The sequence below is a fragment of the Rhodopirellula sp. J20-39 genome (assembly GCF_057365095.1).
Genome location: NZ_CP195123.1, coordinates 5178945 through 5294287, shown reverse-complemented (window position 1 = coordinate 5294287; position 115343 = coordinate 5178945). Strand labels below are relative to the sequence as shown.

The window sequence follows — 115343 nt, the reverse complement described above, 5'->3', positions numbered from 1 at the left end:
CCGATCAAGTCCGAATCGTTCGTTTGGGAAATGCTCGCCTGGATCAGTTCAAGGTTTTCGCACGCGATCAGTTGGGGAGGCACGCGATCGATTGATCGGACGATCGCGCGGACGGAAATCTCGCGGCAAAGCAATTGATCGATTAATAAACGTCCGGTGGCTCCGCTGGCACCAACGACAAGGCAGGTCATGTCAGATCGCCTTTTGATGAATGGAATGGAGGAATGAAGTTGCCGTCCATTGTGGCCGGTGTGAGTGCATTGACGACAGGCGAGAACACCGGATCACTACAACAGCGACCGTGAATCGCTGCCCGGGCAGTGGAACCGAACTTCAGCCTCTTTTGAGAAAATTTAGCAGTTTTTTCAAGTGAGGCGAAAGATGTGCGGGTTACGCGGACGATACAGGCTGTGGAGTCTACGCCAAACCGCCACGTGGAAGATACGCATGTTCGTGAAACTGCCAGCAACGACGACTATTGAAGCCATCGGCAAATCTGCCGGGCGTGTCGTGTTCGTTTTGGCGGTGATGGCGTGCAGCGTATCCCTGGGCAGTACCATCACATCGGCCCAAGGCTTTTTTAATGGTGGTTTGCAGACGGGTGGAGCATCCAAGCCGGAGTTCGCCCCGTTGCCGCCTCCGCTTTCGCCCTACCTCGATCTGCTTCGCAGCGACAGTGGTGTGGTGAGTCCCTATCACTCGTTCGTGTTGCCAAGGCGTCAAGTCAACCAACAGCAAGCACAGCAGTCAGCTCAAATTCATCGTCTGCAATCGCAGGTGCAACAGCTTGACGCTGTTTCACAGCAACGCAGTCACGTTTCACGCTCGCGAACTCCCACTGGAAGCGGCGGCTACTTTCAGCAGTACTCACATTTCTATCCCGCATCAAATAGCCCACCGAGACGTTAATTTCACTTCGCGACCGCTTAGCGAATGATCGCTATAGCAACTCTCCCTAAAGCATGACGTGAACCGCTCAGTCCAACTCTACCGACAAGTCTGCCTTCTCGGGCTAGCGATATGCTGGTTCGGGATTAGCGGCTGCGCGGTGTTGGCTCCGGTTCCGATGAATGGAATACCGGGTCAGGTTGGCGCGGCGTCCTGCGACCAAGTGTTGGCCAATTACGTCGGACAACATTGTGATGGTCCGGAAGCGTGGGTGCCGCGAGAACTCGATAAGGCGACCGTGCCGATCTATCGAGTTGAACCACCGGATATCCTGACAATCGATGTGATGCTTCAGGTTCCGCATAGCACTTACGGATTGAACGTAGGCGACGTGGTTTCGTTGTCGGTCGTTGGGACTTTTCCTGACGAGCCGATCTCAGGTCAGTACGCAGTCCAACCGGGCGGCGTGATTGATCTTGGCTTTGGATACGGACAGGTCGAAGTAGGCGGCCAAACCGTTCTACATGCTCGGACGCTGATCACGGCTCATCTTGTCAAGCAATTACGCAGCCCTCGCGTTTCGCTCTCGCTGTTAAGTGCATCGGGAATGCAGCCGATCTCTGGCGAACATTTGGTCGGCCCAGACGGCACGATCACACTCGGCCAATACGGCTCTTTGCCGGTCGCAGGAATGACGCTTGACGAGGTACGGCATTCGATCGCCGATCACCTGTCGCCGTTCTTTGCCCGACCGAAGGTTTCGGTCAACGTATACGCCTTCAATAGCAAAGCCTATTACATCATTACCCAAGGCGGCGGTCAGGGTGACAGTCTGGTTCGACTTCCTTACACCGGCAACGAAACGGTGATGGATGCCTTAAGCCAAATCAATGGGCTGAGCTATGTTTCGTCCAGCCGATTGTGGATCGCTCGGCCGGACCGTGATTCGAAGACGAGCCAGATATTGCCGATCGATTGGGAAGGCATTTCGCAACGTGCGGAGGTCCAAACCAACTACCAACTGATGCCGGGCGATCGGCTGTACATCGCTCACAACCGATTGGTTGCTTTGGACGGTGCAATTGCCAAGATGGTCGCTCCGATCGAACGCATCTTCGGATTCACACTACTGGGAACGAGCACGGCGTCTCGGCTTTCCGGGGATGTGTTAGGCAAGACATCTGGCGCTGGTTACGTCGCACCCTCGCTGAGGAACTAGCCGTGAATCAGCTTCTCAGCACAAGTGCCGAATCGAACCTCGATATCAACGATGACCAGGTCAAGAACGCCAACGTTCAATACGCTCGCTTTTTGAGCTTTGTTATTAACATTGGCGACGTGGGTCGTTTGACTCGGTTGCTGTTGATGGGCTGCGTATTGAGCTTGATCGGACTGAGTGGCGGCTGCGTCATCCAGCATCAGCAACTCTGCGAATCATTGGTAAACCCGCGAGTTTGTCCCACTTGCTTGGCACACGACATTAGCGAGTGTCGATGTTTCGCACCGACGACTGACGGCGGGTATCACGAAACGCATTGGTACCAAATGGGAAACGCAACGTTCGAGTCCCCGGTGACCCAGAACTTTGCTGATCCGGCACCTCCGTTGGAAATAGGCGAATCGATGCCCATGGACGCTATTCCGGAAAATGCGACTTCGTTCAAAAGCGAAGCGGAATCAAATTCCGCGATAAGAGGCGAAGTGGATCGCACTGAGTTGCTACGAGAAGTGGCCGTCGAATCGATCTTACAATCGCCTATGGCGGCAGCAGCCCGAAACCAGGAGTTGCGAACTGTCGCCGCTTGGCAAGCAGTCAACGAAGAACCTCGTGCTGGGCTAGTCGATCAATTGAACCTCAATCAAGTAACCGTACCCACCGGCTTATCCCGATCAGCAAGACGTGCATCCGAAATGCGAATACAGGCGGATATACCGCAAGAATCATTCAAAAACATCACTGACCCGCGAGCGCTAGTCGGCTCGGGCGAAGCCAATCTCGATTATTACCAACCCTAGCTAAATCCCGTGACGACTCGCTCGGTTGCTTTTCATCAATCGTTGTAAATCTAAACCAAATCACATCTTCCAACATTACCTTTCGCTCATTCAATCATGTCTGCCGTTGCTTTCCCTTCCAACCATCACGCCAAACCGGTGTTGTCGTCTTCGGACGATCGGCACGGTTGGGGGTTGGTGTTGTTGATGGCGGTGGTGGCAACGTTGTTTGTTCGTCCAGCGGACTTGTTGCCAGCGTTAACGGCCTGGCCCATTTATCAGTTTTTGATTATCGGTTGCCTCGTCGTCGCGTATCGCTCGATGCTGCGTCAGCTTTCGTTTCAAACCATTGCCAATCAACCCGTCACCGCTTGCGTGTTGTTGTTGCTGGTATCGGTGACACTGTCGCATCTAGCACACGGATTCTTTTGGGCGGCACGTAATTCCACCTATGAAATTAGTAAGGTGATTGCGTTGTTTCTGTTGATCGTGGGGTTGGTTAACACTCCGGCACGTTTGTTTTTGTTCGTCAAGGGGCTAAGCATCGCGATCACGTTCGTCGCGTTGTTGGCACTGTTGGACCGGTATGAGTGGTACTCGATTGGTGCGTTGGAATCGATCGAAGACCGAATGCGAATCGCCGAAGATGCGACGGTTCACGTTGATCGGATTCGTGGAACGGGAATCTTCAACGACCCGAACGACTTTGGGATGATTCTGGTAACCGGGTTGATCCTGTGTGCGTCCTCGTTCATGCGCCCGGGAGCGGGACTGCGGCGATACGTTTGGTTGACACCGATTGCCATCTTGATGGCGACGCTCGCCTTGACGCACTCGCGGGGTGCACTGCTATCCTTGGCGAGTGTCGTGCCTGCGGCCGTGGTGTATCGACTGGGGTGGAAGTATGCGATGGCTTCCTTGTTGGTGTTGCCCGGTTTGGCAATGCTGTTCAGTGCTCGAATGACCAACGTTCAGGCCATCACCGAGGGGACCGGTCAAAGCCGAATTCAAATCTGGTCCGATTGCCTTGTCTTATGGCGGCAATACCCGATCTTTGGTACCGGCCAGGGGATGCTTGTTGAGGAGATCGGCGTCGTTGCCCACAACTCTTTTCTGCACTGTTTTGTCGAACTGGGGTTAGTCGGCGGCATTGCGTTCGTTGCCAGCTTTATGGCGACATTGCTTGGGCTGTGGTCTTTGCGAGACCGGTTTTGGACACTGGATCCGGACGGCGATCATACAAGAGCAGAACTGCACCGGTTGGCACACCTGCGTATGTTTCTGTTTGCGGCGGTGTCCGCGTATGGGATGGGGATCTTGTCGATCTCACGTCAATTCGTGGCGCCGACGTTTTTAATTTTGGGATTGGGTACGGCCGCACAATTGGTGTGTCCGTTATCGCAGCCGACGCTGCGTTTGAATAATAACTTTTTCGCGATGAGTGCGTTGAGTGGGGCTGGGGTGTTGTTGTTTTGTCATGTTGTCGTTCGCGTCTTCAATCAGTTTTAGCGAGCGAACATTATGAAAACATCTGATCTTGATCTTCCGGCTTTGGAAATGGGTAACGTGACTGCACTGGGTTCCGAACGTTGTGATATTGAACTGCCAATCACTCGTATTCGATCTGAGTCGGGTTGGCGTGCGATTGATTTCGCAGAACTTTATGTCTACCGCGATCTGTTTCGTTATCTCGTACGGCGGGAAATCAAGGTGCGGTACGCCCAGAGCGCGATCGGCGTCGGCTGGGCGATTTTGCAGCCGTTGTTCACGATGTTGGTCTTCACCGTCATTTTCGGTCGTTTGGCGAAGGTTGGATCCGACGGTGCTCCATACGCCTTGTTTAGCTTTGCCGGGTTGGTGCCATGGATGTTCTTTTCAAACGCCGTGACTGATGGAGTGAATGGGCTGATCGGTGGCGCGTCGATGATGTCGAAGGTCTACTTCCCCAGGATGTTCATGCCGCTGGCGGCCAACGCTGCACGTTTGATCGATTTCGGAGTCGCTTCGATTGTGATGGCTGGTTTGATGATTTGGTATGGAGTGGTTCCCAATGTGGGTGCGTTTGTTCTTCCTTGGATCTTGGTAGTGATGTTTTTGACCGCGTCGGGGGTCACGCTGTGGCTGTCCACGTTTGCCATTCAGTATCGCGATGTCAAACATGCGATGGGGTTTGTGGTCCAGATCCTGATGTATGCCGCACCCGTTGTTTATCCCGCATCGTTGATCCCCGATGCTTTCCAACAATTCTATGCCATTAACCCGATGGTTGGCGTGATTGAGGGACTGCGTAGTGGTTGGTTGGGAACGCGAGAGATGCCTTGGGACTTGCTATTGATCGGTTCGGTCAGTGCGACACTGTTGTTCGCAACCGGCGTGTCGTACTTCAACGCTAAACAGCGTGTCTTCGCTGACCTCGCTTAAGGATCTTGAAGATGCATATCGTTTCAGACCGCATTTCCGATCACGCCATTTCTGTACAGGGAATCAGCAAGGCATATCGCTTGGCGAAACGCCAAAGTACGCCGGATACCTTGGTGGGAGCGATTCAGTCGATTGCCAAAGCACCATTGCGAAACTTCCAGTACCTGCGTTCGCTTAGCCGCTCCCATCACGCATCGAAGACGAATGATCAAGACTCGTACTGGGCACTCCAGGACGTGTCGTTTGAGGTTCCTGCGGGAGAAGTGGTCGGCGTGATTGGCCGCAATGGGGCCGGGAAGAGTACGCTGCTGAAGATCCTATCTCGGATCACGCAACCTACGTCAGGTGAAGCGACCATTCGCGGGCGTGTATCGAGCCTGTTGGAAGTGGGGACGGGCTTTCATCCAGAACTGACCGGGCGCGAGAACGTGTACATGAATGGGACGATCCTAGGGATGACCAAACGCGAGATCGATCGAAAGTTCGATCAAATCGTTGACTTCGCTGGTGTGGAGCGTTTCTTGGATACACCGATCAAACGGTACAGCAGTGGCATGCAAGTGCGGTTGGCGTTCTCAGTCGCCGCTCACTTGGATCCTGACATTTTGATCATTGATGAAGTATTGGCCGTCGGAGATGCGGAGTTTCAAAAACGTTGCATTGGCAAAATGCAGGAAGTCGCTGGAGGCGGTCGCACGGTGATGTTTGTCAGTCACAATATGTCCGCCATCGGCCAGCTCTGCACATCGGGTTTGTTGTTGTCGCAAGGCCGCGTCGTATCACGTGGCGCGTTGGACGGTGTCGTTCAGGCGTACATGGATGACTTGTTTCGCACTGAATCTTCCGTTGGCGACGAGTCGACAACCGTGTCAGTCCAAACCGCTATCGATGGCGATGAGAACCAACGATTGTGGAAGTATGGCTCGATGGTGCGAGTTCGCGTGGAAGTGGAAACACAACTGGTGATCGCGAATCCCGCGGTGGATCTGTATTTCAATTCCAGTGCAGGGCGAATGATCTTTGCGCAAAGCGATCGGTTCGTCAAACACTTCGACAGTGCCGCCAATCGCTGGGTTTTTGAGTTTCAGTTTCGCAATAACGGTTTCGTTTCGGACTACATGACGATTGATGTTGGGTTTCGGTATTGTTCGAGCACACGCTACCTGGGCTTGTGGCAATCGGTTGCAGCGATCGCCCTTGGGGAACTCCCGGCGGGTCATACGCATGGTCGGGATTGTCCAATCGCGGTGCCCTGTAAAGTGCAATTAATGGAGTCGGCGGCATGATTGAATCAACATCGATGTCGGGCCCCGCACTTTCGCGTCCCGTTGTATTGAACGAAAACCGTAACTGGGTTGTCCCGGATGATGCGGGATTTCGCTTTCAAAAATGCCAGTGCTCTTTTATTGCCAAGGTATTTGAGACCAGAGAACTTCAGGATCTCGATGGCCGAACTCATCCGATGGAAACGTTCATCCCGAAGCAGCAGGGAGACTTGTTGTATAGCTTAGTTCGCTATTTAAAACCGAAGCGGACGCTTGAAATCGGTTTGGCCAATGGCATCTCTGCTCTGCACATTGCGTCGGCACTTTATCAAAATGGAAGCGGCCACCACCTGGCTATCGACCCATATCAAACGACAGACTGGCACTGTGTCGCGTTAGCTTCGCTTCGTCAGGCTGGTTTGGATGGCGTGGTTAGTTTGGATGAACGTCCTTCGCACTGGGCGGTACCGGATCTTGAGGAGGCGGGCGAGCGGGTGCAGTTCGCGTTCGTCGACGGAAGTCACTTATTGGACTACGTGATGACCGACTTCATGCTGATCGACCGGGTTCTTGATGTAGGCGGCCTGATTGCGTTTGATGATTCGGATTGGCCGGCGGTATTGCAAGTGATTCGCTTTGCCTTGACGAATCGCGATTATGAAGTTTTTCGAACTGGCCTGGTGATTGAACCGAGTCCAGGTAAGCCTCGGCTTGCGACCAAGTTAATGCGGCGTTTGGTGCGGGGATCAACTCGATTGCAACGGATCGTTCGACCGAGTTTTGTGGTTCCAGATTTAGAACGTGGAATCGAAGGACGCTGTGTTGTGCTGCGGAAGACCGGGCAAGACTCAAGACACGCGTTGCAGGGGCAGCCTACCGATTTTTAATCAGGACTTCCTAAGGTAGTGAACGAGGCTACGAGTCCAGCCTGTTTTCAGATGGAAAGTGAACTCGTTGCCTCGGCCATTACGGTCAAAACCAAAATCAGATGGAGCTGACGCACTTAACCCGCCCTTCTTTGGGCCCGCTTGCACAACCAAGCTAGTGTACGAACGACATCAGGGATCGAGCATGAAGAAAACCGCAATGGATTTGCGAATTTGCGTTGCCTCAACAGGGTTGGGCCACGTCATGCGCGGAGTCGAAGGTTGGGCTCACGATCTTGGTCACGGATTGGCCGATCGAGGTCACGATGTGCTGTTGTGTAAGGGTGACGGAGAAGCAACCGCATCATTCGAACGTGTTGTTTCTTGTTGGACGCGAGGATCGGAGTCGACGCAACGTTTACTACGCTGGCTACCTCAGTCGCTTGGATGGCGAGTCGGACTTGGCAACCCCTACAGCATCGAACAAACAACCTTCGCATTGAACTTGGTCAGTTTATTGCGACGCGAAAGAGTGGACGTCTTGCATGTGAAGGATCCACACGTGGCTGCGATTGTGCAACGAGCTTCACGGATGGGACTTTGCCAAACCAAGGTGCTGTTTGGGCACGGGACTGAAGAGCCGATCGAGTCACTCGCGTCGCTTGATTACGTCCATCATCTTGCACCTTGGCATCAATCGGTCGCCGAATCCACGATTGGTGTTCGCCAGGACTGGTGTACGATTCCCAATTTCGTTGATACGGCTCGCTTTAGGCCGATGAAGAATTGCGAGATGCGTCAAAACTGGTCCATTCCTAAAGATGGATTGGTCGTGACAGTGTGTTCGGCGATCAAGCGTGCGCACAAGCGGATCGATTGTTTGATTGAAGAGTTCGCATTGGTGCGTCAGCTTCGTCCTGACTTGCCGGTTTGGTTCGTATTCGCAGGCGGCCGCAGTCAGGAATCGGACGAGTTGATCGGCGTTGCGAACGCGAAGCTAGGTGATCGCGTTCGCTTCGTTTCGGAATTGTCTCGCGACGCAATGCCAGCATTTCACGCTGCCGGAGACGTATTCGTTCACGGAAGTTTGTTCGAAATGTTTGGCACCGTTTTGGCTGAGGCTACTGCATGCGGAGTGCCCTGCATCGCTCACCATCATCCGGTCATGAAGTGGGTGGTTGGCCCCGGTGGAGTGACGCTTGATATGAATGTTGAAGGCGGTTTGGCTGCTGCGCTGATTCGATTACTCGATGATGAATCGGTGCGGAAGGGATTGGGCGTCGCGGGCCGAAAGTATTGTTGTGAGCAGTTCGATCAAGAAATCGTGATTGATCAAATGGTCGAACAGTACGCGAAGATCTCTGGAACTCGGGCGGTGGCCGCATGAGTGATCTACCGTTGACTGTCACTGTCGTGATTCCTGCATACAACGCAGCCACAACGATCGAGCGAGCGATCGATAGTGTTCTTGCGCAGTCCCACGCTCCGCATGAAATCATCGTTGTTGATGATGGCAGCGACGACGAGACCGCCGCTGTCGTCAGTCAGTACGGCGATCGGGTGCGTTTGCTTCGGCAAGAGAACTCGAGAACCGCCGCTGCTCGGAATTTGGGCATTGAACGTTCACAGGGTGATTGGATCGCCTTTTTGGATGCCGACGATTACTGGGATGTGGATAAGCTCGCCAAGCAAGTCGACGTGGTGAACCGGCATCCGATGGTCGGTCTGGTTGCAGGCCGTTTCCGGACAGAATCGCCAACAACGGGAGCGTATTGCACTCAGCTAGTTGCACCGGATTCTTGGTGTGATCGAGTCTTGACGGGAACCGATGTTGATCCGTTCCTATTGGGAACGCGGATGTGGACGGGCACGGTTCTTGTCCGGCGATCGATTCTGGCCGAGCAGCGTTTTGTTTCTGGATTGGAACCAGCGGAAGATCGTGACCTGTGGGTTCGTCTGGCCAGACGGACGTCCGCTTGGTTGATGTCTGAGCCCACTGCGACCTGCGTTTTAGAAGCGGGAAGCATCTCTAGGAGCGACATTCGGAAGGATTGCCGAGCCATGTTGGCTGTTATCGATCGGCATGGAAACCAAATGGGGACACTGAACCGGATGGTGTGGCGGTCTTACACGTTCTACCGTTGGGCGGCCATGGAGCCTCGCCCCATGAAGTCGTTACTCCTGTTGATGCAATCATTTTGGATCTGGCCGGCGCCCCTTTCGAGAATGCCAACGATGCAAACTCTGGGACGATCCCGCCGGTTTTTTCGCATTATCGGTGAGTTATTCAAGAACGTGTGTCACTGGAACGAAGTCGTTAAGCCACGAAAGGTTTCGGTATGATGAATTTGGCCAAAGCGATCATGCGGAGAGCATTGCAGTTTCATTTGCCAGTAAATCTTTGCACCAAACCAATCTTTGCAGTGCTCTATCGATTGCATGTGCTCGGACGCGAAGCGTGGCAATGGGCTCATCGGGTGTTGTGGGCGGAACCGCTCTTTCGCAGTCAATGCGAAGTCGTGGGCGCTCGCTTTCAGATGGAGCAACTGCCTTACATCGTTGGACGTGGATGCATTCGCATCGGCAGTGGTGTTCGTTTGTCGGGAAAGCCGTCGTTTGCGTTCAGTTCAAGACACGGTGGTGCAACTCTCCATATCGGTGATCGTACTTTCTTGGGCCACAACAGTGCCATTACCGTGGCCAGTGCTGTGTCAATTGGCAATGACTGCCTGATCGCAGGTAGCGTTCGGATTACCGATTTCGATGGTCATCCAATCGATGCGGACGAACGTCGGTCCGGTTTGCCCACACCCGTCGATGCGGTCCGAGCAGTCACCATTGGAGATGATGTTTGGGTTGGGCACGGAGCTGTGATTTTAAAGGGCGTTCGCATCGGTAATCGATCCATCGTCGGTGCTCGATCGGTGGTGACACGTGATGTGCCAGATGATTGTGTCGTGGCAGGTAACCCCGCACGTATCGTGAAGTCGATTTCGTACCCGATGAGGAATGCTAGCTAGCACTAGATCGTGTTAACCCAAACTGCACCTGACGATTTCGGACAACGTGGCTTGACCATACCAACGCGTGTGCGCCGAGTGGTGCACGTGTCGTTGGGGACGCATGTGGGTGGCATGGAGAAGTTGCTGGTGGAGTTCGCCCGATTTACCGATCAAGATCGATTCGCTCTGACGTTTGTTTCGCTACAAGAACGCGGCCAGATTGCGGGCGAAATCGAAAGCCAAGGTTTCTCGGTGGTCGACTTCGACAAGCGAGACGGCCTGCGACCGGGGTTGGTCTTTCAATTGGCGAGACGTCTGCGTGAACTGCGAGCTGATGTCGTTCACACCCACAATACTGCAGCGATGTTTTACGGCGTTCCGGCTGCAAAACTGGCTGGCGTGAAAACGGTGATTCACACACGCCACGGTCAACGTCTAGGGGCTTCGACTCGACAGACCACGCTGTTTCGTTGGTTGGCCAAAGGCTGCGATCAGGTAGTTAGCGTTTGCGAAGATGGTACGCGATTAACAATTCGTGAAGGAGTTCCGTCGCGATCTGCATTCACCATTCGAAACGGTATCGACTTGTCCCGTTTCGAGAACGTAGGGCCCTGCGCACATGGTCCAGTCACGATTGTTGCCCGTTTGAGTGCAGAAAAAGACGTTCAAACATTGGTTCGGGCAATGAAGGTGGTGGTTGGTTTACGTCAAAATTTGAAGCTGCGGATAATCGGTGATGGACCGGAGCGGGCAATGTTAGCCGGTTTAGCCGAGTCGCTTGATTTGCAGCATTCAATCCAGTTTCTCGGCCAAAGGAACGATGTGGCTGAGTTGCTTGCTGAGGCGTCAATGTTCGTATTGCCATCGTTGTCCGAAGGAATCTCGCTGACTTTATTGGAAGCGATGGCCAGAGGCCTACCGGTCATCGCGACGGATGTAGGCGGAACATCGGAGGTTGTCGCGAACGGTTTGACTGGATTGCTTGTGCCGTCGGGGGATGTTGAAGCGATGGCTGACGCAATTCTAGACCTGCACCAGCATCCAGAAGCGGCGGCGGAGATGGGCCGCCAGGGGCGTACGCGAGTGGAACAGTGCTTTACTGTCCAGCGGATGGTTAGCGAGTACGAGCGGCTCTATGAACTGGAGTCAATCGAATGAAGATGGCTTTGCTGAAGCGTCCGAGTCGAAGTGAAAAATTCTATCGAAACGTTGTGTTGCCTGGATTTGAAACGTTCATTAAGGGCCGCAAGACGTTTGCGTATGCGGATGAACTTGACCAATCCCAGTGGTGGCCTGCGGAGAAGATTGAGGCGTTGCAGAATCGACGTCTGCGGTCGTTGGTTGAGTTTTGTTGGCGACACTCAAATCACTATCGCGATGTTTGGTCAAAAGCGGGCGTGCAGACACGTGATATCACCAGTGCGAGCGATCTGTCGAAACTTCCGTTGACCACTCGGGAGATAATGAGGGATCAGTCCGAGTCAATTCGCACGAATATCGCGGGTCAGGCCAGCGTTTCGAAATCCACGGGTGGTTCCAGTGGGACGCCGCTTCGATTCACGATCGACACTGAGGCTAATGACCGGCGGGTGGCGGCAGCACTGCGTGGTTATGCGATGGCGGGTGGCGGGCCTGGGACGAAACAGGTTCATCTTTGGGGTGCGGCGATCACGGATGAAAATCCCATTCGGTCGGCCAAAGAATACCTGTATTCGCGTTGGCTGTATCGCCGGGTGATGCTGAACAGTTTCGAGATGAATGAATCGAATGTGGAACGCTATGTGAGTTCCATCAATCGAACCCGGCCAGATGTGATCGTCGCCTACACCAACCCAATTGACACGCTTTCGCGTGCCATTCTAGATCGGGGAATTCATGTCTATTCGCCGCGGGCGATTATTACCGGTGCGGAAAAATTGCACCTGCATCAGAGGGAACGTATCGAATCGGCTTTTGAATCCCCGGTGTTTGAAACTTATGGATCGCGTGAGTTTACGTTGATCGGGGCTGAGTGTGCTGAGCATTCGGGACTGCATCTAACGAGTGAGAACTTGATCGTCGAAGTTGTCGATGAACAGGGACAGCCAACACCCTACGGCGAAGAAGGCGATATCGCGGTGACGGACTTGTGGAACCGATCGACGCCGTTTATCCGATATTTGTGTGGCGATCGAGCGGTGGCAGGCTTGGTGAGTTGTCCTTGCGGACGAGGGCTGCCCGTGTTGCGGAAGGTGGTTGGTCGGCAATTGGATATCCTGCAGACCGTGGATGGCCGCCGTCTGCCAGGCGAGTATTTCCCGCACTTGATTAAGGATTTCTCTGCAATTCGGCAGTTTCAAGTCGTTCAGCCGACAATGGATGAAGTCGTTTTGAAAGTGGTCGTCGATCGCAGTTGGTCTCGCGACCAAGCTGAGCGATTGGCCTCGTTGGTACGCGCGGGTGTAGGACACGCCACTCGACTACGAGTTGATGAAGTGGAAACGATTCCGTTAACCGCTCAGGGCAAACATCGGGTGGTCGTCAGTCAGGTGGACGCAGCGTCATTGGCAAACTCGAACCGGGTGGAGGTTGCTTGATGAAGATCGCATTGCGCACACTTGCCATCGTTTACTTGGCCGTTCTGCTTGTTGTTTGGGTATTGATCCGCTTTGATGTGAGCGGCAGTTGGTTAGTGACATTGTTTCTCTTTTCACCTCGCTGGGTGGCGGCTCTTCCGTTGGTGGCGTTGGTGCCAATGACAGTATGGAAATCGTGCCGATTTAGCTCGATATATCTCGTGCATGTCTGCGTGATTCTGTTTCCGATCATGGGGACAACGCTTGGGCTGAATGCGGCGAATCGCGATGAAGCATTGCCTACGATTCGAATTTTGACCTGCAATCTTGGTGGCGGCGATACCAACATCGCCCAGTTGTCAGCCCTGGTGAAATTTCATCAGGTCGACGTGATGGTTTTGCAGGAGTGTCGGACTGCGATTTCGGATCCACTGTTTGCTGAGCTTGATTGGAACCATCGCCAAGCCGCCAATCTTGCGATCGGAAGCCCACATGATTTGAGTGAGGTGCGAGTGTTAACCCGACAACCCAAGTCAAAGTTCAATGCAGTTGCGGGCGTTGCTTGTGACATGGATTGGCGACCGGTCGGTGAGGACGCTACACACGGTAAGTTGATTCAGATGGTGGGCCTTCACCTTCCAACGTTTCGACCTGCGTTCGAGCTTGCACGGGATTTTGACGGGACGGCGGAGGAGAAGTTTCTGCAACTGCGTGAGCGATACAACGCCATCGCACAACAAGCAATCCAGGCTAGCGAACAACACGCAAGCGAGTCTGGGATCTCGACTTTGGTTGCCGGGGACTTCAACGTTCCAGTTGACAGTGATTTCTATCGAACACATTGGTCGTCGCGTCAGAACGCATTGTCCTTAGCCGGGCGTGGCCTGAATCACACGAAATTCACTCGGTTTCATGGCATTCGAATTGACCATGTGTTGGCGGATTCACAATGGGAAGTGATTTCGGCTGAAGTGGGGCCTCGGTTAGGTGGCGATCATTGTCCCGTAATTGCGGAGCTACAATGCAAATCTTGGTAGTCACGTCGACCTATCCGACACAGAACCGACCGCAGCAGGGGGCGTTCAACCGCGTGATGGTTGACGCACTGCGACAGCACCACCGTGTGGCTGTGATCGCTCCCATTCCTTGGACACAACTGACCTGCCGCCAGGTCATGCGGGACTTGTTCAGTGGACACGCGGGAACCGATTCATGCGATCGCGAAACGTTCTATCCGGTTTCGTTTTACCCGCCCAAGATCCTTCGGCCTTACTATCATCACTTCTATTGGCTTTCCATACGCCAAAGTCTGAAACGACTGGCCAGCGACTTCCAGCCCGACGTGGTTTTGGGGTATTGGTTGCATCCCGATGGAGCTGCTGCTGTGCAAGCGGCGAGACAGTTCGGGGTGCCTGCAGTCGTGATGTCCGGTGGAACCGATTTGAGAATTCTGACTCAGAATCCGAGACGCAAAAAAGAAATCGCTCAGGTCATTGAGGATGCGGATCGCTTGGTGGTACTTAGTCGTGATTTGGGGCGACAAGCGGAAAGTTTGGGGGCGGCGCGAAGCAAAACGCATCTGGTCATCCGTGGTGTTGATAGAGACTGTTTCCGGCCGGGCAAAAAAGCTGATGCGCGTCAGAAATGTGGTGTGTCGGAATCGGATGTATTGTTGGTTTGGGTGGGACGGCTCGAAGCGGTGAAAAATCCATTGATGTTGTTGCGTGCGGCGACCGAGTGGAAGCGACGCTGGGGGACTCGTTTTCGCTTGCTCGTTATCGGCGATGGATCAATGCGGGCAAGTTTGTTGGCGTTCTGTGAACAGTCCGGGCTTAGCGGGAGCGTGCGTCTTGAAGGAAGCCTAACGCAGGCTGAGTTGGCGGTCCGTTATCAAGCAGCCGATGCCACCGTTTTGACCAGCCATAGCGAAGGGACTCCCAATGTTCTTTTGGAATCCATTGCGTGCGGGACTCGATTTGTGTCGACCGATGTAGGTGGAGTTCGTGAGATCGCTACTGCAGGAGTCGACAAGTTAGTCCCTAACAATGATGTCCCCGAATTGGTCGACGCAGTGATCGAGACGGTCGAGGTTGGTGTGACCGATCTGTCAAGAAATTTCAAGCCTACCGATACGGCTGGGATGGCGACACAACTTGAAGAAGTGTTTGAGCGAGCGATTCAATCTCGCGTCACGATGAAAGATGCAAATGTGCGTGCTGCATTTCCATCTACGACAGGACAAGTCCCTCACCGGAGGGCGTCATGACGCGACGGGTTCTATTCATCAGCTACGCCTATCCACCGACGGGTGGCGGGGGCGTACAGCGGGCGGTCAAGTTCACGAAGTATCTGCTGCAGTTCGGTTGGAAGCCGACCGTTTTGACCGTGGCGAATCCTTCGGTACCGGTCCGTGACGATAGTTTGCTTAGTGATGTCGACCCTGAGATCCAGATCGTCCGGGCTCGTACATGGGAACCGGGGTATCGATGGAAGCGACAGTTGGCAACGGTCAAACCATCGGGTGATACTCATCCAACGGACCGACAGCATGGGGTGTCAAGTTGGAGGCAATCGCTGAAGGTTTGGACGCGGACACAAGTAATGTCGCGGTTGCAGCCGGACCCTCAAGTCTTGTGGAATCGTTCAGCCCAACGAGTCGCTAGCACGGTCTTGCGCAAGCAGAATCACGATGCCATCTTCGTGACCGGACCACCGTTTTCGTCATTCCTGTTGGGATGTGAACTAAAACGGAAGTTCGGTCTGCCGCTTGTCTTGGATTTCCGAGATGAATGGATGCTCGCGTGCCGTTATCTTGACAATCATCAACAGTCCGGTAACGCAGCAACCCGGCAGCGTGAGATGATGCTGAAGGTTTTGGCAACGGCGGATGCGGTGATCGCCACAACGCATGCCAGTGCGGCTGAACTGAAAGAGCAGTGCCGCATCGCGGGATCAGCTGCTGTCGTTTCCTGCATTCACAATGGGTTTGACCCATGTGATTTCCCCTCTCGTGCTGGACGCTCTGAAGATGCAGCACGACGTTTTAAGCTGGTATACACCGGCACACTTTGGCGACTGACTGATATCCGTCCTTTGGTCGAAGGCATCGTTCGGTTACAAGAAATTACTCCGGATTCAGTTGGCCGTTTGGAATTGATATTGGCTGGCCGCCGGACTCCAGAACAAGATGCGGTTTTGAAGCGACTAGAAGGAACGTCGGTATCACTGGTTTGTCACGATTACTTGCCACACGAAGACGCGTTGCAGCTTGCCGCAGACGCTGACGCATTGCTGTTGCTTCTGTCCGATGATGAAGGAGCTGAGCGGGTCGTGCCAGCCAAACTGTTTGAATACCTGGCCTTAAATCGTCCCGTACTCGCGATCTGCCCCGAAGGTGAGACGGCGGACCTTCTATGGGAACTTGGAGGCGTGAAAAGCTTGCGAAACCAAGATTGTGACGGTGTTACACAGTGGATTGCAAACGCAGTGGACCGATCCGGGGCTAGTCAGTCAAATCGTAGTGATGGAGCGATAGCATCCTTTTCACGACAAGCACTCACCGGACGTCTGTCTGGTGTGTTGTCGCGTTGCTTGTCAGCAAAGGGGGAATTTTGATGCAGTCTTTGTATCCTTTCTTCCTATGGGGATCACTTGCGGCGTTGGCGTATACCTACGTGGGCTATCCAGTGCTGGTTTGGTGCTTGGCACGCGTCCACCGAGTTCGGTGTGAGCCGGAGACTTTGTTTGTGGACCGGGCGAATTTGCCGCCCGTGACCGTACTGATAGCCGCTCACAATGCGGAAGATCACGTGCGTCACCGGATCGAGAATATCTTCGCCAGCAATTATCCAGCAAACCGCTTGCGAGTTATTGTGGCGTCGGACGGCAGCACGGACGCAACGGTGCAAAGGGTGCTTTCCATCAATGACCGGCGAGTGGCGTGTTTGAGTTTTAAGGAGCGTTCAGGGAAGGCGGCGACGCTAGTTCGTGCAGTTGAGCAGTTGGACGATCGTTCTGTGGACGAGGTTTTGATCTTCACGGATGTCACGACTCGCTTTGCACGCGATGCCGTGTCGCGACTGGCGAAACACTTTCGAGATCCTGAGATTGGGGTCGTTAGCGGACATGTGACAATCACCGATCCAACCGGTAGGCCGACGGAGTCGTTGTATTGGAAATGCGAGATGATGGTCCGTCGCTGTGAGGCTCAGCTTGGAATCATGCTAGGGGCCAGTGGAGCTATCTACGCGATGCGATCGGAACTGTTCGTGCCGCCCACGACACCGGTAATCAATGATGACATGGTCTTTCCAACGTTAGTGCGGTTGCGGCACGGTGTTGGAGTGAAGCTCGACGAAACGGCTCGGGCATTTGTCACAGCCGGCGGTAGTCTAGAGGCCGAATTCCGTCGTCGTCGGCGGATCGGTATGGGGGCGGTGCAGTGCATCTTCGCAATGAAGGAACTGTTTCAGCTCAAACATGGTAAGCAACTGTGGGCTTTCATTTCGCACAAGTTGTTGCGGTGGGCGAGTCCCTTCTTCTTGATCATCGCGGCCGTGAGCAATGCTCTGATCCTGAATACGTACGCCAGTCAGGCAACTGCTGTCCTGCAGTTAGCCGCTTACGGAATGGCTTTGCTGGGATTGTTCCTGACGGGGTACGGATTGGTTGCACGCGTGTCACGGGCGGCGACATCGTTTGTCGTCATGAATGCTGCGTTAGTGGCGGGGATTGTGCACTTGTTGTGGAAGCCTGGCGAGGTGGTTTGGACGCCGACTTCCCGTCCGGTTGGAAGCGTAGAATTTTCGATGAGCGAACCTACGGTCAATCGAAAATCTCCGGCCGTGTTGAACGGGCCGGGATCAGAGTCATTCGCAAGCTTGGGCGAACTGCCACGGAAGGCAAGTTGATCCGTGCCTATCATCAAGGGGATGACCGGAGCGACGTTTGCTCAAGCGTGTTGGGCGGGAATTCGCCCAGTGCCCCGACTGCGGCATGTGTTCGTATGCATTGCGGACCATTTCGAGCCTGAATGGAATGACGCTTCTGAAACTTTAAAGCGTGAACGAGTGGCTCGGTGGTCTGCAGAATATGCCCGTTCTGTAGCGGGTGTGGAGGATTCGCGTGGCCGACAACCGCAGCATACATTCTTCTATCCGATGGAATGCTACCAGCCGGAATTAGTGGAACCGCTGGCCGAACTGGCCCGGCAAGGGCTGGGCGATGTCGAGGTGCACTTGCATCACGACAACGACACGAGTGAAGGCTTGCGATCGTTCCTTATCGATGCAGCGGACACTCTGCATCGTGAACATGGTTTGCTAACACGTGATTCGCAGGGCAAGCTTCGCTATGGTTTCATTCATGGAAACTGGGCCTTGGATAATTCCCACCCCGATGGACGCTGGTGCGGCGTTGATGATGAGTTGACGGTGCTTCGCGAAACGGGCTGCTATGCTGATTTCACCATGCCAGCGGCTCCGCATCCGGCCCAGACGCGAACTATCAATTCAATCTATGACGCGGTTGATGATCCTGATGTACCGAAGTCACATGATGTCGGAATACGACTTGCGGTGGATGTCGATCGTCCGGATGACGGACTATTGATGATTCAAGGTCCGCTTGTGATCTCTCGTCCTCGATGGCGTAAGAAGCCTAAGGTTGAGAACGGCAATCTTGCTGGGTCACAGCCCCCGTCGGCCAGCCGAGTCGATAATTGGTTGCGGGCCCGAGTCAGCGTCCACGGTCGTTCGGAATGGGGGTTCATCAAATTGCACACGCATGGCGCTCAAGAGGCCAATGCGAATGTGCTACTTGGGGACGAAATGCGAGGAATGCATCGCGGTTTGATGAATGCAAGCGTGCGACGCGGGTTTGCACTTCACTACGTGACCGCTCGCGAGATGGCACATTTCGCGTTGCAAGCACAACGTGGTTTTGCAGATCCTGACTTCGATGCGTTGACCTGGTAAGCCGCCGCGTCGAAGGCAGTGATTGCCTGTTGATGTATTGTGCCAGTGAAGGCTTTGTTTATTGCGTTTTCGGCCCATTTGCCGATGTGTTTTTAGCCAGCGAGCGACCGAGATGGTTTCCTTGTGACAGTCTCGACAGCTTCTGCACCGGGAGTGGATGACAACGTCTTGCTTGAAGTTAAAGTTGGGTGTGCGAGGATCTTCGACTTCTTTTGGTCGTCTGCCCATTTCGTCATTAACATTCTAATGACGTAAGGAAAGGTTTGAAGGAAAAGTCGACTGTCGCTTGGTAGGCTGGCGTGGTTGATGTACTGGATGTCGAGTTCGACCTTGTGTTTGACATCGCTGATGCAGTGGTCATACCCCAAGCCCAGTTGTGCAAGTCCTGTGATGCCGGGGCGGACACGCAGTCGTTCCATGTAGGTCGGTAATTCTTTTGACAGTTCACAAACGAATTCAGGACGTTCGGGCCGTGGACCGATCAAGCTCATGTCGCCGGCGAGAATGTTGATCAGTTGAGGTAGTTCGTCCACATGCGAACAGCGAAGCCACCGTCCGAGCGCGGTCACTCGTGGGTCATTGTCCCCGGACCAAACCGCTCCCGTGTTCTGTTCTGCGTCAGTCCGCATGGAGCGAAATTTCCAAATGCGAAAAAGAACTCCGTTTTTGCCGACCCGCGTCTGGCGATAGAAGACCGGCCTTCCTTGAATGACCAGGATGAACGCTGCTACGACGGCCATAATCGGAACCGCGACGATCATTAGCATCGCAGTTGCGGCAAACTCAATGACAGGCTTGATACGAAAGTAAGAAGACGGTGTCGCGGTGGCGGCATCAGAGTAGTTGGGCTTTTCGATCCGCAGATAAGATTGGCCATTTTTGAGTCGACGTATCGGGCCCCGATTAGACTCGGGATGTGGAGCACGCTCATGCGGAACATGCGCACGCCGTCCCGGTGAGGTCTGGCTCGCCGGTAGATCGTAATTGCCGGGTAAGTCGAATATCAATGGCCCCGAGGTTGCTTGACTCATGAAATGGAATCCGATTGGGGCTTCGGCGTAGGGGCTGGTTGGGGCGATTTTTGGGAGGCGACGGCGTGCTGGAGTTCATCCTGCAAGGCGGCGATGTCTTGTTGCATTTCGGCTTCTTCATCAGCCGACGGGGTAGATCCCATCGTTCGCTGACGGTCGCCAGCGGCAACGGATCCGGCGTTTCGAATGGTCGGCTTCGCGCCTGGACGCGTTTGAGGGATGTCTTCATCGATTCCGCGAACGCCAAATGACTTGGGAAACAGAATCGTGCCAGCAATTTCAAGGTTGGTGGATTCGACTTTTTCGTGGCAGGTCGCGAGATCACTCCATCGCGTTTGCCCCATGACGGCTGCCAAGACGATTAAGTCCGCTTGGGCGGCTACCAAAAGGCTCTCGCCGGATGAGCAAAGTGCGGGGCCTGCGATGACGATTGCGTCGTATTGAGGTCGGAGCGATTGGAGTGTTGCTTGCAAGGTGTGCGGGTCGATCCACGCATGAGATTCGCCGTCAATCCCGCTGGGAAGAAAGTCCAGCCCGGTGTGACTGGTGGGAATCACATGTGTCATCGCCGGCATACAATTCGTCGATTCTTCAGTCGAATCGGTTAGCTGATTAAGTCCGGGTTGAGACTGGGTTCCAAGCAGGTCTTCGAGTCTTTGGCTGGTCGCATCGCTGTCGATCAATAGTGTGCGGCGTTGGTAACCCGCGATGGCAAGTGCAAGTCGCAGAGCTGCATGCTCGTTCGGTTCTTCGCTGGTCGCACCGGTCACCAAGATGGTGGGGATTTGTCGTTCGGTTGGGTTCAGTAACATCAATCTTGCGGCAGCTTCTTTGGCCGCGGCCGAACCAGTATGCTGCTGGGACCCACGAGCGGACTCCCTTTCAGCGTCGACGCCGAAAACGGGACGTGATGAAATCGCTAGGATGGCGTCGCTATCACGAATCAAGCAGCTTTGATATTCAATTAAGCCAATCGAAAGGATCACTAGCATCCAGCCGATTCCAAACGCGCCCGCACTCGCCTTGATGCGTCGAGATTGATTGGGATGAAGCGGGAACTCCGCTAGGCTTAACAATGCCACGCGTGGTTGGGACTGACTTTCGATCTTCAGTTCTTCAAGCGATTTCCAAAGTTGGTCGGCGAGCCTGGATTGACGCTCAACGCTGTGTCGAGCGACTTCGAGATCGACTCCGTTGTGATCCTGTTTGCGAGCGCTAGTGGAATCGATCTCTTCCATGCGTTCGGTGAAGAACCGGCACTCCGATTCATTTAGCTCGATCTTCTTTTGGATTTGAGCGAGCTGATTGGTCGGCGTGTTGTCGTCGACGGTTGACGAATTTTGTTGCTCTGATGCTACCGAGCTAGGTGAAGCATCCTTGGAACGTTTCGCTTTCGCAATTTGCTTTTGGGCGTCAACCAATTCGGCTAGTTGCGCCGCATAATGCTGCCGTTGTTCCCGCAGTGGATCAAGCCGAGGTGTATCGGGCTGAGCAGCGATGCGTTGGATTTCGCTGATGCGAAAATCGAGGTCTCCGATACGCCGTTGCAAGTTTGTGATCTGCGGTGTGTTTTCGATTTCCGGCACAGATAAAGTTTGTGGCTCGCTCGATGAGAGAGAACGCTTCGGTTGCTGGCGTTCTAGCCTTGCAACACGAGTCTGCTCTTCAGAAAGCATCGCTTGCAGTTCCACGCGTCGGAGTTGGGCCGTGCGAAGCTGTTGAGCGAAGTCGCGGTAAGCTTGCATCTTGATTTGGTCGCGCATTGACAGAGCTTGTGTGTCCGACGATCCCAATTTGGATGCAACTTCGTTCAGTTGTGCCCATTGTTTGGCGAGGTCTTGCTCAGCGATCTGTGCCGCGTTTTCTAGTTCGGCACGACGGCGATCGCGGTCGGCGGTCACTCGAGACGTCGTTTCATTTAGATACGCATTGGTCACTGCTAGGCTGGCTGCGTGCGAAACTTCCGCGGATGGGTGACTCGCACTGATGCTGAGAATTTCGGCACCGACTTGCGCTTCGGAACGCATCAAACTACGAAGCCAAGTCACGCCTTCGGTGGATGCTGGAACATCACAAACGCTTTGCAACTGCTCGTCGAGCAAAGCAGCGGCAAGCACCTGAGGTGACAAGGCGAGTTGGGACTGGGCGCGAAAGTATGCCAGGTCTTCGGATCGTGACGTTTGCGGGGAAAGCACGACGTCTTCGCGTTGTCGTACCCGAACGTAGCTCTCGCTGTGGTAGGTCGCCGTGGTCATCCACCAGGCAGCCGCCATCAATGCAAAACTTGCAACGCAACCGAGTGCTAGAGTTTGCCAAAGGCGATGCCGACAAGCGAGCACGAGTTCGCTGAATTCGGGAAGGCTCGATAACGGTCGTGATTGTTTCGCGGCTGTTGTGGGATTATCGACACCCGCAGTCTCGGTGTTCGTCGTGCGACTGGGACCGGTGCGAGACATAAACGTTTACTGGGGCAAGTGCACGATAAGCCGAATGAATGAACCCAAGGCATCTAATTGAGCATTGGTGTTTATTCGTCAACGGTGTCACAGGATGCCTAGCCAAAGCGGTGCGTGCCGAATAGTCGGGACGAACGGAACGACCCCTACCAGATATATGTCAATCCTCAACGGTTGTACCGGTGGTAGGCTCCGATCAAGCAAGTACCCAAATGAAAGGTGAACTTCGATCGCAAAAGAAGAGGCCGCTATCGGGCCGCAGGCAACCGCTCGTCCGGCGATCGTTTTTCAGATAGCCGTTCATCAGGCAATCGTCACGGCAGGCCGTTGTTGGGTAAGCCTTGCGTGACTTGCTAAGAATGGTGGGGCAACGTCAAGCTTTCGTTTGTTGCTTTAGTCGCTTGTAGAGTTCGATGTGGCGATTGACCATGTCGTCTACTTTGAATTCATTTTCGATTCGAAGTTTAGCTGCATTCGTAATTGATTTCGTTTTTTCGGCATCGCCGAATACGTCGATGGTCTTTTGAACCAATTGTTCTTCGTTACCGAGAGTGAACAGCCAACCGGTCTCACCATTGATTACCAGATCGCGATTCCCTGGGATGTCTGATGCGATGACAGGGATACCGGCCAGCATCGCTTCGATGACCGCATTGCTTTGGCCTTCGTACTCGCTCGCGATCCAGAACGCATCCGCGAGTGGCAGCAGCGTGGCGACGTCCTCACGCGAACCGGCGAAACGAACGTGGGCCGGTTGGGACACTGCGTCTCGGTGCCGAAGCAATTCGCCTCGTTGAGGTCCGTCACCGATGATCACCAAAGTGGTATCCTGACGTGCTGTCGCGATTAACTCGCCGGCCCAAATGAGATCTCGCACGCGTTTTTGCGGCCACAATCGACCGACTGCGATGATTAGCTTCCGGCTGGTATCAACTTCGAGGATATCGAATGCGGACTCTCGGGTGATTGCCTTTAAAGCGTTCGTCACCTCCGGCCCTGAAGGCACTCCGTTGGGGATAATCTCAAAAAGTTTTGGATCGAGACCGTGGGCGGTGTAGAAGTCACGAACGCCGGTGCTGTTAGTGGTGATGGCGGCGGTGTGTTTTGCCAGCCAGCGGTCGATCACGAAATGGGCGGTCGATTTCCAGGGATCGACGCAACGTTCACTTGCTAGGATGACGGGAACGGCAGCAAGTTTGGCCGCCAGACGTCCGAAGCTGTTCGCTGCAAAAAGCCACGTGTGTACCACATCGGGGCGGGTTCGTTTGAGCCAACGTACTAAACGCAGTAGAGCCGTTGGATCCGCTTTGAATTTCTTACCGATCAATTCGACGGGGATTCCGGCCTGACGAAGTTCTTCACTACGCGGCCCATCACGGGTCAACAGGACGACGTGAACATCGTGCCCGGCTTGTTGTAAACCAATCGCCAGCAGAACGACCTGTTTCTCCGCACCGCCGCGGTCCATGGTCGGGATGACGAGGGCAATCTTCATACGTACGAGGCTTTTCGATGCGTTTGGAGCGTCAAGGCAATGCTGGCTTGCGGTGAACCAACGGAGGGCCGAATGCGAAGTCTTGATCTAGGTAATTACGATGTCGTGAAAGCAAAAGTATATCGTGGATTGAATATGACCAACCAGGGTAGTCCAGCCGGGTCATGCGTTGACGCTATCACACGGGGGAATATCGGTGGTACGCCGGACGGGGTACAGTCATGGACTTGCCATAGGGTGTTTTAATGTTTGCTCGACGAAGTTTGCTTGTGATGAAGATGATCCGAGACGTGATCCGCCGAACCAGTATCGTGATGCTGCTGATGCTCGTAGGGGCCGTTTCTGTATCGGCCGGTGCTCCGACAGTGATTGAGGTATGGCCTGAGTCACCACCGGTTTGGATGGCACCGACCGAACCGGAGGCGGACAGTTCCAACGAATCGAGTCGCAAGGTGGCTGACGAATATGTGATTCGGCTAAGCAATGTTACCGAAGTACAGTTACACGTTTTCGAGGCGACCGACGCCAGCGGAAAGGCCTCGCCAGCCAGTGTGGTGATTTGTCCGGGCGGCGGGTTCAGTATCCTGGCTTGGGATTTGGAAGGAATCGAGATCGCGCGGCAGTTGCAGGCTGGCGGCGTATCGGCGGCCGTCTTGAAGTACCGCGTCCCCACTCGCAAGATGAAAGTCGCTTGGAAGCCGGTCGTGCAAGATATCCAGCGGGCGATTGCCTTGGTTCGTGCAGGCAAAGTGTTTTCGAGCAAGCCTGATCATGTCGGCGTGATGGGATTTTCAGCGGGCGGGAAAGCTGCCGTGCATGCTTCCGTCGCCAAAGAACGGTATTACGAGTCCGTCGACGAATCGGACGAGCAAATCAGCCCGCCCGATTTTGCGTGCTTGATCTATCCCGCATGGATCGTTGAAGACAAGGATCCGGAACAGTTCCGAGACGGGATCGTCGTCGATCAAGACTCGCCGCCGATGTTCTTTGCCCATGCTGACAATGACCCGCATCAGGTGCTCAATAGCGTGATGTTGTTTCAAGCGTTGCACCGCGCTAAGGTGCAATCGGCGCTGCATGTGTTCAGCGGTAGCGGGCACGGCTTCGGTGCTCGTAAGGACGGACGAGCCGATGATTTATGGCCGGAATTGTGTTTAAGCTGGATACGAGATAGTGGCTGGCTAGACGGCATGGACCTAAACGGAGTGGACTCTGTGAAGGAAAACGAATGAGTACGACGGTCATCGATCAATCACCGCCCATCCAACCGGATCAAGAGTGGGCCAACGCGCTGACGCACGGCGTCGCGGCGCTTTCGTGGTGTGTCCTGACGGTTTGGTTAGTGGTTCAAGCGTCCGCGGTCAGCACCGGCTTAGCGATTGCATGCGGCGCGTACGGACTTACGGTTGTTGGGACATTTGTATGCTCGACATTGTCGCATACGTTTTTAGAGCGTCCCTTGTTGGATCGATTCCGAGCCTGGGATCAAGCGATGATCTATTTGATGATCATCGGAACTTACACACCGATCACATACCGATTTGCCGAGCCAGACTATCGAGTTTTGCTGTTGATTTTGATGTGGCTGGCGGCGGGATGGGGCTTTGTCAACAAAGCGTTTCGCAAGCACCGTATCCACTCCATCAGCACATGGAGCTATCTGGCGTTGGGCTGGCTGCCCGTCATCCCATTGCTGGGGAACGTGCCATTGGGATTGGGGTTAGCCATGTTGGCCGGCGGAGTTACCTACAGCCTGGGCGTGGTGGCATTGGTAAACGACCGAAAGGTGCGGTACATGCACGCGGTGTGGCATTTGATGGTCATGGCCGCATCGGTGGTGCACTTTGTGGGCATCGTCTGGTACGTGTTGCCGCAGTAAACCGGTTGACTGCCTTGTTCAGCGACGCACGAATGCATGCTTGGTTCCGGCCTCACTGATTGAGGCCAATTTGCTCAACGGAAGACGACACGGCCCGACACGGAACTGCCTGACTCTTCAAAGCCCGACTCTTCAATGCACCACGCTTCACAGCCCGCCAAACCATTTTGGCAATGGTTCGACGATGGCTTGCGTATCAAGACGTTTGCAAAAAGGTCTTCCACGATTCATAACGCGGGTCGTCAACGGATTGCGTCATCAGCGGATTGAAGCGTGGCTTGGCTGGTTTGGTAAGCAGCTTCATCCGAGCTTGTTGAGGTGTGCGTCCACCCTTGCGGCTATTGCACCGCATGCAACTGCAAACGATGTTTTCCCAGGTCGTCGCACCGCCATGGGAGCGTGGTACAACGTGGTCAAGGCTTAGCTTGTTAAGTGGTTCCGCTTTGCCACAATATTGGCATCGGTAGTCATCGCGAGCGAACAAGTTACGTCGATTGAATCGCACCGATTGGACCGGCATGCGATCGAACCGAGTGAGGCGAACGATACGTGGTACCTTGATTTCGAAGTCAACCGCCTTGAGGTAATCCTCGTCGGGTTGCTTATCCAAGGCGGCCAAGTGGCTGAGTTCACACCAGCTTTCGAAGTTGTGACTGATGTAGGTTCCGTCGTCGTTATCGATGACTTCCGCACATTCTCGATACAACAGAGTCATCGCTCGGCGAACGTTGACGACTCTGACAGCCATGTAAAAACGATTCAAAACCAACACGTTTGTGTCGAGAGCCCGCGTGTTCATGGATGCTTTGGTCCTTCCGCTATGTGAACGATCATCATCGTCAATGAAGATGAAATGAATCAGTCACTAAGTTTGGCGATTGTTTGGCTTCCTGATTGCACTGCGTGTCGCAGCGAACCTGCATTATCTTACCCGCCCAGGAAGCGGCAAGCCACTGTTGACGGTCATCGTTCGGCTCCCCTACCAACTCGATTTGGGGCGTTGCGGTGATCCGAGGTGAATTGCGTTGATTGCATCCATAGACGAAAACGGCTAATCCAGGGTTCGCCATCGTATGCGGTTTCCAGAGCCGTGTTGGCGTCTTCATTCCTTTTTCATTTTGTCGTTATGACTGAACTGCTCGCTAGCGGGATTTTTGAAACAAGCTGGCAATGGCTCCAGTCGGGCTGGGAAGTTACTGTCCAAGCCGCGACAGCCGGTGGTACCGTGGCACTTGGAATCGGTCTGGTGCTGTTGTGCATTGGAGCCTGGTTTTTGAACCTGATTTCGCTGCCAGGAAACTGGCTGGCCATCCTGGCGATGGCCCTGTTTGCGTGGTTGGGGCCTGAATCGGGCCGGGTTCAAATGGGAATGACGCCGGTCATGGCTGCATTTGGGCTGGGGCTATTGGGGGAAATTTTTGAGTTTGCCGCCGGGGCGGTGGGAGCCAGCCGAGCGGGGGCGAGTCGGCGAGCGACGCTCTATTCGATCTTGGGATCGATAGCCGGGGCGATTGTCGGCGGGATCATCGGTTTGCCGGTGCCGGTATTGGGGCCGGTTTTGGCCGCCTTGCTATTCGGGGGGCTTGGGGCGACGGCCGGTGCGATGCTTGCAGAATGGAGTGACGGGCGTTCTTGGCGCGAAAATTGGCGGATCGGGAGGGCGGCTTTCTGGGGCCGAACGACCGGGACAGTGGGGAAAATGGTGGCTGGATTAGGAATTGTCGCAATTTGCCTATTTAGCGTAATCCTCTAACTACCCGTGAATCGGACCAGTCGGACGGGGTTAAGTCGGTTTTTGCGGCTTGTTTGGATCGAATCAACTAGGATTTTAGGGGCGTTTTGTCTAATCTTGCTGTTGTTCACCTCTGATTCCTCCTCGTGCGTTCGGCCATTTCTGTTCTATGCTCAAAGCCCTCGAGCTGGCCGGATTCAAGAGTTTCGCGGATCGAACTCGTTTCGACTTCCCAGACGGCATTACGGTCGTCGTTGGGCCCAATGGATCGGGGAAGTCCAATATCGTCGATGCGATGAAATGGGTGCTCGGTAGCCAGAGTGCCAAGAGCCTGCGCGGCAAGGACATGTCCGATGTGATCTTCAAAGGATCGCAAACCCGTGGTCCGGCCGGGGCAGCCGAAGCGACGATCATCTTTGACAACACCAACGGTGAACTTCCGGTCGACGCGCCTGAGGTTCACGTCACCCGGCGGGTCTACCGCAGCGGAGAAGGTGAGTACCTGATCAACAACCAGGCGGTGCGGCTGAAGGATGTCAAAGCGTTGATTCGCGGGACCGGCATCGGCATCGACGCCTATAGCTTGATCGAACAGGGCAAAGTCGATCGCATGCTTCAGGCCAATGCGAAGGATCGACGAGCGATTTTTGAGGAAGCGGCGGGGATCAGTCGTTTCAAGGCGAAGAAGGACGAAGCGGAACGGCGACTCACCCGTGTCCAGCAGAACCTCACCCGCCTGAGTGACATTGTTGATGAAGTCGCGACGCGTCTGAAGACGTTGAAGAGCCAAGCGGGCAAGGCCGAACGATATCGTCAAGCAACCGACCGGCTGAAGGAACTTCGTACCGTCGTCGCGTGGACGGATTGGCTTAGCCTCACTGAGCAACTGGAATCGGCCCAGTCGAAGTACTCCAACGCCGTCGCTCACCACGCAGCCTCCGAGACCGCTCGCGAGGAACTGGAAGAGCAGCGTCAGGCAGCCGAAATCCGTTTGCAAACGATCGCCGATGAAGCTCGCGAAGCGGAACGAGTTCGCGGTGAACTGACCGGCGAGATCGCTCGTTTGCAAGGGCGTCGGGATTCGGATCAAACCACGCTTGCCGAACAACGTCGGGCCCTGGCCGGGCACTATCGCCGATTGCGGATCACCCGAACGGCCGCCGGCAGTGCTACGGCGGATCTGCAAAAAGCAATTGATGACCTGGAAGTCGCTCAGGCTCAGACGGCGGCGATCTCGAAGCGGAAAGATTCGATCACCGCCGATCGAGATCGTTTGCAGGCTGAAGTGCACGCGGTGCAAAACCGTCGAGACGAACTCCAGCGAGAACACCTGGCGGCAGTGCGACGGGTAGCCGATCACGAGGCGAATCGCCAACGCGTTCAACAACAAATTGTCGAAGCGGATCGTGCGATCGCCGAAACGCTCCGTAATCGTGAGTCGGCCGAAGCGAGCCTGATTCAGGCGAAAGCGGAATACGACGAAGCGACCGCTTACGTTGGATCCCTGGTGGGCGAAATTGAAGCTTCTCAAAAGCTGGTTGAAATCGCCGAAGCGAAGCTCGCCGAGACGCGTCGATTGTTCGAACGACGGCGGGATGACATCGGCTCGCTGAAGATTCGTCTGCAGGGGATCTCCGAACGAGCCAAGGTGTTGGCTGAATTGCAAAAACGCCAAGAGGGTGTTAGCGGCGGTGTGCGAGAGATCTTGAACCTGCCCGAAGGTGAACTTCGCAAGCAGCTCGTGGGGCTCGTCGCGGATTGTTTCAACGTGGACCGTCAGGTGGCACCGTTGATCGATGCAGCGCTTGGTCCCCGTACTCAATACGTGATCGTCCGCGGCGGTGCCATTGGCGATGCGATTGCAGCAGGGCAAATCAAGATCGCCAGCCGAGTCGGAATCATTCGGTTGGACGAGCTTCCCAACCGACGTCCCGGTGATCGAATACGTTTGGACGGACTTGCCGGCGTGATCGGACGCGCCGACCGGATGGTGGACTGCGCCGATGATTTGCAACCTTTGGTGAAGCATCTATTGGGCAATACGTGGCTCGTCGATTCGTTGGGAACGGCCCTCGGCCTACGCAAGTTGTCGGGTGCTGGGCTACGGTTTGTTGCCGCCACGGGCGACTTGCTTGATAATGATGGATCAAGTGTGGTGGGGCCTCCCGGTGGTGAAACCGGATTAGTTAGCCGCCGCAGTGAGCTGAAGTCTGCCCAAGATGAGATTGAGCACTACTCGTTTCAAATTAAAGAAGGCGAAGAGGAAATCGAGCGTCTCGGTCAAGAGATCGACGAAAACGCAGCGGAGCTTGGACGGCTCGAACAAACCCAGCGTCAATGGATCACACGTCACGCGGCCGCTGAAGCGAAACAGCATCACGTAGCGGAGCGACTCGCCAGCCGACAAACATCGGTGGATGAGTTGCGAAACGCAGGTGCCGAAAATCAAGACGCTCTCGACGCTGCGAAGATTCAAGATGAAGCTTTAGGGGCGTCGATCTTGTCGGGTAAGGCTTCGATCGATTTGTTAGAAGAACAGCGGGGTGGAGTCGAAGCGGAATTGACTGACGCGACGAGTCGTTTGCAAGCCGTTCAAAGCGAAGCGATGTCGGTTTCGGTTGAGTCGGCCCGTTTGGAACAACAAGTCGAATCGCTGGCTACCGCTGCTGAAGTCGCTCGACGAGATCAAAGCCAACGAGAGGCGGCCAAACAGGAGATTCGCGATGCGATGACTCATACGCGTCGCCGGATCGCTGAGGTGGAAACACGCATCCTTCAAGCAGACGACCGGCTTGCCGAATTGATGTTCGAAACCGAGGCGTCCGATACGACGCTTCGTAGCTTGGCTGCTCGTGCGGATGCCGAACGCAAAGCCACACGCAGCGTGCAAACGCAAACCCAGGCGGCGATCAAAGCGGTCACTGCCGCTGCCGAAGCGGTTGCCAGTATCACGACGGCGCGAGATGCCGCCGAGTTGAAGCAAACAACCTTGGCTCAGCGAATCTCGGAGGACTACGGGATCGATCTTCGTAACGATGAGCCACCTGAAGAGCTTGCGGAAATCGAGGACCGAACGGCTGTCGATGACGAAATTGCGAAACTGCGGTCTCAGGTTCAAAACGTCGGCTCGGTCAACATGGAAGCCCTCGAAGAACTTAACGAATTGCAAGTTCGCTATGACGAATTGCATGGCCAGTACCAGGACCTGACCGCGGCAAAGGATTCGTTGCAGCGAGTGATCGCCCGCATCAACGCAGATTCGCGTCGATTGTTCTTGGACACGCTCGAAGCGATCCGCCAGAACTTCCAAAAGCTGTACCGGAAGTCGTTTGGCGGTGGTCACGCTGACTTGGTGTTGGAAGATTCCGACGATCCACTCGAAGCCGGTGTTGAAATTGTCGCGACTCCGCCTGGTAAACCAAGCTTCAGTAATTCGTTGTTGTCCGGTGGTGAGAAAGCGTTGACTGCGGTCGCGCTCTTGATGTCAATCTTCCAGTATCGGCCTAGCCCGTTTTGTGTTTTGGACGAAGTGGATGCACCGTTCGATGAAGCAAACATTGGGCGTTTTGTTACCGTGTTGAGCGAGTTCTTGGATCAGTCCAAGTTCGTTGTGGTCACGCACAGCAAGAAGACCATGACGGCGGCGACGACGCTCTACGGTGTGACGATGCAAGAATCAGGCGTCAGTAAGCAAGTCTCGATCCGCTTTGAAGATGTCAGTGAAGACGGCCAAATCAGCGCCGCTTAATATTGGTCGCACGTCGTAGCAACTTTTCGGTTGATGTGGAAACTTATTGCGTTTCAGTTGCGGCGATCGCGGCCGCTCGACCGGTGCTGAACGCGGCTTGGAAGTTGTAGCCGCCAATCCAGCCATCGACATCGAGAACTTCGCCCGCGATGAAGAGTCCATCGTGCAGACGACTGGCCATCGTCCGTGGATCGACTTCTTTCAGGCTTACACCGCCAGCGGTGACTTCGGCCTTGGCGAATCCACGGGTGTCGTTCACCGGCAAGTGCCACCGCTTCAAGTAATCAACCAATTCTCGCATGGAGGCTGCGGAGCATTCCGCAAGTGGTTTTTCACCTTCGGATGTGCGCACACCACAAGCCGTTGCCAGTTCCGCCGCCAGCCGATTAGGAAGCCACTGGGTCAAAAGCGATGAAACGGTTTGCTTGCCGCTGCCACCACTACGGCAAGATAACACGCGGTTCAGTTCTTCCTCGGAAACGTTGGGTAGCAAATCGAGTTTGAGACGTGCTAGCTTCATCGAGTTCATTGCCGTCATCGTCCCGCTGACATCCATGGCGGCTGGTCCGGAGAAACCGAAATGCGTGAACAGCCAAGAAGAACGGCGGCTGACTTTGGGCTTCTTGCCTTTGCGGTGGTCATCGGTAAAGACTTCGGCTACCACATCGTCCAGGGTCAGACCTGATAGAGCTCGTGTGCCTTCGGTGCCACCGACAAGCGGCACGAGTGCTGGGCGTGTGGCTACGATGGTATGCCCCAAATTTGCCAGCCACGCATAGGCGTCTCCGGTGGTGCCGCAACCCGGCCAACTTTTCCCGCCTGCTGTCACGATCACGGCATCAGCAATTAGTTCATGTGTGCCGATTCGTGATGTCACCGAAATCTTCCACTGCGTCGAATCCGCTGTTTCGTTTCCGTTGGATTCCGTTGTCACTTTGGTAATCGATTCAACGGCTGATTCCGTTTTTAAACAGACGCCTGCCTCGATCATGTCACGGTGCAACGCGTCGCGAACGTCCAAGGCTCGATTACTGACCGGGAAAATTTTACCAGTTACTTCACGCTTGGTACCAACGCCCAGTGCATTGAAGTGAGCGATCACATCGGTGGGTGAAAACTTACCAACGCTAGGTTGCAAGAACCGCTTGGCGTGGCCGAAGGCGTCGGTGATTCCGCGAGCGTCGGTGTCCTGAGTTAAATTGCAGCGGGTCCCGCCGGACATCAAAATTTTCACGCCGGTCTTACGATTCTTTTCCACAAGAGTCACTTGGGCACCCCGCCGGGCGGCGACGGCAGCGGCCATCATGCCAGCGGCACCCGCACCGATGATGACAATTCGTTTGGAACTGGAAACAGTCATGGTTGAGATCGTCGCGTCAGCATATTCGGAACAACCCGAAAACCCGGCCGGGGATTGGAAACAAGTGGTGGCGGTAGTGTGACAGACTACCCGTTTGGGTGTTAGGAGTGACTTAGACCTTCTTTAGGTAGCCCCTCCCTCTGATTGTTATCACAATGAATCCAATTCGAAGTCTCGCATTAAATGCCCGCTATCTCGCACAGCGATCGGCGCGTCAAGATCGGCTCGAGGAATTGGCACAACTCAACCAGGCTCCCATCTCGGTCTTGTTTTACCACCGCGTTGCGGATCGGTTTCCGAATCCTTGGACGATCTCGAATGCAAAATTTCAACAGCACATCGAGTACATCCAAGAAAACTTCGAATTGATCTCGTTGGCCGAAGCTCAGAACCGGCTTGAAACAGGCTGCTCACCTCGGCCCGCCGTTTCGATCACCTTTGATGATGGCTATGCCGAAAACTCGGAATTCGCGCTGCCGTATTTATGCAGCAAAAAAATCCCCTGCACGTATTTCGTTACGACCGAACACATTCGTCGTAACATCCCCTTTCATCATGATGTTCAGTCGGGACGCCTGCTCGAAGTCAACACGCCTGAACAACTGAAAGAAGCGATTGCCGGTGGAATCGATATCGGAATCCACACGGCGAACCATATTGATTTCAACCAAGTGACAGACGTCAGGAAACTGCGGGCTGAAATCGTCGACGCGAAAGCGGACTTGGAAAACATGATCGATCATCCGGTGAACTATTTTGCGGTACCGTTTGGAATGCCACAGCAGATGCGTCCAGCCGTCTTCGAAACCGCAAGGCAATGTGGGATTCGCGGTGTGTGCAGCGCTTACGGCGCCTACAACCGCGTCGGCGGTGATCCCTTTCATATCCGCCGTATCCATGGTGATCCCGAGTTTGCACGACTACGCAATTGGCTTAGTTTCGATGAACGAAAGTGTCATTCCGAACCGGTTCTTCCCGATACAGATATTCTCGAAGAAACGACCGGTGGGATTGTTGCTCCGGTCAACTTCCCTTCGATCCCTTCACTCTTCGTACCGTCTTAACTGAATCACACTGAAGCGGTCGGGAATGTACATCCGGTCGATATTCAGTTTCGGGCCAGACCCACCCACGTACCAGCGACGCCGATCCGTTCGTTGAGCAGCGTCACCTCTTAAACCGACCACTTTGTCTCGACCTCATGTCCAATATTCAACGTCCTCTGACTTGTAGCTTTGTCATTACTTCGATGCCGGTGGGAGGTGCCGAAACGCTGTTGGCAAATTTGATGCGGCGAATGGATCCCAACCGTTTCCGACCCGAAGTGGTTTGTCTCAAGGAACCTGGCCCGCTGGGTGATGAGATAGCCAAAGAGTTTCCGTTGCATTCCAACATGATTGGTGGAAAGTATGATCTGGCGGTGGTGCCTCGGTTGGTGCGATTGTTTCGCAAGCGTCATACCGATGCCGTGATTACCGTCGGTGCGGGTGACAAGATGTTTTGGGGACGATTGGCCGCCAAACTGGCTGGTGTTCCCGTCATTGCCTCAGCATTGCATTCCACTGGTTGGCCGGATGGTGTGGGAAAGCTGAACCGACTTTTGACTCCCGTGACCGATGCTTTTATCGGTGTGGCTGACTCTCACGGAGAGTTCTTACGGGACTTTGAAAAGTTTCCTGCCAACAAGGTTAACGTGATTCGCAATGGCATCGATTGTGATCGGTTTCAAGCGGATTCCGAGGCACGTCGAGAGGTTCGTCGCGAGCTAGGACTCGCTGGATCCACCCCCTTGTGCGGTATTGTGGCAGCGCTGCGTCCCGAAAAGAATCACTCGTTGTTGTTAAATGCGGTCGCTCAGTTGACTGAGTCTCATCCCGACTTAAACGTTTTGATTGTCGGTGAGGGACCTGAGCGGGCAACTATCGAACCACTCCGCGAACAGTTAGGGCTGAATCAACGGGTGCATCTATTGGGAAACCGCAGCGACACTCCGCGACTGCTATCCGCGATGGATGTGTTCACGCTTTGTTCGCTCAATGAAGCGTCCCCTGTTTCGATTCTGGAGGCGCTTGCCTGCCAGACCCCGGTTGTTGCGACCGATGTGGGGTCGATCAGCGAAACGGTGATCGAAGGCGAAACGGGAATGTTGGTCGCTAGTGAAGACGTTGGTGGTTACGCAAAGGCTCTTGGAACGTTACTCAGTGATGCTGAGCTGCGAAATCGTATGGGCGAGCGGGGGCGTCAACGGGTTATCCAAACCGGATCCTTGACTTCGATGGTTGCTGGCTATGAGTCGCTAATTTCGGGCATCTATCAAGCGAAGCGATCACCGAGCTCGGCGGTGGTCAAGAAACCTAATACGGCAAGTTTGGTCAGCTCTCTATCTCATTCCAAGCCGCTGCAAAGTTCTTAAGAAGTTCGCAGATGTTTTGCTTGGATAGCAACTGCGTTGTAGGGATCAGGTGTAAATCACCTATCAACTCGCCGCTGCAATTTTTTGCATACGGCATGTTAGTGAAACCAAAGGCTAGCCGGTTACGACCAAGCTGGTTGGCAGGTGCTAGCCGTACCTGCGGTTTCGGCAAGCTGGCGGCAGGTGGCAACCCAGGACTTGACGCGGCGTAGGCTAGGGATGCCACGTCGACCAATCATCTTGCTGCCACGAGTGCTCAATGAGAACCGCTCAAGATCGCGATGAAGTTGAGCAGCCGATTCACGTGACAAACTGGCCACGCTGCGGCGATGAATCGACACCAACAACAACGCATCGCGAGGCATCATCGAATCGATCGAAGACGCGAGTCGGATGGCGGCTCGGTATCGTCGGATGGCTCGTTCGGCTCGAGCTGGGCTTTGGAAAGTAGCGGCAATCCGTTTGGGATCACCGAAAACTAGATCGCCGGCGGTCACAACGCCTAGATCGGCCAGTTGTTGGCACCGCTTCGGTGGACACAACTTGAGGTGTTCCAGTCGCATCGCCAACAATCGTTCGCGGTGTGACCCCAAACGATCGGTTGCCGTTTCAGCGGCATGGGAAATCGCCGTGCTGGTTTGGCTAACCGGTGCATGGCTGATGGATTTGTGGCTGACCGGGGATCGATGGACCTTGGTGAGCGTTTGAGGAGTGGGTGGCTTAGGTATTTTGGGCATGTCGACCCAGAACACAAGATCACTCTTTGAATCACCATTCGCGTCATCCTGACGCGATTTCGCCGCAGGGGCAAACTTCTTCAAAAACTCGAACATAAGAAAAGACTCCTGGTAGGAAGCATCCGAGAAGACCCGCGATACCAAGCGTCCTTCGGCGTCCGCTAGGTCAATCACGATCGTTTTTCGCCCCAAAGTCTCAACAACTCGATTAGATGCGAGGCAGAATCGGCCATTTCATGCAAATTGGCAAATTCAAGAACACTGTGGATATTGTGCTGACCACTGGAAAGATTAGGTGTCGGTAGTCCTTTTTCGGAAAGTTGGCTGCCGTCGGTTCCGCCGCGAACGATCGCCCGGGTGGATTGGATTCCAAGAGACTTGAACGCCTGTTCGGCTAGGTCCACCGCTTCGGGTAGCTTTGCGAGTCCTTCTTGCAAATTGCGATATTGGCGGCGAACCTGGCAATCGCAGCCCATTCCGTCGATCGAAGCGGCAGCCTTTTCGGCCAGTTCGCGAACCTGTTTCGCAAACACATTCAGCTCGTCGCTGTCAAAACTTCGAAGCAAAAGGTGTACGCGTGTTTGACCGACACCACCGACAATGTCATTAACGTGGATGAAACCGTCACGACCGTCCGTCGTTTCAGGCGTTTGTTCCGTTTGGGGAAGCGACGCGACGAAGGTTGCTGCGGCCCGAATGGAATTCCGCATGCGATCTTTCGCGATCGCTGGATGAATGTTGTAGCCCTCGAAGGTGACGGTCATCGCATCGGCTGAAAACGTTTCGACATCGATGTCGCCGCGACCCCCGCCGTCAACGGTATAGGCTACCGTCGCGCCCAGTTCGGTAAGGTTGATTTTGTCGGTGCCGAATCCGATTTCTTCATCACATGTCATGACCACTCGCACCGGACCGTGAGGGATCTCAGGATGCTCGACCAGTGTGTGGGCAACTTCCATGATGATCGCGACGCCGGCTTTATCATCGCCACCCAGTAGCGTGGTGCCATCGGTGGTAATCAATGTTTCACCGACCATTGATTCCAGTTCACGACAATCAGCGACGGAAATCACCTTGCCATTGGATAGTGTGATGTCTCCACCGGCATACTCTTGAACTACTTGTGGATCGACGTTCGCTCCGGAAGCATCCGGCGACGTGTCCATGTGAGCGACCAAGGCAACGACGGGTAGATCGCCCTGAATGGTTGCCGGTACCGTTGCGATCACAAGTGCATCGTCGGTCAGTTGCACATCGTCCAGCCCCATCGCCGTCAATTCATTGGCTAAGATCTTTGCCAATTCTCGTTGCCCCTCGGTACTGGGGTAGCTCGATGATTGAGGATCCGCCGTGGTTTCCACACGAACGTACCGAAGAAAGCGATCTAGCAGACGATCCGTTCGTAGCGGAAGTATATTCGTTGGCATGGCGGTCAGTCGATTGGATTGTCGAGAAGCGGTTTGTTTCGCCTTCATCGGGCGAAAGGAGCAATCTCTATCAACTGGCCTTGAACGTCAACTCATCCAGTAGTGAGCGTGACGAATTTACTCACTCTGCACTCGCTATGCTTACCGCACGACCTACTTCATCGTTCTATATTCCGCCTTTGAGCATTATTGAAACGGCGTAGGGCCTGTTCCCTCTAGCCAGCGTGTGGTTGGCTGGTGGGAACAGACCCTGGACGGTTAATCAATCACGCACAATGCTCCGGCACGATCTTGAGAAGCTTCACTCAGCAGCGTTGTCTAGGTATTGAAGCGACATCGCCGTTCGTTCGCACGTCAACGCTGATGATGCTAACAGTCGCCGGATCGCAGCCAGTGGACTGCGTTCGCCTTCACGAAGTGACTGCTGGATCGCAGCTCCAATACGGTTTTGAGCTGACTGTGCACGGGAGTCGCGGGACATGGATTCATGGGGGCGGGTACCCATCCATTCGCGACCGGTAACCAGCAATACTTCACCGGGTTGGAGCATCGTTTCACGAACAGCAGCAGTTTGTCGTCCCATGAATTCGTTTGAGCGAACATCATTGGGTTGGCTCATTCCGACCGGGCGGAAACCGTATTTGGAGACGACTAGAGTCGACCAATCACCCACCGATGCGATGCTAGTGTGTCCTGTGTCAGGATCGACATGAGCATAGAACAACGAAAGATTCGGTTGCCCCGTCTCGTCAATCGCTCCATCGCGTACTTGCAAGAGTGTATCCAGGACACGCATCACGGCATCGCCGGGTGAATGACGATAGCCAGTGTGAGCTTGCAACGCCGCACGGGTAACGGTCGCGTCGAGCGTGGACGTTAGATCAATAATCGATTCTTTGCTCTTGGACGCATCGCCAGCAGGCTGTTGGCACATGGCCATTGTCATCACACCGTCGGGTAACACGTCCCAGTGATGCCAGCTTTGTGCGATCGATAGAGGCGACTCGATCATGCCATCGACGGTCCACGATGGAGTCAGGCGTTGACCTAGTGGCAATGTGTCGTGTTGCCAGTTGGACAATTCCGAAGACCAACGATTGATTGTTGCATCGGAGGTTACTCGTGGAGAGACCGCAACATTGTCGGAGAACTCTCCCATACGAACTTCATCCAGTTCGCGGATTTGTGCGAATGTTTCGCCGGGAATCTCATCCACGGCCGCATCGAGTTCCGAATCCGTCACACTCAGTTTGGTTGGTGCGGAACTGGAGTGGTTGCCGGCCGTTTCGAGCAAATTGGAAATGTGAGCCGCTGCCAGGCGTGCCGATGCCGTTTGCATGTCCGAGAATTCTTGTGCTGTGTTGCCAAACAGCCACAAGGTTCCAATCGGAAGATCGATGTCGCCTAGACAGACACAAATTGCGGAATCCGCGGCTTCGGGTGCTCGGTAAAGATCCCGCGATCCAGCGTTCAAATCATCAACGGCCACCACACCTTGAATCATCGATTCCAAATCGATCCGGGCGCCTCGTAAAGGCCGGCTCGTTCCCAGCCGTTGCACAGGAGACAAACCGTAGACGAAGCGTGTCGCCAAGTCTTCAGTCAACTCATCGAGCATGTAGATCGCGGCTGAGTTTGTACCTGTTGCCGATACTGCGTCGGAAAGTACCTGGTCGATTTGGTCGCCCAGGGCAAGACGACTGCGATGGCTGCCGAGGATCGCGGCGCGGGCGGCCAGTTCAACTTGTTGTGCTTTCAGCAACTCTTGCTGGCTTTGAAGTTGATCCGCGAGTTCTTGAGCCGCTTTGGCGAGTTCCTGAGCACCGGCTTCGGTTAGCGTGACTGGCGTGGTGTCGTTCACATCCAGGGGCGTGCTCGAGTCGGAAGTTGTCGACCCTGGGCTCGCTGGATTTACAGACGATCCGGCGTCAATCCGTAGACCCGTTGCATCCGAGTAGGCTCGCCAGAAGCCCTCGACAACTTGCTCGTTTGCCCGTGACGATTTTGCATAGCTCGAGTCGGCTTCGCGGGTCGCGGTGGCAGTCGAATTCCGTTCGTCGGCGGAATCCCCGTCGCGATCTGGGCGGAGTACTTTGAGGTAGCTGGGGGGAGGAGTGGACACGGGTGCTGTTAGATCATTTGGAGTGGCCTGGTGGAAACCAACAAGTCACGCAAACGGCTATCTGTTTCTAGCCATCACAATCCTTTGTGCCACCGGTAATGAGGAAATGACTCTCCACGTCTTGCCAGTGACTGCGTACCCATAGCCTTCGGCTCATCTGCATCCTTTTCCTTACTCGATCAACCCGCAAACTTTGCGGGGATCGCCAAGACCGTCGGACGATCGGATTAACCCGTTCAAGCCCGACCTTTTAGCATCCATTGGTGCAAACATGGAACCAGCACCAAAGCCAATAAAGTCGCACCCGCTACACCGCCGGCGATCGACACGGCCATAGGCGGCCAGAATCCCCCGCCGTCCAAAATGAGCGGGGTGAACCCGGCCATCGTGGTCAGTGTGGTCGCCACCACGTGCCGCGACGTATGCATGACCTCGTGGACGACGGCATCAACCTCACCGGCGACCGCTAGAGGGTTAGCTCGGATTCCAGCCAGCACCACGATCGAATCATTGATTGCGACCCCAATCAATCCCATCGTACCGATAATTGCCATGAAACCGAACGGATAGCCGCTGATGTTCAATGCGGCCAATCCCAGTCCAATCGACATCGCCGCGACGAGTGCGATGATACCCGCCATGCGAAACGATCCGAACGATAAAACCAGGGTCGCTAACATCGTCACCCCCAGCACGCCCACCGTCGAAAACAGGTTACCCATCGCGTCGTCTCGCTTAGACGCTTCGCCGCCGTAGACCATCGAATATCCCGAAGGCAATTGTGATTCCCATTCAACGAGTTCCATCTCGATACGTGACTGCACCACGCTCGGCAATACACCCGCCGATAGATAGGCGGCGACTTCATTCATCCGCATCCGATTTAAACGCGGCAGCGCGGAAGCTTGCGGTTCCAGCTTCACACTTGCAATGGCTGACAAAGGCGTCACGCGTCGGGAATTCGAACCGCCCGCGTCTGCATCATTGTTTTCTGATGTCGAGTTCGCACTCGCCGGCAGCAGGATGTCCACGTTTTCGATCCGTGCCAAGTTACCGCGGTCCTCACCGCCCACACGGACGACGATCGGAATTTCTTCGTTGTCCTGCAAAATGCTGCCGCCACTTTGCCCCTCCAGTGCCATCGCCAATTGGCTGGCAATTTCGGCCGGCGAGATTCCGGCCTGGACGGCGCTTGCCGCATTTACATCGAAGCGAACTTGCGGCAACACGTCGGATAGATCGGTGCGTACCGCGGTAACTTCTGGCATCCGGCTTAGCATTACCCGGACGTCTTCGCCGAGGGTACGCAATAGATCCAGGTCGGGCCCGAACAACCGCACTTCAATGGGGGCTCCAAAGGGTGGGCCTTGTTCAAGTTGCTTCACCAGCACACGGGAAGACAGCACCTCACGATTCAAGCGTGCTTGCAAAGTCTGGATAATTGGCAGCGGATCGGTACCGTCGGGCAACTTGACAAGCCCTTGGGCGAAACTGGGCGTACCTCGCCGATTCGCGATGACGTTGTAATAGAACTGAGGTGCACTTTCGCCATAGAACCAATCAATCCGCTCGGCTCCCATTTCACGAGCGATTTGGTCCACACGGTTTGCTGTTCGCCGGGATTGCTCAATAGAATCCGTCGAGGCACCTTCCACCGTGATGTAAAACTGGTCACGTCCACTGGCCGGAAAGAACTGTTCTTGTAGCAGCGGAAATGCTGCGAAGCCGATCAACGGGAATACCAGCGAGATCGCCACCCCTTGCCATGGATGTAAAACGCAATGACGCAGCAATCGCTCGAAGGCTCTCGTTAACCACGCAATTCGAATTCCCGAGTGAGCATCAGGGGAGTTGTCACGATGCTTCGATAGAATCTTGGCTGCAACGGTCGGGATGACTGACATCGCTAAGAACAGGGATGAAAAGATCGCAAAGATCACGCTGATTGCGATCGCACCGACAAATTCGCCTGCGGGGCCGGGCATCAACGCGATGGGGGCAAACGCTAAAGCAGTCGTCAATGTCGAGCCGAATAGCGGCACCGCTAGATGCGAGATGCTTTGAGACATCGCGTCGGTCGGCGATAGTCCTTCACGCAGACGCCCTTGAACCTCGTCGACCATCACAATTGAATTATCGATCAGAAGCCCGAGAGCGATAATCAGTCCTGTGACCGACATTTGGTGGATCGGAATGTCGACCATTCGTAACGCGAACAGCACAACCAAGCTAGCCAGCGGCAGCGTTAGTGTCACAATCAACGCCGAGCGAAATCCCATCAACAGCCAGATCACACCGGCCACCGCCATGGCGCCGAGGAACAGGTTCGACGCCAACGAACGAAGCCGAGCACTGACGTAATCGTTTTGTCTTAGCACTGTGTCGAGTTGGATGCCTTGCGGCAGCGTTTTTTCGAAATCAGAAAGCAGCGCGTCCGCTGCCACGGTCCAACGATCGATTCGGTATGCCGGGCGAACCATCGCACCAAGCACCACGGCAGGAGTACCGTCCAGAGAAGCGGCACGTTCCGGCGGATTCGGTGTGCCCGAACTCACCACGGCAATGTCTTCCAAACGCACATCTCGTCCGCTCGTTCCGATAACCGGCACGTCACGGATTTGAGTGATCACGTCGAGTTGGTTATCAACGCTCAAAAGGATTTGATTGGTTTCATCGCGCAGAACGCCAGCGGTGCCCTTGGCGTCGTACGATCGCAGCGTAGCCGCGACGTCAGACGGGGCAATTCCCAGTGCGGCAGCACGCTGTGGATCGACACGAACTTCGATCTCTTCACCTGGATCACCAAATCGGTCGACCAAGTCCGTGCCGCTTAAGTTTTGAAAGCGATCTTGTAGGTCGATCGCCAACCGCCGAAGCACCCTGGCGTCAAAATTAGTTGACGGATCCAAGGAGGGTTGGCTCGTTTTGTTAAACGGCGATGAATCGAATCCGACCCACTTCAAACCCACAATCATCGCATAAGCACGAACTTCCAATTCTTCAAATTGAGAGCGGCTGGCGGTGGCTGGGAGGTCAGCCGCCGCGTCTTCCATCCGGCTTCGTACTCGCGACCAAACGGTATCGGTCTGTGTAATGTCGTCACGTAGTTCGATCGAAATTGTGCTGATGCCGATCCGGCTAATGGATCTTAGTTCCTTAACCTCTTCGATATCACGAAGGTGATTTTCGATCTTTTCGGTGACCAAGGTTTCAACGCGTTTGGCGTCCGCACCGGGTAGTCGCGTGTTGATTAATGCGACACGTCTGGCGAGCACGGGATCTTCCATTCGTGGCAAGACCGCCAACGAACTGAGTCCCGCTACCAAAATCAACAACACGATGAGGACGAGTAAACGCGAGTCGTTGAAGAACTGCTTCGCCAGTCGTGCAATCATCGCTCCACCGACATTTGCCGCGGATCGATGGGACTCGTTGTGTCGTCACGGTGAGCGATTGAGTTGGTTTCGCCGCCGATAATCGATGAGGTGATTTCAACCGGGACGCCAGGACCGATTTTTTGCACTCCGTCGGTGACAAGCCACTCGCCGGGACGCACGAAGCCTTCCACTAAACTCAACGGCCCTGCTGCTTGAACGACTTTGACATCCCGACGTGCGATGAGGGCTTCAGAGACTTGTTCGACGGACTCCGGTTCAGCGATGTAAACAGACCACAGCCCGCGGGTTCCACGCACCAACGACTTCGTGGGCGTCCAGAATTGTAGTGTGCCACTGGATTCCGTTTCATTAACCCTCGACTCATTAAGCCTCGACGCCGCAGACGGAACGTTCAGTATCGCCGTTTGCCCGATATAGATTGAATCCAACAGATTGGGTTGGCCTTCGGTGGCGGCGATTTCAAAATCAATACCGCGAGTCCGTGTGACGGAATCGACCTGAGGCTGCATCCGTGCGAGTGTCCCTTTGAAAGCGACATCGTTGACCATGATGGTCAGTTCTATACCGGGTTGCCAGTTTGTCGTGACATCCGCCGGCACGCCAAAATGAGCCTCCACTGGATCCGCTTCAAGCAATCTCAAAACTCGCTCGCCTGATGAAACCATTTCACCTTCATCGACGAAACGATTGGCAATCACGCCATCGTAGGGCGCAATAATCAAACTGTCTTGGCGATCAACGCTTAACTGCCTGCGAGACGCGATAGCCGCTTCTCGGTTGGCTTGAGCGGCTAGTATTTGCTCCGACCGAGTGCCTTCGTTCAGCTCTTCCAGCTCCGCCGTTGACGCGGCCAGCGACGCTTCTAGCTCCGCAACCTCGAAAGTCGCGTCATCCAGTTCTTGAGCGGTACCGACTTGTCGCGATGACAATTTGCGTTGGCGTTCTAAGCTGTTTTTTGCAGATGCGAGCTTCGCTTTGAGTTGTCGGACGCGGGCGGCAGCGGCGTTCAAGGTTTGATACCGTGGTCCCGCAACGGCTTCGGTTGCCGCAGCGGATGCAGCGTCCACTTCAGCATCCGCCATTTGTTCGCGAACGTCCAAGTCCGATACGTCTAAACGGGCCAGTACATCGCCCTGGGCTACTCGGTCGCCTTCGTGCACAAGCACCTCGGCAAGCAGACCGCTGCGCCGGATAGAAAGCTCGCTTTGCCGTCGGGCCCGAAGTTCACCGCGGTATGTCGCGATCAGTTGGGGAGCTTCTATTTCGCCGACTCGTGCAACTTGCACATGCGTTCGAACGGTTTCAGGTGGCAACATCGGTTCGTGGGTTGCCCTCGTGAAAACTGCGTTACCAAGCGTCCAGAACACCGCGATCACGACGACGAACCCAAGCATCGTCAAGAGTTTGTAAAACCAACTCATGAGGTTGCCTCGATCTCGGTCCAGTCGCTTTCAAACTCATTGCGAATGACCTCAACATGATCAATCAACTTCGCACGAATTCGCCGAACCGATGTGTTGTATGCCTTCGGATCGTATCGAGGTTCCCAGCCGACGTCATCGAGCAGGGAGTTGCAGTTGCGGCGGATCGCCGAGCGAGGATCCGTGATGGTCATTTGATCTGTTGGCGACTCTTTAGCCTTCGATTCATCGTCGCCCGCCATCACACGTCCGGTCGCTTCTAACACTAAGCCGCCATAGACCAACGACCACAAGCCAAAGACCAATCGTTCGACAAGTCCCTGTTTCTGCTTTCCAGCAGGCGCTGGCAAATCACCGTTTTGAATCGCCGCTTCGATGATTCCGCCAACTTTGGCGATGCAAAGGTGCTCGGACTTTCGCAGGATTTCACGACGTTTGGGCGATGCTTTTTGCCACAGCGGGTCGTGGCGAGCAATCTGTTCAATCGCAAAATCGTCGGGTAAGGAATCTGCATACACTTCGGCCGCGATTCCGATGGCTGCACAGCATTCACGTGTATTTCGGCCCAGCGTGGTACCGTAGTGAAATAAACGCATGCGTCGCTGGACCGCCCGGGTCGCGAGGGCCAACAACACTTCTTCCTTATTGGGGAAGTGGTTGTAGATCGTGCCGCGGGTGCAGTTCATCGCCTTGGCGATCGCGTCCATGCTGAGGGCGGTCAGCCCACCTTCACAAACCATCGGAAAAGCGCAATCGAGAATTCGCGATCCGCGTTGGCGAATCTCGAGCTGTTTGGGCGTTAATCGGTCCGATGTTTTGGGCGTGGGCATCCCCCCACTATGATCGGAAATTTGAATTTGACAACCTGTCAAAAATGACGGTGTGTCAAAAAAGAATGGCTCGTCGGCTAGTCGCGATCGAATCGGCGGTTGAACCCGCCGTTGACGTTGATGGTTTGACCGGTGATGAAGCTAGCGGATGGTGATGTCAGATAAGCGACCGCTTCGGCGACATCCTCCGGACGCCCCCATCGTTTCACTAGAGCTTGAGCCTTGGCTCGGTCGTCCCAGTATCCTTGGACCGTTTCACCCCATGCGGTCTGGATCCATCCAGGAGCAACCGTGTTGACGCGGATGTTTGGTGCGAGAGTTTGGGCGAGACTATTGGCGAAAGCCATCACGGCGGCTTTGACAGGCCCAAACATCATGCCCGCGTCACCTTCCATTCCCTGCGGCGCCTGGTCCCAACCGACGAAGATTATATTAGGAGACGTGCTGTTCGCAGTCTGCTCACACTGGCTCAGAAGTTTCTCGCTCACCAAACGAGACAACGCTATCGTTCCACAGACGTCGACATCGAGAAGGCTTTTCAGCTTCTGGTCAAAGGTCCAATCTTTGGTGTCACCGGTTAACACGTCCATGCCCGCGTTGTTCACCCAAACGGCAACCTCACCAAGAATCGAAAAGGATTCTTCAACCAAACGGATCACTTGGGCGGAATCTCTGAGGTCAGCCTGAAGCGTTTCGCAGCTCAGACCCAGATCGCGAACCATCGTCGCGGTTTCTTCAGCACCGTTTTGGTTGGAACGGTAGTGCACGATCATCTTCGATGATGAGTCAGAAGCCGTTAGATGGGAAGATGAAGGCGACCGTGGTTTGGCTGGCGCAATGTGCTCTTGTGCCAAGCGAAGTGCAATTGCTCTTCCAATTCCACTGGACGCTCCCGTTACGACTATGCCCGTCATGTCCCACCCACTCCAAATATTCTAGCCGCGAATGCTATTTATCCGGCCATCGCAAGCTTGCGTGCCGATCGCCAGTCTATTCTGCCGATTGGTCTTTCCCCAGGGGATTGTCGCGGAGGACTAGCAACGACACGCCCTTGATAAAGGGCGGTTGCCTAGCTTCACATCGCGTACTGAAGACGCGGATCATCGAGGCCGAGTCGTTTCATTTTCTTGTAGAGCGTCGTACGGTTGATCTCCAGTTCATCCGCAGTAGCAACGCGATTCCAGTTATGGCGGCGTAGCGATTGGAGAATGATCTCACGCTCAGGGGCTTCCAGTGCGTCCCGCAAGCTTTGACCGGGCATGCACGAGACAGCGGTTCCATGACTGGGTTCCGTTTCGGGCTTGTTTTGTCCAAAGCCGATTCCCATGCCCGTATGCTGAACACCGTTGGCCGACATGGCGACACCGTTGCCTTGAACCTCAGGAGGCAGGTCCTCGACACCCAAGTGTTTTCCGCTGCTAAGCAGGACCGCTCGCTCGACCACGTTTTCGAGTTGTCGAACGTTGCCGGGCCATGCGTAGGACTGCAGCGTGTTCAACGCGTCGCGAGTGAATGATTCCACTTCGCGGGAAGCGGCTTCAGCGGCTTCACGCAAGAAGTGATCCACCAGCAATGGAATGTCGCCGGGGCGTTCACGCAGTGACGGTAAAACGATGTTGACGACGTTGATTCGGTAGTACAGGTCCTGCCGGAAGGTACCTTGGCTGACCGCAGTCTCAAGGTGATCGTTGGTCGCCAGAATCACTCGCGTGTCGACCTTGCGTGTCTCCATTCCACCGAGCGGTTCGAATTGAAATTCCTGAAGCACTCGCAACAACTTGACCTGCATTGCTGGTGTCGCGGTGCCAATTTCGTCCAGGAATAGCGTGCCACCATCGGCAAGTTCGAATTTACCTTTGCGGTCAGAGTTCGCACCGGTATAGGCACCGGCAACGTGTCCGAATAGTTCACTTTCAAGCAAGTTATCCGGTAACGCTCCACAAGCGACTTCGACAAAAGGGCCGTTTCGTCGTGAGCTGCGGTTGTGGATCGCCCTCGCGATCATGCTCTTACCGGTCCCATTTTCACCGGTGATTAAGATGGACGCTTTTGCATCGGCAACCGAATCGATGACATCGAAGATTTTCATCATTCGATAGTCATGGCTAAGGATGTTCTCTAATCCAGCACGGCGGTCGAGTTGTTGCCGCAGGGACTCGTTTTCTTTTTCGATTTGGTGATGGTTAATCGCTCGATCGATTGCCAACAGCAGTTCGTCGTCGATTACCGGTTTGGTTAACAAATCGAATGCACCCGCCTGGACTGCTTCAACGGCAGTGGATGGGGTTGCGTAGCCGGTCATTACCAAAACGGCGGTTTCGGTGTGATGCTTGGCCGCGTAACGGACCAAGTCGAATCCGTCCTGATCACCCAAACGTAGGTCGGTGATGATCAGTTCAAACGATCGCTCAGCCAAGCAGCTTTTGGCCTGGCTGAAGTCACAAGCGGTGTCGACGTCAAATCCGACATCTCGCAACCATTCGGCGAGTGAAGCGGCAAGATGAAAGTCGTCGTCAACAAGCAGGATGCGAGGATCGCTAGGCATAAGATGATTCCGAGGCGTTGGTAGCGTTTTGGCTACTATTACCTAGGTCAGGAATCACCCGGCGTCAAAAATTGTCCACCAATGTTTCAAAAACTCCACATCTTAGGTGGCACTGAAGAAGTCCGACAAAGGAGCCCGCAGGTTGGTCTTTGATTGACGAGCCTTCGTGCGGATCTTGCCGCTGATAATTTGAACCGTTGGATTGACGTTTTCCACTACGGTTTCGTCGCTCGTTTCGGCTTGAGCGATGAGTTCGTCAGCCGACATCATTCCGTCAACGATGGGATTGCGGATTTGGGATGCTGCTTGGCTGAATGCCTCGGTAGCTTCTTCCGAAGTCATGTCCACGTCGATGTAAGCAGTCATTCGGTTGGATGATGCGGGAGATGCCGAAGCGGAGGGTTGAACAGGTTGGGGCGACTTTGCGGATGGCTTCGTTTTGCTTTCCGCAGATGCCGATTCTGCTGCACCGGTTTCCAATTCGCCGCGAATGACACGAACTTCACGAGGGGCATCGATGCCGATGCGAACTTGGTTGTTGCGTAGTTTGATAATCGTGATCGTGATGTCGTTGCCGATCTTGATTTGTTCGTCGATCTTCCGTGTAAGAACCAACATGGCATTCTCCTTTTTGCCCAAGTCCACAAGTTTCGAAAAGTAATGTTTCGACGCTGCGACTAGGTTTCGATTTTTGAAAAGTTGTGATAGGCGGGGGTCACCAATCCTCCTTGGCAACGAAAGAGTGTTAGTGCAGTAACCGTGCCAAAGCGAAATGAAAAAACGTGTGTTTTTGGTAACGTCTTTGTTTACAGACACTTGCGGCAATTCAAGGTTCGTGGTTTTTTTGTAATACCACGCGATTGTGGAAAGGTTTACAAGCGGATTTACCTTCTTACACAAAGAGGAGACCCAAGGGGGCGACCGCGAAACGCTGGATTCGTCGCCTACACGCCTCTTGGGAGTTTGAAAAGCATCCCATTGGCGTAATTCGCTGGTCTTCTGCAAGATTCTCCGATCGCTGGGTATACTTGGAAACCGACCGATCGATGGCCTTTGCCCGTCGGCGGTATCGCTTGCCATTGCCGCATCTCAACCCGTCAAAGTCGAAATCTCCCGACCGCCGGATCAGTCTTGAAAAAGCCAGAAAACACCTTCCAGTCACTCGGCTATTACCGAACTTCAGCGGCCGGGCCTCGGTTGAAAGTTGCTGATCCCGAGTTCAATGCCTGTGAATCAATCCTCGCGATTGAGCAGTTCGCGAATTCGGACTTGCTGGTTTTGCCCGAACTCGGTTTGACCGGTTACACGTGCGGTGATCTTTTCGCCACTGAAACGCTACTGGATGCCGCGATCGAGGCGTTGCAGCGTATCGTCGCGGCGACATCCGTTCACACCGGATTGGTGATTGTCGGTTTGCCGTTGGCGGTTGATTCCAGTGTGATGAATGTTGCCGCGGTGATTGGGCATGGGCGGATCTATGGCATTGTGCCGAAAACGTTTTTGCCAACCTATCGTGAGTTTTACGAAGGTCGACATTTCCGAGGGGCCACGCAAAATGACCCCGAGCACGTCCGCATTGCTGGACAAGACATTCCTTTTGGAACGGATTTGTTGTTCGTCGATGGGAAGGCGGTCATCGCGGTTGAAATTTGCGAGGACCTTTGGGTGCCGGTGCCGCCAAGCAGTCATGCGGCGGTAGCCGGCGCCAACGTCATCGCAAACTTATCGGCCAGCAACGAAACGGTGGGCAAGGCCCAGTGGCGACACGACTTGGTGGTCAGTCAGGCGGGCCGGTTAATCGCTGGTTACGTTTACGCGTCCGCAGGCGGCGATGAGTCGACCAGCGATGTTGTTTTTGGCGGTCATTGTTTGATCGCAGAAAACGGAGCCTTATTAGGTCAATCTCGACGCATCGGGGATGGCGGAAAGCCGTTGTTGCCTGGAGCAACGTCGCTGACTCGCGATCTTGATCTGCAGCGGCTCAACCACGATCGTCGCGTGGTCGGTTCATTCGATGACTTTCGCGATTCGTTGCCACATCGCTATCGCCGAATTGAGGTCCAGCAAGAATCACAACCTCGCTCGATGAATCAATTGGAGCGACGTGTGGATCCGCATCCTTTCGTTCCCGACGATGCTAGTGAACGAAATGCACGTTGCGCTGAGATTCTGGCTATTCAGACCGCAGGTTTGGTCAAACGGCTCAAGCAGCTCCCCGAATCACTACCACTGTCGATTGGCATTTCTGGCGGGCTCGATAGCACACTCGCAATCTTGGTCGCTATTGATGCAGTCGATCATTTGAAGCGTCAACGTTCTGTCATTGATGCTCTGGTGATGCCCGGTTTTGGGACGACCGACCACACTCGTGATAACGCAATGCAATTGACGAGATTGCTGGGCGTCACATGCGAACGTGTCGATATTCGGCAGTTGTCCTTGGATACCTTTATTGGACTCAAGCATTCACCGCTGGGGATTGAGGTCGACGATGATACCGAGGTTGAGCAGTTGCAAGCAGAGTTGTCGGCGACTCCGGACGATGCGAAAGACTTAATGTTCGAGAACGTGCAAGCTCGGATGCGGACGCTTCTGTTGATGAGTCGTGGGTTTGTCCTGGGGACTGGTGACTTGAGTGAACAGGCTCTTGGCTGGAGCACCTACAACGGCGATCACATGTCGATGTACAACGTCAATTCGTCGATTCCTAAGACGCTCGTTCGTTACCTGGTTCGTTACATTGCGGACGAACGGTACGAGGGCGAAATGAGAGACCTGCTGCACCAAATCGCCGACACTCCAATCTCGCCCGAGTTATTGCCGCCCACCGCTGATGGCCAGATTCGCCAGAGCACCGAAGCGTCACTTGGGCCGTACGAGTTGCATGATTTTTTCTTGTATCACTTTGTCCGGGGCGGATGTGATCGAGACAAGCTGCGGTTCTTAGCCTCGCAAACGACTTTCCGAGAACCACATAGCGACGATTTAATCGATCAAACGTTAGACACGTTTATCAAACGCTTCTTTGCAAGCCAGTTCAAACGAAACTGTGTTCCCGATGGTCCAAAGGTTGGTTCCGTTTCGCTGTCGCCCCGAGGCGATTGGCGGATGCCACCGGATGCCTCCGACGCAGCGTTTCGCTAACCAAACGAGTGAGCCTGAGGTTTGTTTCCATTGAGTCATATCGATCAAGACGCATCGATCATGCGGCAGCCGCTATTGCGAAACGAAAACAAATGATGTGCTAGTGCTGGTGGTGTGCAAATATTTCTGCGAAGTACTTGTCCTAGTACTCGTCGGCGTCGATGACTTCGCGGCCGTTGCGTGAACCCAGCTTTTGGCGGACGACATTGTCCATTGCTTCGTTGACAAATCGGACGGCTCCATCGCAGGTCAATAGATGCAATCCCCCGGGATGGTAGCTGCCTAGTGAGATCTCGATCTCGTTGTTCCCGGCACCATCGGCTACATCCAGATTGAATTGATGGTGCAGCGAGCCCAGTGCTTCGGAAAAGTCCGCGCCGTTAGGAGCGCCCGCCGCGATATCGATGTCGGGGTGATAGAGCATGAAGTGATCGCATGTGTTGCACGCGGCGAACTCAATAAAGCGGGTTTCGCCGACCATGGCGGTATTGCTTAGGCCATCAAGTATGTCGGACCAAGCCAGTCCCAATCTTTCGGGCCGGTTGTCGCAATCCGGTGATGAGGAGGTGATGTGACAAAAGTCGGTTGCTAGGAACACACCGTTTCCCTTGTCGAATCCGATCCGCCGGTTTGCCGTTCCTTCAGGATCCGAATAATAATCCAACACAACGTCTCCGCCGGAGTTGCCGAGATAGCTGTTGATGACTCGATCGGGGATCTGGTCCTTCTCGATTGCCAAAGGACCGTACTGGGAAGGACAACGAAAGGTCATAACGGGGGCCTGGGCCAGTTCCCGGAAACGCTGGCTTTCAAGCAGAAAGCCGGTGGCTGCACCTTTTTCGCCGTACGGGATATTTTCGGCGAGCGCAGTTTGTTCGACAAAACTCAAAATGTCCGTCGTCCAGCTAAACCCCCAGCCGCCTTTGGCTCCCCACGGGATCCGGCGGTAGGTGGATTCGTAGTTATGGATTCCCAATCCGATCTGTTTCAGATTGTTGGAACACTGAACCCGACGAGCAGCCTCGCGTGCCGCCTGGACGGCGGGCAACAACAGGCCGACGAGCACGCCGATGATCGCGATCACCACCAATAGCTCGACGAGCGTGAAGGCGAGACGCGATCGAGCTGGATGCGTAGCGGCGAAGAGAACACGTTTCTGCATGGGGGACATTTTCTCCCATCACACCGGTTCAAGCCAGCCTCAATCTCTTGCTGGCGGAGCAATCTCGGCGAAATTTTGCCGTAATCGCCCCAAACTAGCCCACAATCGCGGGTGACGGGCTTACCGCATCAACACTGTCGCCAATCCGCCACTTAGTGAAGTCGTTCTCGTCGCGGATGACGTGGTTGTATTCCGTATCGCGTTCGGCGGGCTCTCGGCCTGCTTCGCGGATCAAGTGTTGGATCTGTTCAACGGAGAGGAATTCCGGCGTTTTGGCGCCCGCATCGTGGTAGATCAATTCATGCCGCACGGTGCCGTCGAGATCGTCGGCTCCGTAGGCGAGAGCGGTTTGAGCCGTTTCGATTCCCAGCATGATCCAATAGGCCTTGATGTGGCGAATGTTGTCCAGCATCAAGCGGCTAACGGCCATCGTGCGTAGGTCCATCAAACCGGACGGTTTTTTCAGGTCCGACAGTCCCGTGTTTTCAGGGTGAAATGCAAGTGGGATGAAGACCTGGAAGCCATTGGTCTTGTCCTGCAGTTCTCGCAATCGCATCAAGTGGTCGACGCGGTGATAAGCCTTCTCCACGTGCCCGTAAAGCATCGTGCAGTTGGTCTTCATGCCGATTTGATGGGCGGTCTTGTGGATTTCGATCCACGATGGTGTATTTGCTTTGTGTTCGCAAAGTTGGTCACGAACTTCGGGGTGGAAAATCTCCGCACCACCGCCGGGCATGCTGCCCTGTCCGGCCGCACGCATGTCTTCGAGCACCCACCGGAAGTCTTTCTTGGTTTGGAAGCGGAACCAATCGATCTCGACCGCCGTCCATGCCTTCAGGTGGATCTGCGGGAAGTTCTCTTTCAGCAACGAAAGAATACCGCGATACCACTCGTACTTTCGCTGGTGATGCAGCCCGCCAACGATATGCATTTCTGTGCAGCCGTTGGCGGTTGCTTCACGTCCGCGATCTAGGATTTGTTCGTCCGTCATCGCGTAGCCTTTCTCGTCACGCAAGTCTTTGCGGAACGCACAAAAGCGACACCGGTAAACGCACACATTGGTCGGGTTCAGGTGCGTGTTGATGTTGTAATAGCCGACGTTCCCATTCATGCGTTCGCGGACGAAGTTAGCGAGTTCGCCAACGGCTTGAAGTGAAACGGACGGTTCGTACAGGAAGAGCCCGTCGTCCAGCGACAATCGCTCTTCGGCTTCGACTTTGTCGCGAATCTCACGAAATCGGGCGTCACGTTCGGCAGCGATCATGGGACGTAGATAAAGGGGAAAGTAAGGAAAAAGGAAATTTGCAAATGGAAGGCTAGAAGATGCATTGGTGGCAACGCAGTGCGACGCTCACAATTCATTAACCGGTTCCGGCAAGTGTTATCACAGCCAACAGTCCAGCCCGCCCGCTACCAACAGCAGCACGCTGATGATCGCGTTGGTGTGAAAGAAGGCCTCATTCACGCGACTGAGATCATCGGGCCTGACCAGCCAATGCTGAATGACAACCAACACCGCTGTCAAGCCGACCGCACTTGCAAAAAGCCAGCCCAGCCCCGCAGCCCTGCCCCACCATGCGAGCGCCGCCAAAAATCCGAGCATCACGACATGCAAACCGGCCGCAATCCGCATGGCTCCAGAAACGCCAAATCGGGCTGGAATGCTGTGTAGCCCCTTGGTCTGGTCGTACTGGGCGTCTTGGCAGGCGTACAGGATGTCGAACCCGGCGACCCACAGGGCGACCGCAGCGGCTAACAATATCGGCACATAAAAATAGTGCCCCGGAAACGCTTCTTGCCCGCCTCGAATTGCTAGCCAAACGCAAATCGGCGACAGACTCAACGCCACGCCCAGCCACAAGTGTGCCGAGGCGGTGAAACGCTTCGCCAGTGAATAACCCAACAAGAACGCCAGTACCGGCACTGAACCCATCAGCGGAATCGGGTTGGGCCAAAACAGAAGCGTCGAGGCGATAAAACCCAAGCTGCACAGCACAGTGAATATGGCCACGGACCTTCGCGACAACGTCCCGGCTGGCAAATGTCTCGAAGCCGTTCGCGGGTTGGCTGCATCAATTTGGTGGTCGACTAAGCGGTTAAACGCCATTGCCGCTGAGCGTGCGAAGACCATGCACAACAAAATTCCGACTCCATCGAGAAGCCGGACTCCTGGGTAGAGTGACCCTGCATTGGCTTCACTCGCGGGCGACGTCAGCGGAGTCGACCACGCCATCAACGCGGCAAGAATCGCAAACGGCAATGCAAAGATCGTATGACTGAATCGAATCAGTCCTAGCCAGTCGGACAGTTTGCTCATTGATCTTTCCATCGCCCGATCAATCGGTTCTCAACACCGATTTGGTCCATAATGCGGGCCACTACAAAATCGACTAGGTCTTCCAGACGCGTCACGTTGTGATACCAACCTGGCATCGCCGGCAGCAACACCGCGCCGGCGGAAGCAAGCCGATGCATGTTTTCGATTTGTAAGACGCTCATCGGCGTCTCCCGGGGAACCAAGACCAACTTGCGATGTTCTTTCAGATGCACTTCCGCGGCTCGTTGAATCAGGTTGGACGCGGAAGCACGGGCCACGCCACTTAACGTGCTACCGCTGCAGGGGCAGATCACCATTGCATCGGTCAAAAAGGATCCGCTGGCGATCGGTGTCATGTAATCATCGAATTGGTGGAAGAAAAAACGATCGTCACCCTTGGGGCCAAGTGGTTGCTCCAGTTCGAAAGCGGGTTCGCTCGACCAAGGCGGAACGCAAGTCATCAATGCGTTTAAGTCAGGATTACGAACATCTAGCTTCAAACCCAACTCCTCACCGATCACCGCCGCACCGCTCTGGCTTAGCGTCAAGTGAATCTCGACATCGCTGTTTCGCAACGTCTGCAGTAGCCGGATTGCGTACGGCGCACCGCTAGCGCCCGTGATCGCAACTACAATGCGTTTCCGGCGAGGGGGCGGTGCGACGTTATCGGCTAGCTGGTCAGGTGCAGGTTCTGGTAATCCACTCATGCCGAGACCGCCACTGGCGAACTTTCCGTTTGAGTCGGTGTGTTCGTTTCGTGTCCAGCCGCTTTCGGGGCCGGGGGTTTTTCGCCAAGGTAGATCGTTGCCACGCCTAATGTGAGCGGCTTGTAAGTGACATTGATCATGCCTACATCACGCATTCGCTGGGCAAGTGCTTCGCCGCATGGAAACTGGCCTACCGAGGCGGGTAGGTATTCGTAGGCAGATTTGTCATTCCGGGCCATCCATTGGCCGATTTTCGGCAATACCGATCGGAAGTAAAAACCGTAGAGTTGTTTTAAGACAGGCAGCGTGGGCTGAGAAAATTCCAGCACCATCACTTGGCCGCCCGGTCGGCACACGCGAAACATTTCGGAGAGTCCTGCATCGGTGTCCGCGATATTTCGCAGTCCAAACGCTACCGTCACGCACTGAAAGTGTTCGGTTGCGAAAGGCAACGACATCGAGTCCGCTTCAAAGAAGGGAATTGTCCGCCGGCCACCACCTCCACGAGCATTGAGCGTCCGGTGGGCTTCCTTGTCGCGTGCGATTTCCAGCATCGCGTGGCAAAAATCGCTGCCAATCACCTGCACATCGGTCCCGGCCGCGTCGGCGATCGCAATCGCGAGGTCGCCGGTTCCGCAGCACACATCCAAGATCGGAGCGTTCTGTTTGATTTTCAGTTGCTGGACCGCTTTGCGCCGCCACCACTTGTCAATATTCAGCGACAAGACGTGGTTCATCGTGTCATAGCGGGGAGCGATTTGCCGGAACATTTCCCGAACCCGCTTCGCACTTTTATCCAACTTGGGTGCGGCGTTTGAACTGTTCTTGTCTGAATCGTTCACCGCCAAGCCGCTATCCCCCCCGCTAGTCGCGGATTTCGGACCTTCGGCGTTGCCTGCGACAGAGGCGGGCTGGGCAGACTGACTTGGCTCTGGGAAACTCATCGGGGTATTCTTCACTTTTCAATCGAAATCGGAATGACGTGCGAGTTTTTTTATTCGATATCGACGGGACGTTGCTGATGGCTCATGGCGTCGGCAAGGCAGCTCTCGCGACCGCCCTTCAAGACGAGTTCGCAATCAGCCAGCCGGATACGGAGGTTTCGTTTTCCGGTCGGACTGATCGAAGCTTAACGATCGAGTTATTGGAACGGAATTCGATCGATCCATCGGTTGAGCACTGTGGCCGACTTCGCGATCGCTACGTCAGTTTAGTGGGTGGGGAACTCAGTCGTCAGGGCGGGATCGTTTTACCAGGCGTTCGGCCGCTTTTGACCCAGATGGCACGTCAAAACGACACTGCACTCGCGGTTATGACTGGCAACTTCCCCGAAACGGCTACCCAGAAGTTGGTCCACTTCGATTTGCGGCAATGGTTTTCCTGGATTTCCGGTGGCGATTTTCATAGCCATCGCGATGATTTGGCCCGCCGGACGTCGGAGATCATTCGTCGTCGCTATGGGCAGCGTGTTACCGAGACTGTGGTCATTGGCGACACGCCAGCGGACATCGCCTGTGGGAACGCGATCGGCGCAAAGACGGTCGCGGTGGCGACGGGCGAGTATTCACTGGAATCACTTCGCGCTGAAAGCCCAACGCTCGCCTTCGCCGATTTATCTCAAACCGACGAAGTGCTCGCTGCGTTATACAGCTAGCGTCTCGCGTTGATGGACTAGCGAGTACGACCGGCGTCCATGATCTGTTGGAGATCTTGTTTCATCTTCTCCAGAACGTCGGGGTGATCCGCGCTGACGTCATTGCTCTCATCTGGATCCTGGTCCAAATTATACAGCGTCCAATCCTTTTTCGGCGTCCGAGAATGGTCTGCAGTCGCTTTTCGTTTCTTTTGCGTCGGGTAATGAATCAGCTTCCACTCGCCTTGGCGAAAACCGAATCGGCCGGTGTTTCCGTTGTCCTGTTGCACCAGCGATGTGCGCCCCTTGGCATAGGGAGCGCCCAATAGAGCATCTTTCATATCCAGACTGTCTAAGCAGGCGTCTTGGGGGATCGGTTGGCCGGCCATCGTCGCAAAACTGTTGGCCATGTCGATCGTGCATACCATCGCGTCGCTGACTCCGACAGGAATGGTGCCAGGCATGCGGGTAATGAAAGGAGTGCGTGTGCCACCTTCCCAAACCGAATATTTGCCGCCGTGATACGGACCGCTTGGTTTGTGTTCGCCTAGCTTTTCAGCCGCGTCGTCTTTGTAGCCGTCATCGAGTACGGGGCCATTGTCGCTGCAGAAAACGAAGATCGTTCTCTCGGTCAATCCCAACGCATCCACCGATTTGATCAACTCGCCAACACACCAATCCAGTTCCGCGATCGCGTCACCGCGTGGCCCCTGGTCGGTGCTGCCTTGAAATCGCTCGTGAGGCATTCGCGGTACGTGCAAATCATGAGAGGCAAAGAACAAAAAGAACGGCATCGATTGATGCGACTTCATCCATTCGTTGGACTTCTCTACCCAACGATCCGCCAGGTCTTCATCACGGAAGCGTGCGCTCATACCACCGGTATAAAACCCAATGCGTCCGATGCCGTTGTGGATAGTTCCGTTGTGTCCGTGCGACCAATCCATGGTTAGTTCATCGCGATGCGTCTGGCCGGTGCGGTGTTCTTCGGTGGGCTTTTTGTTACCCACCCAAAGCGGATCGGCTGGATCCAAGTTCTCAACGCGGTGATCGGACAAGTACACCTGAGGCACGCGGTCGTTCGTCGTTGGCAGCATGTAGCAGTGGTCAAATCCAATCTCCAGCGGTCCTGGCGATAGTTTGCCGTTCCAGTCTGGGCCAACCCCTTTTTCGCCAAGCCCCAAGTGCCATTTTCCGATTACCGCGGTGGCGTAGCCGGCTTCCTGCATCAGTGATGCAATCGTTGTTGTTCCCGCGGGAATCAGCGCCGGGCTATTGGGGGCAGCGATGCCAGTACCCGGTTTGCGAAACGCGTAAGTGCCCGTCAAGAACGAGTAACGGGTTGGTGTGCATGTCGATGCCGAGCAATAGCCACTGGTGAATCGAGTTCCTTCCTGGGCAAGACGATCGATGTTTGGTGTTGAGATCTCACCGCCATAACAGGACACGTCACCATAACCCAAGTCGTCCGCCATAATCACGATGATGTTTGGACGATCGATGTTTGGACGATCGGCTGATTGAGCCCGCAGGTCAGTTCCGGCCGCCCACTGCATCAACACGGTTGCCAACGCCAACGCAAGGAACGGTTGAGTGGGCGATTTCCAGTGTTGGAAGTGTCCTGGAGAGGATGAATTTGGTATCGAAACAGACTGGAGGGGCATCTGCATGTTGTCGTCCTGATGAATGAGTGTACTCGACTGGCTTTCGTGCACGAGTTCGTCGGCGACGAGAAGCGAGGAGATATCTTAGCTCAAAACCGCACCATTGGCAGATCGGGTCACCGGTCGATCCGAGCAGGACCTAACCCGGCGAAATTCAGCGGTGTCGTTTCAAAAACGCGATGCTGCACCAACCGATAATCCACGCGAGACCGCCCAACGGTGTGACCGCACCCAGGACGGGTGTGTTGGTGACGACCAGCAGGTAAAGGCTTCCGGAAAACAGCAGGATGCCTGCCGTGATGAACCCAAACGCAATTCGGAAGAGTTTGGTGTGTTGTATCGATGCCGTCGCCAAGACCAGCAGCACGATTGCATGCGCGAGATGGTAGCGTGCTCCCGTGTCAAACTGCTGCAATCGGCGCTGGACCGTTTCGGTATCGATGCCCGCTTCCGGTAGGTAGCTTTCTAAGCCGTGGGCACCAAATGCACCGATCATGATCGCTGATGCGCCGGCGATTCCAGCGAATACCAAGTACGTTCGTTGCTTCACGCCAGGCTCCGGCAACGCCACGCGGGCGGCGTTCTGATCACTGGGATACGCGGTTGGTTCTTCGATCACTTGACCGCCAACATGCGTTCCAACGCAATGAGGCTCCACTTGGTCGTCTCTTCGTTAACGCGGATCTGGTTAACCAGTTCTCCGTCACGCAAGTTTTCCAACGTCCAGCAAAGATGTGGCAGATCGATCCGGTACATCGTCGCGCACATGCAAACGACTGGACTTAAGAAGTGTATTTCTTGCTCGGGGTGTTCCGCCTTCAGGCGATTGACTAGGTGCAATTCGGTTCCGATTGCCCACTTCGTACCCGCCGGAGCGTCTTTGACCGTGTTGATGATCTTGCCCGTACTGCCGCTGATGTCGGCAATGTCATTGACTTCCCGTGGGCATTCTGGGTGCACCAGAATTTGGATTCCCGGGTGTTCCTTGCGGAAGCGATCGACATGCTCGGCGCGAAACATTTGATGAACACTGCAGTGTCCCTTCCATAGGATCACTCGACTGTCTTGGATTTGCTGATCGGTATTGCCGCCCATTTCCAAGGCGTAGGGATCCCACACCGGCATTTGATCTTCGGTGATATCCATCGTTAGCGCGGTGTTGCGCCCGAGGTGTTGATCGGGGAAGAAGAAAACCCGTTGCCCGCGTTCAAACGCCCATTCTAGAACCGCTTTCGCGTTGCTGCTGGTGCAAACGATGCCGCCATGTCGACCGCAGAATGCTTTTAAGCTGGCGGCACTGTTGATGTAGGTGACTGGGATGACTTGTTCGGTATCAATCACCTCGCTCATGTCTTCCCATGCGGCTTCGACTTGTGCGATGCCGGCCATGTCAGCCATCGAGCATCCCGCGGCCATGTCAGGCAGCAGGACGTCGACGTGTCGGCCACCCCGCGCTGCGACGCGATCAGGCCGGTTCGCCAAGATATCAGCGGTCTCCGCCATAAAGTGCACGCCACAAAATACAATCGTGCGGCATTTTTCGCTCTTCGAAGCCATTTCCGAAAGTTGGTAGCTGTCGCCCCGCAGGTCGGTGTGTTCGATGACCTCGTCTTGCTGATAGTGGTGGCCGAGTATCAGCAATTCTTCGCCAAGCGAATCTCGCACGGCCTGGATTCGGGACCGCAGTTCTTCGTCGGAGAGAGTTTTGTAGGGTGCCAGCGGATGCTTCGCCTCGACCTCGGCGGGCTTTAAGCCGCCGGGTTGCTTTGTGGCAGGTGGGTTGGCAATCGGGATACTCGAATCAGTCATGTTTTTTCCGAACGAATCATTTCAATAGTGGCCACAGAACCCGTCCTCGGCAAAGGTTGCCCAAATCGCGGAAAGGCTGACGCACGAATCGGGCGTTTTGGCAGGAACACGGTGGCTGTCGGCAAGGACGCGGGGCATCGTTGTCCAGCATTCATCCTACTCTTTTCGGCAAGCAATCGGAACCGATCGCTCAGAGAGTGCACTGTGTATGTCGCGGCACGATATTGTTAGTGCAGGATTTGCGGCAATTCCAGATGCAAAATGTCACCATGGTGCCGAATTTGCAATTTGGGGCATGTCGCAGGCGTGCTGGCGAAGGTTCCGCGTTACGTATTGGGGCAGCGAACGCGTCTGCAGTCTCCGCTCAGCGAGGCGGTCGCGATCAATAAAAAACGCCAGGTGCATGGGAGCACCTGGCGGTCGATTTTTGAGCTCGAAGTGTACTTGGCGAAGGCATTCCTCGATGGAGTTGTCATTGATCCAATCGAAGAGGGATCATCGGACGTCCCGCGAACGTTTAACTTCGCGCCGAAGGAATTCCTTGGGCGACTAGATTTCTCCGTCGATGACTTCGTTGGAGGCACGAGTACCTAAGGAGCCCCACAAGCCGTACGGGCTTCTGGATCCAGGGGACTGAGGGCCCGATTTCTTGTCGTAGTAGACCATTCCTGCTCGCGAGTCGCCGGCTTCGATCGAATCGGTAACAAACTTCACCGCTCCATCAGCCATCAGCACGTGAGCACCGCCTTGGTGACGACTTGAGACGCCGTAGGTTCCGCTCGTCCAGGCTGGATAGTTGCTGGTGTCGGCAGAGTAGGTGCAGCTTTCTCGGTTGGGTGGCAGAATTGTAAACACGCTTGTGAAGGCAGGCATGGCGTCCGCCCAACGGAATCCTCGAGCACGGATCGATGAATCGATCTTGGTGTCGGTGTGCCAGAACTGAGGACGTTCAGAATCAATCAGCACTGCTGGATCATCCTGACATGCCGATGGGTTGTCGCGGATGACACTTTCGGACAGTACCGAACCAGCAGCTTGTGGGAACGAGGTTCGCTTGTCCTTGTCACCAAGGTCAGTGGCGATCTCTCCGGCGGCGATCGTGTTGGCAAGTCCATCGAGCACGTCACGAAATTTCATCGACTTCAGCGACACGAACGCGCCACGGGCCGAAGAACGGGTTCGGGTGCTGTAGTATTCGTTGGTTTCATAAGCAGGACCGCGTTCGCCACGGACATCGATGAACCCGCTTGCGGACTGAACGATCGAATCGCCTAAGCATGCGGCATAGTTGGTACGGCCAAGCGAAGGCAACCCGGCACCAGGATCGCTTGGGCAGCGGTAACCTGGAAGTTCAGTGGCCCAGGGGATGTACTGTACCTGTGCGGGGGTTGGGCCCAAGGCTGGCCAAGGTACTGATCCGCCAGGGTTGTTCGTTGTTGAACCATCGGTTCGGCCCAACATGGGGTTACTGATCTGTTCCCACAGTGCTTGTTGTTCGATGAACGGCGTGACGCCTACAAGGAAACTAAGGCGGTGCAGGTTGCCGTCATTGGTGTCTGCCCACCATCGGTTTCCACCAGCGGAGCGAGTTCCGGTTCCTTGGATCGGAAGTTGGTTGTAGGCACTGTGGTAGTTGTGCATTCCAAGGCCGATTTGCTTGAAGTTGTTGCTGCAGCTCATTCGGTGCGCTGCTTCGCGGGCGGCCTGAACGGCGGGAAGCAAAAGGCCAACAAGAACGCCGATAATGGCAATCACCACTAGTAGTTCAACCAACGTGAAGCCTTGGGGCTTCGAAATTTTCTTCATAGTCAAGTCAACTCGCGTCTATCAAATGGTTGGGAAAGGCGACGCAATGCACGCAATCGCCGTTAGGACATGGAAATCATCGAAACGCAGCACACGCTGAAAGGACAATATCCACGTAGCGATGCCGGTCGAAAGATTTGTAGGCCTTACCAGATGGCGCGACCCCATTGCCTGTCACGGCACATTAGGCAAAATCTCCGGATTACTTCAGCGTGCACGGTTTGGTTATTGTTTTTGAATAAAGTGCATCTTTTGTCCGGAACATCACACCCATTTCCGGAATACGCTGCTGTTGGGATTCGACAACTGTGTCCGTTGTCTCCTGTTTGTTACCGTTGATTTGCAGAAAGTTTGAAATGAAGTCTTTTGTCGCCGTGTTCTTATTTGCGAGCAGCTTGGTGTTAACCGGATGCGACTCGGGCCAATCAACTGTGGTGGGGGTGGATGACCCCGAGGGAATCGCGGCGTACGAAGCAGCGATGGCCGAGACTCAAATGTCGCCCGATAAAATCAAAGAAATCGAGCAATCGATGAATAAGCAATAAGTCATTGCAGTAAACCATTCAGAGCCAGAAAATCGTGCACGAGATGGCGCTCGATCGTCTGGCTTGAATTGCCTGGTTGGGATCAGGTTCGCTCAATTGGGATGAAGCTTGCCCCAAGAGGAAAACAGGGCCCCGAATGTTGAGTCGGGAAGAAACCTGCCGCTTCAAGATCCGGCGCTTCAAGATCCGGCACAGCGAGCCTTCTCGCTGTGCGGTGGATATCTAACGCGAAGTCTCCGGTCCGTGTTAGACCTACGCGGTTTCGGCAGAGATGTGGTTTGGGAAATCCTGAGTCCGCTGACAACAGATTTGTTCCATGACCTGCTGCAGTTGACGCTTCAGGATAGCGATCGTGTGATCGCCGCCTTGTTTACCCAACGCAGCGGTTCCGTACATGAACGACCGTCCCAGCATCGTGAAGTCAGCACCCGCGGCCATGGTTCGTGCGATATCTGGACCACCGCGGATTCCGGAGTCCATCATGATGGTGGTTTGGCCTTTGAACTTGGCGGCCACCGTACGCAGCGCTTTGATCGCCGACTGACCTGCATCGAGTTGACGGCCACCGTGGTTGGATACCCATAAACCGTCGACACCCAAACGAAGGGATCGTTCGGCGTCGGCTTCACAAGCGATGCCTTTGACGACCAGTTTGCCAGGCCACATGTCGCGGATCGGTTTGATTTTCTCTTCGTTCAACCGACCTGAAAAGGTCTTGTCCATGAACAGTCCCAACTGTTTTAAGTTCAAGCCTTTGGGCATGTAGGGTTTCAATGTTTCGAATTCAGGTTGGCCGTTCAGCAATGTGCTGAGTGCCCACTTAGGGCAACCGAAGATCTGCAAGATATTCTTCAGCGACATGCTTGGCGGCATCGCCAAGCCGTTGCGAATGTCGCGAGGTCGATAACCGAACGTTGGGACGTCGGCCAGAATGACTAACACAGGAAGTTCCGCTTCTTTGGCCCGGTTGATGATGTCGTCGCGAACACGTTCTTCGGTGGGGTGATAAAGTTGGAACCAAGCTTTGCCTTCGGTGATCTTTGCGATCGTTTCGATGCTGCTGGTCGATACTGTGCTCAAGCAAAACGGAACGTTGTGGTCGAATGCTGCCTTTGCCAAAATCTCCGGCGTCTTGGGCCACATCAATCCTTGCAGTCCGATAGGTGAAATGCCGAAGGGCGCGTCGTAAGTATGGCCAAACAATTCCGTGCTCATGTCCGAGCGGATGTGCTCGGAAAGGTATTGCGGAATCAGTTCAATGGCACGGATGTCGGACGTGTTTCGGTGCAGATTGACGTCTTCATTGCATCCACCATCGAGATAATCAAAAGCGAAACCTGGAATGCGCTGTCGAGCGCGGTTACGCAGATCTTCGATGCTGGGGTAGCGTGGGTCGTAGCCTAAGTTCATCGTTGCATTTATCCCAAGTTGAAAGCTGAACGCAGTTCGTCGATAACACTTTGTGACATCGCCGAAACATCGCCGATCGCCTTAGCGTTGATGACCGCTTCGGCGGTTGATTCTAAGACTTCGAGTCGATCGAATGCGTCCAAGATGCTGGAGCCGGTCACCAGGACTCCGTCGTTTTCTAAAATTGCGGCTGGGCCCTTTGGCGAAACATGATCAGCGATGGCCCCGTCGTTTTGATACTGAACGCCATAAGGCACCTGTCCGACATCCAGCAAGAACACGTAGCTTTCAGGAATCGTGCGGGTGTCGAACTTGACATCCGTCACACTGAAGGCGGTACCGTTGACCGGGTGTGCGAAAACAATGGCCTGGACGTCAGGATGTTTTGCGTAGATTGCTTGGTGGGCCAAAGCAGCACGGCTGGCCTTTTTGCCAACTTCGCTTTTCCCATCTTGGATCAGAACCAAGTCGTCGATCGAGAGCGTCTCGCGATCCTTTTGGGTTGGTGTGATTAAAAACGAGTTGTCACCAAGACGAGCGGAGAAACTGCCTTCGGTGCTGATCAGCAGTCGTTGACGGCAACCCCGTTTGAGAAATTGGCACAACTTCAATCGCAATTCGCGTTCGTTTGCATCGGCAATCCCCGGTTCGAACGTCGGCAGATCGACGCTGCGGTTGGCAGCCTGCTCTAATTGCGCGTCGTTGAGATATCGAACTTCGCCCAGTTGATTGGCTTTGATTAGCGTCTTGCCCGCGAATTCAAAAGCTTCAAACCGTTCGAACGCACCTGCCAACGAGTCGCCACCGACGACAACACCATGATTCTCTAGGATTACGCTGTCGCAGCCTTCGGAAAACGTGGCCGCAATGCTTTGGCCCAGCTCTTCGCTGCCGGGGCAAGCGTATGGAGCGAAGCCCACTTTCCCGCTGATCGAATGCGTTTGATGGAACAGCCGCGTATTGGGCGATGCCTGGCAGATGCTAAACGCGACCAACGCGACGGGGTGTGCGTGAACGATGGCGTGGATATCAGGCCGTGCGTTGTAGATCGCTTTGTGAAACGGGAATTCCGAAGAAGGTGGATGCAGGCCTTCGATCGTTCCGTCCGCTTTGACGCACACGATGTCGTTGCGGGTGAGATTTCCTTTGTCCACTCGTGCCGGTGAAATCCAAATGTCGCCGTTTTCATCGCGAATCGATAAGTTGCCTCCCGATGTGGTGGTCATGCGGTATCCGTAGATACGACTCATCGTCTGCATGATCTCATCGCGTGGATGAATCAGTGGGCGCTTAGTTCTCATGTTGGATGCTATCGGTTCGTCAAAGGAAAGTTGTATGGCAGCGTAGCGTTGGGGCAATTGCCGCTTTGAATTCGAGGGGACAGACGGCAGGTGGATTAAGACTAGAGGGTGAACCGCCTTGTCCAGTGAACCACCTTGTCCAGCGAAACGCATTTCGCGTTGGAAGCTTCGCCGCCAAAGGAGTGTATCGGTCGGCGGTTCCATCAGCACCAACTGATGCTGCGTCGTAAATCAGGATCGAGCCGGCGCGTTTGCACTGACTGTGCAAGTAAAGGCGAAGCTAGTTTTCCTGAATCTGCAGCCGGGGCCGCAGATTCAGGGATGACTGCAAAAGCTTAACCCAGCGGACGCACCACGGAGGTGCTGCGGTAGTAGTCCATCAAAGTTTCCGGTGATAGCACACCGCCACCGACACCGCTTTGCTTGACGCCGCCGTAAGGGACACCGTGGGCGAAGACGTTGTGAGCGTTGATCCAGCTATTGCCGGCGATCATGGATTCCGCAACCCGAGCGGCTCGCCCCAGGTCCGTCGTCCAGACGCTGTTGGCGAGTCCGTAAACGGTATGGTTCGCCATCTCGATGGCTTGTGCTTCATCGTCGAATGGAGCCAAGTAAGCGACCGGGCCGAAGATTTCTTCCTGAGCGGCAACGTTGTCTAACGAACCGGCCAGCAAGGCGGGTTTAACGAAGTGCCCATCATATCCGTCGACCGTTGCAGGTCCGCCTTCGAGCAAGAACTCAGCCCCCTGTGCTTGTCCTTTTTCAAGATAGTTGAGGACGCGTTCGCGTTGTTTCGCGTTGCAAACCGGTCCCATTTGAGTCGAGCCATCGAGTTGGTACCCAATTTTGACCTTGGAAAGACGGTCTACACATTGGTTGACGAATTCGTCGTAGATGTCTTTATGAACCAGCCAACGTGTTGCATCGCAGCAAACTTGGCCCGCGTGAAAAGTGATGGCAGCGGAAAGCTTGGTAGCGGTCTCGGCGACATCGACGTCGTCGAAAATCACTGCGGCACCCTTACCACCCAGTTCCAGTTTGACGGGCACTAGGTTCTTGCCACAAGCTTCGCCTACCAGGCGGCCGACTTCAGGCGAACCGGTGAACGACATCCGTTTGATTTTTGGATTCGATGACAGAGCCGCACCGACGGTTGCTCCGCGACCGGTCACCACGTTGATCACGCCATCGGGAATCCCAGCTTCCCTGGCAAGTTCGGCCAAATAGATCGCTGACAAAGGAGTGTCTTCGGCGGGTTTGATCACGACCGTGTTACCGGCGGCGAGTGCAGGAGCAATGCCCCAACCAATCAAGAGAAATGGGAAGTTCCAAGGGAAGATGAATGCACAGGCTCCCCAAGGTTTGCGAATCGTCCACGCTTCATGTCCCTTGACCGCAAGTGTGGTTCGCGGGTTCATGTGTTGGGCCATGTCCGCAAAGTAGCGAAGCGTGTCCGCGAAGTTTTGCACGTCACCCTGAGCTTGCGTTTCCACTTTGCCCGCATCGAGAGACTCAATTTGAGCGATGATGAATTTGTGTTTTTCGACTGCATCGGCAAGGCGATGAATCATCGCGGACCGTTCGTTCGTTGGGATGCTAGCCCAAGGCGCGTTTCGGAAAGCAGCGTCGGCGACGTCAACGGCCGCGTGAACTTCGTCGGAATCCAATTCCAGCACTTCGGCGAGAACTTCGCCACATCCAGGGTCCGTGGTGGCAATAGTGGAACCGCTCTTGCACGATGCAGGCTTTCCGCCCACGAAGCTTCCGTGCGAATCACGGCTCAAGAACGATTCAACTTCCGGCAAAAGTGTTCTGGCAACGGTCGTGGACATGAAAGAACCCGTGGGGACTGAAGGTTGGAGGGACAGGTTTAAAAATCGACTAGGTTAGCGAGTGCGGGTAACTGGATGCTTGATGTATGCACCAAGCTGGTAATACTCCCAGTCAGCCAAGCTTTTTTTGGCCTTTCGATGCCAAAAAATTTGAAATATCAGGTGATTGACGCGAATTCTTGAAATCGCTGACGAGCCTCTTGCCAGGCTGTCGACGATTCCGGTGGATATGTTTCGATCGGGAATGACTTCCGAACAAGGTCACGGATTGAGCTAAGCGAATCGAGGTCGCCCAACGCCACCGCTTGAATCAGGACATTTCCCACGGCGGTTGCCTCAATGGGGCCGGCCATTACGGTGCGGCCCGTCGCGTTGGCAGCAAACTGGTTTAGCAACGTACTTTGGCTGCCGCCGCCGACGATATGCAGCTTGCTAATTTTACGGTCAGTCAGGCTTTCAAGGGTATCGAGTGTTTGCCCATATAACAGTGCCAAGCTTTCCAAAATGCAGCGGGTGAATTGACCCGGGGTTTCGGGAGCCACTTGGCCTGTCTTTTTGCAAAAGTCAACGATCGCGGTGGGCATGTCCGACGGACTCATGAACGCCGCATTGTTTGGGTCGACAAGGCTGCGGAACGGCTCGGCTTCTTCGGCAAGCTGGTTCAGTTCCCCGTACCCGTATTCTTGGCCTTGCCGGATCCAAGACCGTCGAGATTCCTGCAACAACCACAGCCCAACGATATTCTTTAAGAATCGAGTCGTTCCGGCGAATCCAGCTTCGTTGGTGAAGTTCTCAATCCGTGCTTTTTCATTGATCAGTGGTTGTGCCAGTTCGACCCCAATCAGCGACCAAGTGCCCGAGCTCAGATAGGCCCAATCATCGCCCGCTTCAGCCGGTACCGCTGCGACGGCCGCACCGGTATCGTGCGAACAGGTGGCGATGACGTCGACGTTTTGCAGTCCCGTTTCGCTTTGCAAATCTTCCGTCAGCGGCCCCAACCGAGTCCCCGACGCGACAATGGGCGGGAACAATCGAGCTGGAAGATTGAACTGTTCGATCAGTTCGTCCGACCAATTGCCCGTGGTCGGGTTGTACATCTGTGTCGTGCTCGCGAGGCTGACTTCGTTGCGAGCAACTCCACTGAACAAATAGTTCAAGTAATCCGCGATGGTCAGAAATTGATCGGCCACGTCCAGCAACGCCGAGTTGTCCTCCACGTCGGCAATCAAATGATACAGCGTGTTGATCGACATGAACTGGATGCCGGTTTCGCTGAAGATCTTTTCACGTCCGACCTTTTCGATCGCCGCATCGTATGTCCGCTCAGTGCGTGAGTCCCGATATTGGTACGGCAATGAAACCATGGGCTGGTTTTCATTGAACAGTACGTAGTCGACGCCCCACGAATCCACGCTTAGCGAGGATACCGAAATGTCGCGATCGGCGACTTTACGCAGGCCTTTTTTTAGCTCTTCAAAAATCCCCAGCACGTTCCAACGCAGTGAATTTTGGATTCGCGCGGCACTATTAGGAAACCGGTGAATCTCTTCCAGAAACAGCTTCCCATCGGTAACCGAACCAAGGATGACCCGGCCGCTTTCGGCACCCAGGTCACAGGCGACGTAGTACTTTTCGCTCATAGTTTGAGAGCCTTTTGGCGATAGTGCTCATCGATTCGGTTGGCGATTCGGCCCACATCTTCGTTGCTCAGGAAGATCGGTCCGCCCATCGCGGCAGCCCCTACGAAAATTTGTGCTGACTTGTGTGCCATCAGCATAGCGGCTTTCACGGCGCCGGTGGTTTTGCCTAGCGTGATAATGCCGTGGTTGGCCAGCAAAATGACTCGCGGCGGCGCGCCGTATTGATCGATGAAGGCTTGCGTTTTGGTGCGGATCACTTGTGACAATCGCAAGCCTGGATCGGTGTAGGGGACGAAGACCGATTCGGCTCCACAGCACACAATTTCGTCAGGGAACAGCTTTTGGGTCGCGAACTTCTGGGCCAGAGGCGAGCACAGGATTTGGTTTACCGCGATGCTGTGCGTGTGGCCAACGAATTCGACACCGGGTAGCGAAAGCAGGTAGGCGTGGAAGAGCGTTTCGACGGAAGGTTTTTTCGCTTTGTCGTCGACGCGGCACGCGAAAAGGTGGTCTTCAATGTCTTGGTCACTCAGATCGTCTTTATCCAACATCGATAACAACGAATCGAAGCGGCAAGCGACCAGGTCGTCCGCAGCCAGCGTCTGCAGGCAGCTACCACTGGCTTTGACCAGGAAGGATTCGTCGTCCAATTTGGCCGACGTGTTGCCCTCACCCAAAATGGCGAGATCACGATGCTCTTCGCCCAAGAAGTGTGACAGTTCGAGAAGTTCGTTCAGAGTTTCGGATTGAGCCATTTAATTATTCGATTGGGGTGATGGCATCGGTTTGCGGGGTGAGCCGAAACCGATGCCGTTGGGATGTCGGAAGTGCCGAGTTTGCGGTGACCTAGACGCGTCCGTACAGAGGGCCAAAGTTCTGGCAGGCGCGGAAGTCGGCTGCTTCCCGGTTGTCGGTGCCGAACGCGGTCCAGGCACTGGGGCGGAACACGCGGTCTTCTTCGACGTTGTGCATGTAAACTGGGATTCGCAATAGCGATGCCAGCGTGATAAACAGGTGTCCGACGTGACCAGCCGTCATGACGCAGTGGTTGGCACCCCAGTTGTTCATGACTTCGTAAGTCGACCGGAACACGCCCGAGTCTTTCAGCGTGGGAGCGAACCAAGTCGTTGGCCAGGTTGGGTTGGTTCGTTGATCCAAAACGTCGTGAACCTTGGTTGGCAACTCGACGGTGTAGCCTTCCGCAATTTGCAGAGCTGGACCAAGACCGTCGACCAAATTGATTCGGGTCATCGTCGCTGGCATCCCGCCTAGGGTGCTGTACCGAGTGCTCATGCCGCCACCGGGGAAGTATTCGGTGACCGATGGGTGCCACGTGGTCGCTTTGAGACACTTCTCGACTTCGTCATCGCTGATGTCCCAGAACGGCTTCATCGTCGGCGTGCCGTCGGGCGTGCTTTGTTGTCCGGTGCCGTCCAATGTGGCGGGGCCTGAATTGATCAGGTGCAACAAGCCGTCCGAAGCGCGGCCTTCGAGCTGGTAGCCATCGCAAACTTGCGAAATCGCATCGGGGCTCCAGTACGTGCGGAGGTCAGCGAAGACCTGTGCGGTGTTGGTCAGCAAGTGACCGAACAACATGGTCGCACCGTTGAGTGCATCGTTTTCAGTGGCAACGATGTAAGGAGCACGTTTGCCGTTCCAGTCAAACGATGTGTTCAGAATCGCTTCCATGAAATCCCCGTTGGGGAAGTGGTCGGTCCACTGACGTTGACCTTGGAAACCGGCTGCGATCGCTTGGTGCCCCTGTGCTTGTTCGCCCAGGCCCATTTCGGCCAACTTCGGGTTGCCGACCATCAAGTCGCGAGCGATCAGCGACATCTTCACGTTGTCTTCCCACTCCGTGTCGAGGACTTCGCGGGATCGCTTTTGATCTTCGGTGTTGTAGTCGTCGCCTTCAGGGCAATTTTCCTTGACCCAGGCCAACGCCTTTTCGAACTCGGCTTGGTCGTATTGGCCCTTTCGCATTCGTCCGGCAAACTCGCTCATGTCGATGTCTTCGACACGCATGCCCAGCCACTTTTCCCAGAACGAGAAATCAACCATCGATCCAGCGATACCCATTGAGGTTCCGCCCATTGAAAGATACGCCTTGCCACGCATCAAGGCGGCGGCGAGTCCACACTGCACGAAGTTCAAGATCTTTTCCTGAACATCGGCTGGCATGTTTTCGTCGCCAGCTTCTTGGACATCGCGTCCGTAGATACCAAAGGCCGGGATGCCCTTTTGGGTGTGGCCGGCCAACGCGGCAGCAAGATAAACCGCGCCAGGACGTTCGGTGCCGTTGTAACCAAAGACCGCTTTGGGACGCAGTGGATCCATGTCCATCGTTTCCGATCCGTAACACCAACAAGGCGTGACGGTCAGCGAGACGCCGACGTTTTCGCGGCGGAACAAGGATTCTGCAGCGGAGGCTTCGGCGATGCCGCCAATGCATTTTTCCGCGATCACGCACTGCACCGGATCACCATTGGGGTAGCGAATGTTCGCTTCAATCATGCTGGCAACGCGTCCAGCCAAACCCATCGTTTGGTCTTCGAGTGATTCACGAACACCACCCAAACGACCGTCGATAGTGGGACGAATGCCGATTTTGGGAAGATCACCACTAAAGACGCTCGGTGATGTTTGGTTGGCGCTCATGAACAAGTTCCTCGTTGGGGGAGAAGTAGAGTATGCACGGCCAATTTATCGGGGGCCTATGCCGCCGATGAGTCTCGTCAAAGATCCTGGCCAGACGCTAGTAAAAGCGAGCAAAATTTACAGGGAGAACAATATGCGTCGCTCGCTGTTTGGCTTTTCGGCCAAATTTAAATACATTAAGGCCATCTGCGAGAATAGAATGCGACACCAAAGTACGGATTTGCGTCGCTGTGACGAGCGATGACTGGATTACCGAGACAGGCGATGAAGCAGAAATCACGACCACGAATTGCGTTACTCGTCGAAGGGTCGCGCGCCTACGGGCGTGAGCTTCTACGGGGCATTGCATTGTATGCTCGAACGCAAGCGGATTGGTCGCTGTTGGCTCAAGAAATGACGTTGGATTCGGATATCCCGGATTGGTTGAGTAGCTCGAAGTTGAGCGGCGTGATCGCTCGTTTGGATTCGCGGACCGTCGGCCCTTTGCGTAAGCTGAACGTGCCAATTGTTGATGTTCGGTGTAGCCGGAAGTTTGACGGGATCCCGCAAGTCGCAACGGACAATCGACGGGTTGCGGAGATGGCGTTCGAACATCTGTTGGAACGCGGCTATCGGCAATTTGCTTTTTGTGGCTTCCGGTTCGCGGAGTATTCCGAAGAACGGTTGCGTCATTTCCGCGATTTGGTTCGGAACGCCGGTTGTCAGCTATCGGTCTACGAAACGCCGGGCAAACCGAGCGACACGTTGACTGCGATTGAGCAGTCCGGCATGGCGGACTTTGGCCGAATGTCGCAGTGGCTTGCGACGCTGAAACGCCCGACAGGACTGTTTGTCTGCAATGACATCCGCGGCCAACAGGTCTTAAACGCTTGCCGAAAAGAAGACATTGCAGTCCCAGATGATCTGGGGATTATTGGCGTCGATGATGACGATGCACTTTGTCTGCTTTGCGATCCGACTTTGTCCAGCGTCCGCCCCAATGCCGAGTTCGTAGGCTATCGAGCGGCCGAGGTGCTCAATCAGATGTTGATGGGGCTGCGGCCCGAGGTTGAAATTGATTACGTACCGCCGCAGTTTGTTGCCGAACGTGTGTCGACGCAGGTGATCGCCGTGGAAGATGAAGAACTCGCCCGCGTGTGCCGCTTTATTCGGTTGCACGCGTGTGAAGGAATCAACGTCAACGATGTATGCGAGTTCACATCTTTGTCGCGTCGTCAACTGGAACGTCGCTTTCGAGATGTTTTGGGGCGAACGCCTCACGATCAAATCACCGCGATGCAAATCGATCGGGTCAAGCAATTGTTGCGTGAGACCGACATGACGCTTGAACAGATTTCTCCCAAGGCGGGGTACCAGCACAAAGAGCGGCTGAGCGCGGTGTTCAAGCGGGAGACGGGTGAGCCGCCAGGCGAATATCGCCGCAAACATCGCCAAGCATCGAAATAGTCTGCTTGGCAGACGTCGGCTTTGTGATCGGCTGATCGTGGTGATTGAGGAACCGGAGTCCACAAATCCCGGATTTTTAGCAATCAAATGTAGAATGCGGCGTTGGTGGCTGTATTACGTTAAAAGGAGAGATCGGCAGCGGGACAGAGTGTTTTACAGGGCCCTGAGTTTGAGCTGATTGGAACGTTCCCGCCCGATGCTCATCTTCGGTTTGCCGCTACTTAGCAGCAGGGCCGACCACCACATTCCGCATAGGCAAAGGTGTTTTGTATGTCCGTGTCGCGACGTTCGTTGTTAGGAGGCTTTGGGGGCGCGTTGGCGTTGCCCGCTTTGGAAGCCAATCGCGATGCGGTTGCCGCACCGGTTGGAAAGCCGCCGATGCGATTTCTGGTGGTGGGAAACCCGTTGGGGATGCATCCACCGAACTTCTTTCCAAAGGAGTTTGGCCGGGATTACACCATCTCGAAAACGCTGAGTCCGTTGGAGTGGGCCAAGGATCGTTTTACGGTTTTCTCCCATACCGATCATGGCATGAAGAGTGGACACGGTCGCGAGCTTTCGTTTTTGAGCGGCGTGCTGCCCGAAAACAGTTACGCTTATCCTGAAAAGAACCTATCGCTTGATCAGTTGATCGCTCGTCATGTTGGTGGCGAGGTTCGTTACGACTCGATTCATGCCGCCTTGCAAGCCAGCATCAAGATGTCGTGGAATGCCAACGGAGTCGAGTTGAAGCCGTTCACTGATCCGCAACGTTTGTTTGACCACTTGTTCATGAACTTGAGCGAACAAGAAAAACAACAGCAACGACAAACAATTGCACGTAACGGAAGCATCCTGGACGCGGTCAAAGAGCAGTTCTTAGGTGTGCGAGCCAAAGCGGGGGCGGCTGATCGACAGCGGTTGGATCAGTTTGGCAATTCGATTCGTGAACTCGAAGGTCGCTTGCAAACTCGAGAGCAATGGGCCGAACGCGATAAACCGAAGTACGACATCTCGCAACATTTCGAAGGGGAAGCCACGGTCATCAACCGATACAACGCGATCTTCGATATGGTTGCCTATGCATTCCAAACTGACTTGACTCGGGTTGCCACCGTCGCGTTCCCAAACGAGCTGGGATACACGGATGTCAACGGTGTCAATCGTGGCTACCACGCGTGCACCCACAACGGCAAAGACGAACAAGTGGTTTCAGAGTTGGTGGCAATTGAACGATTCCAAATTGAACAGCTCTCGCGTTTCATGAAGAAGCTTGATCAGATCCGCGAGCCTCATAGCGATGGTTCGATGCTCGATCACACCGTGATTCTGTTTGGCAGCGGCATGGGCTATGGCGGCACGCATTCGAATCGCAATTTGCCGATTCTGGTTGCGGGCGGAGGGTTTGGGCACCTTGGGCATGTCGATACCCGTAACTCCAGCGGCGAGAACATGCCGCTGTGCAATTTGTACGTCACCTTGTTGCAGAGGTTCGGCATCGAACGGGACACGTTCAACTTAAGTACGGGGACCTTTGATTTTGCATAAGCGAGTACAAAGCCATCATCGCATCACGCGAGTTTTACAGGTGGCAGGCATCTTGGGAGGTTTGTTCGGGGCGACGTGTTTGCATGCATCCGATTTGTCGTTGCTTAAAGAACACTGTGGCAAGTGTCATCAAGGCGATGAACCGGAAGGCGACTTCCATCTGGAGATGCTCGGCAAAGGCGTCACCGGTGAAAACCAGCACTGGTGGCAAGCGAGCATGGACTATGTTTCGCTTGGTGACATGCCGCCCAGCGATGAGTCGGATATCACCGATGCTCAACGGCACGAGTTGGCTGAGTTCATTCGCGGTGCAATTTTGGCTTATGACCAACCGACCGATCGAAGTCTAGATTTACCCACTCGGCGTTTGAACAATCGCGAATTCGCAAACAGTATCAGTGATGCTTTGGGGATCGAGGATCCGGGTACGCATTTCCCGCTGGGCAACTTGATTGGCGACACGTTGCACGACGGGTTTGATACCAATGGTGATGCCCTTGGGATTAGCGAGTACCACCTGGAACAGTATTTGGCTGCGGTTCGCAAGACGATCGACGCCACCATTTTGTCCGGCCAGCGATCGCCCACGGTTCGTTACGAAGTGATGTCGGATCAGTTGAGGATGTCATCGCTGGCCCAGAACCAGCGACGAAAGGAGAATGGAATTCGGAATGCCGACAGTTTGGATTTTCGCGATATCCGATTGCGGATGTCCTTCGAGAACTTGCCATCGATACCGACATCGGGTTACTACAAAGTTTTGGTGCGTGCGACCGGAGTTGATCGAGGTTACTACGACGCGGAACAGACCGGTGTCTATGACGATGATCCCATTCAGTTGAGGCTTCACCTCGGCGATCGGACTCGCACGTTTGATCTTCCAGATCACGATGTGAAGGAGATTTCGCTGGTTGAATGGTTGGCTGAAGGAACACGAATTGAACTTTCGTATCCCACCGATGGACTGCGTCAGCGAAACAATGGGAACTTCAAGTTTCAGCATGGCATCGCCCACGACTACATCAAGCAGCATCAACCGAAGCTCTATCAACAGGTTGTGGCAAAGCAGGTTCCGCGTTCGAAGAACCGCAGCGATCAACCCGGTCACTGGAGCCATTGGGTGAACCATTGGCGTGGCCCGCGACCGCGCGTTTACAACGCGGTTGTGGAGGGCCCGATCTATCGTTCATGGCCGCCGGAGCGACAAGTGGCGTTGATCGGCGAGAATCCGCGGGTATCGAATGCAAGAGAAATATTGAGGACGATCGCGGAACGGGCGTGGCGCCGCGAAGTTAGCGATGATGAGCTTGAACCGATCGTGCGTTTGGTCCAGTCTCAACAGGAAGAGATGGGTGACCTGCAGGCAATCAAGGAGGGGATCGTGGCGGTGCTTGTTTCGCCCTCGTTCTTGTTGATTAGTCCGGAAGAAGGAACCGCTGCCGATTCTTTCGCGACCAAGTTGAACTACTTCTTCGCAAGCACATTGCCCAGTGAAGAATTGCGACATCAAGCTGCTCAAGGAAAGTTCAGCGACTTTGCCTCGGTTCGCAACTTGGTCGACTCGTACTTCAAAAGCGGCAAGGCCGACGAATTTTTGGAAGAGTTTCCGCAAGCTTGGTTGCAGTTGGACCGGATCAATTTCATGGCGCCGGATCCGGACCTCTATCCGCACTACCATCGCAAAAGTGTTAGCGATGACATGATCAAGGAAGCAAAAGTGTTCTTTCGCCACGCGATCCAGACGAACATGCCGCTACCAGAAATGTTGACTGCGGACTATTCGTTCATCAATGCGGATCTCGCCAAGGTTTACGACGTCGACGACGTGGTCCAAGATTCACAGTTTCGCAAATATCACTTTGCCGACCAGCGTCGTGGTGGGTTGCTGGGGATGGGCGCGTTCTTAACTTTGACGGCGGACAGCCTTGGGACTTCGCCGATTCACCGGGCTGTCTATGTGCTGGAAAACTTCATGGGGATTCAGCCTTCGCCACCGCCAGGCGATATCGAGATTAAAGAGCCGGATGTCCGGCAAGCCAAGACGATCAAAGAAATCCTGAACGCGCACATCGCCCAGGAAACCTGTGCGTCGTGCCACCGCAGTATTGATCCGTACGGATACGCGTTCGAGAACTTTGATCCCGTCGGTAGTTGGCGAGATGAATACGTGCAGGCTGTTGCAGGTGACCTTTCCGAAGCGAAGGTCCCAAAGAAGAAAAAGCGAGCTAAGAAGCCGGTCACGATGCCGATTGACGCGTCTGCGCAATTCCGCAGCGGGAAACGCTACGAGGACATTGTGGGATTCCGAGCGTTAATGAAGTCGCCAGCAAACCAAGAACAGTTCACTCGCTGCTTCATTGAAAAGCTGCTTGCCTATGCCAACGGAGCCGAATGCGAAGATGCAGCGGCGATTGAACGAATTCTCGCTCAATCGGCGAATCATGAATATCGCATTGTCGACACGATTGCTGCGGTGATCGATAGCCCAGTGTTTCGTGAGCATCGTGCGCCGTGAACGTCGGCAGCGTAAACTTCGCTGGTGACTGCGGCGATTCTAGCGCGAAAGTAGCGGCTTTTTTAGCGACGTGGCAGCCAGCCCGCGACCGAAGGTTGCTTCTTGAGGCTGATTTCACCATCACTGCGTAGGTCCGAAGTGCCTGAGCGAAGTCTTGCGAAAAAGACCACGGAATCACCTTCGGGTAGGCGACCCTTCCACCGAATCGGAACCGTGGTCGCGTAGCCGTTGCCATGGTTGGTGCGGCTGAGTGTTTCGAGTTCACGAAGTTGGTTGGTGTCGAAATCCCAACGTCCGAGTTTCGCGTCTTCACCAGTCTTGCTGGCGTCCAACGCGATCACGCTTACGTAAGTGGGCTGCTTAGGAAGCGATCGCGTTTTGACGGAAGTCGCGTCCTTCAGCTTTTCGGTTGGATCGTGATCGCGGCCTAACAAAGCAATCGGATGCCCGTACGGGTCGTCCGCTCGGATGACCAAGTCGACACCTTCGGTGGTAATTGCATCGGAGTCTCCGGTACCATCGTCGACCACTTTCACTTGACTGGAGGTCACGTCGATGCGGATCTTTGCTGGACGAAGTTCAATTTGCGGCGCCGAGCCGGCAACGCGCCCCAGGCCTCCGAGTACGTTCAAGCCGAACGGCAAATCAATTTTGCCGGGCGGTCCATCAGGACGTCCGTTGGGTGCATTGGGCGGAAGCGGCATTCCAGGTTCGATTGGATCTAGCTTCAGGTCGCCAGGGCCTGGCGGTGTTGGTCCACCAGGAGGCGGCAGTAAATCGGGAATCTTCATCTTCCCGGAACCACTTGAGCCATTGCCTTGGAATTGACCGGGATCGACGAGCGTGCCGGGGTCAACAAGTTTGCCCGGATCGACCAATTTGCCTGGGTCGGTCAATTTGCCCGGGTCGGCCAACTTGCCAGGATCGACAAATTTACCGGGATCCATTGGTTTGCCTGGCTCGACCAGTTCGCTGGGGTCGGCGAGATCACTTGGATCCATTGGCGTTCCCGGATCAACGAGCGTGCCGGGATCGACTAGGTCGTCAATGTCCAATAGCTCGCCCGGGTCGCGAGGCGACGTTGACTTAGGTGTGTTGGCACGTGGGTCGGGTTTGGGTTTCGGGACTTCCGTTTTGGATGGCTCCCGTGTCGATGAGCGATCGCGACTTGAGCTGCCGTTGCCCTGGTTCGAATTGTCTCGTGGGTCCGTTAGCGGCGTATCCGACGTGCCTCGCGGACGGAAGGCGTCGTTGACTGGTGGATCGTCGAAACCGTTGCCCAGATCATTGTGGTAGGCATCGTTTGACGAACGCAATTGGTTTGCTGAGTTGCCGCGATCGGACGTATCGGCGCGGCGAGAGCGAGCACGTTTTTCCTCGCGTTCGGACTGCGAGGCTCGTTCGCGGCGAAGCTTGTCGATCAGGACGCGGTTTTCGTAATCCGCTTCGTAAAGCTGATCTTCAAGAATCCGCACTTCTTGCTGCAACTTTTGACGATACAGGTCCTCGTGAGCCCGTCCACGGCACCCGACTAGCGAAAGGCTAATCATCGCGACGCTTGCCCAAGCAACGCAGCCATACGCACGCACCCAGCCCCGAGAAACGACGATGGATCGTCGTAAAGTCGGTGCGTTTTCGATTCGCAATGCGGATGGATCGGCGAGGCGTTTCAATGTTTTGTTCGCGTCAGGCAATCGTTGGCAAAAAGTTTCTAAATTGACTTAAGTGCGAACTAACAAATGCCGGGGCCTGATGTCAATGTGACCCGCGGCGAAGCAAAACCGCGGTAAATGCCAAAACTCGCGAACGAGATGGCTTTGCTAGCAATTGCGGGTTGGCCATCCTGTGTTCGTATCAGAGATGGCTCGGCTGAACATCGTCGCTTTCGAGCCGCATTCCGGTACGCGCGGTGGTGTTGGTTAGCAACGTCCATCTGCCACTGGTCCATCGCAAAACGCACTGCCGAGAATTGGTGAAAACTTCTCGATCAGGACTTTGGGCAAGTGGTAGCGTTCCGGTTTAGCGGGTTTCGATCGTGATCGTCTGCTTTTGGATTTGGCTGGCGGAGTGTTCTAGGTGATGAGCCGAACCGGAGGCGGTCATGGAGTAGAACGGATGGACGAATCGGTCGGCGATGTCCTTCGCTCGAAGCACCTTGCCGCTGGGGAATTCGTCGTTGCTGCAAAACAGGGTGATCGATTCGTTGCCCAACGCGGACTGTACTTTCAGCGAACCCGTCTCAGGGAAGCGTAGTGTTTCGCCTGCTTTAAGAATCTTGCCGCAGGGCACCAAGACGACCTTTTCGCCCTTGGTGCCTGTGCCGACCAGTTCGACATGCAAGTTGGTGTGGCCTTCATTCACGACGGAGATGACGAGTTCGTCGCCAGGAGTGAATAGATTGTTTTTGCGGTTCGTCTTCAGGGTTACTTTGAGTGGGCTGTCATCGAGCCCATAGTCAGGACGCGTGGTGCCATCGATGGGAGCAACCGGAATACCCAGTCCCAAGAATTCGACGACGGTCGTGAAGTAATCTTCCCACATGTCGCGGCGGATGATGCCGTTGTTGCTGAGTGCGACGAGACCGGCCCCGGCAAACGTGGGCGAGCGGAACATGCCTGAAAACGCGTCACCTTTCTTAAGTCCTAGCTCACCAATCGCAATCGGGTAACTGACCGGTGCATCCAAGAACTTACGGGCGACGGGTGTTAACGCTTCGTCGCTGGACTCGTCGCCGTTGACTTGCAACATTGCGTTGAGAAAACGGTTGCGATCTTGTTCCAGAAAGGCATTCATTTCTTCGTAGGGCGGATAGAGTTCCGCGACTCGGCGTTTGTCGAACCCGTAGCTTCCTGGCAAATCGATCACCGCAGGACGCACTGCGTCGCGGAACGGTTTCACCCCACGGTCATGACAACGGATACACGCCAAACCATTGCGAACGGTTTTGTCTTCGGCAAATTTGTCCGTCACGATCGAAGTGGGAGCGGAGTCGATTCGGACGCCGTCGCCGGTGGCTAGGTAATAGCCGTTGAGGCCATTGGGGAGCGTGAAAACCATTTCACCGCCCGCTCCATGCAAGTTGATCGGATCGGCAAATAGGTTGTCACGGCCCTTGCTCGATGCATAGTCAACGCTCTTCCAGTAAGCTCCCGCCTTAGCCGGATGGCGTTCGATTGCTCGATTGTTTTGCGAGACCCCGGACACGGCGACCGCGCCCCGTTGTGCTACTCCATCGCGGATATTGCCCGCGACGTCCACACCCAGTCTCGATTCCAGTTCATGAATGTGACGGGGCAATTGCAACAGGTCGTGATACAAATCGGGTTGCAAAGCGACGCTGCAAAACCAATCGACGCGAACGTAAGGCGTCGGGCGAACCATGCCAGCAGGAACCAGGTATTCCGAAACGATTCGGTCGAATGTTTCAGAGGCCTGGTAGACGATGGAATATGGATATTCCAGTAACACCAAATCGAACAGGTTGTAGTCCGCCCGGTTCGCTTCGTTGGATGCATGTCGATACGGTTGCTTGTGCCAGCCCAGGTCTCGCAGGTCGTACGCGAAAACGGTTGCCGTTTCACCATCGACTACCGTTAGTGGCGCAATACTGGGTTGGTACGACAAGTGGTTGGCGGCTTTGGCGAGAGCCTTGCGTTGCAGATCCAGTTGTTCTCGCGTGGCTCCATTGGATAGCAAATGGTTGCAACTGAAGTATCGCATCCGAAGTCGCTTTTCAGTCGGCAACGATCGTTGGTGGTTCAGGATTTGTTGCAGCACGTAATCCACACCCGCTAAGTGTTCCAGCGAGGAGTCGGGCGACGTTTGCGTGGGCTGTTGAATGTCTTCAGGAAACTTGGGGGCGCCCGATTCAATCCAGTGACGGATCATGGCAAGTTCGTTTTCCGCCAGCGGTGGTGCACCCTTGGGCATCCGAAGGTCCTCATCCTGCTCGATCATGATTTCATACAACCGAGAGCTGCTGACGTCGCCGGGCACAACCTGTTCGTCGGCCAGCAAGGATTCATGCTCGAGCACATTCAGATCGGCGGTGGTTTGTTGATCGCCGTGGCACTGGGCGCATCGTGATCGCAAGAGTTCTTTCACGTCGGCAGCCAGCTTGGCACTGTCGGCGGTCGCGGTGTTGCTTTCGGAATCGTTCCCTAAGGAGACCGTCGGGGCACAAACGCAAACGGTCAGCAGAACTAGCAGGAAGCGGAGCCAATAATGGTTCATGATGAAAGCTCGTGTGATCGTTTTGCTTGGCAAAGGATTGTGCCGCGAAGGTTGCCCAGTCTACCCACCCAGGTGGCGGGCGTCTTGGCGGGCGTCCGCTTTTTTTGATGGATTAGCTGTCGCAGCGAAAATGGCAGCGGAGAACTCTCACTGGTGTGATGCCAGTCTCCTGCCGCACTGCTGGCCGGCAACCTCTCTCTTCTTAGATAGGCCGAAACCCGGCCGTCACCGGACATCCGTTTGGCGTTTGGTGCCAAATTGCGTACGTGACGCCAACCACTGGCTAAGCTAGCAAAAAGAATGCGTTGTCAAACGCTGGGCGACCGCGGCGTCGCAGGGCATCGCGATGCGGTCGGGAAACGTCGGTCTATATACCGGATCCGGCAACGGTCGTTCACGCTCAAAGGAGCGGACGTTGGAACTGGACGAGTCGAGACCACTCGTGCGAATACCAGCGGGAAAAATGGCCAGTGCGAACGAATGCCAATGCAAGCGAGCGCAGAGCCAGAAGCTGGTCGAGGAATCCGGACCTAGATGCCAGCAAGATCAGTCATTCCACTGATCGGATTATGTGAGGCATGCGATCGGTATCGGATTCCTCCGTACCGATCATATCGAGAGATGTTACCGTGCTGCACTCATGTAGAAGCTAAACATTTGCTCTTCGTCGAACGGAGCCGAATGAACTGGGAAGGCAAAGTCGAACGCCAATGGGGCTGGCCCCAACATTGGGATGGCAACACGGAAACCGAAGCCAGGAGCAACCCGGAAGTTTTCGCTGTTGATCTCAATGTCTTCTTCGACGGTACCAAAGTCCACGAACGCCACGCCTCGGAAAGCATCGTCAGCAGTCAACGGGAACATGTATTCCAGCGAGTTGAGCCACTGGAAGCGACCGCCGACTTCGACACCGCTTTGCTTGGGGCTCGCCCCACGGAAGTCGTAACCGCGGATTGTGGCGTAACCACCGGCAAAGAAGTTTTCAAAGATCGGTGTATCGTCGCCGCTGATGCCAAGCTTGGTTCCAAACGACAGTGTTTGTTTACCACTGCCGTCGGCACGTTGTCGGGTCAGCCAGTACTTGCGGTACTCGCCTTCGTATCGACCATAATCGAAATCGCCAAACGCTTGTTCGTAGCTGGCCTTAATGTAGTGGCCTTCGCTGGGTTGCAGCGGGCTGTTTCGCGTGTCGTGGATCAGCGAGAACATGCCGCTGTAAAGTGCGTTGTCTCCGTTCGCTACCACTTCGTTCAATTGGGGAACGAGGGCCGAACTCGGGTTAGTCACTTGGACGTTTTGGCCGTTCAGACCCGCGCTAACCGAAAGGTCGGGCGTGATCCGGTAGCCGAAGCTAATCCGACCGCCCATTCGTTCTTCATCCCAATCGTCGAACTGGCGATCGTACAAGAATCCGGATATCGACATGCTGATCGGCAGGTAGCCGAACAGGTTCGGATCGGCGAATTGAGCGGTGTAACGTTGGAACTCACTGCCTGGGACAGCTTCGATTCGCAGGGTTTGTCCCGCTCCACGAAAAGCGGTGCCGCTGAAGAGGTCCTGGAACGAACGTGGCCAGCGAGTGATGTCGAAGTTGCGTTCGTCAATCGTGACCTGTCCGGTCACACCGGCGTCACTGTTGACGGCACCACCAAACATGATCCGTCCGGTACGGGCGGGGTAACCTTGGATGACCAAGTCGGCTTCGCGGACGGCTGGTCCAGCGGAAACGGGCGGATAGGGAGCAACGGTCCCGTAGTTGGTTGTGTCGAAGCCGCTGTTGGATGATCCGGTGACAGGGGCATCAAAGGTTGGCGAAGTTGTAGTGGGCGCACCGTAGGCAGGCGGGGTGCCGTATGCGGGGTCGCTGTAAGTCGAACCGCTCAGGCTAGGTGGCGTTGATTGAGGTGCGTAGGTGGGTTGTTGGCCATACGTGGGCTGCTGCCCGTATGTTGGCTGTTGCCCATAGGTGGGTTGGGTGTTGGTTGTCGATGGCGGCGCGACCGAGTAAGCCGACGGCGGTCCGTATTGGGCGTTCGCGACAGAAAAGGGCGATGCCAAGCAGGCAGCAGCGGCCCATGTCAACACGCTTGCCGCCGAAGGTAACCAGCGAGTTGAGTGCATCATGAGTTTGCTCAGCATTGGAAGTTGGTCGCACTTCCGAAGGGATGTAAGTCGATCTAGATCGCGGCTCGGTGTGGGCTTCATCGCAGCATATCCTTCCGCGGTATCACCTTGATGTCCGGTGTCGCAGCTACCGCTGGGTTGGTTTCCAGTAGTTGGCTGCGTTCGATTCGGCGGCGGCTTAGTTCGAGTGTTTTGCGGTCAATCCAATCGCCTTCACGCATGTCGACCAGGTTCAACATGGTGGTTTCTCGCATTAAGTGCGGCTCGCCGTCAATGTTGACCATGATCCGGCCAACCTTCCAACGATCGCCTTCGGTAATCTCGTAAACGATGTCGGCGACACCGTTCTCGTCACGCATGATCGTTTTCGGTTTGACTTCGGCGTAGATGAAACCCAGTTCACCGTACCCGTAAACCAACTCGCCGACGTCGCGTCGCATGATCGTGCCGTCGAACATGTCGCCTTCTTTCAATTCAAGGCGAGCACGTAAAGATTCTTCGGTGATGAATTCGTTGCCGACGATTTGCATGTCGCCGATCCGGAAGCGAGGACCTTCCTTGACAACGAATACAACGGTCATCCATTTGCCTGACTCGTCGTACTCGATCCGGCGTCCCACCGTGGCGGTTAGGAATCCAAGTGAGTGGTAGTAGGCTGATAGGCTGTCGACATCTTGGTCGATTTTCTTCAGGTCGGCGGTGTTGCCCAGGTAGCTCATGAACCCGGCCATCGGACCGCGTGAGCTAATGATCTTTTTCAGTCGAGCTTCCGTGACGATCGTGCTGCCTTCGATTTGAATGTCAGCAATCCGCTCTTTGGGGCCTTCGTTGATGCGAAAGATCACCGTGCCGGGCGGTACCAGCGATGCATCCATGGCGGGAGTTTGGCCGGCTCCAAATTCTTGACCAGCGATCGTGGAGGAAACGGCGGCCTGGTTGAAGCCTTCTTCTTGATAGTAGTCCACCAGTCGACGTCGGCCGGATTCGACCGAGAATTCGCTTAGTGGGTCGCCTACTGATACGCCCGCACGACCTGCGATCTCGCGGTCGTTCAGGGCACGGTTGCCGTGGAAAATGACTTTGGTGACCATCGGTCGTTCGTGCAGATAAAACGTGACTTCGACGCTTGGTGTATTGTTGGTATCGGAATCAGGATTTTCCGATGTGCCTGGCGGTTGATTGGATGCCAGTGGTTTGACTTCGAACGTGACTTGATCAAACGAACCCATGTCGTTGAGTCGCCGCACGTCGGTCAAAACGGTTTCGGAGTCGTAGAATCGACCTTTCCGCGTTTGCAGTTCCGAGAAAATGTCCGCCGAGGAAACGGTTTGGTTTCCGATGATGCGAACCGATCCAACGATCGAATCGCCTTGTTCACGGCGAAAGGCCATGCCGGCGTGAGTGTGGATGTGGTCCCGGAATCGTGGCTTTTCCACGGCCGATGGAGCTTGAGCACCGCCGCCGCCACCCATTCCACCGCCCATTTGAGCGGAAGCGGGTGATGTGAGGATAAGCACAGCGAGAATCCATGCGAACATCGCACGCCCGATTATGGACGCGAGTGTATGACGACAATGTGAGATCGACCGATTCAACGAGCGGATCCTTCTTGAAAGGGATTCGTTTCGGAGTCCAGTGGTGTTGCGAAAACACATCCAGTACGTGTTTTGCAGCATTTCAGCACTCCGGTCTACGTTCCTACCAACGTCGAGAGCCCGGCCACAAGGCGAATCGCTTGAAAGCTGCAAATCTATGCCGGTGTTGAGGTTGCCTCCGCTCAGTGGGAGCTGGCCGGGTACCAGTTTCCCGGTGATGTTGCACGCTTCGCGGTGGTCATGCAGCCGCTGGCATGGGTGGTTGATAGCTTGTTTTGTGCCGAGATGATGTTGTTGTTTTGAGTGACCTTGTTCGGTTCCGACTGTCCCTTTACAAAAAGAGACCGGCAACGGAACAACTCCGCTGCCGGTCTCTTGGATTAAGTTTGAAGCGAGTTTCAATTCTGGGCCGGTTGATCAAGACGAGGCAACCCGAAGAGTGCGTCAGCCGTACCCTTCGAATCGACTTGTCAGTCATACCGCGAACTCACAGCTCGCCTAGGTATTGCTATGGAGTCATTGCCACATTAGCACCACGGGTTCGCTTGGCTTTTTCCAAATCGAATCGGTCTAGGTTCATCACTTTGGTCCATGCCGATACAAAGTCCGTCACGAAACGCTGTTTGGAATCCGAACTGGCGTAGACTTCCGCGATCGCTCGCAGTTGCGAATTGGAACCGAATACGAGATCAACCGAGCTGGCTTTCCATTTCTCAGCACCAGTCTTGCGATCGCGTCCTTCAAAGAAGTGATCGCACATGGCTGACTTTTCCCACTTCGTGTTCATGTCTAGCAAGTTGACAAAGAAGTCATTCGTCAACGCGCCGGGGGTTTTAGTGAAGACGCCCAATCCGAGTGAATCGGTGTTGGTGTCCAGCACTCGCAAGCCACCAATCAAGACAGTCATCTCGGGGGCCGTCAGAGTCAGCAACTGGGCGCGATCGACCAATGCTTTTTCAGCACGGCGTGTCGAATCGTGCGAAAAGTAGTTGCGAAATCCGTCAGCCTTTGGTTCGAGCACAGCGAACGAGTCAACATCCGTCATTTCCTGAGTCGCATCGGTACGTCCGGGAGCGAAAGGAACTTGAACGTCGATACCTGCTTTCTTGGCAGCCGCTTCGATGCCTGCACATCCGCCCAAGACAATCATGTCAGCGAGCGAAACTTTGGTGCCATCGGTCTGAGCTTGATTGAATTCGGTTTGCACTTTTTCGAGAGTTGAGATCACGTTGGCCAGTTCAGCAGGATTGTTCGCCTGCCAGTCCTTTTGCGGAGCCAAACGAATGCGTGCACCGTTGGCACCTCCTCGGCGATCACTGCCGCGGTAGGTCGATGCTGAAGCCCAAGCGGTCGACACCAGTTGAGAAACCGACAAGCCGGAATCCAGAATCGAAGCTTTCAATACCGCAATGTCCGAATCGTCGATCAGCGGGTGGTCAACCGCGGGGACAGGATCTTGCCAAATTTGCGCCTCCGCAACATCGGGGCCTAAACATCGTGAAACCGGCCCCATGTCTCGGTGGGTCAACTTGTACCAAGCATGAGCAAACGCCTTTTCAAATTCCTCCGGGTTTTCATGGAAGCGTTTGGAGATCGGTCCATAGATCGGATCCACTCGCAATGAGATGTCGGTGGTGAACATCATCGGTGCGTGCGATTTCGATGGATCATGGGCATCCGGTACGGTGTCCTGAGCCGATTCTTCTTTTGGTGTCCACTGGAATGCACCGGCGGGGCTTTTGGTTAATTCCCATTCGTAATTGAACAGGTGCTCAAAGTAGTCGTGCGACCACTCCGCTGGCGTCGTGGTCCACGCACCCTCTAAACCGGCTGTGATAGTGTCGCCGGCGTTGCCGGTGCCGTGGCTATTTTTCCAGCCGAGGCCTTGCTCTTCCAAGCCCGCCGCTTCAGGTTCACGCCCAACAGTACCTTCGGGGCTAGCCGCTCCGTGAGCTTTGCCGAATGAGTGACCTCCAGCGATCAATGCAACGGTTTCTTCATCGTTCATCGCCATCCGGCCAAACGTTTCCCGAATGTCTTTAGCGGCGGCCAAAGGATCTGGCTTGCCGTTAGGGCCTTCCGGATTCACGTAAATCAAGCCCATCTGTACGGCGGCAAGTGGATTTTCCAAATCGCGATCACCGCTGTACCGTTTGTCGCCAAGCCATTCGCTTTCGGGGCCCCAATAAATATCGTTTTGTGGTTCCCAAACATCGACACGACCGCCGGCGAAACCGATGGTTTCAAATCCCATCGACTCCAACGCACAATTGCCGGTCAATACCATCAAATCGGCCCAAGAAATTTGGTTGCCGTATTTCTGTTTGATCGGCCATAGCAATCGACGAGCCTTGTCCAGGTTGGCGTTGTCAGGCCAACTGTTCAGCGGTGCGAACCGCTGCAGTCCATAGCTTGCACCGCCACGGCCATCGGATTCACGATAGGTGCCGGCGCTATGCCAGGCCATCCGTATGAACAGCGGACCGTAGTTCCCATAGTCGGCTGGCCACCAATCTTGCGATGTGGTCATCAATTCGTTGATGTCATTCTTGACCGCTTCTAAGTCTAGCTTGCTGAACTCTTTGGCGTAATCAAAATCTTCACCCAACGGATTGCCTTTGACCGAATTCTGATGCAAGACGCTTAGGTCTAATCGGTTAGGCCACCAGTCTTGGTTCGAGTACGAATGCATCGGTGCCGCCGCGGAACCACTACCCATTACGGGACACTGGGCGATTGATCCGCCGGCAGCGTGATGGTCCGACGAATGGTTGTCGCTGGTCGCTGGTAACTTGCTGCCCGAGTCCTCTGCGAGTGCGAAGGATGGAGCGATGGCCGTTGTGGCGAGGCTGAATACCAACCAACGGGCGGATGAGGAACGGGGCAATAGGCGTCTCATGGTCATTCCTGTGATCGAGAGAAGGAGGGGAGCGGCCGATGCGGGGTTGCCGGATCGGCGATGGAACCCCTGAAGTATCGTCTTGTGCCGGGCGGCTGTCCAATGCATAGTTTGGATAGTTGCTATGCGAAACCTGCATCGTCATAATAAGCTGTGGTCAACTGCTCGACGCTCAACCTACGAACCGGATTGTTCGCGATGGACATGGAACAACTTGCCAATTTCCAATGTTTGGCTGATTTGAAGAACTTCACGCATGCGGCGGAGCGACTGAATATGTCGCAGCCTGCCCTAAGCCGCTCCATCCAGCGGTTGGAAGAAGAACTGGGGCAGCCGTTGTTCGACCGAAAGCCGAGGGTGGTGGAGCTGACCGATGCGGGTTTGTTGTTCCAAAGCCGTGCGCAGCAGATTTTGATGATTGTCGAGGACACTAAGGCTGAAATTTCCGACGACGGGCAAAGCGGCCGGATTCGGATCGGTGCGATCCCGACGATTGCACCGTTCTTTTTGCCTGATCTATTACGACAGTTTTCAGACGCGTTTCCCGGTGCCAGTCTGATCGTGCAAGAAGACACGACGGATCATGTGATGAAACGTTGCAAACAAGGTGAGCTGGATGTTGCGATTCTGGCGTTGCCGGTGCCCACGCGGTTCGTCGAAGTGGAAGAGTTGTTCGAAGAGGAGCTCGTGCTGGTGATGCCACTGGAGCATCCGCTGTCGAAGAAAAAACAGGTCAAGATTTCGGACGTGGAACAGTACCCGTTTGTGTTGTTGGGCGAGGCTCATTGTTTGACCGACAACATCACGTCGTTTTGTCATCAACGATCGATTCAGCCTGTTGCGGTTGAACGCACCAGTCAATTAATGATGGTGCAAGAGTTGGTATCCTTGGGCCATGGCGTTTCGATGATCCCAGAGATGGCCAAGAAGCTAGACCGAACCCAGCGCCGTGCCTACCGTTCCATTCACGGTACTAAACCCAAGCGAACGATCGCTGCGGTTTGGAACCCTTATCGCTTCCAAAGCCGCTTGCTTCGAGAATTCCGAGAACACCTGCACCGGTACTCGAAAGCGTTCTCTCAATCAAAGTAGGTCTGCTTTACTGATGCTTTTGATTGGTAAGTTATTTCGCTCAATAGCTGTGCGGATCCAGTTTCACCTTGCCACGAAAGATCCAGTAGATAATCAGCGTGTAGCTGAGGACGCAGGGCATGCCAAAGCCGGCGATGAACAGCATGGTCCGCAACGTGCCAGCACTGCTGCGGGCATTATCGAGTGTGACGCTATAAGCCGGATCGATGGTTGAAAGCATGAAATTCGGGAAGATTGCAACACTGAACAACGACGCGAGCGCAAGGATCACCATCGACGAGGAAAAGAACGCGTAACCCGGTTTGCCGAGATGCATCGCCCGGGGAATGTTCAGCACCGCCAGTGCGTTAAGCACCGGGACGATCCAGAGCCAAGGGTGCAGCGAGATGTTCTCGGTTGCATGGGGCACATGCCACCAAGTGGCGAGGCTGACGACGATGTAGGCGATTGCGAAAACGTAAAACAATGGAGTGATGAAGCGACGGGCCCGGGTCTGCAATTCGTCTTCCGTCTTCAGGTACAAATAGATTGCTCCGTGCAATGCGAAAAGCGATACGGTTAGGCAACCGACCATGATCGGGTACCAATAAACCTGGCCGAGCAGACTGCCTTGGTAAACGTACTGGGGCCCTAGTTCCATGCCCGCCATCACGTTGCCACCGGCGACACCCAGTAGCATTGCGGCTGTTACCGACGAGAGGAAGAATCACATGTCCCAAAACTTCCGCCAGGCCACCGAGTGGACTTTGGATCGAAATTCTAAACTGACAGCGCGGCCGATCAAACACAGCAGCAATAGGTGGAACGCGGCGTAAAAGCTGCTAAAGACTGTTGCGTAGGCTACCGGGAATGCAGCAAACAAGGCACCACCAAAAGTGACTAGCCAAACTTCGTTGCCGTCCCACAACGGACCAATTGAGTTCATCACGAGGCGACGTTCTTGGTCATCCTTGGCGATGAAAGGGTGCAATATGCCAACGCCCAGATCGAAGCCATCGAGAATCGTGTACCCGCAAAGCAGAACGCCAAGTAGCACGAACCAAATCAGCGTGAGTGTTTCGTAATTCATTCGTCTGAATCCTCCATCAGTTGGCCGCCGTAGGGAGTGCCGCCATGACTGATCGCTTCGGACATCGATCCGTGTCGTTTGCGTTTGTACTCGGTTAATTCCTCTGGCGATTCGGGACCATGCTGAATTTTCTGGTTCAAGACAAACACCCAAACCGCGAAGAGCAGCGAGTAGATGATGCCAAACATGATGATCGAGCTAAGGACTTGTTCGGCCGTGACGGACTCGCTCAAGCCGTCGGCCGTGCGCAAACCCATCATCTCGACACCGTCTTGAACGGATGGGTAAACGATCCAAGGCTGCCGCCCCACTTCCGCTGTGATCCAGCCGGCTTGGTTGGCGGTCATGGCGGCAACTGGCATGAACACCAACGCCCACAGTAACCAGCGTTTTTGGTCCAGGGTTCCGCGATACCAGAACCAGCATGATAGCGCCGCGATTCCCATCATCATGGTGCCCAAGCCCACCATCAAGTGAAACGTTTGAAATGGCAACCAGATCGGCGGACGTTCGTCGGTTGGGATTTGGTCCATCGCGGGAACAGGCGTTTCGAAATCGTTGTAGACCAGGAAGCTAAGTAGGTAAGGGAGTTGAACACCAAAGTGAACGGTTTCGTTTTCCGCGTCAGGCCAACCGAATGCGTAAAGTCCGGTTGGTTCGTCGGTGGTATGAAAGTGGGCTTCCATCGCGGCCAGTTTCGCAGGCTGGGTTTCGACCAATTTTTGGGCCGAATCGTGACCGGTGGCTGCGGCCAGAATCGTGAATAACAGCGAGGTTGGAATTGCGATGGAAAGACAACGCCGGGCTACTTCGAGATGTCGGCCTTTGAGTAAGTAAAACGAACATACTGAAGCAACAAAGAACGCACCCAGCACAAAGGCACCGATCACGGTGTGAGTCAGACGATCTACTGATGATGGATTGAACACCATTTCCCAAAAGTCCGTCACCTCGGCTCGCGGTGTCATTTCACCTTGCACGTCATGCCAAACAATGTGATAGCCGGCGGGGGTTTGTTGCCAACTGTTAGCGATGACGATCCAAACGGCGCTGAAGACCGATCCCAGGAATACCATCAGGGTGCTGAATAAATGCATCTTGGTGCCGACGCGATCCCATCCAAAGACCAGTACCGCTAGAAAACCACTTTCAAGGAAGAACGCAAAGATTCCTTCGGCGGCCAAAGCTGATCCGAACACATCGCCAACGAAGCGAGAGTAGGCCGCCCAGTTGGTGCCGAATTCGAACTCCATCACGATTCCGGTAGCCACGCCCATCGCAAAGTTGACCGCGAAGACTCGAGTCCAAAATCGGGCCGCGGCTTCCCAAGCCGGATTGCGAGTGCGGAAGTAGGCAAACTCACAGAGGAACAACTGCAGTCCCAGCCCGATCGACAAAGGCGGGAACAGGTAGTGAAACATGATTGTGCCGGCAAACTGAATCCGGCTAAGTATTTCAACATCCATCGTGGGTGGGTGGCTCGAGCGAGCCTTCCTTCGCGGTAGTTGCGAGGCAGCGGCAGGTTAATGTTCTGAGTGTGGTGCCGAAAACTTGGGGCGATCGTGTGAGTTGACGTACGCAGCGATGTCAAACGCTTCTTGATCTGACAGATCGGTGTCGTCCAGAGGCATCGCGACTTTTAGCCAAGAAGCCATCTTGGCTAGTTTGGATAGACCGGCACCGTCATTGAAAGATGAATCGCCCCACACCGGTGGTCCCTCATCGTTGCCCGTTCCATGGTCGCCATGGCAATCCGCACAACGGTTTTCGTAAAGCTCTTTGCCTCGCGTCAGATTGGGCGGGAAACGCGTGGGGTCCAGCATGGTCAGGTGATTGGGGCCGAGCGACTTTTCCGGGTTCATCTTCATAGGCGCACCCGCGGACAACCAAGTGATGTAGGTCGCGATTGCGACGGGAACCTGCGAGCCATTGGGCGGACGTGTTCCGTTCTGGCTGCGGATAAAGCAATTCAGAATTCGGGCCTCCAGCGTGATCACCATATTTTCTCGAGGCGCGAATGCTGGGTAGGCTGATGCGACGCCCAGGAAAGATGCGGCCTTTGGATGACGCCCGGCGTCCAAGTGACACGACGTGCAGTTCAGCGAGTTGCCGACGAACGGTTTGCTGAGTGGATGTTCGCTGGTTTGGTTAACCAGTGCTTCACCTAGGCGAACCGTTTGGCCGAGCGGCCCAGGCGGGTATTCGTTTGCATCGGCAGCAAACGAAAGGTTGCCTATCAACGTTACCGCTGCGATCAAACCGACAAACCGGAGGATAACGAGAACGGTTTGGCGTGATCGAGTGGCTGGACTTGCCGGTTCGTCAGAACGCATGGTGTCGCTTGTGGTTAAGGATCAGCTTTGTGGTTTGCTGAAACGGAGCAAGTAGTTTTCTTCAAATTCCTGGATCGGGACCTCGTCGCCAAACTCGAATCCCGCCGAGATGATTTCGTCTCGAAAGGTTTCCTTGTTGGCGCGGACGTGACCTATCAAGAAGTCTCGGGACACGCCAGGAATTCGATTGAAGTCGATCAACACCAATCGCCCGCCCGGTTTGAGTGCTCGATAGATCGACGCGAGCGATTGTTGAGGTTGTTCGAAGTGATGGTACGTGTCGCAAATGAACACCAAGTCGACGGATTCGGGTGGCAAGCGGATCGATACATCGGTACCGAGTACCGTCGTCAGATTTTCCACACCATCGGCGGTCGCACGTTTGGCGATGTGTTGTAGGAAATTGGGTGAGATGTCAACGCTGTAAACCCAACCGTCCCAGCCGGTCGTCTTGGCAAACAGTCGGCTATAGAAACCCGTGCCCACGCCGACGTCAGCGATCCGTTGGCCCGGCTTAATGGCACAAGCTTCCAGGACTGCCTTGCGTGCGGCGTAGACTTCGCGGCTTTCGACTTCGAAACGTGCGAGCCACTCGTCGACGTTCAGTTCCGGATCTTTGAACTTGTCGTTAATCCCAGCGGGCAGCGAGACGGTATCGAGGTTGTTTTTGTCCGTTGCCGCTGGAGTTTGGCTCTGCTTGTCCAGGATGGAGGTGTCCTGGCAAAGTGCGCCATTCAGTGGCAGGCAAAGCACGGTGAAGGCAAACGCAAGAAGATGTTTCATCAGGTAGGCCGATGTTGCAGGGAAGTGGTGGCAGTCGGGGACTTGCGCCGCGTTAATTCGTGACCTGTTCATATTGGCTGGGGATCTTGTAGCGGTCGCTATAAGTGTGGACACGTTGGGTGGGTTTGCCGTCCAGCGTAACTAAAGGCAAACCAGCATCGATCCACTTTAGGATGCTGCCGGTGTAGTTTTTGACCTTGATATCCTTGCGTGCCAATACTTTCGCGTACGCTCCACTGCGCCCGCCCACGGTGCAGTACGGGATGACCGTCTTGCCACGGTACTTGTCCGCGTTCTCTTCGTACTGTGCCTTGGTTATGGCACCAGGGATCACCGAAACTTTCACTTCCGCGGCCGATCGCACATCGACAAGTACGAAATCGGACTCGGGCGGTTGGATACCAGCGGCTTTAGCTTCCTTCGCGGCCGATTGCTGCTTTTCTAGTAACTCATGCAGCGCATCCGTGCTGATCGATTCGATCTTAGGGCTCGAAAAAAGCCCACCGAGCTGAGCCTTGGCAACGTTGCCGAAAGTGCTCGCAAAGATGAGTGTCAGCAATGTGATTGTCGTTGTCTTGATCACTTGAGTGCGTCCTCCGTGGGATGGAAGCTCGCTGCACAATGCATTGAGCGAATCTCGATCTTAGACAACTTCGGTCCGTTGTCGACAACTAGGTCGACTCAGTTGCCGACGGCGAGGGCATGTGCTTGGAAATGTAAGCGGGTTCGCCCATTCGCTCCAACAGGTCGAGTTGCAATTCGAGCCAGCTCATATGCCCTTCCTCTTCCATCGCGATGCGTTCGAAGAGTTGTCGGGTGCCGATGTCGTGGTCGTTGGATGCCTGAATCGAAGCTTGGGTATAGAACTCGATGGCTTCCTTTTCGTCCTTCATGTCCGTTTCGAACATCTCTTTGAGCGACTTCGCTTGGACAGGCGTCTTCTGCAGTTCCAGTTTAGGTTCACCCTTTAAGAACAGAATGCGAACCAGGAACGCCTCGGAGTGATCGAGTTCTTCACGCAGTTCGGACCGCATTTGGGTGGCAAGAAGATCCATCCCCCAGTCGTCTAGCACGGCGGCGTGCAATTGGTATTGGTGAGTCGCGGTCAGCTCCATTGACAAAGCTTGTTGCAGATTAAGGAGAGTCTGAGTCTTAGCCATGGAGGAGCCTCGGTGAAGTTGGCGGGGGGTGAGCGGGTGCAGTGCCAAGCCGAAGGGGATCAAGCTTGGAGTCTCGCTGCCGGATCTGTAATTCAATGTATCGCTGCAACAACGGTAGGCAACAAGTGTTTCGCTGGACACAGTGTCGCATGATCCAACATTAACGAAAAACGGCTCGTTCAGAAAAACTGAACGAGCCGTTGGTTAGATTTCGTTAGCCCACTTGGGCTAAGGTCTTATCGATGGATTAAGACTTCGATTCGTCTTTGTCTTCGCTGGACGAGGAGCTTGCCGAAACGGCTTCCTCTTCCTTCGGAGCGGGTAAGCCACGAGTTTCGCCTTCGAAGTTCAGGCGAGTGACCTTGCCCGAATCGTTGCGATGAACGTCGATGACAATCGTGTCTTTCCCAACGAAGGTCCCACGTAGCAGTTCTTCGCCGAGCGGGTCTTCGATTCGTTGTTCAAGAGCACGACGTAGCGGACGTGCACCGTAATCCAGGTTACTGCCTTGCTTGATCAAGAATTCCTTGGCGTCTTCGGACAATTCAAGTGCGAGGCCACGTTCGAGCAATCGCTCGCGGACTTTTTGCAGTTCGAAGTCGATCACGCCCTTCAAGTCCTTGGTCGTCAAGTGACGGAAGATGATCGTGTCGTCCAAACGGTTTAGGAATTCCGGACGGAAAACGCGTTCGATTTGGTCCATCACGCGAGCCTTCATCGATTCGTAGCTCGCGTCGCCATCTGGCTTGGCGAATCCGAATGCGGCCTCGTTCTTGATCGCTTCCGCACCAGCATTGGTGGTCATGATCAAGATCGTGTTCCGGAAGTCGACGTTACGGCCGAACGAGTCGGTCAAACGACCTTCTTCCATCACTTGGAGCAACATGTTGAAGACGTCCGGGTGAGCCTTTTCGATTTCGTCGAACAGGACCACGGCGTAAGGACGGCGACGGATCTTTTCAGTCAACTGACCGCCTTCTTCGTAACCGACGAATCCGGGAGGTGCCCCGATCAAGCGGCTAACGTTGTGCTTTTCCATGTACTCGGACATGTCAATGTGCACGAGGGCATCAGCGTCACCGAACATGTATTCGGCAAGCGACTTGGCGAGCAACGTTTTACCCACACCGGTTGGACCGGCGAAGATGAACGAACCGGTTGGCCGCTTAGGATCTTTCAATCCACTGCGACTACGGCGAACAGCCTTGGCGATTGCGGTAACCGCTTGCTCTTGGCTGACGACCCGCTTGTGCAGTTCTTCCTCCATTTGCAGCAGACGCAGGCTGTCTTCGGTTGAAAGCCGGGTCAACGGAATACCAGTCATCTTGCTGACGACTTCAGCGATGATTTCCTCATCGACGACGCCATCAGTTTGCTGTGACTTTTCACGCCATTCCTGGGTGATCTGGTCTTTCTTCTTACGAAGCTTTTCGGCCTGATCACGAAGGTTGGCGGCTTTTTCGAAGTCTTGGTTTGCGACCGCGTCTTCTTTTTCCTTGTTGAGGGTTTCGACTTCTTCGTCGATTTCCTTCAAATCTGGTGGACGGGTCATGGTGCGAAGACGCACACGAGCACCGGCTTCATCGATCACATCGATGGCCTTATCGGGCAAGCAGCGAGCGGTGATGTAACGTTCGCTCATTTCAACAGCGGCAACAACTGCATCGTCGGTGAACTGAACGCGGTGGTGTTCTTCGTATCGTTCGCGAAGACCCTTGAGGATCTCGATCGTTTCGGCCTTGCCGGTTGGCTCAACCATGATCTCTTGGAAACGACGAGCCAGAGCGTTGTCCTTTTCGATGTACTTACGGTACTCGTCAAGCGTGGTCGCACCGATGCACTGGATTTCGCCCCGTGCAAGTGCTGGCTTGAGGACGTTAGCAGCATCGATCGCGCCTTCTGCACCACCGGCTCCGACCAAGGTGTGGAGTTCGTCGATGAACAGAATCGTGTTCTTGACCCGACGCACTTCGGTCATGACCGCTTTGATGCGTTCTTCGAATTGACCGCGGTACTTGGTACCAGCGACCATCATCGCCAAGTCCAAAACAACGATGCGTTTGTCCGCAAGGATCTCGGGGACTTCACCACCGATCACACGTTGAGCGAAACCTTCGATGATGGCGGTCTTACCGACACCGGCTTCACCCAGCAGAACAGGGTTGTTCTTGGTACGACGGCAAAGGATTTGAATGGCACGTTCGATTTCTCGTTCGCGTCCGATAACTGGATCCAATTCGCCTTTCTTGGCGAGTTCGGTCAGGTCACGGCCAAAGCTGTCCAAGGCAGGAGTCTTGCTCTTGCCGGACTTGCCGCTTCCGCTGCTGCTACCTGAGCTGCTGTCGCCGTCGCCGGTGCGTCCGCCGCGTTCGCCAACTTCAGCACCTTCTAAGCCGTGGCCCAGTAGGTTTAGCACTTCTTCGCGAACGTCTTCAAGCTTCAGGCCCAAGTTCATCAGAACCTGAGCGGCGACGCCTTCTTGTTCACGCAGCAAACCCAGCAAGATGTGCTCGGTGCCGACGTAGGAGTGGTTTAGGTTGCGAGCCTCTTCCATCGAGTATTCGATGACTTTTTTGGCACGCGGGGTTTGAGGCAACTTGCCAACGGTGACCATTTCAGGGCCGCTTTGAACAAGCTTTTCGACTTCCAGGCGGATTTTCCGCAGGTCGACGTCGAGATTTTTAAGCACGTTGGCGGCAACGCCGCTGCCCTCTTTGACTAACCCGAGCAGGATATGCTCGGTGCCAATGTATTCGTGATTGAACCGTTGAGCCTCTTGGTTGGCCAATTGCATGACTTTCCTGGCTCGGTCAGTAAACCGCTCGTACATGTTTTTCGTCCCTTCTTATTTCTGGTTCCGAACCCTGTCACACGAGCAATTCCAATAGCATGATACCCCCGCCGAGGGCAATACCACGCTTGCTGAGCGCATGACCGGACTGTCAAACTGGCGAATCTTTCGTTTTACTACAACGCTTACGCAAACGGTACGCCACAAACAGGGGTTAAGGCCAGTGGGCGTGCCCAATGGCGGCCAGATTCACCGAAAAAATTGTAGTGAGCAAGCCAGGCCAGGCAATCAGAGGGCCGATGGCCCCCGCGATTTGCGGAGTGTTTGCGATTCCACGAGACCACATCACAAAACACTACGCGGTGGCGAGCGTTTTTTGTGCGAAGCGGAGGCTTTCCTTGTGCGAAATAGGCAACCAAACGATTGATACAGCACCAAATGGGCGTGTCGCGGGCTGATTCCGGGGCGGTGATAGTGCTGTTCAGTTCAACCAGGCGAGAGTTTGCTCAATTCACTGACCGCAGCAACGCTTAGCAGGTCACCGCGAGCGAAACAGAACGTTTCCAGCTTTTCAGCGATCTGGGTGTCGCCCGCTTTGATCGCGCGAACCGCCATTGCCATCATTTCAGGCATAACCCGGCCGACTGGAACATCGGCGGGGAACAGTTCGATCGCCGCTCGCAAGGCGTTGCCGGGCGAACCGGTGCGGTCCAGCAAATCGATGTAGGTTTCGATCGCCCCGCTGCCTTGTGTCACCGGATCGACCGTGCGGGCCTTTTGTTCAAATATTCTAAGGTTGGACTCGACATTCTGTCCCAGCACGGCGGAAAAGAAGGCCGTGTGCGCGGGATAGAAATCGACGAAGGGTTCTTCGCCGGGATATTGAAAATCTGCTGCGAGCCGGCGTCCGTACTGGCAAAGCTGGTGAGCTTTGTCGATCAGTGCTGGATCCTCGAGAACCGTCGCAAAGCGAATCACCGACGCCAAGTGGGTTGTGTCGAGGTGATAGCCTCCGCCGCCCAAAATCCAGGCGTACTTGCAAACCAAATCACCGAGCGAGAGAGTTTCCAAGGCTCGTTCCACTTCGGCAGTGTCGACCCCGTTATCGGCCGCGCGGTTGCGGAAGTCGTCTCGGACTAGTGAGTTGAGTTCGTCGTAAAAGTGATTCAGTAGGACAGCGGACGCGGTTTGTCGATCTGCTTTGGATCGAGTGGCGATGACCTGGTCGTACAGCGTGATGGAGTTGCAGGTGCCTTGTTGGTTGAGCACGGCAAGGTATCCGCGGCCCAGGTCGACGCCTTCGTGCAGCAGCACGTGGACCATTTCGTCGTAGTTGTCGTCAGTAATTTCGACTCCGTCCAGCAATCGTTTGATCAACGCCGTGTCACCGACAGGCCGCAGGTACATGTAACCTTCGCCGATCTTGCCGCTGTCGATCAGCATGGCTCCGGCTTGGCGACAGGCGTCGAGCAGGTCGTCCTCGAGTTGTCGCTGAACGTCCACGTTGCCGCGAGTTTCCGCTTCCAACGCCAAGTCGGGGGGAGCGATCATTGGCAGGTTATGAGCCAAACGACTTTTCATCTTCAGCGCTTCGAACAGCTCCACCGGGCGTTTTTCGCGGCGGAAGTAGGCAATAACCTCGTCAATCCGCTTGGCTGGTTCGGGGCTGAGTCGTTCGAGCAGTGCTGAATCAAGAGGGGAAGTCAAAACGAATCGTTCCTAGCCGCGGGGATGAGGGGTGGGGAATGAAGGTGGGGGTGTGCGTGTGATTGAAGTCGGAGATGCTTATGGTAGCGAACGTGGACGCGGATATCGATGCGTTCACAGGAAACCACGCGTCGCTCGACGACATTGCCGTTTTAGATTGCTGGAGCCCGAGGATGGAACAATATGGATGGCTGAGCCTGTTGCCGCCGTTGGTGGCAATCGTATTGGCGTTGGCGACTCGTCGGGTATTGATATCGCTGGCGGCCGGGGTTTTGTGCGGTGCGGTTATTTTAGCCAGCGTCGGTTTGCAGCCCGAGGGCGTCAACGCAGGTTGGCGCGTCCGTTCGATGGTCTTGTTCTACGATGCGATGGCGGCGTCGGTGTTCGACCACAGCCATCTGATGGTGTTCGCCTTCACGATGTTGTTAGGCGCGATGGTGGGCGTCGTCGAGATCGTCGGGGCACTGCGAGCGATGATGCTTCGGTGGGCCGGGAAAGTTTCCGATTCGCGCGGTGGTCAAGCCATCATCGCCGCGATGGGATTGGCGGTGTTTTTCGATGATTATGCCAACACGTTGTTGGTCGGTGGCACGATGCAGTCGACGGCCGATCGCTATGGAATCTCGCGAGCGAAGTTGGCCTATCTGGTCGACTCCACGGCCGCACCGGTAGCCGGACTGGCGATTGTTAGCACGTGGGTTGCGACGGAATTGAGCTATTTAGAGGAAGGGATTGCGGCATCGGAGCTTGCTGGCTCGATCAATGCTTTCGAGTTTTTCGTGCAAAGCATTCCCTATCGCTTCTACCCTTTGTTAGCGATCGGATTGGTGTTCATCATCGCGATCACTGGACGCGATTTTGGGCCCATGCGACGTGAAGAACTTGCGGCCGGAAAAAACGAACCGCTATCGAACTTGATTGAAGGTTCCAAATCGTCTGAAGACGCTCGTCAAAATTGGGGCGGTGTTGAGGGCAGTCCGTGGTGGCGCCGCGGTGGCAGTTGGACGCTATTCGGCGTCGCCTTTGCCCCGATTGCGGCCTGTTTATTAGCGTTGGTTGTGGTTCTGTTGACGACGGGATGGAGTGAAGTCGGAGCCGACAACTTGCGTAGTGAGGAAGCCTGGTCGTTTTGGGCGAGCGTTTACGACGCTGGGAATCTGGTCGGATCAGGTGATTCGTATTTGGCGTTAGTGGCCGGTGGTGCTGCTGGGTTGTTGGCTGCGTTGTTGTTGGCGGATTGGGGCTCGCCGGCCGGACGGCAAGCAATGGGTCAGGGGGTGGTTAACGGAATGCGGCAGATGTTGCCAGCGATGGGAGTGTTGTGGCTGGCGTGGGCGTTGTCCGCGATGACACAGCACTTGGACACAGGCGGGTACTTATCGAGCGTGCTGACCAATCGATTGGACGTCCGGTGGATGCCGACTTGCGTCTTCTTGCTGGGCGGCGTGATCGCGTTTTCCACCGGAACGAGTTGGGGCACGATGGCGATTCTGACTCCTATCGCGGTCAGTTTGGTGCTGGACATGCAGGCTGAACAAGTGGCGTTGGCGGGCGTCTCGGCGGCGTCACCGATTGCTTTGGCGACGTTCGGCGGTGTGCTGGCGGGAGCGATCTTCGGCGATCACTGTTCACCCATTTCCGACACCACCGTGCTTTCGAGCCGAGCGTGCGGTTGCGACCACGTCACGCACGTCACTACTCAGATGCCCTATGCGATCTTGGCGGCGCTGGTTTGCGTACTGACGGGAACAATTCCGGTAGGATTCGGGGTGCCGGTGAGTGTTTGTTTGGTGGCCGGAAGCGTGGCTTTGATCGTGGCGGTCCGGCTGGTTGGGCGAGCTCGGGTGGTCGAGGGATCGGGGCACTGATCGCTGTGATTAGGGCCTCCGGGCGATCGTTCCGTGAATGACCGTCGGTTGGCGGTGTGGCCTGAGTGGGATAAGTTGTCCCGCAACCGATGTAATCGTCGGTTTTTGGGCTCAATTGAGTTCGGCACCGTCACTTCGACACGCTGCTGCGTTTTTTTCGACGACTTCACCCCAGTCGAGCGTGTTCGCTCGCAAGTTTCTTGTCTGCTCAGTTTCGGAATTTCTATGCCAAGTCCCTCGATTTACAACGTGCCCAATGCGTTGACATCGGTTCGATTCGCGTTGGCGATCGCGGTCATGGTGTTAATCCCGATGGGGATGCCGCTGGCCGCGCTGATCACGTTTTTGGTGGCGGTTTCGACCGACTGGATGGACGGGTATTGGGCGCGCAAGTACGGACAGGTCACCAAGCTGGGACGCATCTTTGATCCGTTCGTCGACAAAATCATCATTTGTGGCTCATTCATCGCGTTGGTGGAGTTGGACAATAGCCCGGTCGCGTCTTGGATGGCGACGATCGTGGTGGCGCGAGAACTATTGGTCACCAGTTTGCGAGGCATTATCGAAGGCGGCGGTGGCGACTTTTCGGCGAGCTGGTTGGGCAAGTGGAAAATGGTGGTGCAGTGCGCCGCGGTGGTATCGGTATTACTGACGCTTGTCATTGACCCGGTTCCAGAATGGCTAGGGCCGACGACGACCGCTTTGGTGTGGGCGGCGATCGGGATCACCGTCTATTCAGGCGTGGACTACACCTTGGTTGCGGCTCGGGTCATGCAGAGTCCAGCGACTGAAAATCAACTTACGGATCGAGATTGACTTGATGGAAACGACCGCCGAATCGTTAGAGCTGGGCGTCTTCGAGTGGCTGCTCGCAACGATTTCGCTGCTGATCCTGTGTGCGTTTCTCAGTTCGCTCTGGAAATGGGTGTCGTTGTTACGCCAGGGCAAACGGCTCTTCGGTCCCAATCCGCTTGTGGCGCCTCGTCCGCGACCTCGGCCGTACTGGAGTGTGATCCATGCGGCGGTGTTCTACGGTTTCGTGATCGTGGTCAGTATTGTCTTAAGCGGCATTGCCGCGGCGGTCGGCTTGCTCGACCTGGATGCACTGTCCGAAGAAGGCTCGCCGATCAGCGTCGCTCAGTTGCTGATTAGCTCGTTTGCAATGTTGGTGGCGACGGTTTCGACTGTCTTGATCGCACTGCCGCTGCGACCCCATGTGCCGCTGTCCAATACGGGCGGCGTTGACGTAAAAAGCGGCGATCAGCTCGTCGAGCATGATCCTTTGGTAAGGCATGAGCGTCCAGGGTTTGGTTGGCTTCCAAAGCGAGGTGATATCTCGCTGGGGGTGATCGCGGCTTGGCTAATCTTGCCGCCGACGATGTTGATGATGGGGGCCGTATCCGCGTTGCAAGAATACTCGCATCCTGTGCTGGATGCGTTGAAGCCCGATGATCCAAACCTAGGGCCTGACTACGCCATTTTTGCCGCGTTGTTCTTTACCACCGCGATCGTGACCCCGATTGTGGAAGAGTTTTGGTTTCGTGGTTTGTTGCAAGGTGGACTGCAGCGATTGGCCGACGCGCCCGGTGACACTCGGCGTTTCCTAGGTCGTTCGTCGTTAGTAGCGGCCGATGTTGTCTCGCCGGAAGTGGTGGTTTTGGAACCGGAGGAAACGGGCAATCCTTACCAGGCCTCTATGGTGACGGACGGCTTCAGCGGCCCTGCGGTGTCAGACGCGTTGCCTGAAGCGAAACTGCCCAAGACCACCCAAGAAGCGGCCAACATTCCTGTAGTCCCTGTCAGCATGGGAACTCGCGCCGATTGGACTCCGACGGCAATCTGGCCAATGGTTTTGGCAAGTTTGCTGTTCGCGTTGGCGCATTGGGGGCAAGGCTTGGCCCCGATACCGTTGTTCTTTTTGTCGTTGGGGCTGGGGTATCTTTACCGGCAAACCGGTTCGTTGATCCCTTCCATCACGGTCCACTTTATCTTGAACGGATTCACGATGACCGCAACGATGTTGGAGATGATGAAGTGATCGATGGCTTGCGATGTTCTAGCCGAGGCGTGCTAGCACCTTGAAGACGCCTATTCGGATTCGCGGCGCTCGCGTCCACAACCTGAAAAACTTGGATGTCGATATTCCGCGTGATGCCATCACGGTGATCACGGGCGTTTCGGGTAGCGGTAAAAGTTCGCTCGCATTTGACACGCTCTTTGCGGAAGGCCAGCGGCAGTACATCGACACGCTTTCGACGTATGCGAGGCAGTACCTTGATGCGATCCCACGGCCTGACGTGGACTTGATTGATGGCTTAGCGCCGACGCTTTCCATTGACCAGAAAAGTGGTTCCCAATCCGCACGCAGTACCGTTGCTACGGTCACTGAAATCTACGACTACATGCGATTGCTATACGCGCGAGTGGGCACGCCACACTGCACGCAATGTGGAAGTGCGATCAGCACGCAGACGGTTGATGCAATTGTAGAAACGCTGTTGACGTTGCCACCCCGTACCAAGCTGACTTTGATGAGTCCGATGGTGCGTGGCCGTAAAGGGGCTCACGCGGACGTGCTGGATAAGATCGCGTCGCAAGGTTTGGTTCGCGCCCGCGTCGATGATGTGGTGTATCTGCTCGAAGACATTCCACCGCTCGCGGTCCGAAAGAATCACACGATTGAAGCGGTCGTTGACCGAATCGTATTAAAGGAAGGCATCGAATCGCGGTTAGACGAATCGGCCCGTTTGGCGATTCGGCTCTCCGAAGGGATGTGTTCGGTAATCATCCAGTTGCCCGATGCGGATGAAGAAACCAAGCTGTTCAGTACGGCGATGGCGTGTGTCAATTGTGGAGCAAGCTTTGAGGAACTGGAACCGCGAACATTCAGTTTCAACAGCCCTTATGGTGCGTGCCCGTCATGCGATGGTTTGGGGAAAATCCCTATCGATACGGGGGACAAGTCGACTTCTTATGAAGTTTGCCCCGATTGCAATGGCGGGCGTTTGCGTGCGGAGGCGTTGGCCGTTTTGGTTCACGGGCTGTCGATTGATCGTGTGTCGGCAATGCCCTTGGTCGGACTGCCCGATTGGATGCGATCAATCACCGACGGGATGACCGAACTGAATCGCCGCGTGGCCACGCCGATTTGTGAAGAAGTGATTCGGCGGGTGGAGTTCTTGTTGCGAGTGGGCGTGGACTATCTCACCTTAGATCGCTCGGCGGACACGCTCAGTGGTGGCGAGTTGCAACGAATCCGCTTGGCAACGTGCATCGGTAGCGGCTTGGTGAGTGTGTGCTATGTGCTCGACGAGCCTTCGATTGGATTACATCCGGCTGATCATGATCGCTTGTTGGCGGCGATTGCGGAATTGAAGTCGCAAGGCAACACGATCGTGATTGTCGAGCACGACGAAGACACGATGCGGGCGGCCGACTTCCTGATTGATATCGGGCCCGGTGCGGGCACGCACGGCGGACAATTGATTGCACAAGGCAGTCCCGATGATGTGGCGGCTCATCCTGACAGTCCGACTGGCCAGTACTTGTCGGGCAAACACAAGGTTGGACTCGATCGTGCTCGGCGAGTTCCCAAACGCGGGCATCGGCTGCGTTTGGAAGGTGCGACGCTGCATAACTTGCAAAACGTGAAGTTGGATTTGCCACTGGGCTTACTGGTTGGGATTAGCGGTGTGTCCGGTAGCGGCAAGAGTTCGCTGATTGTTGATACGCTGTATCCGGCTCTCGCGGGAAAGTTAGGTTTGGTCGCACCAGCGCCAGGGCCGCATCGACGGCTGACCGGTGCCGATAAATTGGACAAATTGGTTCCTATCGATCAGTCGCCAATTGGTCGAACTGCTCGGTCTTGCCCGGCGACCTATGCAGGAGTTCTGGATCCGATTCGCAATGTGTTCGCAGCAACGCGTGCTGCCAAGACGTTAGGTTTTAAGGCGGCTCGGTTCAGCTTCAATTCAGCGTCAGGTCGTTGCGATGTTTGCAAAGGCAATGGCTTTGAACGAATCGAGATGAACTTTTTGAGTGACCTGTTGATTGAGTGTTCGCGTTGTGGCGGGAAACGTTTCAACCGGCAAACGCTTCAAGTTCGTTTCAAAGGTGCAACGATCGCAGACGTGCTCGCGATGACCATCGAATCCGCTCAAGAGTTTTTCGAAAACGTGCCCAAGGTTCATCATCTGCTGTCGTCCCTGGTGGACGTGGGGCTGGGCTATGTCACGCTTGGACAGTCCAGCACAACGTTAAGCGGTGGCGAGGCACAGCGGATTAAGTTAGCAACTGAACTAGCGAGACCGGGAACAGGAAAGACGCTCTACCTTTTAGACGAGCCTACGACCGGTTTGCATTTTTCCGATGTGCAGCGATTGCTTGTGGTCTTGGATCGATTGGTGGATGCTGGCAACACGGTTGTTGTGATTGAGCATCAATCGGATCTGTTGGCGGCGTGCGACTGGCTAATCGACATGGGACCTGGCGGCGGCGATCGTGGTGGCAAGGTGATAGCCGCAGGAAGCCCCGAGTTGGTCGCGGGGTCGGAAGAATCCTTGACGGGTCATTTCCTAAGACCACGGCTGCCAAGCTAATTCGCCGCGTGTATCTGCTGTCGTTCCTTAGTCTGGCCAGTCTCAACCTGGGGAGTGAGCGACGCAGCGAGTCCGTTTGTTACGTCAAAAGTCGAGGCCTCGTAACGGTTTGGACACGAGCCCTCGTCCACGATTGCGGTTTGCGGAGCTTTTTCGATTTGAACGTGTCTGCGGAAGTGTCCACTGGCTGAACTTTCAATCACTTGCCGCGTTCATCCTGAGGCGACGGGTGGGTGAGGCACCCGAATAAGGAATTGAAGTTATTCATTTCCGCTGAAGATCTGGCGGAAAAGACCCGATCTATCTTGCTGCAGCAGGTGTATTGCCTAAAATGCACATAGCAAACCTTGTGAGGTTTGTCAGGCTCAGCCAAACACATCGGCAGAGGGATCATTTTTAGGGTTCGTCCTGGTCAACTAAAGGCAAGTGCAGTAGCACGCCGAGACCAGTGCGATTCTCCCAGCGGCTCCATTTTGCCGCCGACTGGCTGTAGCCGAATTGGACCGGTAGGGTGTCTCGATGGAGACAGCCTGCCGGTTTTTTTATGCCATCACAGTTCGTCAATGGGCTTGTCTGCGTCGCTTGTAGGCCTTCGCCCGCTGGGGGTGTCTACGATTCGGACGCCGTACTGTGCTCGCTGCAGGACAGGGGGCTATTGGTATTTTTGGTTCAACGTTTTGATCACCGAAGCAACCGCTTCCCGGTACTCCGCTGGCGAGATGACCTCCGCATCCGCTCCCAACGCCAATACCTTAGGGAGTAGTTCACGAGGGTGAGATGCTGGCACGGTTAGAATTTGGTCTGCGTTAGGATCAAGCGTTTCGTTCTCGCCCAGTGGTTCGGCGGGTTCCAGTGTTTGATCGGGATGCCAAGGGTCTTCTTTGAGGTAGGAAGCGGATCGCGGCCCGACACGGATTTTGACTTCGGTTGACGTTTCGCCGGAGAAAATCCCGATACTCTTGGATAAGAACTTCGCCAAATCGACGTGAGGGTCTGGCTTGAAGTAGTCGTCCGTCACGGTCGCTTGCTGAAAGCGGTCCAGCTTCCAGTTCCGTAGACGCTCTGAAGCATCGGCCACTTCGGGAGCCGCCGCGACGACATAAATGCTGCTTTGATGCACTGCCAAAGCGTACGGCTCAATGCGACGTTGGCTTGCTTCCCGACCGACGGATTTGTATTGAATTTCCGCAACGCGGTGTTCCAAAATGCACCGGGTGATCGTCTTTAGCATGCCCGCTTGGGCAGCGTAGGTTTTCGATGGGGTGCCTGATACGTAGAGCACTCGGCGATACCGCTCGTAGTGTTCGTAGACACCTTCCGGAATCGCTTCTTGGACTTTGTTCCAGAACGTCTCGATCCCTTGCCAGTACTGAGTTCCCATTAGCGGGGTCAGTAGTTCACGTCCAATCGCCAGGGCGATCAATTCGGTGGCTGAGAACGCGATCTCGTGGACGGCTGTGTGGTTGCGACCCAGCTTATAAACCTTGCCCCGTTCAACCTGCTCATTCTGGATGTCGTATCCAGCGGCCTGTAACGCCTCGATGTCGCGGCGGACGGTGCGGCCGTGCAGCGTTGTCAGTCCAAGATCCGCTACCAGGTCGCCACGTAGTTCTTCGACCGTGCGTCCAAACCGAGAAAACTCCAGCAACTGCAAAAGTTTGTGCTGGCGAATCAGTTGTTCATTTCGAGCCACAGCAGAATCCGTCCCAAGGAAGTGAAACTAACACCTCCTTAGCTTAGAACTCCGGCGACTAGAAAGGTAGCCGGAGTGTTGCAGACAATCCGATGATCGTCTTGTCGTTACCGGTCATCGGCTGCCCGAAGGCAGCGCTAAACCAATGGATCCGATCTGAGTCGGATCAGTCGGTGAGCTGTTCAAGTGCTGACAGAGCAACGCGAGCGTTCTCGATACCACCCATTTCATCAACAAGACTCTTGGCCTTGATCAACGAATCCAAGCTGATTTCGCCGGAAACGGCGTTGGCTGGCTTGCGGCCTGGACGTTTGGCGGTGACAGCACGCTTTGCGCTGCGACCGGGAGCCTTGGTCGCGCTAGTCGACTTCGCTGCCGTGCCACGCTTGCTGGGGTTCTTCTTTGAGTTTGACTTGACCGTGCTGACGAATTGCGCGTTCACTTCAATCCCTTTCTCCTTCATCGCATCAACCACTTCGCGTGGCTTTGCCTTCGGGTTAGCAGCATAGTAATCGCGAATTTCTCTGGACTTGTTAACGCCCGGCTTCTTTTTGGCCATGTTGTCTTTCACTATTCATTTTACAGGATCAAAGAAAATCGCAGTCCTGCAAAACACTTTGATCCGCTCACAGAAAATACTATGGACAAAATAGGCAAACAGCAGGGTTTGTCAATCCATTACATTCGATCTATGACACCGATATTAAGAAGTTCAAGTCCTTGTTTCAGTACACGTCCGGTTAAGAGGACTAATGCAACCCTAGTGTGTAAGACAACAGGGTCAGTGTTCCCTAGCACACGGCACGCTTCGTTGAACGTACTATATGTTTTTGCGGTGTCGTAAAGGTAGTCACTCATTTGGTTTGGGGCTTGACCTGCAATCGCACCCGCGATGGCTTCTTCAAACCTTAAGAGTGAGATTGCGAGGGCTCGTTCGGCATCTTCACGAAGCTCAAAGTTTTCTGGGTTGGTGGTTTCAACGACCCACTTTGCAATGTCATCGGTTTCGATTTCAGCAGCAACACGTCTTAAGATGCCTTGCGTACGTGCGTAGGAGTACTGCACATAGGTTGCGGTATTTCCCTCTAAGGCCACCATTTTGTTGACATCGAACCGGTAGTCGCTGGTTCGGTGATGCGATAAGTCGGCGTACTTAATCGCTCCGATACCAACAATTTCAGCAATATGGTTTTGTTCCGCTTCATCCATAGGCGGATCCATCACTGCAAGTCGTTCGGGGTTGCAGACAACTTGTTTTGCAGCGGCGACCGCTTCGTTAAGCAAGCTTTCTAAACCAATCAGTGAACCGCTTCGAGTTTTCATGGGCCGTCCGTCAGCCCCCAAGACGGTGCCAAAGTTCACGTGCACCAGTTTGATTCCATCCATGCCCATCGGACCGGCCATGGAGAAGAACTTTTCAAAGTGTTCGCTTTGACGTGAATCGACAACGTAGAGAATTTCGTCAGGCCCGAATGTCTCGCGTCGGTATTGCAAAGTTGCCAAGTCAGTGGTGGCATACAAATAGGCACCATCGCGTTTCTGAATAATCATGGGGCTATCAAAGCCATCCAAGAAAACGCAAACCGCCCCGTCGCTCTTGGTCGTTAGACCGAGCTTATCGAGTGTTTCAACGACAACGGGAAGGCGATCGTGATAGAAGCTTTCGCCAAGCACATGGTCGAATGTGACTCCGAGACGATCGTAAATGCGATTGATTTCATCCTTGCAATGCGGCAAGAACTTTTCCCACAAGGCGCGGTTTTCTTCATCGCCTTCATGTAGTTTTGCCGTCTCACGTAAAACCGCATCGGCAACACCAGGGTGTACCGAGGCGGCTTTGGCAAGTACCGGATCACTATCGACGGCAGCAATTTTTGCTTGAGCGGATTCGATTTCAGCTTTGACCGAATCGATTCGTCTCGCGGCGGAGTCGGCTGATTTGCGAGCCTTTTTCTTCTCCTTGGCCGATAGCTTTACGTCCGCGGCGGCTTGTTCCGCCAATTTAGACTCGGCTTCCGCGTTCGTTTTGGCTTCGGCCAGCTTGTCATCGAGTCCCGCGAGCGACGCCTTTGCCTTGTGATACTCGATCAATTGATTCGTCAATCGATAAAGGCTGGACAATTCCGGTACTGGATTGGCCGCTACCTTGTCGGGATCGCCGAAATGCTTGTAGCCATAGATAATGATCCCAAATTGGGTTCCCCAGTCACCCAAGTGGTTATCGGTGATCACGTCATGACCGACGAATCGGTGCAGTCGTGATAATGCGTCACCAATCACGGTCGATCGAATGTGCCCGACGTGCATCGGTTTGGCAACATTCGGGGACGAGTAGTCGATGATGATTTTCGACGGCTTTTCAACTTTACTGACACCGACTCTTTCGTCGCCAAGCATGTCACACATGGCTTGGTTTAAGAACGAGTTACGTAGTTTCAAATTAATGAAACCGGGGCCAGCGATATCGGGGGTCTCGCAAACCTCATCCAGAGACAGCGACTCGACCAGCGACGTCGCCACTTCGCGTGGCGGTTTGCCTAACCGTTTTGCCAGCGGCATCGAAGCATTGGATTGGTAGTCACCAAACTTGGTATCAGCCGCCGGCCGAATCATGCCGGCGTACTGGTCCGCGTCTTCGGTTAGTTTGGAAATGGCAGAAAAGAAGTGGTCGCGTAGCGTGGTCGTTAGGTTCATGAGTGCATCATGCGAGAGATATCTACGGGAAGAAAAAATCAGTCGTTGGGGGTAAGCCCGAGGTCTTCCAGCGGAATGCGCTTACCATCGGCCCACAGCGACTCGAGGTCGTAATACTCGCGTGTCTCTTCATCAAATAGATGCACTACCAAGCTGCCGTAGTCGAGAACGATCCAGCTACTTTCCTGATAGCCTTCGATTCCCATGCGACGATCGCCCATGCCTTTTTCCAAAGCATCGTCGATCTGTTCGCTGATCGCGTGCAGTTGACGGCGGCTTGTTCCGGTTGAAATGACGAAGAAATCGAATTCCGCTGATTGGCCGCTGATGTCCAGAACCAGCACATCGTGCCCGTTGTTTTCTAGGGCAACCCGAGCGGCTTCGGTGGCAATCTTGCGAGCTTCCTCAATCCCATGGGGACGGATCGCCCGACTGGGTTGTTCCATCTGGTTGGGTTGCTTGGCGGCCGCTTTGGACGATTTTGGTGAGGGAGTCGATTCGGGGGGCTGATCGGTCAAACTAACAGTGCTTTAGCAAAAAATTGGGGTGCTTCGATGGGGAACAAGCGGCAAAACCCGTTCCACAGACCGGAAGTGTATCGAATCCTTGGTTTTTGTCGAATCGGCCAAGGAAACCACGGCGTTGGATTTAAGAAAGTCGTCGGTTCAAAACACTCGTGACGCCAAAACCCCGCCAACGAGCTGTCATCTCTTTATATGAAAAAAAGGAGCTTTGAGACGATCAAGGACTAAATCTTGTCGATCTGGCCACGTTTTTCAAGTTCAGCGACCGCCTCACGCACACGTTCTTCGCTTGATCGTGGAGCAACCAGGGTCGCATCGGCGGTTTGCACCACGATCAGATCTTCCGTGTCAATGGTCACAATCGTGTGGCCTGGTTCACCTTGGACGATGCAGTTCTTCGAATCGATGCCAATGTGGTCACCTACGGCAGCATTGCCGTGATCGTCCAGAGGCTGGAGCCGTGCAACGGCTTGCCAACTACCGACATCATCCCAGTCGAAGGGGGCTTCGATAACGACGACTTGGTCGTGGCGTTCCATTACGGCATAATCGATCGACTTGCCTTCGATTGCGGCAAATTCCGAATCCAATACTTTTTCGAAGGAATCTGTACCGATCGCGGCAGCGATGTTTTGAAGGTGCTTGTGCATTTCAGGTTCGTGCTTGGCAAGTGCATCGAGAATGGTTTTCGCCTTCCACAAGAAGATGCCGCTGTTCCACAGGAAGTTTCCTTCGGCGACATACTTTTCCGCGGTCGCGCGATCGGGCTTCTCTCGAAAACATTCCACTTCATATGCATCGTGTCCCGCTAAGACGGTGCCTTGCTGGATGTATCCAAACGATTCCGCGGGATAGGACGGGCGAATTCCAAACGTCACGATGGATTCAGGTTGTTGTTCGATAACGGCCACACCACGGTGGACCGCATCGGCAAAATCATCGTGTCGCAAGATGACGTGGTCCGACGGGCATACCAACATGATGCCGTCAGGGTCTTCCGCAGCAACCATTGCCGCGGCCAACCCAACACAAGGAGCGGTGTCACGACGGCAGGGTTCACCCACAATCGCGTCGGGCCGCAGTTCGGGCAACTGAACCCCAATGGGTTCCACTAGCAATCGTGATGTAATCACGCTGGTGCGTTCGGCGGGAACGACCGCGTTGAGACGATCGCAAGTTGCCTGGATCATGGAACGCGTTCCCGCCAACGGCAGGAGTTGTTTCGGTTTCGTCTTGCGAGAAGCGGGCCAGAAACGTGTGCCACTGCCGCCGGCCATGATGATTGCGTGAAGCATATTGGTTCGTCGTGTAGGTGAGTCGTGAAGTTTGTGAAATTGGGAAACGCTAAGGGCGAGAAAACGAAACGCCACGCAATGAAAGTCGGCGTTGATTCATATCGATGTATATTGAAGCGTGCCGGTACAGGTGGAACATAAATCGCAGCTCAAGCCTTTCTATTGGGAGTCGATCTTTTCTTGCAACAACCGCAAGGCCATGCGAAAGTCTTCCACATCCGGTGCCAGTTCAACGGCACGTTGTAGTTGCTTTTTCGCACCTGGCAAATCACCAGCCAAATACAAGGCAAGCCCGTACCGATATTGCAGTCCCGGGTTGTCCGGCGCGAGCTTGGCATCGCGGCCTAGCAAAGGTAATTCTTCGGCTCGTAGTTGTTTGATCCAGTCCTGGATATTGGACGACTTGCCAAGCTTGGAATTGATTTGCTGAACCAGCGAAGCCGCACGGGGATCTTCGGCAGCCGACGTGGCGATACTATCGAGAAGCGCGGCTAGGTTCGTTCGAGGCCCCGTCGTGCCCGGTTCCACGGCCATTGCATTTTGGTAAGCGGTTAGAGCCTCGGTGAACTGTCCGCGTTGTTCGCTCAACATTGCCCAGCCCAGGTGCGAACCGGCACGGTCTGACGCGAACATCAATTCATCTTTGACGTCGTCTAAGATCGCGTCCACTTCGCCTCGTTCGGTGCCGACCATATTCGCGTACGCGCCGGACATGACCAGAGCTTTGGCTGCTTCGCTGCGCACCAATCGAGATTCATTGGTTAGCAGCGGTTTGAGTACCGACTTGGCCGCCCGAGGTTCGGCTCGGCCGATCGCACGTGCCGCCGAGGCCAGTAGCAGCGGATCAATCGACTCGGTGCCGGATTCGTGATTTTCGATTAGCTGTTTCGCCAACGCGATTCCCTCGCGGTGCCCGCGTTCGGTCATTTCATCTAAGGCGGTTGCCCGAGCGATGACAGGAGCGAGCGATTCATTACGGACGATCAGACGCAACGCTTTTTGCACGGCGTCACGGTCGTCTGCACGCAAGGCTGCCAGCGTTTCGCCATAGTGAGTGGGTGTTTGGCGATTCTCGCCGTACCATTTTTCGCAAGCGTCGTCACACCAAATATCGGTCCTGGCGATTGCTTCGGCGACCTCTTGGTCTCCTTGTTCGGCGGCAAGTAGCCAATCCTGATACAGCGTCAGGGACTTTTGCTTCTTAGCGGGCAAGGATTCGAGTTGGTCTTTGACGTGGCAATTACTGCAAGCGTTCGGCGTGCCGAGACTGACCGACAGATCGGGACGCGGGATGCGGAAGCTGTGATCTCGACGTGCATCCACTTCCATATATGTAGTATGCGGCATGTGGCAATTCACACACATCGCTGCTTCGCTGCCTACGGCGTGGTGATGGTGCGATGGAATGTCGTACTTGCCGGCGGGGTGTTGGTGGCACGACGTGCAGGTTTCGTTGCCGGTGTGCTTCAATTGCAAGGAGTGCGGGTCGTGGCAATCCGAGCAACGAATCCCCTTGTGATACATCTTGCTTTGTAGGAACGAGCCATACACGTAGACCTCATCTTTGATTTGGCCGTCGGCGTGGTAAGTGTTCTCTCGCAGCAGTTCCAGGTTGTAGAAGTCGTGATACGAATCACCGCCATGGAAAGAGCCGTCCAAGACGCCACGGCGTGAATGGCACGGCGCGCAGGTTTCCAGTTGAGCCTGTGAGTTTTCGCCTTTCAGTTTTGCCAGACCGTAGCCCAGGTGTCGGTCCCAAAACGGAGACTTGCTGTTGGCCATTTCCACATGCAAACTTGCGGGGCCGTGGCAGGCTTCGCAGCTAACGTCAATCTCAGAAAACGTCGTGTGATAGCTTTGCGTGGCAACGTCATAGTTGCGTTGTAAATTGGTCGAATGGCACTCCGCGCACATCGTTTGCCATCGCTGGGCAACGCCAGTCCAGTGCAGCGGATCATCGGGCTCGAGTTTGTCTTTGACATCCGGCGGACGCAGATAAAACCAACGTTTGTTCTTGGTGTCCCAGCTGATTCGAAGGACTTGAACGCGGGCGACCTCGTCTTCCTTGGTGTCCGCGTTGCGGTCGAACTCGACCATGTATTGCTGCAGGGGCTCGACTCCAAAAACATACTTGACTTCGAAGTTCTGCATCTTTCCGTCGGGGCCCTCGGTATGGACCATAAACTTGTCGCCGTCGCGGAACAGCCTATTTTGAAGTCCGTCGTGTTCGAACGTGACATCATTGAAGTCGCCCACGACCGTTTCATCGGTTGCCAGGTCCATGGCTAAGTCGTGATGCGAACCTTCAAAGGCGTGTGACTCGTTTTGGTGGCATTGAACGCACGTATCCCGTCCTACAAAGGTTGCTTTCGCGTCGGCGGGATAGCCGCTGAAATAGTCAGCCGTGACGACACCGGCAACCAACAGGCCACCAACCAATAACGCGCCCATCCAAGGACGTTTTTTGAGCGACTGAAATAGCGACAACGAGGGAGAAGGGTTCACTGAGGCAGATATGTTTCAAAGGTGTCGTTGGATTGATTGGCGAAGCGTTGAGCCAGAATCGCTGACGCTTCCATTCGCATTTGACGGATCAACGCAGCACGCTGGTCGTTCGCTGGGCCGAGCGATTCCAAGATGCGAGCGGTCCGTAATAGCGATTCCGCTGCAAGAAATTGTTGGTCGGTGGAAGATGAGTTCGACGAGTCATGGAGGCCACGGTCGTTGGTCCGGTCGCCAATCGCTTGGGCGGAGGTCTTATCGGTATTTCCAGGAATCAAACCGAATGGCGAGTCCTGCTTAGGGTCTAAAACGGAACCATCCAAGATGCTTCCACGTTGACGAATGATGTCCAAAACATCGCCAAGCAGTCCAGGAGCCTGGGGCGGTGCGTCCGTCTTCTGCAAAGCCTGTGTGATTTGCTCAACAGCCCGGTCGTCTTGAGGTGTTTGAAGCGGTGCTGGAGCTTCGACGGGCGCAAAAAGATCCGCTGGTAAGGGCGTAGGTGCCGAAGAAGCTTCAGCATCCGGCGATGGTGCGGGAACCAGCGGGTTGACCGGGATCGGGGCTAAACCGTCGAGCTGAAGCGGTTCTTGAGCGTAGCCTCTGCTGCCGAATAGGCTCGGGAAGATGCCGGTAAGCAAGGCAATCGAGGCCGCGAGCAATCCGGTGACGATCAGGCGAGTCATGGCTTCCCTTTCGTGCGTGGCTGAGGTGGCGCCAATGGAGTCGATGGGTGGGGGACGCTGGTTTGAGAGGGATTGTTTGGGCGTTTCAAGGCGGGATCGGCGGGAACTGGCGGTGCGGTTTCCACACTCGGCGGGTTCACCTTCGTTCCCAGCATCTGTGCCGGGGCGACTGGCCCGATCCGCGGAGTAGATGACGTGGCGGATGCGACCATTCTTCTTCGTAACGGAGACAAAGATCGTTCGGCGTGCATCGTGACTTCCGCCATTAATGTGTCGACACGATTACGTAGAAATCCGACGGCGGCGAGTGAAGGGATCGCAACGACCAAGCCGCCGACCGTGGTCACTAAGGCTTGATAGATCCCCTCGGCCAAGTCGCCCGCTCCCGCAGCACCGCTGGTCGCAGCCACTTGGCGAAATGCGAAAATCATCCCGGTCACCGTGCCCAGAAGGCCGACCATGGGAGAAAGATTAGCGATCATGGACAGGTAGTCGATCCGCCGGTGCATCGCGGCGGATCGTTCCAGCAGGGAATCTTCCACCGTCTTTTCGACCTCTGCCCAACCAAATTCACGTGTGGTCAGGGCCAACGAGACCACTCCGGCGAGCACGCTTGGGCGAGCGCGTAACGCTTCGTCGGCGTCGGCCACCTTCCCGTCACGAAGCAGTCCCGCGATGTCGTTGGATAAGCCGCTTGGAAGGATGTCTTCACGACGCAGCGAAAGTATTTGATCGATGACCAAATACGCCGCCGCAATGCTAAGGGAGACCAGCACCAATAGGATCATTATCCCAGGCCAACCGCCGCTGGTGACGATGTCCCACAGGGAATCGTTGGTGGTCGGCGGCGTCGTTTGTGCGTAGACGATCCAAGTCATTGTTTTTGTCCCGTTCGTCCAATCGACAATAGGAACTCGGCGTCCGCCAGCAACGGATCACTCCAACGCAACCGCAGCACGCCGGACGATTGTAGGTCCGCGATGATGGCGTCGTGTCGGTCTCGTAGGTTGCGTTCAATTC

General features: G+C 54.9%; 86 protein-coding genes and 1 pseudogene (2 of these 87 cut by a window edge). 34 read left to right on the top strand and 53 right to left on the bottom strand.

From position 1 onward, the window contains the following. Positions 1-191, bottom strand: partial view of an NAD(P)-dependent oxidoreductase gene (locus ACR3ZL_RS19135; RefSeq protein ID WP_473651498.1) — the start only. 553 nt of this gene lie to the left of the window's left edge; the window shows 191 of its 744 coding nt (coding positions 1-191); it begins with the start codon at positions 189-191; its stop codon lies beyond the left edge, outside the window. 256 nt (positions 192-447) lie between these two features. Between ACR3ZL_RS19135 and ACR3ZL_RS19130 the strand changes: the two genes are divergently transcribed. From ACR3ZL_RS19130 to ACR3ZL_RS19050, 17 genes are all read left to right on the top strand, one after another. Then, the gene (locus ACR3ZL_RS19130; protein WP_473651499.1) at positions 448-909 is read left to right on the top strand and encodes a hypothetical protein; all 462 of its coding nucleotides are present in this window, start codon (positions 448-450) and stop codon (positions 907-909) included. A 58-nt stretch (positions 910-967) separates the two neighbouring features. Beyond that, positions 968-2107: a polysaccharide biosynthesis/export family protein gene (locus ACR3ZL_RS19125; protein WP_486172884.1), complete on the top strand. Its 1140-nt coding sequence runs from the start codon at positions 968-970 to the stop codon at positions 2105-2107. A gap of 2 nt (positions 2108-2109) precedes the next feature. Beyond that, entirely contained in the window at positions 2110-2904 is a 795-nt protein-coding gene (locus ACR3ZL_RS19120; protein WP_473651501.1) for a hypothetical protein, read from the top strand. Between the two features lie 96 nt (positions 2905-3000). Beyond that, complete coding sequence (locus ACR3ZL_RS19115; RefSeq protein ID WP_473651502.1) at positions 3001-4392, top strand: O-antigen ligase family protein; 1392 nt, start codon at positions 3001-3003, stop codon at positions 4390-4392. Between the two features lie 12 nt (positions 4393-4404). Further along, complete coding sequence (locus ACR3ZL_RS19110; RefSeq protein WP_473651503.1) at positions 4405-5304, top strand: ABC transporter permease; 900 nt, start codon at positions 4405-4407, stop codon at positions 5302-5304. Between the two features lie 11 nt (positions 5305-5315). After that, positions 5316-6590 (top strand): ABC transporter ATP-binding protein, encoded by a 1275-nt coding sequence (locus ACR3ZL_RS19105; protein ID WP_473651504.1) that lies wholly within the window; start codon positions 5316-5318, stop codon positions 6588-6590. Further along, positions 6587-7456 (top strand): class I SAM-dependent methyltransferase, encoded by an 870-nt coding sequence (locus tag ACR3ZL_RS19100; protein ID WP_473651505.1) that lies wholly within the window; start codon positions 6587-6589, stop codon positions 7454-7456. The genes ACR3ZL_RS19105 and ACR3ZL_RS19100 overlap by 4 nt, the downstream gene beginning before the upstream one ends. Positions 7457-7640: 184 nt before the next feature. Then, on the top strand, positions 7641-8822 hold the full coding sequence (locus tag ACR3ZL_RS19095) for a glycosyltransferase family 4 protein (protein WP_473651506.1): 1182 nt from the start codon (positions 7641-7643) through the stop codon (positions 8820-8822). After that, positions 8819-9778 (top strand): glycosyltransferase family 2 protein, encoded by a 960-nt coding sequence (locus ACR3ZL_RS19090; RefSeq protein ID WP_473651507.1) that lies wholly within the window; start codon positions 8819-8821, stop codon positions 9776-9778. Before ACR3ZL_RS19095 ends, ACR3ZL_RS19090 begins: the two co-directional genes overlap by 4 nt. Beyond that, the gene (locus tag ACR3ZL_RS19085; RefSeq protein ID WP_473651508.1) at positions 9775-10455 is read left to right on the top strand and encodes an acyltransferase; all 681 of its coding nucleotides are present in this window, start codon (positions 9775-9777) and stop codon (positions 10453-10455) included. Before ACR3ZL_RS19090 ends, ACR3ZL_RS19085 begins: the two co-directional genes overlap by 4 nt. Positions 10456-10464: 9 nt before the next feature. After that, the gene (gene pelF, locus ACR3ZL_RS19080; protein ID WP_486172883.1) at positions 10465-11595 is read left to right on the top strand and encodes a GT4 family glycosyltransferase PelF; all 1131 of its coding nucleotides are present in this window, start codon (positions 10465-10467) and stop codon (positions 11593-11595) included. Then, complete coding sequence (locus ACR3ZL_RS19075) at positions 11592-13013, top strand: phenylacetate--CoA ligase family protein (protein ID WP_486172882.1); 1422 nt, start codon at positions 11592-11594, stop codon at positions 13011-13013. The genes pelF and ACR3ZL_RS19075 overlap by 4 nt, the downstream gene beginning before the upstream one ends. Then, positions 13013-14029: an endonuclease/exonuclease/phosphatase family protein gene (locus tag ACR3ZL_RS19070; protein ID WP_473651511.1), complete on the top strand. Its 1017-nt coding sequence runs from the start codon at positions 13013-13015 to the stop codon at positions 14027-14029. The genes ACR3ZL_RS19075 and ACR3ZL_RS19070 overlap by 1 nt, the downstream gene beginning before the upstream one ends. Next, positions 14014-15258, top strand: a complete 1245-nt coding sequence (locus ACR3ZL_RS19065) for a glycosyltransferase (protein ID WP_473651512.1) — start codon at positions 14014-14016, stop codon at positions 15256-15258. Before ACR3ZL_RS19070 ends, ACR3ZL_RS19065 begins: the two co-directional genes overlap by 16 nt. Continuing rightward, positions 15255-16607 carry a glycosyltransferase gene (locus tag ACR3ZL_RS19060; protein WP_473651513.1) on the top strand — a complete coding sequence of 451 codons (1353 nt, stop codon included), beginning with the start codon at positions 15255-15257 and terminating at the stop codon, positions 16605-16607. Before ACR3ZL_RS19065 ends, ACR3ZL_RS19060 begins: the two co-directional genes overlap by 4 nt. Further along, positions 16607-17902 (top strand): glycosyltransferase family 2 protein, encoded by a 1296-nt coding sequence (locus tag ACR3ZL_RS19055; protein WP_473651514.1) that lies wholly within the window; start codon positions 16607-16609, stop codon positions 17900-17902. Before ACR3ZL_RS19060 ends, ACR3ZL_RS19055 begins: the two co-directional genes overlap by 1 nt. Before the next feature lie 3 nt (positions 17903-17905). Beyond that, positions 17906-18967 (top strand): hypothetical protein, encoded by a 1062-nt coding sequence (locus ACR3ZL_RS19050; protein ID WP_473651515.1) that lies wholly within the window; start codon positions 17906-17908, stop codon positions 18965-18967. A 92-nt stretch (positions 18968-19059) separates the two neighbouring features. Here ACR3ZL_RS19050 and ACR3ZL_RS19045 read toward each other — a convergent pair whose 3' ends face one another. From ACR3ZL_RS19045 to ACR3ZL_RS19035, 3 genes are all read right to left on the bottom strand, one after another. After that, positions 19060-19998, bottom strand: a complete 939-nt coding sequence (locus ACR3ZL_RS19045) for a sugar transferase (protein ID WP_473651516.1) — start codon at positions 19996-19998, stop codon at positions 19060-19062. Next, a complete protein-coding gene (locus tag ACR3ZL_RS19040) occupies positions 19995-22454 on the bottom strand; it encodes a GumC domain-containing protein (protein WP_486172881.1) in 2460 nt (819 codons plus the stop codon). Before ACR3ZL_RS19040 ends, ACR3ZL_RS19045 begins: the two co-directional genes overlap by 4 nt. Positions 22455-22827: 373 nt before the next feature. Further along, positions 22828-23949 (bottom strand): glycosyltransferase family 4 protein, encoded by a 1122-nt coding sequence (locus tag ACR3ZL_RS19035; protein WP_473651518.1) that lies wholly within the window; start codon positions 23947-23949, stop codon positions 22828-22830. A 245-nt stretch (positions 23950-24194) separates the two neighbouring features. Between ACR3ZL_RS19035 and ACR3ZL_RS19030 the strand changes: the two genes are divergently transcribed. Continuing rightward, entirely contained in the window at positions 24195-25181 is a 987-nt protein-coding gene (locus ACR3ZL_RS19030; RefSeq protein WP_473651519.1) for an alpha/beta hydrolase, read from the top strand. Continuing rightward, entirely contained in the window at positions 25178-25828 is a 651-nt protein-coding gene (gene trhA, locus ACR3ZL_RS19025) for a PAQR family membrane homeostasis protein TrhA (RefSeq protein ID WP_473651520.1), read from the top strand. The genes ACR3ZL_RS19030 and trhA overlap by 4 nt, the downstream gene beginning before the upstream one ends. 196 nt (positions 25829-26024) lie before the next feature. Here trhA and ACR3ZL_RS19020 read toward each other — a convergent pair whose 3' ends face one another. Both ACR3ZL_RS19020 and ACR3ZL_RS19015 read right to left on the bottom strand, forming a co-directional pair. After that, complete coding sequence (locus tag ACR3ZL_RS19020; RefSeq protein ID WP_486172880.1) at positions 26025-26576, bottom strand: HNH endonuclease; 552 nt, start codon at positions 26574-26576, stop codon at positions 26025-26027. A gap of 91 nt (positions 26577-26667) precedes the next feature. After that, complete coding sequence (locus ACR3ZL_RS19015; protein WP_473651522.1) at positions 26668-26934, bottom strand: hypothetical protein; 267 nt, start codon at positions 26932-26934, stop codon at positions 26668-26670. A gap of 20 nt (positions 26935-26954) precedes the next feature. Here ACR3ZL_RS19015 and ACR3ZL_RS19010 point away from each other — a divergent pair, with 20 nt between their 5' ends. Beyond that, the gene (locus tag ACR3ZL_RS19010) at positions 26955-27581 is read left to right on the top strand and encodes a DUF456 domain-containing protein (protein WP_473651523.1); all 627 of its coding nucleotides are present in this window, start codon (positions 26955-26957) and stop codon (positions 27579-27581) included. A gap of 148 nt (positions 27582-27729) precedes the next feature. Then, positions 27730-31308: a chromosome segregation protein SMC gene (smc, locus tag ACR3ZL_RS19005; RefSeq protein WP_473651524.1), complete on the top strand. Its 3579-nt coding sequence runs from the start codon at positions 27730-27732 to the stop codon at positions 31306-31308. Positions 31309-31351: 43 nt separating this feature from the next. Here the strand turns inward: smc and ACR3ZL_RS19000 are convergent, their stop codons facing one another. Continuing rightward, the gene (locus tag ACR3ZL_RS19000; protein WP_473651525.1) at positions 31352-32668 is read right to left on the bottom strand and encodes a BaiN/RdsA family NAD(P)/FAD-dependent oxidoreductase; all 1317 of its coding nucleotides are present in this window, start codon (positions 32666-32668) and stop codon (positions 31352-31354) included. Between the two features lie 155 nt (positions 32669-32823). On the opposite strand from ACR3ZL_RS19000, the gene ACR3ZL_RS18995 reads away from it, so the two are divergent. After that, positions 32824-33732, top strand: a complete 909-nt coding sequence (locus ACR3ZL_RS18995; protein WP_486172879.1) for a polysaccharide deacetylase family protein — start codon at positions 32824-32826, stop codon at positions 33730-33732. 137 nt (positions 33733-33869) lie between these two features. Further along, on the top strand, positions 33870-35081 hold the full coding sequence (locus ACR3ZL_RS18990; protein WP_473651527.1) for a glycosyltransferase family 4 protein: 1212 nt from the start codon (positions 33870-33872) through the stop codon (positions 35079-35081). A gap of 122 nt (positions 35082-35203) precedes the next feature. Here the strand turns inward: ACR3ZL_RS18990 and ACR3ZL_RS18985 are convergent, their stop codons facing one another. From ACR3ZL_RS18985 to ACR3ZL_RS18945, 9 genes are all read right to left on the bottom strand, one after another. Further along, positions 35204-35914: a DUF4332 domain-containing protein gene (locus tag ACR3ZL_RS18985; protein ID WP_473651528.1), complete on the bottom strand. Its 711-nt coding sequence runs from the start codon at positions 35912-35914 to the stop codon at positions 35204-35206. Positions 35915-35988: 74 nt separating this feature from the next. After that, positions 35989-37245, bottom strand: a complete 1257-nt coding sequence (pepT, locus tag ACR3ZL_RS18980; RefSeq protein WP_473651529.1) for a peptidase T — start codon at positions 37243-37245, stop codon at positions 35989-35991. A gap of 301 nt (positions 37246-37546) precedes the next feature. Beyond that, complete coding sequence (locus tag ACR3ZL_RS18975) at positions 37547-39367, bottom strand: GAF domain-containing protein (RefSeq protein WP_486172878.1); 1821 nt, start codon at positions 39365-39367, stop codon at positions 37547-37549. 236 nt (positions 39368-39603) lie between these two features. Continuing rightward, positions 39604-42762: an efflux RND transporter permease subunit gene (locus ACR3ZL_RS18970; RefSeq protein WP_473651532.1), complete on the bottom strand. Its 3159-nt coding sequence runs from the start codon at positions 42760-42762 to the stop codon at positions 39604-39606. Continuing rightward, complete coding sequence (locus ACR3ZL_RS18965) at positions 42759-44186, bottom strand: efflux RND transporter periplasmic adaptor subunit (RefSeq protein ID WP_473651533.1); 1428 nt, start codon at positions 44184-44186, stop codon at positions 42759-42761. The genes ACR3ZL_RS18970 and ACR3ZL_RS18965 overlap by 4 nt, the downstream gene beginning before the upstream one ends. Continuing rightward, positions 44183-45016: a TetR/AcrR family transcriptional regulator gene (locus tag ACR3ZL_RS18960; protein WP_473651534.1), complete on the bottom strand. Its 834-nt coding sequence runs from the start codon at positions 45014-45016 to the stop codon at positions 44183-44185. The genes ACR3ZL_RS18965 and ACR3ZL_RS18960 overlap by 4 nt, the downstream gene beginning before the upstream one ends. Before the next feature lie 77 nt (positions 45017-45093). Further along, positions 45094-45789 carry an SDR family NAD(P)-dependent oxidoreductase gene (locus ACR3ZL_RS18955; protein WP_473653515.1) on the bottom strand — a complete coding sequence of 232 codons (696 nt, stop codon included), beginning with the start codon at positions 45787-45789 and terminating at the stop codon, positions 45094-45096. 302 nt (positions 45790-46091) lie between these two features. After that, positions 46092-47561 carry a sigma-54-dependent transcriptional regulator gene (locus tag ACR3ZL_RS18950; protein ID WP_473651535.1) on the bottom strand — a complete coding sequence of 490 codons (1470 nt, stop codon included), beginning with the start codon at positions 47559-47561 and terminating at the stop codon, positions 46092-46094. Positions 47562-47663: 102 nt separating this feature from the next. Further along, the gene (locus tag ACR3ZL_RS18945) at positions 47664-48179 is read right to left on the bottom strand and encodes a carbon storage regulator (RefSeq protein ID WP_473651536.1); all 516 of its coding nucleotides are present in this window, start codon (positions 48177-48179) and stop codon (positions 47664-47666) included. Positions 48180-48692: 513 nt separating this feature from the next. On the opposite strand from ACR3ZL_RS18945, the gene ACR3ZL_RS18940 reads away from it, so the two are divergent. Next, positions 48693-50705, top strand: coding sequence for an NAD(+) synthase (locus tag ACR3ZL_RS18940; RefSeq protein ID WP_473651537.1), 2013 nt, complete (start codon positions 48693-48695; stop codon positions 50703-50705). A gap of 142 nt (positions 50706-50847) precedes the next feature. On the opposite strand, the gene ACR3ZL_RS18935 is transcribed toward ACR3ZL_RS18940, so the two are convergent. The 5 genes from ACR3ZL_RS18935 to ubiE form a co-directional block, all read right to left on the bottom strand. After that, positions 50848-51867 carry a DUF1559 family PulG-like putative transporter gene (locus ACR3ZL_RS18935; protein ID WP_473651538.1) on the bottom strand — a complete coding sequence of 340 codons (1020 nt, stop codon included), beginning with the start codon at positions 51865-51867 and terminating at the stop codon, positions 50848-50850. A gap of 94 nt (positions 51868-51961) precedes the next feature. Further along, positions 51962-53131, bottom strand: coding sequence for an aminofutalosine synthase MqnE (gene mqnE / locus ACR3ZL_RS18930; RefSeq protein ID WP_473651539.1), 1170 nt, complete (start codon positions 53129-53131; stop codon positions 51962-51964). A 120-nt stretch (positions 53132-53251) separates the two neighbouring features. Further along, complete coding sequence (locus ACR3ZL_RS18925) at positions 53252-54184, bottom strand: UbiA-like polyprenyltransferase (RefSeq protein WP_486172877.1); 933 nt, start codon at positions 54182-54184, stop codon at positions 53252-53254. Continuing rightward, positions 54181-54891: a UbiX family flavin prenyltransferase gene (locus ACR3ZL_RS18920; RefSeq protein ID WP_486172876.1), complete on the bottom strand. Its 711-nt coding sequence runs from the start codon at positions 54889-54891 to the stop codon at positions 54181-54183. Before ACR3ZL_RS18920 ends, ACR3ZL_RS18925 begins: the two co-directional genes overlap by 4 nt. After that, a complete protein-coding gene (ubiE, locus tag ACR3ZL_RS18915; RefSeq protein WP_486172875.1) occupies positions 54888-55835 on the bottom strand; it encodes a bifunctional demethylmenaquinone methyltransferase/2-methoxy-6-polyprenyl-1,4-benzoquinol methylase UbiE in 948 nt (315 codons plus the stop codon). The genes ACR3ZL_RS18920 and ubiE overlap by 4 nt, the downstream gene beginning before the upstream one ends. 38 nt (positions 55836-55873) lie before the next feature. Here ubiE and ACR3ZL_RS18910 point away from each other — a divergent pair, with 38 nt between their 5' ends. Further along, positions 55874-56545: an HAD family hydrolase gene (locus ACR3ZL_RS18910; protein ID WP_473651542.1), complete on the top strand. Its 672-nt coding sequence runs from the start codon at positions 55874-55876 to the stop codon at positions 56543-56545. Between the two features lie 17 nt (positions 56546-56562). Here ACR3ZL_RS18910 and ACR3ZL_RS18905 read toward each other — a convergent pair whose 3' ends face one another. From ACR3ZL_RS18905 to ACR3ZL_RS18890, 4 genes are all read right to left on the bottom strand, one after another. Beyond that, on the bottom strand, positions 56563-58080 hold the full coding sequence (locus ACR3ZL_RS18905; RefSeq protein ID WP_486173596.1) for a sulfatase family protein: 1518 nt from the start codon (positions 58078-58080) through the stop codon (positions 56563-56565). A gap of 262 nt (positions 58081-58342) precedes the next feature. Continuing rightward, complete coding sequence (locus ACR3ZL_RS18900; RefSeq protein WP_473651545.1) at positions 58343-58807, bottom strand: DUF423 domain-containing protein; 465 nt, start codon at positions 58805-58807, stop codon at positions 58343-58345. Next, complete coding sequence (gene nadA, locus ACR3ZL_RS18895; RefSeq protein ID WP_486172874.1) at positions 58804-59997, bottom strand: quinolinate synthase NadA; 1194 nt, start codon at positions 59995-59997, stop codon at positions 58804-58806. Before nadA ends, ACR3ZL_RS18900 begins: the two co-directional genes overlap by 4 nt. A gap of 549 nt (positions 59998-60546) precedes the next feature. Continuing rightward, a complete protein-coding gene (locus tag ACR3ZL_RS18890; protein ID WP_486172873.1) occupies positions 60547-61803 on the bottom strand; it encodes a DUF1559 family PulG-like putative transporter in 1257 nt (418 codons plus the stop codon). A 356-nt stretch (positions 61804-62159) separates the two neighbouring features. Between ACR3ZL_RS18890 and ACR3ZL_RS18885 the strand changes: the two genes are divergently transcribed. After that, positions 62160-62348: a hypothetical protein gene (locus ACR3ZL_RS18885; RefSeq protein ID WP_473651548.1), complete on the top strand. Its 189-nt coding sequence runs from the start codon at positions 62160-62162 to the stop codon at positions 62346-62348. 252 nt (positions 62349-62600) lie between these two features. Here the strand turns inward: ACR3ZL_RS18885 and ACR3ZL_RS18880 are convergent, their stop codons facing one another. From ACR3ZL_RS18880 to ACR3ZL_RS18855, 6 genes are all read right to left on the bottom strand, one after another. Continuing rightward, complete coding sequence (locus ACR3ZL_RS18880) at positions 62601-63758, bottom strand: alpha-hydroxy acid oxidase (RefSeq protein ID WP_473651549.1); 1158 nt, start codon at positions 63756-63758, stop codon at positions 62601-62603. An 8-nt stretch (positions 63759-63766) separates the two neighbouring features. Then, positions 63767-65059 (bottom strand): class II aldolase/adducin family protein, encoded by a 1293-nt coding sequence (locus ACR3ZL_RS18875; RefSeq protein ID WP_473651550.1) that lies wholly within the window; start codon positions 65057-65059, stop codon positions 63767-63769. A 335-nt stretch (positions 65060-65394) separates the two neighbouring features. After that, complete coding sequence (locus tag ACR3ZL_RS18870) at positions 65395-66891, bottom strand: aldehyde dehydrogenase family protein (RefSeq protein ID WP_486172872.1); 1497 nt, start codon at positions 66889-66891, stop codon at positions 65395-65397. 158 nt (positions 66892-67049) lie between these two features. After that, the gene (locus tag ACR3ZL_RS18865; protein ID WP_486172871.1) at positions 67050-68531 is read right to left on the bottom strand and encodes a rhamnulokinase; all 1482 of its coding nucleotides are present in this window, start codon (positions 68529-68531) and stop codon (positions 67050-67052) included. Next, positions 68528-69286: a class II aldolase/adducin family protein gene (locus ACR3ZL_RS18860; RefSeq protein WP_473651554.1), complete on the bottom strand. Its 759-nt coding sequence runs from the start codon at positions 69284-69286 to the stop codon at positions 68528-68530. Before ACR3ZL_RS18860 ends, ACR3ZL_RS18865 begins: the two co-directional genes overlap by 4 nt. 91 nt (positions 69287-69377) lie before the next feature. Further along, positions 69378-71189 carry an L-fucose isomerase gene (locus tag ACR3ZL_RS18855; RefSeq protein ID WP_473651555.1) on the bottom strand — a complete coding sequence of 604 codons (1812 nt, stop codon included), beginning with the start codon at positions 71187-71189 and terminating at the stop codon, positions 69378-69380. 264 nt (positions 71190-71453) lie between these two features. Between ACR3ZL_RS18855 and ACR3ZL_RS18850 the strand changes: the two genes are divergently transcribed. From ACR3ZL_RS18850 to ACR3ZL_RS18840, 3 genes are all read left to right on the top strand, one after another. Continuing rightward, complete coding sequence (locus ACR3ZL_RS18850) at positions 71454-72635, top strand: AraC family transcriptional regulator (RefSeq protein ID WP_473651556.1); 1182 nt, start codon at positions 71454-71456, stop codon at positions 72633-72635. 270 nt (positions 72636-72905) lie between these two features. After that, entirely contained in the window at positions 72906-74162 is a 1257-nt protein-coding gene (locus tag ACR3ZL_RS18845) for a DUF1552 domain-containing protein (RefSeq protein WP_473651557.1), read from the top strand. 40 nt (positions 74163-74202) lie between these two features. After that, positions 74203-76677 (top strand): DUF1588 domain-containing protein, encoded by a 2475-nt coding sequence (locus ACR3ZL_RS18840; RefSeq protein WP_473651558.1) that lies wholly within the window; start codon positions 74203-74205, stop codon positions 76675-76677. 62 nt (positions 76678-76739) lie between these two features. Here the strand turns inward: ACR3ZL_RS18840 and ACR3ZL_RS18835 are convergent, their stop codons facing one another. From ACR3ZL_RS18835 to katG, 5 genes are all read right to left on the bottom strand, one after another. Next, on the bottom strand, positions 76740-78350 hold the full coding sequence (locus tag ACR3ZL_RS18835) for a hypothetical protein (protein WP_473651559.1): 1611 nt from the start codon (positions 78348-78350) through the stop codon (positions 76740-76742). Positions 78351-78696: 346 nt separating this feature from the next. Then, on the bottom strand, positions 78697-80910 hold the full coding sequence (locus ACR3ZL_RS18830; RefSeq protein WP_486172870.1) for a c-type cytochrome domain-containing protein: 2214 nt from the start codon (positions 80908-80910) through the stop codon (positions 78697-78699). A 624-nt stretch (positions 80911-81534) separates the two neighbouring features. Continuing rightward, complete coding sequence (locus tag ACR3ZL_RS18825) at positions 81535-83034, bottom strand: BamA/OMP85 family outer membrane protein (protein ID WP_473651562.1); 1500 nt, start codon at positions 83032-83034, stop codon at positions 81535-81537. A gap of 77 nt (positions 83035-83111) precedes the next feature. Then, complete coding sequence (locus tag ACR3ZL_RS18820) at positions 83112-84551, bottom strand: BamA/OMP85 family outer membrane protein (RefSeq protein ID WP_473651563.1); 1440 nt, start codon at positions 84549-84551, stop codon at positions 83112-83114. A gap of 586 nt (positions 84552-85137) precedes the next feature. Beyond that, on the bottom strand, positions 85138-87348 hold the full coding sequence (gene katG, locus ACR3ZL_RS18815) for a catalase/peroxidase HPI (protein ID WP_473653516.1): 2211 nt from the start codon (positions 87346-87348) through the stop codon (positions 85138-85140). 378 nt (positions 87349-87726) lie between these two features. On the opposite strand from katG, the gene ACR3ZL_RS18810 reads away from it, so the two are divergent. Continuing rightward, a complete protein-coding gene (locus ACR3ZL_RS18810) occupies positions 87727-88620 on the top strand; it encodes a LysR family transcriptional regulator (RefSeq protein WP_473651564.1) in 894 nt (297 codons plus the stop codon). Positions 88621-88660: 40 nt separating this feature from the next. Here the strand turns inward: ACR3ZL_RS18810 and cydB are convergent. The 8 genes and pseudogenes from cydB to ACR3ZL_RS18770 all read right to left on the bottom strand — a co-directional run bounded on the left by cydB (position 88661) and on the right by ACR3ZL_RS18770 (position 98463). After that, positions 88661-89689: pseudogene (cydB, locus tag ACR3ZL_RS18805) on the bottom strand (cytochrome d ubiquinol oxidase subunit II). Continuing rightward, complete coding sequence (locus tag ACR3ZL_RS18800; RefSeq protein ID WP_473651566.1) at positions 89686-91155, bottom strand: cytochrome ubiquinol oxidase subunit I; 1470 nt, start codon at positions 91153-91155, stop codon at positions 89686-89688. Before ACR3ZL_RS18800 ends, cydB begins: the two are co-directional and overlap by 4 nt. 57 nt (positions 91156-91212) lie before the next feature. Next, complete coding sequence (locus ACR3ZL_RS18795; protein WP_473651567.1) at positions 91213-92022, bottom strand: c-type cytochrome; 810 nt, start codon at positions 92020-92022, stop codon at positions 91213-91215. Positions 92023-92043: 21 nt separating this feature from the next. Then, the gene (locus ACR3ZL_RS18790) at positions 92044-92805 is read right to left on the bottom strand and encodes a class I SAM-dependent methyltransferase (RefSeq protein WP_473651568.1); all 762 of its coding nucleotides are present in this window, start codon (positions 92803-92805) and stop codon (positions 92044-92046) included. Between the two features lie 52 nt (positions 92806-92857). Next, positions 92858-93388 carry a rhodanese-like domain-containing protein gene (locus tag ACR3ZL_RS18785; RefSeq protein WP_473651569.1) on the bottom strand — a complete coding sequence of 177 codons (531 nt, stop codon included), beginning with the start codon at positions 93386-93388 and terminating at the stop codon, positions 92858-92860. 88 nt (positions 93389-93476) lie between these two features. After that, positions 93477-93965, bottom strand: a complete 489-nt coding sequence (locus ACR3ZL_RS18780) for a bacterioferritin (RefSeq protein ID WP_473651570.1) — start codon at positions 93963-93965, stop codon at positions 93477-93479. Between the two features lie 247 nt (positions 93966-94212). After that, entirely contained in the window at positions 94213-96795 is a 2583-nt protein-coding gene (locus ACR3ZL_RS18775; protein WP_473651571.1) for an ATP-dependent Clp protease ATP-binding subunit, read from the bottom strand. 447 nt (positions 96796-97242) lie between these two features. After that, a complete protein-coding gene (locus ACR3ZL_RS18770) occupies positions 97243-98463 on the bottom strand; it encodes a hypothetical protein (protein ID WP_473651572.1) in 1221 nt (406 codons plus the stop codon). A gap of 80 nt (positions 98464-98543) precedes the next feature. Here ACR3ZL_RS18770 and ACR3ZL_RS18765 point away from each other — a divergent pair, with 80 nt between their 5' ends. The 4 genes from ACR3ZL_RS18765 (at position 98544) to uvrA (ending at position 104929) form a co-directional block, all read left to right on the top strand. Further along, a complete protein-coding gene (locus ACR3ZL_RS18765) occupies positions 98544-100331 on the top strand; it encodes a Na+/H+ antiporter NhaC family protein (RefSeq protein ID WP_473651573.1) in 1788 nt (595 codons plus the stop codon). A gap of 225 nt (positions 100332-100556) precedes the next feature. Beyond that, positions 100557-101147, top strand: coding sequence for a CDP-diacylglycerol--glycerol-3-phosphate 3-phosphatidyltransferase (pgsA, locus tag ACR3ZL_RS18760; protein WP_473651574.1), 591 nt, complete (start codon positions 100557-100559; stop codon positions 101145-101147). Between the two features lie 4 nt (positions 101148-101151). Then, a complete protein-coding gene (locus ACR3ZL_RS18755; protein ID WP_473651575.1) occupies positions 101152-102369 on the top strand; it encodes a CPBP family intramembrane glutamic endopeptidase in 1218 nt (405 codons plus the stop codon). 40 nt (positions 102370-102409) lie between these two features. Then, positions 102410-104929, top strand: coding sequence for an excinuclease ABC subunit UvrA (uvrA, locus tag ACR3ZL_RS18750; protein ID WP_473651576.1), 2520 nt, complete (start codon positions 102410-102412; stop codon positions 104927-104929). A gap of 652 nt (positions 104930-105581) precedes the next feature. Here uvrA and ACR3ZL_RS18745 read toward each other — a convergent pair. From ACR3ZL_RS18745 to ACR3ZL_RS18705, 9 genes are all read right to left on the bottom strand, one after another. Beyond that, complete coding sequence (locus ACR3ZL_RS18745) at positions 105582-106622, bottom strand: helix-turn-helix transcriptional regulator (RefSeq protein ID WP_473651577.1); 1041 nt, start codon at positions 106620-106622, stop codon at positions 105582-105584. A 166-nt stretch (positions 106623-106788) separates the two neighbouring features. Next, positions 106789-107181: a hypothetical protein gene (locus ACR3ZL_RS18740; protein ID WP_473651578.1), complete on the bottom strand. Its 393-nt coding sequence runs from the start codon at positions 107179-107181 to the stop codon at positions 106789-106791. Positions 107182-107300: 119 nt separating this feature from the next. After that, positions 107301-109316, bottom strand: a complete 2016-nt coding sequence (argS, locus tag ACR3ZL_RS18735; protein ID WP_473651579.1) for an arginine--tRNA ligase — start codon at positions 109314-109316, stop codon at positions 107301-107303. Positions 109317-109354: 38 nt separating this feature from the next. Next, the gene (rsfS, locus tag ACR3ZL_RS18730; protein ID WP_473651580.1) at positions 109355-109834 is read right to left on the bottom strand and encodes a ribosome silencing factor; all 480 of its coding nucleotides are present in this window, start codon (positions 109832-109834) and stop codon (positions 109355-109357) included. Between the two features lie 230 nt (positions 109835-110064). After that, positions 110065-111135 (bottom strand): mannose-1-phosphate guanylyltransferase, encoded by a 1071-nt coding sequence (locus ACR3ZL_RS18725; protein WP_473651581.1) that lies wholly within the window; start codon positions 111133-111135, stop codon positions 110065-110067. Positions 111136-111294: 159 nt separating this feature from the next. After that, positions 111295-113586 (bottom strand): multiheme c-type cytochrome, encoded by a 2292-nt coding sequence (locus ACR3ZL_RS18720; protein WP_486173595.1) that lies wholly within the window; start codon positions 113584-113586, stop codon positions 111295-111297. A gap of 50 nt (positions 113587-113636) precedes the next feature. Next, positions 113637-114323, bottom strand: a complete 687-nt coding sequence (locus ACR3ZL_RS18715; RefSeq protein ID WP_473651584.1) for a hypothetical protein — start codon at positions 114321-114323, stop codon at positions 113637-113639. Beyond that, positions 114320-115201: a MotA/TolQ/ExbB proton channel family protein gene (locus ACR3ZL_RS18710; protein WP_473651585.1), complete on the bottom strand. Its 882-nt coding sequence runs from the start codon at positions 115199-115201 to the stop codon at positions 114320-114322. Before ACR3ZL_RS18710 ends, ACR3ZL_RS18715 begins: the two co-directional genes overlap by 4 nt. Then, positions 115198-115343: the 3' portion of a hypothetical protein gene (locus ACR3ZL_RS18705; RefSeq protein WP_486172869.1), read on the bottom strand. Its footprint extends 1816 nt past the window's final position; the window shows 146 of its 1962 coding nt (coding positions 1817-1962); the start codon falls outside the window, past its right edge — the gene reads right to left on this strand; its stop codon occupies positions 115198-115200. The genes ACR3ZL_RS18710 and ACR3ZL_RS18705 overlap by 4 nt, the downstream gene beginning before the upstream one ends.

Excerpts from the sequence above, each read along its gene's own strand:
- ACR3ZL_RS19090 (WP_473651507.1), top strand. The coding sequence starts at position 8,819 with ATGAGTGATCTACCGTTGACTGTCACTGTCGTGATTCCTGCATACAAC.
- ACR3ZL_RS18830 (WP_486172870.1), bottom strand. The coding sequence starts at position 80,910 with ATGAACCATTATTGGCTCCGCTTCCTGCTAGTTCTGCTGACCGTTTGC.
- ACR3ZL_RS18955 (WP_473653515.1), bottom strand. The coding sequence starts at position 45,789 with ATGATCGTGCACTACCGTTCCAACCAAAACGGTGCTGAAGAAACCGCG.
- ACR3ZL_RS19060 (WP_473651513.1), top strand. The coding sequence starts at position 15,255 with ATGACGCGACGGGTTCTATTCATCAGCTACGCCTATCCACCGACGGGT.
- ACR3ZL_RS18740 (WP_473651578.1), bottom strand. The coding sequence starts at position 107,181 with ATGGCCAAAAAGAAGCCGGGCGTTAACAAGTCCAGAGAAATTCGCGAT.
- ACR3ZL_RS18765 (WP_473651573.1), top strand. The coding sequence starts at position 98,544 with ATGGTAGCGAACGTGGACGCGGATATCGATGCGTTCACAGGAAACCAC.
- katG (WP_473653516.1), bottom strand. The coding sequence starts at position 87,348 with ATGGGTAGTGGTTCCGCGGCGGCACCGATGCATTCGTACTCGAACCAA.
- ACR3ZL_RS18780 (WP_473651570.1), bottom strand. The coding sequence starts at position 93,965 with ATGGCTAAGACTCAGACTCTCCTTAATCTGCAACAAGCTTTGTCAATG.
- ACR3ZL_RS19130 (WP_473651499.1), top strand. The coding sequence starts at position 448 with ATGTTCGTGAAACTGCCAGCAACGACGACTATTGAAGCCATCGGCAAA.
- pepT (WP_473651529.1), bottom strand. The coding sequence starts at position 37,245 with ATGCCAACGAATATACTTCCGCTACGAACGGATCGTCTGCTAGATCGC.
- ACR3ZL_RS19030 (WP_473651519.1), top strand. The coding sequence starts at position 24,195 with ATGTTTGCTCGACGAAGTTTGCTTGTGATGAAGATGATCCGAGACGTG.
- ACR3ZL_RS19065 (WP_473651512.1), top strand. The coding sequence starts at position 14,014 with ATGCAAATCTTGGTAGTCACGTCGACCTATCCGACACAGAACCGACCG.
- ACR3ZL_RS18715 (WP_473651584.1), bottom strand. The coding sequence starts at position 114,323 with ATGACTCGCCTGATCGTCACCGGATTGCTCGCGGCCTCGATTGCCTTG.
- ACR3ZL_RS19000 (WP_473651525.1), bottom strand. The coding sequence starts at position 32,668 with ATGACTGTTTCCAGTTCCAAACGAATTGTCATCATCGGTGCGGGTGCC.
- ACR3ZL_RS18810 (WP_473651564.1), top strand. The coding sequence starts at position 87,727 with ATGGACATGGAACAACTTGCCAATTTCCAATGTTTGGCTGATTTGAAG.
- ACR3ZL_RS18850 (WP_473651556.1), top strand. The coding sequence starts at position 71,454 with ATGAAGCAGAAATCACGACCACGAATTGCGTTACTCGTCGAAGGGTCG.
- ACR3ZL_RS19110 (WP_473651503.1), top strand. The coding sequence starts at position 4,405 with ATGAAAACATCTGATCTTGATCTTCCGGCTTTGGAAATGGGTAACGTG.
- ACR3ZL_RS19105 (WP_473651504.1), top strand. The coding sequence starts at position 5,316 with ATGCATATCGTTTCAGACCGCATTTCCGATCACGCCATTTCTGTACAG.
- trhA (WP_473651520.1), top strand. The coding sequence starts at position 25,178 with ATGAGTACGACGGTCATCGATCAATCACCGCCCATCCAACCGGATCAA.
- ACR3ZL_RS18920 (WP_486172876.1), bottom strand. The coding sequence starts at position 54,891 with ATGAGTGGATTACCAGAACCTGCACCTGACCAGCTAGCCGATAACGTC.
- ACR3ZL_RS18845 (WP_473651557.1), top strand. The coding sequence starts at position 72,906 with ATGTCCGTGTCGCGACGTTCGTTGTTAGGAGGCTTTGGGGGCGCGTTG.
- ACR3ZL_RS18995 (WP_486172879.1), top strand. The coding sequence starts at position 32,824 with ATGAATCCAATTCGAAGTCTCGCATTAAATGCCCGCTATCTCGCACAG.
- ACR3ZL_RS19020 (WP_486172880.1), bottom strand. The coding sequence starts at position 26,576 with ATGGCTGTCAGAGTCGTCAACGTTCGCCGAGCGATGACTCTGTTGTAT.
- ACR3ZL_RS19075 (WP_486172882.1), top strand. The coding sequence starts at position 11,592 with ATGAAGATGGCTTTGCTGAAGCGTCCGAGTCGAAGTGAAAAATTCTAT.
- ACR3ZL_RS19015 (WP_473651522.1), bottom strand. The coding sequence starts at position 26,934 with ATGAAGACGCCAACACGGCTCTGGAAACCGCATACGATGGCGAACCCT.
- ubiE (WP_486172875.1), bottom strand. The coding sequence starts at position 55,835 with ATGAGTTTCCCAGAGCCAAGTCAGTCTGCCCAGCCCGCCTCTGTCGCA.
- mqnE (WP_473651539.1), bottom strand. The coding sequence starts at position 53,131 with ATGATCGCTGCCGAACGTGACGCCCGATTTCGTGAGATTCGCGACAAA.
- ACR3ZL_RS18890 (WP_486172873.1), bottom strand. The coding sequence starts at position 61,803 with ATGAAGAAAATTTCGAAGCCCCAAGGCTTCACGTTGGTTGAACTACTA.
- ACR3ZL_RS18965 (WP_473651533.1), bottom strand. The coding sequence starts at position 44,186 with ATGAGTTGGTTTTACAAACTCTTGACGATGCTTGGGTTCGTCGTCGTG.
- ACR3ZL_RS18870 (WP_486172872.1), bottom strand. The coding sequence starts at position 66,891 with ATGTCCACGACCGTTGCCAGAACACTTTTGCCGGAAGTTGAATCGTTC.
- ACR3ZL_RS18775 (WP_473651571.1), bottom strand. The coding sequence starts at position 96,795 with ATGTACGAGCGGTTTACTGACCGAGCCAGGAAAGTCATGCAATTGGCC.
- pgsA (WP_473651574.1), top strand. The coding sequence starts at position 100,557 with ATGCCAAGTCCCTCGATTTACAACGTGCCCAATGCGTTGACATCGGTT.
- ACR3ZL_RS19045 (WP_473651516.1), bottom strand. The coding sequence starts at position 19,998 with ATGAGTCAAGCAACCTCGGGGCCATTGATATTCGACTTACCCGGCAAT.
- nadA (WP_486172874.1), bottom strand. The coding sequence starts at position 59,997 with ATGACTGATTCGAGTATCCCGATTGCCAACCCACCTGCCACAAAGCAA.
- ACR3ZL_RS18985 (WP_473651528.1), bottom strand. The coding sequence starts at position 35,914 with ATGTTCGAGTTTTTGAAGAAGTTTGCCCCTGCGGCGAAATCGCGTCAG.
- ACR3ZL_RS18720 (WP_486173595.1), bottom strand. The coding sequence starts at position 113,586 with ATGGGCGCGTTATTGGTTGGTGGCCTGTTGGTTGCCGGTGTCGTCACG.
- ACR3ZL_RS19115 (WP_473651502.1), top strand. The coding sequence starts at position 3,001 with ATGTCTGCCGTTGCTTTCCCTTCCAACCATCACGCCAAACCGGTGTTG.
- ACR3ZL_RS19070 (WP_473651511.1), top strand. The coding sequence starts at position 13,013 with ATGAAGATCGCATTGCGCACACTTGCCATCGTTTACTTGGCCGTTCTG.
- ACR3ZL_RS18880 (WP_473651549.1), bottom strand. The coding sequence starts at position 63,758 with ATGAACTTAGGCTACGACCCACGCTACCCCAGCATCGAAGATCTGCGT.
- ACR3ZL_RS18945 (WP_473651536.1), bottom strand. The coding sequence starts at position 48,179 with ATGTTGGTTCTTACACGGAAGATCGACGAACAAATCAAGATCGGCAAC.
- ACR3ZL_RS18990 (WP_473651527.1), top strand. The coding sequence starts at position 33,870 with ATGTCCAATATTCAACGTCCTCTGACTTGTAGCTTTGTCATTACTTCG.
- ACR3ZL_RS18970 (WP_473651532.1), bottom strand. The coding sequence starts at position 42,762 with ATGATTGCACGACTGGCGAAGCAGTTCTTCAACGACTCGCGTTTACTC.
- smc (WP_473651524.1), top strand. The coding sequence starts at position 27,730 with ATGCTCAAAGCCCTCGAGCTGGCCGGATTCAAGAGTTTCGCGGATCGA.
- ACR3ZL_RS18855 (WP_473651555.1), bottom strand. The coding sequence starts at position 71,189 with ATGAGCGCCAACCAAACATCACCGAGCGTCTTTAGTGGTGATCTTCCC.
- ACR3ZL_RS18950 (WP_473651535.1), bottom strand. The coding sequence starts at position 47,561 with ATGCCTAGCGATCCTCGCATCCTGCTTGTTGACGACGACTTTCATCTT.
- ACR3ZL_RS19100 (WP_473651505.1), top strand. The coding sequence starts at position 6,587 with ATGATTGAATCAACATCGATGTCGGGCCCCGCACTTTCGCGTCCCGTT.
- ACR3ZL_RS19055 (WP_473651514.1), top strand. The coding sequence starts at position 16,607 with ATGCAGTCTTTGTATCCTTTCTTCCTATGGGGATCACTTGCGGCGTTG.
- ACR3ZL_RS18800 (WP_473651566.1), bottom strand. The coding sequence starts at position 91,155 with ATGGATGTTGAAATACTTAGCCGGATTCAGTTTGCCGGCACAATCATG.
- ACR3ZL_RS19040 (WP_486172881.1), bottom strand. The coding sequence starts at position 22,454 with ATGTCTCGCACCGGTCCCAGTCGCACGACGAACACCGAGACTGCGGGT.
- ACR3ZL_RS19095 (WP_473651506.1), top strand. The coding sequence starts at position 7,641 with ATGAAGAAAACCGCAATGGATTTGCGAATTTGCGTTGCCTCAACAGGG.
- ACR3ZL_RS18960 (WP_473651534.1), bottom strand. The coding sequence starts at position 45,016 with ATGCCCACGCCCAAAACATCGGACCGATTAACGCCCAAACAGCTCGAG.
- ACR3ZL_RS18725 (WP_473651581.1), bottom strand. The coding sequence starts at position 111,135 with ATGCTTCACGCAATCATCATGGCCGGCGGCAGTGGCACACGTTTCTGG.
- ACR3ZL_RS18825 (WP_473651562.1), bottom strand. The coding sequence starts at position 83,034 with ATGATGCACTCAACTCGCTGGTTACCTTCGGCGGCAAGCGTGTTGACA.
- ACR3ZL_RS18935 (WP_473651538.1), bottom strand. The coding sequence starts at position 51,867 with ATGCAGAAACGTGTTCTCTTCGCCGCTACGCATCCAGCTCGATCGCGT.
- ACR3ZL_RS18905 (WP_486173596.1), bottom strand. The coding sequence starts at position 58,080 with ATGCAGTGGGCGGCCGGAACTGACCTGCGGGCTCAATCAGCCGATCGT.
- argS (WP_473651579.1), bottom strand. The coding sequence starts at position 109,316 with ATGAACCTAACGACCACGCTACGCGACCACTTCTTTTCTGCCATTTCC.
- ACR3ZL_RS19085 (WP_473651508.1), top strand. The coding sequence starts at position 9,775 with ATGATGAATTTGGCCAAAGCGATCATGCGGAGAGCATTGCAGTTTCAT.
- ACR3ZL_RS18875 (WP_473651550.1), bottom strand. The coding sequence starts at position 65,059 with ATGAGAACTAAGCGCCCACTGATTCATCCACGCGATGAGATCATGCAG.
- ACR3ZL_RS18860 (WP_473651554.1), bottom strand. The coding sequence starts at position 69,286 with ATGGCTCAATCCGAAACTCTGAACGAACTTCTCGAACTGTCACACTTC.
- ACR3ZL_RS18755 (WP_473651575.1), top strand. The coding sequence starts at position 101,152 with ATGGAAACGACCGCCGAATCGTTAGAGCTGGGCGTCTTCGAGTGGCTG.
- ACR3ZL_RS19035 (WP_473651518.1), bottom strand. The coding sequence starts at position 23,949 with ATGAAGATTGCCCTCGTCATCCCGACCATGGACCGCGGCGGTGCGGAG.
- ACR3ZL_RS18710 (WP_473651585.1), bottom strand. The coding sequence starts at position 115,201 with ATGACTTGGATCGTCTACGCACAAACGACGCCGCCGACCACCAACGAT.
- ACR3ZL_RS18795 (WP_473651567.1), bottom strand. The coding sequence starts at position 92,022 with ATGCGTTCTGACGAACCGGCAAGTCCAGCCACTCGATCACGCCAAACC.
- ACR3ZL_RS18885 (WP_473651548.1), top strand. The coding sequence starts at position 62,160 with ATGAAGTCTTTTGTCGCCGTGTTCTTATTTGCGAGCAGCTTGGTGTTA.
- ACR3ZL_RS18865 (WP_486172871.1), bottom strand. The coding sequence starts at position 68,531 with ATGAGCGAAAAGTACTACGTCGCCTGTGACCTGGGTGCCGAAAGCGGC.
- ACR3ZL_RS18925 (WP_486172877.1), bottom strand. The coding sequence starts at position 54,184 with ATGAGCAAACTGTCCGACTGGCTAGGACTGATTCGATTCAGTCATACG.
- ACR3ZL_RS19010 (WP_473651523.1), top strand. The coding sequence starts at position 26,955 with ATGACTGAACTGCTCGCTAGCGGGATTTTTGAAACAAGCTGGCAATGG.
- ACR3ZL_RS18790 (WP_473651568.1), bottom strand. The coding sequence starts at position 92,805 with ATGAAACATCTTCTTGCGTTTGCCTTCACCGTGCTTTGCCTGCCACTG.